Annotated in this window: 91 protein-coding genes, 2 pseudogenes and 1 riboswitch (2 of these 94 running past the window's edge); of the genes and pseudogenes, 76 read left to right on the top strand and 17 right to left on the bottom strand. The window is 55.0% G+C overall.

Annotated elements, in window-relative coordinates:
* From FE783_RS01545 to yajC, 18 genes and pseudogenes are all read left to right on the top strand, one after another.
* Positions 1-342 carry the 3' portion of a homoserine dehydrogenase gene (locus tag FE783_RS01545; protein ID WP_138877546.1) on the top strand. Its footprint begins 945 nt before the window's first position, so 342 of the gene's 1,287 nt are visible here — the last part of the coding sequence; the start codon falls outside the window, past its left edge; its stop codon occupies positions 340-342.
* A gap of 77 nt (positions 343-419) precedes the next feature.
* A complete protein-coding gene (gene thrC, locus FE783_RS01540; RefSeq protein ID WP_138877545.1) occupies positions 420-1,490 on the top strand; it encodes a threonine synthase in 1,071 nt (356 codons plus the stop codon).
* Positions 1,487-2,494, top strand: coding sequence for a homoserine kinase (gene thrB, locus FE783_RS01535; protein ID WP_138877544.1), 1,008 nt, complete (start codon positions 1,487-1,489; stop codon positions 2,492-2,494). The genes thrC and thrB overlap by 4 nt, the downstream gene beginning before the upstream one ends.
* Positions 2,495-2,752: 258 nt before the next feature.
* Positions 2,753-4,042, top strand: a complete 1,290-nt coding sequence (locus FE783_RS01530; RefSeq protein ID WP_138877543.1) for an FAD-dependent oxidoreductase — start codon at positions 2,753-2,755, stop codon at positions 4,040-4,042.
* A 194-nt stretch (positions 4,043-4,236) separates the two neighbouring features.
* Positions 4,237-5,079, top strand: a complete 843-nt coding sequence (locus tag FE783_RS01525; protein ID WP_158301570.1) for an AraC family transcriptional regulator — start codon at positions 4,237-4,239, stop codon at positions 5,077-5,079.
* A 113-nt stretch (positions 5,080-5,192) separates the two neighbouring features.
* On the top strand, positions 5,193-6,434 hold the full coding sequence (locus FE783_RS01520; RefSeq protein ID WP_158301569.1) for an ABC transporter substrate-binding protein: 1,242 nt from the start codon (positions 5,193-5,195) through the stop codon (positions 6,432-6,434).
* Positions 6,435-6,589: 155 nt separating this feature from the next.
* On the top strand, positions 6,590-7,459 hold the full coding sequence (pheA, locus tag FE783_RS01515) for a prephenate dehydratase (RefSeq protein WP_138877540.1): 870 nt from the start codon (positions 6,590-6,592) through the stop codon (positions 7,457-7,459).
* A 152-nt stretch (positions 7,460-7,611) separates the two neighbouring features.
* The gene (locus FE783_RS01510; protein WP_158301568.1) at positions 7,612-8,958 is read left to right on the top strand and encodes a LysM peptidoglycan-binding domain-containing protein; all 1,347 of its coding nucleotides are present in this window, start codon (positions 7,612-7,614) and stop codon (positions 8,956-8,958) included.
* Positions 8,959-9,045: 87 nt separating this feature from the next.
* On the top strand, positions 9,046-9,738 hold the full coding sequence (locus tag FE783_RS01505; RefSeq protein WP_138877538.1) for a BofC C-terminal domain-containing protein: 693 nt from the start codon (positions 9,046-9,048) through the stop codon (positions 9,736-9,738).
* Between the two features lie 174 nt (positions 9,739-9,912).
* Positions 9,913-10,416 (top strand): crossover junction endodeoxyribonuclease RuvC, encoded by a 504-nt coding sequence (gene ruvC, locus FE783_RS01500; protein WP_138877537.1) that lies wholly within the window; start codon positions 9,913-9,915, stop codon positions 10,414-10,416.
* A complete protein-coding gene (gene ruvA / locus FE783_RS01495; RefSeq protein WP_138877536.1) occupies positions 10,413-11,039 on the top strand; it encodes a Holliday junction branch migration protein RuvA in 627 nt (208 codons plus the stop codon). The genes ruvC and ruvA overlap by 4 nt, the downstream gene beginning before the upstream one ends.
* A gap of 27 nt (positions 11,040-11,066) precedes the next feature.
* Complete coding sequence (gene ruvB, locus FE783_RS01490) at positions 11,067-12,077, top strand: Holliday junction branch migration DNA helicase RuvB (RefSeq protein ID WP_138877535.1); 1,011 nt, start codon at positions 11,067-11,069, stop codon at positions 12,075-12,077.
* A pseudogene (locus tag FE783_RS01485) lies at positions 12,076-12,341 on the top strand (IS607 family transposase); the annotation flags it as partial. The gene ruvB and the pseudogene FE783_RS01485, both read left to right, overlap by 2 nt.
* Positions 12,301-13,413: an RNA-guided endonuclease InsQ/TnpB family protein gene (locus FE783_RS01480; RefSeq protein ID WP_138877767.1), complete on the top strand. Its 1,113-nt coding sequence runs from the start codon at positions 12,301-12,303 to the stop codon at positions 13,411-13,413. The pseudogene FE783_RS01485 and the gene FE783_RS01480, both read left to right, overlap by 41 nt.
* Before the next feature lie 200 nt (positions 13,414-13,613).
* Positions 13,614-15,749, top strand: a complete 2,136-nt coding sequence (locus tag FE783_RS01475; RefSeq protein ID WP_238402819.1) for a SpoIID/LytB domain-containing protein — start codon at positions 13,614-13,616, stop codon at positions 15,747-15,749.
* Positions 15,750-15,754: 5 nt separating this feature from the next.
* Positions 15,755-16,813 (top strand): tRNA preQ1(34) S-adenosylmethionine ribosyltransferase-isomerase QueA, encoded by a 1,059-nt coding sequence (gene queA, locus FE783_RS01470; RefSeq protein ID WP_138877534.1) that lies wholly within the window; start codon positions 15,755-15,757, stop codon positions 16,811-16,813.
* Between the two features lie 217 nt (positions 16,814-17,030).
* A complete protein-coding gene (gene tgt / locus FE783_RS01465) occupies positions 17,031-18,167 on the top strand; it encodes a tRNA guanosine(34) transglycosylase Tgt (protein WP_138877533.1) in 1,137 nt (378 codons plus the stop codon).
* Positions 18,168-18,184: 17 nt separating this feature from the next.
* Positions 18,185-18,532 carry a preprotein translocase subunit YajC gene (yajC, locus tag FE783_RS01460; RefSeq protein WP_138877532.1) on the top strand — a complete coding sequence of 116 codons (348 nt, stop codon included), beginning with the start codon at positions 18,185-18,187 and terminating at the stop codon, positions 18,530-18,532.
* 81 nt (positions 18,533-18,613) lie between these two features.
* Here the strand turns inward: yajC and FE783_RS01455 are convergent, their stop codons facing one another.
* Together FE783_RS01455 and FE783_RS01450 are read right to left on the bottom strand one after the other, a co-directional pair.
* Positions 18,614-19,465, bottom strand: coding sequence for a phosphatase PAP2 family protein (locus FE783_RS01455; RefSeq protein ID WP_138877531.1), 852 nt, complete (start codon positions 19,463-19,465; stop codon positions 18,614-18,616).
* Positions 19,466-19,570: 105 nt separating this feature from the next.
* On the bottom strand, positions 19,571-19,960 hold the full coding sequence (locus FE783_RS01450) for a TIGR04086 family membrane protein (RefSeq protein WP_138877530.1): 390 nt from the start codon (positions 19,958-19,960) through the stop codon (positions 19,571-19,573).
* 163 nt (positions 19,961-20,123) lie between these two features.
* On the opposite strand from FE783_RS01450, the gene FE783_RS01445 reads away from it, so the two are divergent.
* Complete coding sequence (locus FE783_RS01445) at positions 20,124-20,822, top strand: DUF421 domain-containing protein (RefSeq protein ID WP_138877529.1); 699 nt, start codon at positions 20,124-20,126, stop codon at positions 20,820-20,822.
* 22 nt (positions 20,823-20,844) lie between these two features.
* On the opposite strand, the gene spoVB is transcribed toward FE783_RS01445, so the two are convergent.
* The gene (gene spoVB / locus FE783_RS01440) at positions 20,845-22,395 is read right to left on the bottom strand and encodes a stage V sporulation protein B (protein ID WP_138877528.1); all 1,551 of its coding nucleotides are present in this window, start codon (positions 22,393-22,395) and stop codon (positions 20,845-20,847) included.
* 182 nt (positions 22,396-22,577) lie between these two features.
* Here spoVB and FE783_RS01435 point away from each other — a divergent pair, with 182 nt between their 5' ends.
* The 8 genes from FE783_RS01435 (at position 22,578) to FE783_RS01400 (ending at position 31,950) form a co-directional block, all read left to right on the top strand.
* Positions 22,578-22,859, top strand: coding sequence for a post-transcriptional regulator (locus FE783_RS01435; protein WP_138877527.1), 282 nt, complete (start codon positions 22,578-22,580; stop codon positions 22,857-22,859).
* Between the two features lie 146 nt (positions 22,860-23,005).
* Positions 23,006-24,238, top strand: coding sequence for a protein translocase subunit SecD (gene secD, locus FE783_RS01430; protein ID WP_138877526.1), 1,233 nt, complete (start codon positions 23,006-23,008; stop codon positions 24,236-24,238).
* Complete coding sequence (gene secF / locus FE783_RS01425) at positions 24,228-25,145, top strand: protein translocase subunit SecF (RefSeq protein WP_138877525.1); 918 nt, start codon at positions 24,228-24,230, stop codon at positions 25,143-25,145. Before secD ends, secF begins: the two co-directional genes overlap by 11 nt.
* Positions 25,146-25,196: 51 nt before the next feature.
* The gene (locus FE783_RS01420; protein WP_138877524.1) at positions 25,197-26,147 is read left to right on the top strand and encodes a cation diffusion facilitator family transporter; all 951 of its coding nucleotides are present in this window, start codon (positions 25,197-25,199) and stop codon (positions 26,145-26,147) included.
* Positions 26,148-26,190: 43 nt separating this feature from the next.
* The gene (gene recJ / locus FE783_RS01415; RefSeq protein WP_138877523.1) at positions 26,191-28,614 is read left to right on the top strand and encodes a single-stranded-DNA-specific exonuclease RecJ; all 2,424 of its coding nucleotides are present in this window, start codon (positions 26,191-26,193) and stop codon (positions 28,612-28,614) included.
* The gene (locus tag FE783_RS01410) at positions 28,611-29,123 is read left to right on the top strand and encodes an adenine phosphoribosyltransferase (RefSeq protein ID WP_138877522.1); all 513 of its coding nucleotides are present in this window, start codon (positions 28,611-28,613) and stop codon (positions 29,121-29,123) included. Before recJ ends, FE783_RS01410 begins: the two co-directional genes overlap by 4 nt.
* 263 nt (positions 29,124-29,386) lie before the next feature.
* Positions 29,387-30,412 carry a BMP family lipoprotein gene (locus FE783_RS01405; protein ID WP_138877521.1) on the top strand — a complete coding sequence of 342 codons (1,026 nt, stop codon included), beginning with the start codon at positions 29,387-29,389 and terminating at the stop codon, positions 30,410-30,412.
* A gap of 8 nt (positions 30,413-30,420) precedes the next feature.
* On the top strand, positions 30,421-31,950 hold the full coding sequence (locus FE783_RS01400) for a SpoIIE family protein phosphatase (RefSeq protein WP_138877520.1): 1,530 nt from the start codon (positions 30,421-30,423) through the stop codon (positions 31,948-31,950).
* A 45-nt stretch (positions 31,951-31,995) separates the two neighbouring features.
* Here the strand turns inward: FE783_RS01400 and uraA are convergent, their stop codons facing one another.
* Positions 31,996-33,276, bottom strand: a complete 1,281-nt coding sequence (uraA, locus tag FE783_RS01395; RefSeq protein ID WP_138877519.1) for a uracil permease — start codon at positions 33,274-33,276, stop codon at positions 31,996-31,998.
* A 221-nt stretch (positions 33,277-33,497) separates the two neighbouring features.
* On the opposite strand from uraA, the gene FE783_RS01390 reads away from it, so the two are divergent.
* From FE783_RS01390 to FE783_RS01365, 7 genes are all read left to right on the top strand, one after another.
* Positions 33,498-35,684, top strand: coding sequence for a RelA/SpoT family protein (locus FE783_RS01390; protein ID WP_138877518.1), 2,187 nt, complete (start codon positions 33,498-33,500; stop codon positions 35,682-35,684).
* A 15-nt stretch (positions 35,685-35,699) separates the two neighbouring features.
* Positions 35,700-36,140, top strand: a complete 441-nt coding sequence (gene dtd, locus FE783_RS01385) for a D-aminoacyl-tRNA deacylase (protein WP_138877517.1) — start codon at positions 35,700-35,702, stop codon at positions 36,138-36,140.
* 155 nt (positions 36,141-36,295) lie between these two features.
* Positions 36,296-37,090 carry a (2Fe-2S)-binding protein gene (locus FE783_RS01380; protein WP_158301567.1) on the top strand — a complete coding sequence of 265 codons (795 nt, stop codon included), beginning with the start codon at positions 36,296-36,298 and terminating at the stop codon, positions 37,088-37,090.
* Positions 37,091-37,248: 158 nt separating this feature from the next.
* The gene (locus FE783_RS37355; protein ID WP_158301566.1) at positions 37,249-37,425 is read left to right on the top strand and encodes a hypothetical protein; all 177 of its coding nucleotides are present in this window, start codon (positions 37,249-37,251) and stop codon (positions 37,423-37,425) included.
* Positions 37,426-37,601: 176 nt separating this feature from the next.
* The gene (locus FE783_RS01375; protein ID WP_138877515.1) at positions 37,602-39,140 is read left to right on the top strand and encodes a coproporphyrinogen III oxidase; all 1,539 of its coding nucleotides are present in this window, start codon (positions 37,602-37,604) and stop codon (positions 39,138-39,140) included.
* 12 nt (positions 39,141-39,152) lie between these two features.
* Positions 39,153-39,989: an AraC family transcriptional regulator gene (locus FE783_RS01370; protein ID WP_138877514.1), complete on the top strand. Its 837-nt coding sequence runs from the start codon at positions 39,153-39,155 to the stop codon at positions 39,987-39,989.
* Between the two features lie 140 nt (positions 39,990-40,129).
* Positions 40,130-41,677, top strand: a complete 1,548-nt coding sequence (locus FE783_RS01365) for a HEAT repeat domain-containing protein (protein WP_138877513.1) — start codon at positions 40,130-40,132, stop codon at positions 41,675-41,677.
* Between the two features lie 449 nt (positions 41,678-42,126).
* Here FE783_RS01365 and FE783_RS01360 read toward each other — a convergent pair whose 3' ends face one another.
* Positions 42,127-43,380: an MFS transporter gene (locus tag FE783_RS01360; protein ID WP_138877765.1), complete on the bottom strand. Its 1,254-nt coding sequence runs from the start codon at positions 43,378-43,380 to the stop codon at positions 42,127-42,129.
* Between the two features lie 274 nt (positions 43,381-43,654).
* Between FE783_RS01360 and FE783_RS01355 the strand changes: the two genes are divergently transcribed.
* The 6 genes from FE783_RS01355 to FE783_RS01325 all read left to right on the top strand — a co-directional run bounded on the left by FE783_RS01355 (position 43,655) and on the right by FE783_RS01325 (position 52,954).
* Positions 43,655-45,610, top strand: a complete 1,956-nt coding sequence (locus FE783_RS01355; RefSeq protein ID WP_238402818.1) for an FAD-dependent oxidoreductase — start codon at positions 43,655-43,657, stop codon at positions 45,608-45,610.
* Positions 45,611-46,195: 585 nt separating this feature from the next.
* On the top strand, positions 46,196-46,855 hold the full coding sequence (locus FE783_RS01350) for a TetR/AcrR family transcriptional regulator (protein WP_138877512.1): 660 nt from the start codon (positions 46,196-46,198) through the stop codon (positions 46,853-46,855).
* A gap of 105 nt (positions 46,856-46,960) precedes the next feature.
* Positions 46,961-48,175, top strand: a complete 1,215-nt coding sequence (locus tag FE783_RS01345; protein ID WP_138877511.1) for a YhgE/Pip domain-containing protein — start codon at positions 46,961-46,963, stop codon at positions 48,173-48,175.
* A 799-nt stretch (positions 48,176-48,974) separates the two neighbouring features.
* The gene (hisS, locus tag FE783_RS01335) at positions 48,975-50,240 is read left to right on the top strand and encodes a histidine--tRNA ligase (RefSeq protein ID WP_138877509.1); all 1,266 of its coding nucleotides are present in this window, start codon (positions 48,975-48,977) and stop codon (positions 50,238-50,240) included.
* Between the two features lie 46 nt (positions 50,241-50,286).
* A complete protein-coding gene (gene aspS / locus FE783_RS01330; protein WP_138877508.1) occupies positions 50,287-52,065 on the top strand; it encodes an aspartate--tRNA ligase in 1,779 nt (592 codons plus the stop codon).
* 118 nt (positions 52,066-52,183) lie between these two features.
* Entirely contained in the window at positions 52,184-52,954 is a 771-nt protein-coding gene (locus FE783_RS01325) for a tRNA threonylcarbamoyladenosine dehydratase (RefSeq protein ID WP_138877507.1), read from the top strand.
* A gap of 131 nt (positions 52,955-53,085) precedes the next feature.
* Here FE783_RS01325 and FE783_RS01320 read toward each other — a convergent pair whose 3' ends face one another.
* Positions 53,086-54,423 (bottom strand): hemolysin family protein, encoded by a 1,338-nt coding sequence (locus tag FE783_RS01320; RefSeq protein ID WP_138877763.1) that lies wholly within the window; start codon positions 54,421-54,423, stop codon positions 53,086-53,088.
* 233 nt (positions 54,424-54,656) lie between these two features.
* Between FE783_RS01320 and FE783_RS01315 the strand changes: the two genes are divergently transcribed.
* Entirely contained in the window at positions 54,657-55,424 is a 768-nt protein-coding gene (locus FE783_RS01315) for a DUF1836 domain-containing protein (RefSeq protein ID WP_138877506.1), read from the top strand.
* Positions 55,425-55,594: 170 nt separating this feature from the next.
* Entirely contained in the window at positions 55,595-56,434 is an 840-nt protein-coding gene (gene nadE, locus FE783_RS01310) for an ammonia-dependent NAD(+) synthetase (protein ID WP_138877762.1), read from the top strand.
* A gap of 132 nt (positions 56,435-56,566) precedes the next feature.
* Here nadE and FE783_RS01305 read toward each other — a convergent pair whose 3' ends face one another.
* Both FE783_RS01305 and FE783_RS01300 read right to left on the bottom strand, forming a co-directional pair.
* Positions 56,567-57,472, bottom strand: a complete 906-nt coding sequence (locus tag FE783_RS01305; RefSeq protein ID WP_158301565.1) for an AraC family transcriptional regulator — start codon at positions 57,470-57,472, stop codon at positions 56,567-56,569.
* A gap of 73 nt (positions 57,473-57,545) precedes the next feature.
* Complete coding sequence (locus FE783_RS01300; protein ID WP_138877504.1) at positions 57,546-59,093, bottom strand: hypothetical protein; 1,548 nt, start codon at positions 59,091-59,093, stop codon at positions 57,546-57,548.
* Between the two features lie 361 nt (positions 59,094-59,454).
* Between FE783_RS01300 and hisD the strand changes: the two genes are divergently transcribed.
* The 4 genes from hisD (at position 59,455) to FE783_RS01280 (ending at position 62,937) form a co-directional block, all read left to right on the top strand.
* Complete coding sequence (gene hisD / locus FE783_RS01295) at positions 59,455-60,768, top strand: histidinol dehydrogenase (RefSeq protein WP_138877503.1); 1,314 nt, start codon at positions 59,455-59,457, stop codon at positions 60,766-60,768.
* Positions 60,769-60,909: 141 nt separating this feature from the next.
* Positions 60,910-61,004: riboswitch (cyclic di-GMP riboswitch) on the top strand.
* A gap of 115 nt (positions 61,005-61,119) precedes the next feature.
* Complete coding sequence (locus tag FE783_RS01290) at positions 61,120-61,761, top strand: HD-GYP domain-containing protein (protein ID WP_138877502.1); 642 nt, start codon at positions 61,120-61,122, stop codon at positions 61,759-61,761.
* 25 nt (positions 61,762-61,786) lie between these two features.
* Positions 61,787-62,140, top strand: a complete 354-nt coding sequence (locus tag FE783_RS01285) for a hypothetical protein (protein WP_138877501.1) — start codon at positions 61,787-61,789, stop codon at positions 62,138-62,140.
* Positions 62,137-62,937, top strand: coding sequence for a GGDEF domain-containing protein (locus FE783_RS01280; RefSeq protein WP_138877500.1), 801 nt, complete (start codon positions 62,137-62,139; stop codon positions 62,935-62,937). The genes FE783_RS01285 and FE783_RS01280 overlap by 4 nt, the downstream gene beginning before the upstream one ends.
* Positions 62,938-62,965: 28 nt before the next feature.
* Here FE783_RS01280 and FE783_RS01275 read toward each other — a convergent pair whose 3' ends face one another.
* Positions 62,966-63,277 (bottom strand): hypothetical protein, encoded by a 312-nt coding sequence (locus tag FE783_RS01275; RefSeq protein WP_138877499.1) that lies wholly within the window; start codon positions 63,275-63,277, stop codon positions 62,966-62,968.
* A gap of 62 nt (positions 63,278-63,339) precedes the next feature.
* On the opposite strand from FE783_RS01275, the gene infC reads away from it, so the two are divergent.
* Positions 63,340-63,813 (top strand): translation initiation factor IF-3, encoded by a 474-nt coding sequence (gene infC / locus FE783_RS01270; RefSeq protein WP_138877498.1) that lies wholly within the window; start codon positions 63,340-63,342, stop codon positions 63,811-63,813.
* Positions 63,814-63,916: 103 nt separating this feature from the next.
* On the opposite strand, the gene FE783_RS01265 is transcribed toward infC, so the two are convergent.
* A complete protein-coding gene (locus FE783_RS01265) occupies positions 63,917-64,825 on the bottom strand; it encodes a DUF4097 family beta strand repeat-containing protein (RefSeq protein ID WP_138877497.1) in 909 nt (302 codons plus the stop codon).
* A gap of 269 nt (positions 64,826-65,094) precedes the next feature.
* On the opposite strand from FE783_RS01265, the gene FE783_RS01260 reads away from it, so the two are divergent.
* The 4 genes from FE783_RS01260 (at position 65,095) to FE783_RS01245 (ending at position 71,890) form a co-directional block, all read left to right on the top strand.
* On the top strand, positions 65,095-65,553 hold the full coding sequence (locus tag FE783_RS01260) for a MarR family winged helix-turn-helix transcriptional regulator (protein WP_138877496.1): 459 nt from the start codon (positions 65,095-65,097) through the stop codon (positions 65,551-65,553).
* Between the two features lie 44 nt (positions 65,554-65,597).
* Positions 65,598-68,807 carry an MMPL family transporter gene (locus tag FE783_RS01255; protein ID WP_138877761.1) on the top strand — a complete coding sequence of 1,070 codons (3,210 nt, stop codon included), beginning with the start codon at positions 65,598-65,600 and terminating at the stop codon, positions 68,805-68,807.
* 108 nt (positions 68,808-68,915) lie between these two features.
* The gene (locus FE783_RS01250; protein WP_420799698.1) at positions 68,916-70,235 is read left to right on the top strand and encodes a replication-associated recombination protein A; all 1,320 of its coding nucleotides are present in this window, start codon (positions 68,916-68,918) and stop codon (positions 70,233-70,235) included.
* A gap of 302 nt (positions 70,236-70,537) precedes the next feature.
* Positions 70,538-71,890 carry an Nramp family divalent metal transporter gene (locus FE783_RS01245; RefSeq protein ID WP_138877494.1) on the top strand — a complete coding sequence of 451 codons (1,353 nt, stop codon included), beginning with the start codon at positions 70,538-70,540 and terminating at the stop codon, positions 71,888-71,890.
* A 197-nt stretch (positions 71,891-72,087) separates the two neighbouring features.
* On the opposite strand, the gene FE783_RS01240 is transcribed toward FE783_RS01245, so the two are convergent.
* Positions 72,088-73,158, bottom strand: coding sequence for a branched-chain amino acid aminotransferase (locus FE783_RS01240; RefSeq protein ID WP_138877493.1), 1,071 nt, complete (start codon positions 73,156-73,158; stop codon positions 72,088-72,090).
* 175 nt (positions 73,159-73,333) lie between these two features.
* On the opposite strand from FE783_RS01240, the gene FE783_RS01235 reads away from it, so the two are divergent.
* From FE783_RS01235 to FE783_RS01225, 3 genes are all read left to right on the top strand, one after another.
* Positions 73,334-74,227: a LysR substrate-binding domain-containing protein gene (locus FE783_RS01235; protein WP_138877492.1), complete on the top strand. Its 894-nt coding sequence runs from the start codon at positions 73,334-73,336 to the stop codon at positions 74,225-74,227.
* A complete protein-coding gene (locus FE783_RS01230; protein ID WP_138877491.1) occupies positions 74,224-75,060 on the top strand; it encodes an AraC family transcriptional regulator in 837 nt (278 codons plus the stop codon). Before FE783_RS01235 ends, FE783_RS01230 begins: the two co-directional genes overlap by 4 nt.
* Positions 75,061-75,213: 153 nt before the next feature.
* Entirely contained in the window at positions 75,214-76,971 is a 1,758-nt protein-coding gene (locus tag FE783_RS01225; protein ID WP_158301564.1) for a right-handed parallel beta-helix repeat-containing protein, read from the top strand.
* A 226-nt stretch (positions 76,972-77,197) separates the two neighbouring features.
* On the opposite strand, the gene FE783_RS01220 is transcribed toward FE783_RS01225, so the two are convergent.
* Entirely contained in the window at positions 77,198-77,800 is a 603-nt protein-coding gene (locus FE783_RS01220) for a histidine phosphatase family protein (protein ID WP_138877489.1), read from the bottom strand.
* A gap of 590 nt (positions 77,801-78,390) precedes the next feature.
* Between FE783_RS01220 and FE783_RS01215 the strand changes: the two genes are divergently transcribed.
* Both FE783_RS01215 and FE783_RS01210 read left to right on the top strand, forming a co-directional pair.
* On the top strand, positions 78,391-79,734 hold the full coding sequence (locus FE783_RS01215) for an ABC transporter substrate-binding protein (RefSeq protein ID WP_138877488.1): 1,344 nt from the start codon (positions 78,391-78,393) through the stop codon (positions 79,732-79,734).
* 207 nt (positions 79,735-79,941) lie between these two features.
* Positions 79,942-80,991, top strand: a complete 1,050-nt coding sequence (locus FE783_RS01210; protein WP_138877487.1) for an amidohydrolase family protein — start codon at positions 79,942-79,944, stop codon at positions 80,989-80,991.
* A 12-nt stretch (positions 80,992-81,003) separates the two neighbouring features.
* On the opposite strand, the gene FE783_RS01205 is transcribed toward FE783_RS01210, so the two are convergent.
* Entirely contained in the window at positions 81,004-81,783 is a 780-nt protein-coding gene (locus tag FE783_RS01205; RefSeq protein ID WP_138877486.1) for a helix-turn-helix domain-containing protein, read from the bottom strand.
* 162 nt (positions 81,784-81,945) lie between these two features.
* Between FE783_RS01205 and FE783_RS01200 the strand changes: the two genes are divergently transcribed.
* From FE783_RS01200 to FE783_RS01140, 13 genes are all read left to right on the top strand, one after another.
* Positions 81,946-83,001: an amidohydrolase family protein gene (locus FE783_RS01200; protein ID WP_138877485.1), complete on the top strand. Its 1,056-nt coding sequence runs from the start codon at positions 81,946-81,948 to the stop codon at positions 82,999-83,001.
* A 20-nt stretch (positions 83,002-83,021) separates the two neighbouring features.
* Positions 83,022-83,411 (top strand): Rieske (2Fe-2S) protein, encoded by a 390-nt coding sequence (locus FE783_RS01195; RefSeq protein WP_138877484.1) that lies wholly within the window; start codon positions 83,022-83,024, stop codon positions 83,409-83,411.
* Positions 83,412-83,885: 474 nt separating this feature from the next.
* Entirely contained in the window at positions 83,886-85,070 is a 1,185-nt protein-coding gene (locus FE783_RS01190; RefSeq protein WP_238402817.1) for a M20 metallopeptidase family protein, read from the top strand.
* A 191-nt stretch (positions 85,071-85,261) separates the two neighbouring features.
* Positions 85,262-86,251, top strand: a complete 990-nt coding sequence (locus tag FE783_RS01185) for a LacI family DNA-binding transcriptional regulator (RefSeq protein WP_138877483.1) — start codon at positions 85,262-85,264, stop codon at positions 86,249-86,251.
* A 115-nt stretch (positions 86,252-86,366) separates the two neighbouring features.
* The gene (locus FE783_RS01180) at positions 86,367-87,137 is read left to right on the top strand and encodes a hypothetical protein (RefSeq protein WP_138877482.1); all 771 of its coding nucleotides are present in this window, start codon (positions 86,367-86,369) and stop codon (positions 87,135-87,137) included.
* Positions 87,138-87,492: 355 nt separating this feature from the next.
* The gene (locus FE783_RS01175) at positions 87,493-88,812 is read left to right on the top strand and encodes an ABC transporter substrate-binding protein (RefSeq protein WP_158301563.1); all 1,320 of its coding nucleotides are present in this window, start codon (positions 87,493-87,495) and stop codon (positions 88,810-88,812) included.
* A gap of 20 nt (positions 88,813-88,832) precedes the next feature.
* A complete protein-coding gene (locus tag FE783_RS01170) occupies positions 88,833-90,677 on the top strand; it encodes a right-handed parallel beta-helix repeat-containing protein (protein WP_138877480.1) in 1,845 nt (614 codons plus the stop codon).
* 109 nt (positions 90,678-90,786) lie between these two features.
* Positions 90,787-91,821 (top strand): SGNH/GDSL hydrolase family protein, encoded by a 1,035-nt coding sequence (locus FE783_RS01165; protein ID WP_138877479.1) that lies wholly within the window; start codon positions 90,787-90,789, stop codon positions 91,819-91,821.
* Positions 91,822-92,309: 488 nt separating this feature from the next.
* The gene (locus FE783_RS01160; protein WP_138877478.1) at positions 92,310-94,082 is read left to right on the top strand and encodes an ABC transporter ATP-binding protein; all 1,773 of its coding nucleotides are present in this window, start codon (positions 92,310-92,312) and stop codon (positions 94,080-94,082) included.
* Entirely contained in the window at positions 94,083-96,170 is a 2,088-nt protein-coding gene (locus tag FE783_RS01155; protein WP_274381424.1) for an ABC transporter ATP-binding protein, read from the top strand.
* Positions 96,171-96,342: 172 nt separating this feature from the next.
* A complete protein-coding gene (locus FE783_RS01150) occupies positions 96,343-97,239 on the top strand; it encodes an AraC family transcriptional regulator (protein ID WP_138877477.1) in 897 nt (298 codons plus the stop codon).
* Positions 97,240-97,378: 139 nt separating this feature from the next.
* Positions 97,379-98,686, top strand: a complete 1,308-nt coding sequence (locus tag FE783_RS01145) for an ABC transporter substrate-binding protein (RefSeq protein WP_138877476.1) — start codon at positions 97,379-97,381, stop codon at positions 98,684-98,686.
* Between the two features lie 43 nt (positions 98,687-98,729).
* Positions 98,730-100,859: a right-handed parallel beta-helix repeat-containing protein gene (locus FE783_RS01140; RefSeq protein WP_138877475.1), complete on the top strand. Its 2,130-nt coding sequence runs from the start codon at positions 98,730-98,732 to the stop codon at positions 100,857-100,859.
* 98 nt (positions 100,860-100,957) lie between these two features.
* On the opposite strand, the gene FE783_RS01135 is transcribed toward FE783_RS01140, so the two are convergent.
* Positions 100,958-102,340, bottom strand: coding sequence for an extracellular solute-binding protein (locus tag FE783_RS01135; protein WP_138877474.1), 1,383 nt, complete (start codon positions 102,338-102,340; stop codon positions 100,958-100,960).
* A 287-nt stretch (positions 102,341-102,627) separates the two neighbouring features.
* On the opposite strand from FE783_RS01135, the gene FE783_RS01130 reads away from it, so the two are divergent.
* Both FE783_RS01130 and FE783_RS01125 read left to right on the top strand, forming a co-directional pair.
* The gene (locus FE783_RS01130) at positions 102,628-103,578 is read left to right on the top strand and encodes a carbon-nitrogen hydrolase family protein (RefSeq protein ID WP_138877473.1); all 951 of its coding nucleotides are present in this window, start codon (positions 102,628-102,630) and stop codon (positions 103,576-103,578) included.
* A gap of 77 nt (positions 103,579-103,655) precedes the next feature.
* A complete protein-coding gene (locus tag FE783_RS01125; RefSeq protein ID WP_138877472.1) occupies positions 103,656-104,093 on the top strand; it encodes an Hsp20/alpha crystallin family protein in 438 nt (145 codons plus the stop codon).
* An 862-nt stretch (positions 104,094-104,955) separates the two neighbouring features.
* Here the strand turns inward: FE783_RS01125 and FE783_RS01120 are convergent.
* Complete coding sequence (locus tag FE783_RS01120) at positions 104,956-105,849, bottom strand: AraC family ligand binding domain-containing protein (RefSeq protein ID WP_158301562.1); 894 nt, start codon at positions 105,847-105,849, stop codon at positions 104,956-104,958.
* 284 nt (positions 105,850-106,133) lie between these two features.
* Here FE783_RS01120 and FE783_RS01115 point away from each other — a divergent pair, with 284 nt between their 5' ends.
* From FE783_RS01115 to FE783_RS37350, 4 genes are all read left to right on the top strand, one after another.
* Complete coding sequence (locus tag FE783_RS01115) at positions 106,134-107,471, top strand: ABC transporter substrate-binding protein (RefSeq protein ID WP_138877470.1); 1,338 nt, start codon at positions 106,134-106,136, stop codon at positions 107,469-107,471.
* Positions 107,472-107,501: 30 nt separating this feature from the next.
* On the top strand, positions 107,502-109,526 hold the full coding sequence (locus FE783_RS01110) for a glycosyl hydrolase family 28-related protein (RefSeq protein ID WP_138877469.1): 2,025 nt from the start codon (positions 107,502-107,504) through the stop codon (positions 109,524-109,526).
* A 93-nt stretch (positions 109,527-109,619) separates the two neighbouring features.
* Entirely contained in the window at positions 109,620-111,497 is a 1,878-nt protein-coding gene (locus tag FE783_RS01105; protein ID WP_138877468.1) for a hypothetical protein, read from the top strand.
* Positions 111,498-111,574: 77 nt separating this feature from the next.
* Complete coding sequence (locus FE783_RS37350; RefSeq protein ID WP_158301561.1) at positions 111,575-111,736, top strand: glycoside hydrolase family 78 protein; 162 nt, start codon at positions 111,575-111,577, stop codon at positions 111,734-111,736.
* Between the two features lie 213 nt (positions 111,737-111,949).
* Here FE783_RS37350 and FE783_RS01100 read toward each other — a convergent pair.
* Positions 111,950-113,485, bottom strand: a pseudogene (locus tag FE783_RS01100) (catalase); the annotation flags it as partial.
* Positions 113,486-113,581: 96 nt separating this feature from the next.
* Positions 113,582-114,460 (bottom strand): LysR family transcriptional regulator, encoded by an 879-nt coding sequence (locus tag FE783_RS01095; protein ID WP_138877466.1) that lies wholly within the window; start codon positions 114,458-114,460, stop codon positions 113,582-113,584.
* Between the two features lie 408 nt (positions 114,461-114,868).
* On the opposite strand from FE783_RS01095, the gene FE783_RS01090 reads away from it, so the two are divergent.
* Positions 114,869-115,343: the 5' portion of an adenylosuccinate synthase gene (locus FE783_RS01090; protein WP_138877465.1), read on the top strand. The gene runs 803 nt beyond the window's last position; only the first 475 of its 1,278 coding nucleotides appear in the window; it begins with the start codon at positions 114,869-114,871; its stop codon lies beyond the right edge, outside the window.

Genomic DNA, 115,343 nt, shown 5'->3' with positions numbered 1-115,343 from the left:
GCCGTCGTCAAAAACTTGAAGCTGGGCGTCAACGGCCGCAAAATGTTCGTGCCGTACAAAGAGAAGAAGATGAAGACGGCGGATCAGATCGCCTCCAAATATTTCGTCCGGCTGCATGTTCTGGACAAGGCGGGCGTGCTCGCGAAAATTACGCAAGTATTCGCCGAATGCGAGGTCAGTCTCGAATCGGTCGTGCAGCAGCCGAACAAATCGATCGCCGAGGCGGAAATCGTCATCGTCACGCACGATGCAAACCTCGCGAGCATGAACCGGGTTTTGGCGGAGTTCGAATCGCTTGATGTGATTCAAACGATCAAGAGCGTATATCGCGTTGAGGGCTGATTGCGATAAACGCTCGGGAGCGTATATCGCGTTGAAGATAAACACCAAATTCGAACCATAAAGGAGTCTCCAGCGACATGAGATACATGGGATTGCTGCACACATACAAACAATATTTGCCCGTAACGGACAAGACGCCGATGCTGACGCTGCAGGAAGGCAACACACCGCTCGTACGCGCGGAGAAGCTGTCCGACGAACTGAATCTGGACGTGTATTTCAAATATGAAGGATTGAACCCGACCGGCTCGTTCAAAGACCGCGGCATGGTCATGGCCGTCGCCAAAGCGATGGAGGAAGGCAGCCGCACGATCATGTGCGCTTCCACCGGCAATACTTCGGCAGCGGCGGCGGCCTACGCGGCTCGCGGCAATCTGAACTGCATCGTCTTGATTCCAAACAACAATATCGCACTCGGCAAGCTGGCGCAGGCTATCATCTACGGAGCGAAAGTGATCGCCATCGAAGGCAACTTCGACCGCGCGCTCGAGATCGTCCGCGAGATTACGGCGAAGCATCCGATTACGCTCGTCAACTCGGTCAATCCGTACCGGCTGGAAGGGCAGAAGACGGCCGCCTTCGAAGTGGCGGACCAGTTAGGTCAAGCTCCGGACTACTTGGCCATTCCGGTCGGCAACGCGGGCAACATTTCCGCTTATTGGAAAGGATTCAAGGAATATAACGCGCTCGGCAAAATATCGTCGCTGCCGAAAATGATCGGCTTCGAGGCGGAAGGCGCGATGGCGATCGTCAAAGGCGAGCCGATTCCGAATCCGGAGACGGTCGCGACGGCGATCCGGATCGGCAACCCGGCCAGCTGGGATTTGGCGGTAAACGCGGCCAAAGAATCCGGCGGCCAGATCAACTATGTGACGGACGACGAAATTCTTCACGCGTACCGGACGATCGCGGCCAAAGAAGGCATCTTCGCCGAACCGGCATCGGCCGCTTCGATCGCGGGCGTCATGAAGCTGAACAAGGAAAGGTATTTCAAAGGCGGCGAGAAAGTGGTCTGCGTTCTGACCGGCCACGGCTTGAAAGACCCGAATATCGCGATCAAAAGCGTCGGCGGCGATCCGCTCGTCGTACAAGACTCGGAAGCGGCGGTTATGGACGCGATCCGCAAGCTGGAGGGCGCAGGCGCATGAGTTTGCCGGGTAGCGGAAGCGGACACGCGAGCGTGTCGGGCAGTCCGAAAGTGTACGTGAAGGTGCCGGCCAGCACGGCCAACTTGGGACCGGGGTTCGACGCGCTTGGCATGGCTTTGAATTTGTACGCCTGGATCGAGATGGGGATCGCCCCGGCTACCGAAATCCGGCTATACGGCGATCAAATGAGCGGAGTGCCGACGGACAAGTCGAATCTCATCTACAAAGTGGCGCAGCAAGTGTTCGACAAGGCGGGGGTGTCCCATCCCGAGCTCGATATCGCCATGTACAGCGATATCCCGCTGACGCGCGGCCTCGGCAGCAGCGCTTCGGCCATCGTCGGCGCGCTTGTTGCCGCGAACGCACTGATCGGCAATAAGCTGTCGTCCCATGAGCTGTTCCAGATGGCGTCCGCGCTGGAGAAGCATCCCGACAACGTCAGCGCTTCGCTGTTCGGCGGGCTGACCGTCGCCTTCTGGGACGGGGAGCGGGCGGAGCATCTGCGCATCGTTCCGGATGACCGGCTCGACATACTCGTAGCGATTCCACGTTTCGAGCTGGCCACAGAGAAAGCGCGCCACGTGCTGCCGGAGCAAGTGCCGATGAAGGACGCGGTGTTCAACATCGGGCACGCCTCGCTGCTCGTCGCCGCTTTCTGTACCGGCCGCTACGATATGATCCGCCATGCGATGAAGGATGCGATTCACCAGCCGTACCGGGCTCCCCTGATCCCGGGCATGACCGACATCCTGCAGCGGGCGGAGGAGCACGGTGCGTTAGGCGTCGCCCTTAGCGGAGCCGGTCCGACGCTGCTCGCTCTTGTAAATCGGAAGGAAGGCCGCGGAGCGGAGCTGGAGCGGTTTCTGCTCGATACGCTGCGCGGCCAAGGGATCGAGGCGGATACGATGTGGCTGCAAGTCAGCGCGGAGGGAGCGACGGTGCTGACGCACTTCGATCCGGGAGTATCCTTGATAGATAATGTAAAGGGCAATGTGCGGACGTAAGCCGACGGCTAGCCAAGCCGGGCGGCATAATCCGGCTGCAGTATATACGGCGCCGGTTCCCGCCAAAAGACAACACCGCACACGACGACGTGCGGTGTTTTTGGCGTTAAAGCGGGACCGGACACCACAATATCGTCCATCCAATGGATCATATGCTCCATTCGGCGAACCGAAGCGACGGGTTATACTTACTTTGCGAGGTCCGAGCGGGCAACGTGAAACGGATTGCGATGCATCCGGGGAAGAGGTGGAGTCCGAATGGGAGCATCCATTGCGCCTGAACAAGTATACTGGAACCGTAAAGTACCGCTCCGATACGAGGCCGAAATAGCCGTCATTGGCGGCGGAATGGCGGGTGTGACTGCGGCTGTATCGGCAGCGCGCACCGGGGCGAAGGTTATACTGATCGAACGGTTTGCCGTAGTCGGAGGCAATGCGACTACAGGGGGAGTCGGGGCGTTTTGCGGTGAAACGGCAGGGCAAGGACAAGTATTCGACGAAATGATCGCCGATTTGGAGAAGTATCATGCGGTCGCCCCGTATGTTCCGTATCCGAAGGCGGATCACCGGTTGTTCAATCATACGATACTGGCGGTCGTGCTCCAGGAAATGCTGCTCCGCCACAAGGTGAAGCTGCTGCTGCATACTCAGTTTGTCGATGTGTCGGTTAATGACGACGGGGTAATCAAGGAATGCATCGTCTGCGGCAAAACCGGGCCGGAGGCGCTTCGGGCGAAGATATACATCGATTGCACGGGTGAGGCTCAAGTAGCCCATATGGCGGGCTTCTCCACACTGAAGGGCCGTTCGGAAGATCAGGTTCAGCTGCCGATGTCGATGATGTTTTTTATTCGTCATGCCGAGGACGAACATGCCCGCGAGGAAGTACCCGAAGGCCGGTTCGAGGCGATTCGGGACAAGGCCGACTTGCCTATGACGAGCATTTGGCCGAACGGCCCTAGAGGCAATGCGATTAAAGTCAAAATTCCGATGTTCGATGCGACCGATACGGAAAGCATGACGGCAGCCGAAATTCGCGCCCGGCGCAGAATGATGGAGGTGCTCGATTACTATCAGAAGGTTGAGAAAAGGAAATGGCTGCTGGATTACTGCTCGCCGCAAATTGGTATACGGGAAGGCAGAAGGGTAGTCGGCGATTACGTGCTGGCTCTTGAAGATTTACGAGCGGGACGCAAGTTCGACGATGCGATAGCGAGAGGCGTCTATTATTTGGATGCCCACAAACCCGACGATGACAAAAGAACGTACATGCTCGGACACCACGACCTGAAAGTCCCGCCTTATCAAATTCCGCTCCGCTGTCTGATTGCAAAGGATGCCCGCAATATGATGATTGCAGGCAGATGCATGTCAGCCGAACAGTTGGCGCTATCGTCCGCACGCGTGATGACAACATGCGCGATGATGGGGCAAGCCGCCGGTATTGCGGCAAGTTTGAGCATCGAAATGGATTGTGATCCCCGTGAGATTGACCCTCTGCTGGTGCGGCGAACGGTGGAGCGCAACGGCGCCAAGCTGGACGTATAAGCTCCTGGAAGAACATATCGACCAATAAAGCCGGATGCTGCCCTTAATGATGCATCGGCTTTTTCGTCCTTTCGGCGGACAGTCGGGAAGAACGGCATGAATTGTGTTACGATTGCAGATAGAAGCATGACCGCTATGAAGTATCGTCCGTCTATCGATCGGCAACGGCAGTATGAGAAAGGATGGTGGATCCCATGCAGACGGCGAGCGAGCACCCTTTGGTTAAAGCGCTGTATATCGATAATATCGGCTGTATGAATAATATGCGGCCTTTTAGCATCAATCGTTTGCGTGGCTCCGAAACGTATATGGTCATGTTTTGTTATGACGGAAAAGGGTGGTTCCAGGGAGCGAATCAAGAAAAGACCGTCATCGGGAAAAATACGGCCATCCTCGTGCAGCCCGGCCATCCGTACTCGTACGGTTCGGACGAAAGCGATCCGTGGAGCTTCTACTTTGTTCATATCCGCGGCGAGAACTGCGCGCTTTACTTTCAAGGCAAACCGGCCGTCCACATGATCGGGCTGGACCAATCCCATGTCAAATGCAAGCAGCTGTTCGCGGAGTGTTACGAAGTATGGAGAGTTGGAACGTCTATCCAAAGTGCCATTTACAGCTCGCATACTTTGGGGCAGCTGTTAACTTTGCTGGTCATGTTTCAAGGACAGTCCCCTACTCGTACGACGAAGGACAGACCCGTAAACGATGCGATCGAGTTCATGCTCCGCCATATCGAAGGCCGGCTTACTTTGCAGCAGCTGTCCAGAATGACCAACTTATCGAAGCCCTATCTCGTCAAGCTGTTTAATAAAAACACGGGATATTCCCCGATCGACTATTTCCTCAGATTGAAAATACGACGGGCTTGCGAATATTTCGATTCGACAGATTTATCCGTGAAAGAGGTTTGCTATAAACTCGGGTTTACCGACCCGTACTATTTCTCGCGGATGTTCTCGAAAATTATGGGCCAGTCTCCGACGAAGTACCGCTGCAGCGATAACGGGGAACCCCGGTCACCATCATATCCTCTATGAAATGAATCATATCCTCCATTCGGTCTGTTTTTCACGCAGAGTATACTTGATTTGTAAGGGAAGCATAGCCGTGCATAAACGAGCCGGGAGCATGAAGAGAAGAGGGGATGGATATGAACAAAGCAGTCGGATTATCGGTAGTTTCCATAATAGTATGGGGGCTTGCAGGATGCGGCGGCAAAGAGCCGGCCGTCGAGAAGGCCGCTTTGGCGCCGAAGCCGGTGACGATCAAAATTGCCAGCCAGACTGAAACCGCTTACAACATGATTGCCGATACGGTAAGGAAGAAGTATCCGCATATTACGTTGGAGCAAATGAAATACCAGAACAATAACTTCAGCGAAATGCTGACCCGCGGCGACAAGCCGGATCTTATCGAAGTAGGACAAGGCGGATTGAGTGCGATGCAAACGGCGGGATTGGATTATGATCATAGGCTGCTGATCAAAGAAAGCGATTTCGATTTTAGCCGGTTTAAGGAAGGGCTTCTGGATTATCCGGCGAACTTCTCGCAGGATCGCAATAAATTGGCGGCGATGTTTATCGTCCCGAATTATTACGCGCTTTATTATAATAAAGATATATTTAATCGTTTCGGTGTGTCGTATCCAAAGGACGGTATGACCTGGAATGAAGTTATCGATTTGGCCAAACGGGTAACCGCTACCGATCGGGGTATTCTGTACAGCGGACTGCAATTTCCTAATCTATGGGACCCGAAGAGCCAATTGGATCAGCACTATATAGATCCTGTTTCAGGCAAGGCAGTCTTACATACAGCCGGATGGAGGACGGTGTTCGAGACACTCGGCAGAACCTATCTTATACCGGGCAATGCAAAAGACAGCAACCCGGCCAAAATGTTTACCCAAAATACGTTGGCGATGATTCCGGAGGGCGACAAGGTCGCCACGTACGCAGGGATTGCGGATTTGAACTGGGATATGGCGTCCTATCCCGTATTCGAAAGCAGACGCGGATATGGTCCTTCCTTAGCCGGATATCTTCTTGCCGTTACATCCATTAGCGAACATAAGCGCGAAGCTTTCCAGGTAGCCATGGTTGCTTTCTCCGATGAAGTTCAGCAGAAAATGGCGATGGACGGCAAGGCGACGGCGATAAAAGGATTCGATCACTTATTCGGCAAAAACATTCCGGGCATCGAATCGAAAAATGTGCAGGCAATAAGCAAAAATCAATTCGGAAAGCCTCATGGCGCTGTCATTTACAAGGAAGTGCCCACTCTTATGGATAAAGCCTTCAGCGATTACACAAACGGGATGAAGGACGTTAACACGGCTTTGAGGGAAGTAGAAGATGAGGCGAATCAAGTGATTAATAAGAGTCCGAAGTAACGGAGAACCGACATAGGCCGTTTTACCGATTGATGCAGGTCGATATCCTTGCATTCTCCCCCTCGATAGTGATACGATTTCAAAAAGATGCAATCGAATCTATAGAAACCGACAGCTCGTGCTGCGAACTGTCGACGAGAAGGAGATTTCCTCGCGTGAAACGGATCGCTTTCCTCGGGCCGGAAGGGACTGTGTCCCAAGAGTCCGCCCGATATTTTTTCGCGGAAGGGGCGTACGAATTCGTCCCTTATTCGCTCATGTCCGACGTATTCGCGGCGACCGCGGCAGGGACGGCCGATTACGGCGTCGTGCCGATCGAGAATACGATCGATGGATCGGTGAAGCATCATATCGATCTGCTGGTCGAGGAGGACGGGCTGCCGATCCAGGCGGAGTGGGTATATCCGTCGATCCAGAATTTGATCGGCCTGAAGTCCGCCGCCCCGGGCGCGGAGCCGTTCGCAGACGTACGCCGGATCGTGTCCAAGGACGTCGCGATCGCGCAGTGCCACGATTTTTTGCGCAGCAAGCTGCCTAACGCCGAATTCGAATACGTCAGCAGCACGGCCGAAGGCGTCCGAATCACCAAAGAGTCGTCGGACCCGTCCGTCGCGGCGATCGGCACCCGCATGTCGGCCGAGCTTTACGGGTTGGAGCTGCTGGCCGAGAACATTACCGACCATGACAACAACTACACCCGCTTTATCGTGATCGGCAAGGAGAAGCCGCTGCTTCCGCCTTCGGAGCATCAGAAGACGACGATACTCGTCACGCTGCCGGAGGACTACCCGGGCGCTCTGCATCAAGTGCTGTCAGCCTTCGCCTGGCGGCGCATCAACTTGTCCAAAATCGAGTCGAGACCGACGAAGAAGAAGCTGGGCAATTATTATTTTTATATCGATATCGAGATGTCGCTCGACACCGTGCTGCTGCCGGCCGCCTTGCAGGAAATCGAAGCGATCGGGTGCCAGGTGCGAATTTTGGGGTCCTACCCGAGCTTTTCCTATGGCGGGTCGGGCCGTTGATGCTTGAACGAACAGTACACTATGCGGCTAGTCGTTGCCTTTTGCCTGTCGGATTTTGAATCCGGCGGGCTTTTTTTTCGGCAGATGATGTCAAACGCCTATCTCGTGCATAGACTGTATTGTTATTCAAGACAACGGGAGGTTTCAGTCCGGTGAAAATCCATCTGGTGAAAAAGGGAGAAACGCTCTTTCACATCGCCAAAAAGTACGGAATCGAGCTGCAGAAGCTGATCTCATTCAATAGCCAGCTTGCCGATCCCGACCAAATCGACGTAGGCATGAAAATTAAGATCCCGTCCACTGGCGCGGCGGTTCCGCCTCCGGTAGGCGCCATTACGCACAAGCACGTAGTCGTGCAGGGCGATTCGCTGTGGAAATTGGCCAAGGCGTGGGACATCCCGCTGAAAGCCGTTATCGATGCGAATCCGCACCTGAAAAACCCGAACGTGCTGATGACGGGCGATATCGTGTACATTCCGAAGCTGGGAACGGAAACTCCGCACGAAGCGGGCAGTGTCGCAGCCGAAGCGACGGCAGAGCAGCCTCAGGTTATCGAAATGGCCGAAGCGGCCGAGGAAGTGACAGAAGCGCTGCCTGTCAACGAGGAAGCGCCCGAATGGACGGGGATGGTCGAACATGCGGTAAAGGAGGAGGTGGAGGCGGAAGAAATGAAACAGCCGATGGTCACCGAACACGAGGAGGCCGAATTTCCGTTCGCCCAGTACCAAATGCCCGCTATGGAAGCGATGAGCCCGTACAGCCTGCAGCCCTCGTATGCCGCATCGTTCCCGCACGACAAAGGCTTAGAGCAGCCTGAAATGCAGTCGTTCCCGTACGCTTACGGTTCGGCCCAGCCGCAGTCGTACTCGTACCCGTTCGCGCAAAGCATGGAGCAAGCGCAGCCGCTGCCTGCCCATTATCCTTGGAGCTTCGACAATGTGATGCCCGCCCAGCAAATGCCGGCTTCGCAGCACGACCATGCTTTCCCTTACATGAATGCGATGCCGGTGGCGCCTGTCATGCAGATGCCCGTCTCGGAACAAAAGAGCACGGGGCATGCGAAGTCATCGGGCGTAATGGGCGAAGTTTCGGATTGGAATCCGGGATATCCTTCCGCTCCATCGCCTGCCGTGCAAATGCCGATGTATGCACAGCCGTCCTATACTTATCCGCAAATGTCGGGCGGACCTTGCCTTCCTTGCCAAGGATACGGTTCTTATCCTTCGGGCATGTACGGCTTTCCTTACGCGATGCCGGACGCGGAATCTCGTGGGGCGTACTCTCCGCACGCCTCCTGGGCGAAGAAGGAAGATTGCGGCTGCGGCGACGAGCGCACGGGAGATATCGGCCTGGCCTCGGTAAGAGGGGGCGAAGCGGTGCAAGCGGAGAAACCCCGCGAAGCGAAAGTATCGATCAATACGAAGACGAGGGCGCCGAAACGGAAGCAGCCGTCGGCAAAACAAGAGAAAAAACATAATAGACCGTGGATTCGCGCGTAAACAGGCACTACAGCGAGCGCTATCGTGTATAATCGGGTCCCCTGCTGGGAAAACTAGAAAAAAAATCTAGTGACAGAAGGGGATTCCATGAATTTGTCAAGCTTGTACAAGCAGCTGAAAAAGCGTCTTCGGCAAAAAAGACGATGGTTGTCGCTTGGCTTTTTCATTGTGGCGGCGGCCGTCGGCATATTTACGGTATATGCGTCCCGTTCCTCGGATATGCCGGGGAGCGAAGCGGATTCGGCGCAAGCGTCGGCTTTTCCGGATACGGGAACGGTTCGGGAACGCGGGCCGTCGGCGGAAGTGCGGGAGGTATGGAACCGTATACGCGAAGCGGGCGGCAAGCGCGACGTTTATATGCACAAGGTGTACGTATGCGGCGAAGAAAATGGATTAATCGGACAAATGGCCGCGGATGAAGTGATAAGCCTCCATAACGAGCACCCGCAATGGAATGTCGAGCTCGGCGGTGACGGCATCGTCACGTTTACGGAAAAAATCGACGATCTATCGTCAGCCTGCAAAAACAACGCCTATTTCGGCTTGGACAAAAACGGCAATTTGTCGTTGTTCGAAGGTCCGCCGGATGACGAGAAAGTGATCCGAACCTTTTTCCAGCTGAACATGGGTTACTTGGAAAGCAGCCTGCAGCCCGAAGCGGTCGATCAATTGAAGGAAGGGATCCGCGTCCTGGACATGGAGGAGTACAACAGCGTCCTGTCCACGTTCAGCGAATTTGCCGTCGAGGAGACGGAGAAAGTGATGAAGAACGCCGAATAAAGCTTGAGGTCAACCAGAGGTTTGGTTGGCCTTTTTTTTTGCGCGCTGATTTAGCCTGGCTCGATTATTGTCGAATTGCCGTTATTCCAGAAGCTGTCCATAGCAGGCTCAATTTGCTATAATTCATAGAGGACACATATGTTCGCTTATGGATCGAGAGTGAGGGGCTTTCTAGTGCGCGTATTGGGCATAGACCCGGGGATCGCGATCGTCGGGTTCGGTTTTATTGATAAGCAGGGACATAAGCTCGTTCCCGTCCAGTACGGCAGCATCCAGACCGAGTCGACTACCGATTCGGCCGTGCGCCTGCAGGAAATATACGAGGCGCTCGTTCATCTGATCGACAAGTACAAGCCGGATGCGATGGCGATCGAGAAGCTGTTCTTCAACAAAAACGTCACGACGGCGCTCACCGTCGGCCAAGCGAGGGGCGTACTCATGCTGGCCGCGGTGCAGAAAGGCATTCCGATCGCGGAATATACGCCGCTTCAGGTGAAGCAGGCGATCGTCGGTTACGGCAAGGCGGAGAAGAAGCAGGTGCAGGAAATGGTCCGCATGTTTCTGAAGCTGGCGGCTGTCCCGAAGCCCGACGACGTGGCCGATGCGCTGGCGATCGCGATCTGCCATGCGCATTCGGCCGGATTGCAGCAAAAATTGAACGGAGTTGGGAAGCAATGATCGATTTTTTGCGCGGTAAAGTGGCTCACCGCGAGCCCGAGTATGCCGTCATCGACGTGCATGGAGTCGGTTATCGGGTATTCTGCCCGAATCCGTACGCGTTGCCGGACAGATCGGGCGAGGTTACGGTGTACATTCATCATCATGTGCGCGAGGATGCGATATTGCTGTTCGGCTTCGCCTCCCGCGAGGAGCAGTCGCTGTTCCGCCGGCTGATCGACGTTACCGGCATCGGTCCGAAGGTAGCGCTCGGCATATTGTCCGGAGCTCGTCCGGAAGCGGTCGTAGCCGCCATTCAGCAGGAAAACGTAACGTTTCTGATGAAGCTGCCGGGCATCGGGAAGAAGACGGCGCAGCGGATCATCCTCGACTTGAAGGACAAGCTCGCTGCGGTATCGGCGGGCTTCGACGGCGCTGCATTGTCCGTGGCGCTTCAGGAAACGCGAATGCCGGGATCGCCCGGAACCGGCGCATGGTCCGAAGCGAAGGAAGCATTGCTTGCGCTCGGTTATACCGAAGCGGAAGCCGACCGGGCGTGGCAAACCGTAAAGTCGAAGGCGAAGGAAGGCGATTCCCCGGATACGCTGATCAAGCTGGCGCTGCAAACGTTGTACGCCGGATAATGAAGTCGGGAAGGAGGCGGATCGCGTATGGAGGACCGGATCATTTCGGCCCATTTGATGATGGAGGACGAGGCAGTCGAGCTAAGCCTGCGGCCTCGCTATTTGGCGGAATATATCGGCCAATCCCAAGTGAAGGAAAACTTGAAAATATACATAGAAGCGGCCAAAATGCGCAAGGAAGCGCTGGACCATGTGCTGCTGTACGGACCGCCGGGTCTCGGCAAGACGACTTTGTCGAATATAATCGCGAATGAGCTCGGCGTCAATATCCGCACGACTTCCGGTCCCGCCATCGAGCGTCCGGGCGACTTGGCGGCGATTCTGACGAATTTGCAGGAAGGCGACGTGCTGTTCATCGACGAAATTCACCGGCTTCACCGGACTGTGGAGGAGGTGCTGTATCCGGCGATGGAGGACTTCGCGCTCGACATCATTATCGGCAAAGGACCGAGCGCCCGTTCCGTGCGGCTCGATTTGCCCGCATTCACGCTTGTAGGCGCCACTACTCGCGCGGGGCTGCTCTCGGCTCCTCTGCGGGACCGATTCGGCGTCGTCAGCAGGCTGGAATATTATACGGTCGACGAGTTGAGCTATATCGTCAGCCGTGCGGCCGATATTTTGCAGGTCGGCATCGTCGGAGAAGCGGCCGACGAAATCGGCAAACGCTCGCGGGGTACGCCGAGGATCGCCAACCGGCTGCTGAAGCGGGTACGCGACTATGCCCAGGTCAAAGGGGACGGCATCGTGACGGCGGAGATGGCCCGATTGGCGCTGAAGATGATACAGGTCGACGATCTGGGGCTTGACGAGATCGACCATAAGATGCTGCGGGCGATTATGACCCATTTCCGCGGCGGTCCGGTCGGACTCGATACGATTGCGGCTACGATCGGCGAAGAAAGCCAGACGATCGAGGACGTGTACGAGCCGTATTTGCTGCAAATCGGCTTCTTGCAGAGGACTCCCCGAGGCAGAACGGCGACTGCGGCGGCTTACCGGCATCTCGGCTTGCCCATGCCTTCCGCCGACGGCAAATAAGATTGTTGTCCTAAACAGGGACAGGTTGATTCGATTCGGCTTTGAACTTATGGAGAACGTATGCGGCCAATACGGAACATCCATCGAAATCATTGACCACACGGAGAAAACGGAAGAACAAGAATTGGTGGAAGATCTGATTCAGATTTTCACGGTATTTAGTCGCCTGTTACAAGGAAAGCTGGCGAACATAGCGAAGAAGATGCTCAGGGAGCTGATGAAGATGATTCTTGCGAAAAAAGTCAGAATCAAACCGACTCCTGAGCAGCAACAAGCGTTATTGCGTTCGGCTGGGGCGGCCCGATGGGTATACAATTGGACGCTTGCCAGACAGGAAGAAAACTACCGGAGAGGCGGCAAGTTCATTCCTGACGGTGAACTGCGGAAGGAACTGACGAAGCTGAAGCAAACGGAAGAATATGCGTGGCTCGGCGAGATCTCTGCCCAAACAACGAAACAAGCCGTCATCGACGCATGCAACGCCTATAAGAAGATGTTCAAGGGGCAATCCGGAAAGCCGAAGTTCAAGACCAAGAAGCGATCGAAACCGGCATTTTATAGTCGTTATGACCGATTTAAGACCGATGGAACTACTGTTTATCTCGAAAAGATCGGTTGGGTTCAAACGAATGAACCGATCCCGGAATCGGATAAGTACAGCAATCCGCGAATATCGTATGACGGCAAGTATTGGTATGTATCCGTTAGTGTGCGGCAGGAACAAGAGAAGCCCGAACTGTCGGGCGAGGTTATCGGTATCGACGTTGGTCTTAAAGAATTAGCGGTCTGCAGTAACGGCATGAGGTTCAAGAACATCAACAAGTCTCACGCCGTAAGAAAAACGGTTAAACGCTTGCGCAGGTTGCAGCGCAAGGCTTCCCGCAAATACGAAATGAACAAGGAGGGAACCCGTTTCGTCAAGACACGCAACCTTATAAAGGTCGAACAATCAATCCGTTTGCTTCATCGGAGACTGACGAATATCCGCACCAATCACATTCACCTGGCTACAAGCGCGATAGCGAAAACCAAGCCGAGCGTCGTGGTGATGGAACATTTGAATGTGAGCGGGATGATGAAGAACCGCCATTTGAGCAAAGCGCTTGCCGGACAAAAGCTGTATGAGTTCATTCGGCAGATGAAATACAAATGCGAGAGGATCGGCGCCACATTCATACAAGCCGACAAATGGTTCCCTTCATCAAAAATGTGCTCAAGTTGTGGAGAGATCAAATCGAATCTGAAGCTGTCCGAGCGCACCTACGCATGCAATTGCGGACATGTGATCGACCGTGACATGAATGCGGCGATTAACCTGTCGAAATTGGCGATATAGCATCCGCAACGCTAACGCCAATAGTAGGATTCGTTGCATCCGAATTTACGCCTGTGGAGTGTCACATCAAACGCAAGTAGCCACTGGCCGGAAGTCAAAGTGAAGCTTTGACGTGGCTCCGGCAAAAGCGGACACATGGAAGCAGGAAGCAAACAAGGATTTATAAACTTTTATAAGTTCTTGGCAACGGGATGTATTCGATGACGAGACGACGAAAAGGGCCCCGGCGGTTCGCCGTCTGGGTTGCGGCGTTGCTGGCGATTGCGTTATGCGTGCCCGCCATGAATACGACAAGCTATGCCGCCGTGCCGAAATTGGATCAGATTCGCGTCGCGCTATATGTATCGGACGGTAAAAACTATAATGTGACTGTCCCGACGGTGACGTTGTCTTCACCGAAAGGGCTGGATATCGGCATCCGAGCTTCTTCCGCCGTTCGATATTGGTCGGCTGTTCCCGCAGGCGCCCAAGTGCGGTTCAGCATCGACGGCTATAAAGTGCTGCTGCTGGAAACGCCCGATGCTTCCGCAGCCAAATTGCTGCTGCAAGCATTGAACGGCACGCAGGATAAGCCTTACATCTTCCAGATGGCCAAGCAGGGCAAAACCGTCTATCAAGTGTATTCGGGCATGTACGCGACGAAAGAAGAGGCTAACGCCGCCAAGCAGCGTATCGCCACGAACGCCTCAGTGACGGCTTTGCTGAAAGGAGCGGCCGCGACAATCGCCGGACCGCTTCATTGGAACGCAGGCGCGTATCCGACGGAAGCCGCGGCAGGGCAGCAAGCCGAAGCTTTACGGCAGCTTGGCTTGGACGCGTGGGCCGTACTTCTGGAAGCGGGGGACGTACCGGCGTATCAAGTATGGATCGGGGAAGCGGCGGATACGGAGCAGCTGAACGCCATCCAGATGCAAGCTTTGAAGCTGGCGCCCGGCTTGGCTCTTCAACCCGTCGACCCGGCCGCGCCTTATTTATTGAAGCGGGACGATGTTACCGCGTCCGTCTCATCCGGCGGGTCTGCCGCAGTCGGTCATTTCGCGTTCAACCCGGCCACGCATAAAGTGTGGGTGACTCCGAAGGAAGACGGAATTACCGTCACCGAGAAAAGCGCCCGCCAATACCGGGGAAGCATCGAATTGAGCCAACTGAACGGCAAGCTTGCCGTCGTGAACGAGCTTCCTTTCGAGCAATACCTCGTATCCGTCGTAGGGGCGGAGATGAGTCCGTCCTGGCCGGCCGAGGCGTTGAAGGCGCAAGCGGTAGCGGCCCGCTCGTTCGCGCTCAGCCGGGGCATGAAATATCAGATTGCCAACGTCTCCGATTCCTCCTCCGATCAAGTGTACTACGGCATCCAAAGGGAGGATGAGCGGGTTGCGGCAGCCGTGGCTGCTACCGCAGGCGAAGTGGTGACCGTAGGCGGCACGCTCGTAGAGCCTTTATTTTATTCCAACGGGGGCGGGATGACCGGCGATCCGGTAGAAGTGTGGGGCCAAGCGATTCCCCATATTAAATCGACGCCGAGTCCGGACGAAGGCGCCGGGAAAAATAAACAGCAATGGCATCAAATCGCTTTGCCTAACGGCAGCATCGGTTACATTCGCGAAGACTTCGTAACGGAGAGCTCGGAGCGCAACGGGGCCGGGCTGCCGATCGTGACGGTCAAAGGAAACGGGATCAACGTCCGCTCGGCTCCTTACGTAGACGACGTCAAGAATGGGGCAATCGCTACTGTCAATCAGGGAGACAAGCTCACATCGCTCGGCAAAACCGCCGAATCGAACGACTACGTTTGGGTTCGAGGCCCTTACCCCGCAGACGAGCTGCTGAAGGAATTGAATCTAACGATTGCCAAGCCGATAGCGGGCAAGCTGGAGAAGCTGGAAGTGAGCAAACGCGGTCCATCCGGCCGCGCAATCGAGCTTAAGGCGAACGGGCTGCCGATAACGGTGCCGAAGCCGGATCAATACCGGAATGCATTGTTCGATGCGCCGAGCACCCGGTTTGAAATCGAAGAGACAGGAAGGTATACTGTATTGGGGGCGAACGGACAAACCCGGAGCCTGCCGGAAACGAAAGGAACGCTGTACGCGACGGGGAAATCTTCCGCTGGAGCTTCAAGTGCCGCGCCTATCGCCGGCCCCGCCATGATCGTCATGGGCCAGGGCGGCACGATCCGTACCGTCACGAAAGAACCGCAGTTCCGCTTGACGGGCAGCGGGTCGGGACACGGACTCGGCATGTCCCAATGGGGAGCCCGGGGGCTTGCGGAGAGCGGGTATGACTATAAACGTATTCTGCAATACTATTATATCGGGATTACTATCGCTAAGGACTGACTGAAATGGATGTCAATGCATTCGACTTTGATCTGCCCGAATCGCTGATCGCGCAGACGCCGTTATCGAACCGAACTTCTTCCCGGTTGCTCACGCTCGACAAGTCGAGCGGGGCAATCGGCCATCATTCGTTTGAACAACTGATCGACTATTTGCAAGCCGGCGACACGCTCGTGTTGAACGATACACGGGTCATTCCAGCCCGGCTTTTTGGCGTGAAGGCGGACACCGGAGCGCAAGTCGAGCTGCTGCTGCTGAAAGAGCTCGGCGACGACCGGTGGGAGACGCTCGCCCGTCCGGCGAAACGATTGAAGCGGGGCGCCGTTATCCGATTCGGCGAAAGCGGGCAAACCGCCTCTTCTGCGGAGCCGCTTCTCCAGGCTGTCGTGGAGGAAGAGGGAGAGATGGGAGCCAGAATCGTCCGCTTCGAATATACGGGAATATTCCGCGAACTATTGGACCGGCTCGGCACGATGCCGCTGCCTCCCTATATTAAGGAAAGCCTTGCGGATCGGGAACGGTACCAGACGGTATATTCGCGTCATCCTGGATCCGCAGCGGCTCCGACGGCAGGGCTTCACTTCACGCCGGAATATTTGGAGAAGATCGCCCGCATCGGAGTGCATATCGTTACGGTAACGCTGCACGTCGGGTTGGGCACGTTTCGTCCGGTATCGGTCGATCGGATCGAGGAGCATACGATGCACGAAGAATATTATTCGGTCCCTGCGGAAACGGCTGCCGCGTTGAATGCCGCGAAGGCGGAAGGAAGGCGAGTCGTGGCGGTCGGAACAACGTCCGCGCGAACGCTCGAGACGGTGGCGGGACGTTTCGGCGACAAGCCGATCGAGGCTTGCGACGGATGGTCCGGCATTTTTATGTACCCGGGGTATACGTTTCAAATCGTGGATGCGCTGCTGACGAATTTTCATTTGCCGAAGTCGACGCTGGTCATGCTCGTAAGCGCCTTGGCCGGAACGGACCGGATCAAACGCGCCTACCAAGAAGCGATCGAACGGCAGTACCGGTTTTTCAGCTTCGGGGACGCCATGTTTATTTATTAAGTTTCGATCCCCCTCTTTCCCCCTTCGCCAAGGGGGAGGACACGGGGCTCTGCCCCATGACCCCGTTCCAATGCGGGCAGAGACGAGCTTCGATGGATCTGAACAGTAGGAACGCTCTTCGTCCCCTTTCGGGGACACGCTTGAAGTTGGAGTTCGAACTATACTTTTCAACAATTATGTGAGTCAGAACAATAAAAAGCAAGGAAAGGAAAAGTCGATGGCAGCAGTCCGATACGAACTAATCAAAACATGCAAGCAATCCGGCGCCCGGCTCGGCCGTCTTCATACGCTCCATGGCGTCATCGATACGCCGACGTTCATGCCGGTAGGCACGCAAGCAACCGTCAAGACGATGAGCCCGGAAGAATTAAAGCAAATGGACGCGCACATTATTTTGAGCAACACATACCACCTGTTTTTGCGCCCGGGCCACGATATCGTCCGCGAAGCGGGCGGACTGCACAAGTTCATGAACTGGGACCGGCCGATCTTGACGGACAGCGGCGGCTTTCAAGTGTTCAGCTTGAGCAAGCTGCGCAAAATTACCGAGGAAGGCGTTCATTTCCGCAACCATCTGAATGGAGATAAGCTGTTCATCTCCCCGGAGATCGCCATGGAGATCCAGAATGCGCTCGGTTCGGACATTATGATGGCGTTCGACGAGTGCCCTCCGTATCCGGCCGATTACGATTATGTGGACAAATCGCTGGAGAGAACGTCCCGTTGGGCGGAGCGATGCCTCGCATCCCATGCCCGTCCGCACGATCAGGCGCTGTTCGGCATCGTGCAAGGCGGCATGTATGCCGATTTGCGCAAGAAGAGCGCGGCGCAGTTGACTTCCATGGATTTCCCGGGGTATGCTATTGGTGGATTAAGCGTAGGAGAATCGAAGGAGCTTATGTACGACATGCTGGAAAGCACGGTACCGCTTCTTCCTTCCCAGAAAGCCCGTTACTTGATGGGCGTCGGTTCGCCGGATGCGCTGCTGGAAGGCGCGATTCGCGGAGTGGACATGTTCGACTGCGTGCTTCCCACCCGGATTGCCCGCAACGGCACCGTCATGACAAGCGGCGGCCGGTTGGTCGCCAAGGGCGCGAAGCTGGCCCGCGATTACGGACCGCTAGATCCGAATTGCGGCTGCTATACGTGCACGAACTACAGCCGCGCTTATTTGCGCCATCTGCTCAAGGCGGACGAGACGTTCGGCATCAGGCTGACGACGTATCACAACCTGTACTTCCTGCTCGACTTGATGCGTAATGTAAGACAAGCCATTGCGGAAGACCGATTGCTCGATTACCGCGACGAATTTTTCGACCGGTACGGCATGCAGGAAAACGACCGCGGATTTTAGAAAAGGAGGTAACGTTCATGTGGAATTTGGCAGGAGACGCGGCAGCAACGACAGCCGGAACGGGCAGCTACTTGACGACGATCATTCCGTTCGTGCTCATGTTTGCCGTACTGTACTTCTTGTTGATCCGCCCTCAGCAGAAAAGACAGAAAACCCGCAATTCGATGCTGAACCAGCTTAAAAAAGGGGACAAAGTGACGACGATCGGCGGCTTGCACGGCACGATCATGGAGATTACGGACGATATCGTCGTACTTCGCGTCAACGATTCGACGAAGCTTACATTCGACCGATCGGCTGTAAATGCGGTATCCGCAACGGCACCGGCGGCAGCCGAGAAAGCCGCGGCCGAGAAAAAAGATTGAGCATGACCCGAGAGACCGGTAAGGTCTCTTTTTTGTTTGAAAAAAAAAAAAGCAGTCCCGAAGGACTGCCTGCTCGTTTTATTACCATTCGCTGTCGATATTCCGTTTCTTCAAGCCGACCCGGGAACCGGCGAACAGCGTCTTGCCTTCGCTCAGGCGAAGCGCGATGCGTGCCGCCAGCAGACCGAGCACCATGCCGGCCGCCATATCGGTCAGCCAATGAACGCCCAGATAGAAGATCGAGAAGATGACGATCGCCGCGCAAGCCGGGGCGAATATTTTCCAGAAGCCGTTCCTGGACCTGAGTGCGATCATCGCCATCGTCACGGAAATCGAGGTGTGAAGGCTCGGAAAGCAGTTGTCCAAATCCGAAAGCGGTCTGTAATCATTCTCGAACGTAGGAAACGCGTCAAGCATCAAAAACTTCACGTTCGGGTTAAATGCGTGCACTTCCGTAACCGGAAAAAACAAATAAAACGGAATGGCGATCATATAGTTGATCATCAAAGCATAGCAAACGGCGTAAAAAAGCTTGAAATTGCGCTGGTACGCGTAAATGCCGATCGAGGCGATCATGACCGCCGGAAAAACGACGACATAAAAAAAAGTAAGAAACGATGTCAATATATCATTTTCGAACAATCTTTGAAAAACGGCTACGAAATCGCCCTCGAGCCCATAGACGGAAGGGGTAAAATCGCTAGTACTCTGCATGCTATTTTCCAAAGAAATCTCTACTTTATTGAAGAACAGGATGACGACGATCCCGAGCAGGTGAAGCAAAAATTTCCGATTCGTAAACAGCTCCTGTACGAAAATGCCGGCCGCATGAAACGGGTACAACGGATTTCTCTTTAGGGAGAGAAACAACAGCACGTAGATGGTAATGACGATTAGTACGGTAGCGTGGGTCATGGATTGTATAATAAACAAGATGTTTCCCCCTAAAATATGGTGGGTAGCGCGTCGAGAACTAAGATATTATATCACACCCAGAGGGAAAGGTGAAAGAATTCCAGAATTTTCAATTTTCAGACATCATTTTTTGGCATTTACGCCGAACATGCCGCCCAGCGCTCCGGCCGGAATCGAAACCGCCAGCATGACGGCCGTATCTTTGCCGAGTCCGGCATCGAAGCTCAAAAAACCGATCAGCACGACGATGACCGTATACAGCAATCCGAGCAACGCCCCATGGTACCAGCCTTTGCTGCCCGACCGTTTGCCACTTGAAAACCCGCCGAACAAGGAAGCGATTGCATGGATAAAAAAGGTGGCCGTCGTCAGCAGCTCTTCCGTCACATTCGTCATCGCGACGATCAAGGAGGCCGACACGGCTCCGATGCAAAGCCACATAAACGCATTTACTACGCCGGATAACAGCGGTGACGTAATCCGGATCCGCGGCAATTTGGATACAGGATTCATTCGGATATACACCTCGCAACTTGTTTTTGTACCCATTGTATGGGGGACTTGGCCGATTTAGTACAAGACCTTGGCAATTATTGAATACCCGGCTTTTGCATGACGAGGTTGGTTAGCGGTCAGAATACCAATGAAAATCCGAACGTGCGAGGAGTCGAAGAAGATGGAGCTTTGGATCATTTTTTTGCGCACCGTGCTCATATACTTCGTCGTATTTATCGTCATGCGCCTGATGGGGAAAAGGGAAATCGGCAAGCTGTCCATATTCGATCTGGTCATTTCCATCATGATCGCCGAAATCGCCGCGTTCATTATCGATGACCCGCATATGCCGATTATGGAAGGTATTTTGCCTATTGTTACCCTGGTGATGATCCAGATCGGCATCGCCTTTCTGACGCTCAAAAGCCGCACGATGCGGGTATGGTTTGACGGGGAACCGAGCTATTTGATCGAGAACGGTCAGTTGAATCAGGAAGAAATGCGGAAGCAGAGGTATACGTTGGACGATTTGATGATGCAGCTGCGGGAAAAGTCCGTTACCCGAACATCCGACGTCGAATTCGCGGTGCTGGAAACGTCGGGCAAGCTGTCGGTCATCGAGAAGGAGAAGCAGCAGAACGGCCAGCCGAAGACCGGTGCCGATTCTCCTTCCAATGCTCCGCGAATCCGGTACGAAGGCCTGCCGCTGCCGTTAATCATGGACGGCAAAGTGCAGGACGATAACTTGGAGAAGTTGGGGAAGACGCGATTTTGGCTGAAAAACGAGCTGCAGGCCAAAGGAGTCAACGATTTCAAGCAAGTTTTCTTTTGTACGATCGATCATCGGGGCCGGTTGTTTTTGGATAGGAAAAGGTATTGAGCCGTCATTGCTTTCCCGCAGCTTATTTCTTGCCAATCCAAGGAATCCGCGTCATATCGCTCCGATCCACCAGCTTGAGCGCGAAAATTCCGACCAAATACACAACCGCGCTGATGACGGATGCGGCGAGAAAGCGCAGGAAAGGTCCGCCGTACAAAGTCTGGTTCATGACCGCGTAGCAGCAAACGCCCATTACCGCGGCGGCGATCGCCGTTTTCCAATAGTCTCCGCCTTTCATGTGGAAGTTCAACAACCTCGACACGCTGCGCCAATGGAGCATCGTCACCAGCACGATGTTGATATTGATCGCAACCACCGCTCCCAAAATGCCCCATTGAGGGCGGGATGCCAAGTAGCATATAAGCGCCAGCTTGACTATGGCCCCGACGAGCGTGTTCACCAGCGCATTGCCGGGCCGGTCCAGCGCTTGCAGAACAGCCTGCAGCGGTCCTTGGAAATAGAGGAACAAGGCGAACGGAGCCATCATTTTAAGCATTTTGCCCACTTCCGCATTTTTGTATAAAAAGAAGCAAAGCGGCTCGGCCAGTACGTACATGATGACTACGAAAGGAGCGCCGGTAACCAAAGCAAGACGAAGCGACTGGTGAAGCCGTATGTGGATCGTCTTCATATCTTTGCGAGCAGCCGCATCCGACAGTGTCGGGATTAATGAAACGGAAAGCGAATACGTGAGCGCCCCGGGCAAGTACAGAATCGGGATGACCATCCCTTGCAGCACGCCGTATTGCGCCGTAGCCAGTGCGGTGGCGACTCCGGCAACGGCAAGGCTTTGGGCGATCAGAATCGATTCGAGCAAATAAGATGCCGAACCTACGAGCTTGCTCGCCGTTACCGGTACGGCGATGGAGAATAGTTCGCGCGGTCGGAAAATGCCCGGTATCTTAATCGTTTCCGGTTTGGCGTTTGTACGGACTTGGCGGATTTTGCTTCGCCAATAGCTGAAGAGCAGCACGAGCATGCCGAACAACTCGCCGACGACTACTCCGATCATCGCGCCTGCGGCCGCCCACTGGATCCCATACGGAAGAAGCACGGATGCAAAGGTCAACATGGCGACGATGCGTACCAACGTTTCAACCACTTGGGACACGGCTGTCGGAATCATGTTGTGCCTGCCCTGGAAATAACCGCGATAGACGGCCGATACGGCTACGATCGGCAGGATGGGGCACATGCTCACGAAAGTATAGTACACTCTGGAGTCGGTCAGCAGGCGAGTCGTTATCCAAGGCGCGGCCCACGCGCAGAAAACCGTGAAAAATACGGCAAGAACGCACGTGATCGTAAGTGATACTTTCAGGATGGAGCGGATTTTGCGCTCGTCCTTATTCGATTCGGCTTCAGCGACGAGCTTCGCTACGGCAAGCGGAATGCCGCTGGAAATTATCGTGATGATGACGATCATGAACGGGTACCCTAATTGATATAGCCCAACGCCTTCCGGGCCGATGATGCGCGGGAGCGCAATGCGTGGAACGAAGCCCAGTATCCGGTTTACGATGCCGGCCGCGAGTAGAATCATAGTGCCTTTGATGAACGATTGCTTCCCCAATGCGGATTACTTCCTTCCATAATAGGATGGACTGGCCTGTTTTTTAATAAATATGCGGACAAGGAGCAAGCTCATGCAACATTTTTGGGGGAGGGCGATTCCGAGGAAGGATTCGGGGCTTCGACGGCGAATACATCAACCGTGAGGATCGCGAAGACGCGGCAGCTCAAGGAGGATTCGTGATGGATGACGATGCTTACGATACGGCGGAGCGAACCGGGTTGACGGACGAGGAACTGAATGAAACGTTCGAACAGCTGTGCTCCAGCAAGGCGGAGGAATTCCGGATGCTCGGATACGATCATGTAAGCGGTTCGGACATTTGGAGCTGCGTAAGCGACAAATATGCAAAAACCGGATATCCCCAACTGCATCAAATCGTCAACGATATTTTGTCGCTCAAGGTGACGACGCTCATGAACTGGTTGACGATGAGCATATACCGCAAAGACGCCCGTTTCTGACCGGAAACGCGGCTTTTTTTTGCGCGGTGTGTGGTACCCGGAATAAGCTGCGAAGCGTCACGTCACTTTTGGGGACCATGTCAAATTGACTCGATTTTAGGCGGTAGGTATAATAGGACTATTGAGTATGGAAGGGAGTCGCTTACATGAACATCAAACGATTGGCGGCATTTCTGCTTATCGTGATCGTTACGCTAGGAGTCGTGGCATGGTCAAGTCCCGGATTGCTTGCAAAAGTCAGACTTGGCTTGGACTTGAAAGGCGGCTTCGAAATTTTGTACGTGGCCGAGCCGATTGAGGCAGGCAAGGAAGTAACCCGCGATTCGCTGATCCAGACGGCGCAAAGCTTGGAGAAGCGGGCGAACGCAAGCGGCGTCGCAGAGCCCGACGTGACGACGGAAGGGACGAACCGGATTCGCGTCAAGCTGGCCGGCGTCGAGAACCAGGAGCAGGTCCGGGAGCTTCTCCGCAAACCGGCCGAGCTGTCGTTCCGCGGACCGGACGGGAAGAAGGAAATGATCGGAAGCGATTTCGTGGAAGGCGCGGCGAAGGTCGGGTTCGATACGGCGAACCGTCCGCTTATCCAGATCGAGGTCATAGACAAGGACAAATTCGCCGATGTTACGCGCAGGCTGCTGGGGCAGCCGCTCGCGATCTATTTGGATGAACAGCAATTGTCCGCTCCCATCGTGCAATCGGTATTGCCGGACGGGAAAGCTACGATTACGGGCAACTACACGTTTGAAGAAGCAACCGAACTGAAAGATATTATTAACTTGGGGGCTTTGCCGCTCAAGCTGACGGAGAAGTATACGCAATCGATCGGCGCTACCCTAGGCCTGCAGTCGCTGGAGCAGACGGTTAAGGCCGGTGTCATCGGCTCTTTGCTTATTCTGGTGTTCATGGTCGCCTTTTACCGCGTGCCCGGCATTGTCGCTGCCATTACGCTGATCGCCTACACATGGCTTGTACTCGTCGTCTTCTACCTGATGAATGCAACGCTGACGCTGCCGGGCATCGCGGCGCTCATTCTCGGGATCGGTATGGCGGTCGACGCCAATATTATCAAGTTCGAACGGATCAAGGAAGAAATCCGCAGCGGCAAAAGCTTGCTGTCGTCGTTGAAATCCGGCTCCAAGCACTCGATCCGTACGATCATGGACGCCAACATTACGAACATCATTTCAGGCGGCGTGCTCTACGCGATCGGAAACGGGGCGATCAAGGGGTTTGCCCTGACGATGATCGTGAGCATCCTGATCAGTATGTTGACGAACATCCTATTCTCGAAATTTTTGATCGATTTGCTCATTCGAAGCAACCTATTCAAGAAGCCGACGTATTTCGGCGTGAAGGAGGCAGACATCCGTGATCTCTAAACGTCGCTACGATTTTGTCAAAAATCGGAACATCTTTTTCATTGCCTCCTCGGCCATCACGATTATCGGGATTATTATGGTGCTCCTGTTCAACATGCACTACGGGGTCGACTTCAAATCCGGCACTTCGCTTGACTTGTCCCTCGGCAAGACGACGGATAAAGCCCAAGCCGAGCAAATATTCGCCGATGCGAAGCTTTCGCCTGTCATTCTTACAATCGGAGGGGCGAACAGCGACCGCGTGTCGGCCCGTTACGACGAAGTGTTGACGGAAGAGCAGGTTAAAATGCTGACTGCGGCTTTCACAAGCGTATTCGGCAATCAAGTCAGCAGCGAAGTAAACACGGTTTCGCCGGATATGGCGAACGAGATGAAGAATAAAGCCATGCTCGCCGTAGGCGTCGCCAGCATCGCGATCAGCTTGTATGTGACGATCCGGTTCGAATGGCGGTTTGCGCTGTCGGCGATTATCACGATTTTATATGATGCGTTTTTCGTTATCGCGATTTTCTCGATATTCCGGCTGGAGGTCGACCTGCCTTTCGTCGCGGCCGTTCTGACGACGATCGGCTACTCGATCAACGACAAGATCGTTATTTTGGACCGGATCAGGGAAAACCTCCGGTTCGCCAAGCTGAAGACGGACGCCGATTTGTCGGAGCTAGTCAATACGAGCATCTGGCAAACGATGGGACGTTCGATCAATACCGTCGTAACCGTCTTGATCGCCGCCTTTTGCTTATACTTGTTCGGCAGCGAGTCGATCAAATTGTTCGCTTTGGCGAAGATGATCGGTTTGGTAAGCGGGGTTTATTCCTCGATTTGCCTTGCGACGCCGATGTGGTATTTGTTGAAAAGATCGTCGCTCCGATCGGTTAAAGCTGCGCCGGCCAAAGCGAACCCGTAATCGGCAATTGCGCAAGCGAACGATGGTTTCAATCACGTAGGAGGGGCCCACATGTCGGATCAGCGTTTTCAAAAAGCGCAATTTGCGGCCTGGGTAGGCATATTCGGAAATATTGCGCTCGCGGTCATGAAGGGAATCGTCGGTTGGCTGTCAGGCAGTAAGGCGCTGCTCGCCGATGCGGCGAATTCGGCTTCGGACGTCGCCGGATCGGTGGCGGTGTTGATCGGGCTGAAAGCGGCCAAACGTCCTGCCGACGAGGACCATCCGTACGGTCACGGCAAGGCGGAATCGGTTTCCGCCATTGTCGTGTCGGTGCTGCTGCTTCTGGTCGGTCTGGAAATCGGCTACAATTCCGTCAAAACGATAGTTAACGGAGTGGGCGAAGCTCCGAAGGAGTACGCTCTCATTGCGATCGGGATCTCGATCGTCGTCAAAGAATTTTTGTTCCAGTACAACTTCCGCTTGGGCAAGAAGCTGTCCAGCCATGCGCTCATCGCAAGCGCCTGGGATCACAGAACCGACGTCATGTCGTCCGTGGCGGTGCTGATCGGGGTCGGGGGAGCGCTGCTCGGCGGCTATTCGGGCCAGCCGCTCTTATATTATTTGGACCCGGCAGCCGGGCTCTTCGTAGCTTGTCTCGTTCTGCGCATGGGCTACAAGCTCGTCAAGGAATCGATCCATACGACGATCGATCACGTGCTGCATCAGGAAGAAACCGAGGAATTGCTCGAAACCGCGCTGCGCGTCAAAGGCGTTATCGCCGTAAACGAGCTGCGCGCCCGCGAGCACGGCCATTATGTAATCGTTGACATTAAAATTAGCGTAAACCCGAAGATTACGGTCATTGAGGGCCATGACATCGGCAAGTCGGTCAAACATCAGCTGCTCGGCAAGTTCAGCCACGTTTCCGACGTATTCGTTCACGTAAACCCCTACGATCCGGGATATCCGTACAAAGACGTCGATTCGGAGCATCCGGATTTTCCTACTTTGCTGCATTGACTATTTAGTAATCTTCGCTTTTGGGATTTGGGGAGGGGAGACCTTGCTTCATTCGAAAGCAAAATGGCAGGTTCACGATATCGATCGGGCGGCTGCAGACGTTTTGTGCGCGGAATTGAAGCTCCATCCCGTCATCGCCGCCCTGCTGGCGGCAAGAGGCATAACCGATACCGGGGAAGCGGAACGCTTCCTCAAAGGGGGAAAGGATCATTTTCATGATCCTTTTCTGCTGGATGGAATGGATTCGGCGGTCGCCCGCATTCGGCAGGCGCTGCAGTCCGGCGAGAAAATACGTGTATACGGAGACTACGATGCGGACGGGGTCAGCAGCACATCGCTCATGACCCACCTGCTCCGCAGGCTGGAAGCCCGTTTCGACACGTACATACCGCACAGAGCGAACGAAGGATACGGCTTGAACGAGAAGGCGATCGAGCTGGCCAAGCAAAGCGGCGTATCGCTGATCGTGACCGTCGATACCGGAATAAGCGCAAGGGAACAAGTAGCCTATGCAACCAAGCTCGGCATCGACATCGTCGTAACGGATCACCACGAGCCTCCGGAGCTGCTGCCCGATGCGGTCTCCGTTATTAATCCGAAGAAGCCCGCATGTCCGTATCCGTTCAAGCATTTGGCCGGCGTCGGCGTCGCGTTCAAGCTGGCGCATGCGCTGCTAGGCAAGCCGCCGCTCGATTTGCTGGAAATTGCCGCGATCGGTACGGTGGCCGATTTGATGCCGTTAACCGGCGAGAACCGTTCCATCGTCAAGCTCGGACTCGAGCGGATGCAGAAGAGCGGTTATGCGGGCATACAGGCGCTTCTGGAAGTATCCGGCATAGCCGATAAAGAAGTGACCGCGACGCATCTCGGCTTCTCGCTGGCTCCGCGGATCAATGCGAGCGGCCGTCTCGATCATGCCGGCGATGCCGTAACGTTGCTGACGACCGACGACAGAGAGGAAGCGGAACGGATCGCCGTATCTCTGGATGAACTGAACAAAGAGCGACAACGTATTGTAGAAGAGATAACGAACGACGCTCTGCAGCAGCTGTCCGAGGACGATCCGGACGGCAGGCGGAAAGTCATCGTCGTTGCCCGCGAAGGCTGGAACGTAGGAGTTATCGGTATTGTGGCGGCGAGAATACTCGAGCGATATTATCGCCCGGTCATCGTTCTCGGGATTGATCCCGATACCGGCATGGCCAAAGGCTCGGCCCGCTCGATTCCCGGTTATGACATGTACCGGGCGTTGACCGAATGCGCGGAGCTGCTCGACCATTACGGCGGACATCAAGCGGCTGCCGGTATGACCGTTCACCGGGATAGGCTGGACGAATTCCGCGACAAGCTGAACGCGCTTGCCGAGGAGTGGCTCGACGATGAACAGCTGACCCCGGTGTATCAAGCCGACGCCGAGTTCGGGCTCTCCGACGTAACGGTCGACTTTATCCGCCAGATCGAGTCGCTGGCTCCGTTCGGCATGGGCAATCCGGCTCCCCGCTTTGTCCTGTCCAATCTGCACATACAGGAGAAGCGGGCGCTCGGCAAAGACCGCCAGCATATGAAGCTGACGCTGGCTCAGTCCGATCCTTCCTCATCCGGCACGGTGGAAGCGCTCGGGTTCGGCCGGGGCGGGCTGCTCGAGCTTATCTCGACGACGGCGAAGGTCGACATATTGGGCGAACTCGGGATCAACGAATGGAACGGGGTACGCAAGCCGCAAATCGTCATTCACGATATGCGTGTTCCTCACGTGCAAGTTTTCGACTGGCGGGGCGTGAAGCAAGGCGTAGACAAATTCGCCGAAGTGAGCGCTGACGGCGGCAACCGTCCGCAAGCCTGCAAGGCCATCGTCGTCGAGGCAAATGCGCCTTCCCGTCTTATCGACCCCGACCGGATTTCGTGCGGATTATGGGCGATGGATGCGCAGAACGGCATCGTTCCTTTGAATGCGGAGGCAACCGGCGGAAGCTTCTCCGACGCCGAGGATGTGCTGCTGTTGTCTCTTCCGGATCGGCTGGAAGCGTTCGAGACGATGCTCGAGCAATGCCGGGCCAAACGCATCTATGCGGTATTCGCGGATTGGGACCGGGATTTTGCCAAAGTACCTTCCCGCGATGCGTTCAAGCAGTTGTATCAAGCCGTTGTCCAGAGAAACAGTTGGCCGGCCGGTCAAATTGATTTTCTCGAACCGCTTCGCCGCAAGCTGGGATTATCCGACGCCTTGATCCGGTTCATGCTGAATGTTTTTGAGGAATTGGACTTTATTGTACAAAAGAACGGAACGGTGCAGGCCGCCGTTTCTCCGCGCAAGCGGGATATGAACGAGTCGCGCGCTTACGGAAACAAGCTCGCGCGCGGCGAGGTCGAGCAAGCGCTCGTTTATACGAATGCACAGCAGCTGTCGGAATGGATTGCCGACCGGCTGTCGGCGAAACCGAAACGTTTGATGGAGGGAATAGGATGAACTTGAAAGAGCATATCCGGGTGATCCCGGATTTCCCGCAGCCGGGAATCCGCTTCAAGGATATTACGACTTTGCTGAGCAACGGTCCGGTTTATAAGGAAGTCATCGACCATTTGGCGAACCATTACCGGGATAAAGGAATCGAGCTGGTGGCAGGACCGGAGGCGCGGGGCTTCGTCATCGGGGCGCCTCTTGCTTATGCGCTCGGCGTAGGCTTCGTACCGATCCGCAAAAGCGGCAAGCTTCCCGGAGAAACGATCGAAGCGGGCTATGATCTGGAATACGGCAAAGACAAGCTGGCCGTCCACAAAGATTCAATCCGCCCGGGCCAACGCGTGCTCATCGCCGATGATTTGCTTGCTACAGGCGGGACGATCTCGACAACGCTCAATCTGATCCGCCAGCTTGGAGGGGAAATTGCCGGCGCCGCGTTTTTGATCGAGCTGTCTTACTTGAACGGCCGGGAGAAGCTGGACGGCATCGACGTCCTGTCCCTTGTCCAATATTAATGCCGAATTATTTTCCGGGAAATAAGTCGCACGGTGGCAGCCGGCTTCGCCGAGTATTGTCGAAACGCAGCGGCTACCCGGAGGCGATATAGATTGAGATTAGGAGCTTTCCGCCAGCTAGGCGGCAGGCTCCTTTTTGCATGGGGAAAAAGATAGATTTGCAGCGGCGATAGAATGTTTAGAAGAGATTGTGTAAAATAAAGGAAAATGAATTTGTAGGACTATAGACCCGGAACGTCGACCGATTAAGGAGTACTTGAAACATGAGGGCAGTGTATGACACGGCAATGCTGCTTCTACTCGCAATCGTTGTGCTGAGCGGATGCGGACCGTCCAGGCAATCGGATAGCTTGGGAAGCAAGGTCAAAATCGGAGTCATGCTTGCAGATTACGGTTTGGGCGACCAGTCGTTCAACGATACCGCTTTCCTAGGATTGGTGAAGGCGAGAGACGAGCTGGATATTTTGTTCGATTATCGCGATTTGGTCAGCTCCTCGTCGTACCGGGACGGGCTGATCGAACTGATCGAGGATGAGAAGTGCACTTTGGTGATCGGGCTCGGCAACAATATGATTCAAGACTTTACGGAGGTCGCGAATTTGTATCCTTCCCGGCAGTTCCTCTTTATCGATCAGAGAATTGAGGCGCCGAACGTGACCTCGATTACGTTTAAAGAGGATGAAGGCAGCTTTCTGGCGGGCATCGTAGCCGGATTGAAGACGGAGACGAACACCGTAGGATTTATCGGAGGCATGGACATACCCGTAATCAATCGGTTCAGAGACGGATTCGCGGCCGGCGTGAAGACGGTCAATCCCGATGCGAACGTGATTGTGGAATATGCCGGCGATTTCGGCACTCCGGCGGCCGGGAAAGAAATTGCCGGCAGGTTCATTCAAGAGAGGAATACGGACATTATTTATCCGGCGGCCGGATTTACCGGTCTCGGGGCTATCGAGGAAGCGGCCTCCAAACACATCTATGCGATCGGTGTGGACAGCGATCAGTTTTACCTTGCCGAGAACACAGTCATTACTTCGATGGTCAAAAATATCGATGTAGCCGTCTACAAAGCAGTAAAGCAGCTTGTCGAGGAAGGGGCTCTATCGAACGATCATATAGAGCTCGGCATTGCAGACAGCGGGGTAGGCATAGCTCCCGTCCGGGTCGTTCCGCTAAGCGCCGAACAATCCGATCTGATTCAACTGTACCAAGATCGATTGCTTAACGGCACTATCGATATTCGCTCGCAAAGCGCGAGAGGCGGAACTATCCAGCGGGAAGGGTGAGCTTGCGCGTGAAGCTTCAAACCAAGCTTCTGCTTCATTCATTCATATCGATTGTTATCGCTCTATTGATTCTATCTTTTGTCATACTGCGGATGCTGGGCATGCAATCTACGGCGACTACGTTTTCCGACACATTGATTAAAGTCGAGCAGTTGAACAGCTCGATGGTCAGCTACCAGCAAGCGTTGGATAATTTCGGAAAAAACCCGACCGAAGGCAACCGGGTGAACGCGAATAATAAATATAAAGATTTTTTGCAAAAGGCTCTTCTTTTGGAAAGCGTCACGTTCGCGTCCGATAACGAGAAACGGCGTATCGCCATGATCCGCAGCAAAATCGACCATATCAAGACGGATATGAAAATCGTAGCGGCGTCCGATGAGAAAAATCGGATAGAAGCGATGAAGCTCTCCTCGAAAATGTTCGGCATCATGAACGACATTTATATTTTGAGCTTATCTCTTCACGAGCAGCATGACTTGCTGTCCAAACAAAACAACGGCAGCACCGTGACGATTTCGGTGGCGAGCGGGCTCATCCTGCTTCTCGTATCAAGCGTAATAAGCGTGTATATCACAAGAAGAATCGTACGGCCGATCAAAGCGTTAAGCGATTATTCGCAAAGGATCGCGTCCGGCGATTTATCGATTAAAGCGATCAACTATGATCAGAATGATGAAGTCGGTCAGCTGACCCGGTCGTTTCATACGATGAAGCTGAATTTGCGCGAGCTGATCGATACGATCAAGTCCAATGCGAATGAACTCAAGCACAGGAACGAACGGATTCAGGACAGCATCAGCTATGCCCAAAGAATCCAGCAGTCGATTATCCCGAGCGAGCGGAAGCTGGCCGAACTATTCCGCGACCATTTTCTGATTTGGAGTCCGAGAGACACTGTCGGAGGGGACTTTTACTGGACGCATAGGACGAAGAGAGGGTTCTATGTCGCCGTCGGAGACTGCACGGGCCATGGAGTTCCTGGGGCATTGATGACCATATTGTCGATCTCCAGCCTGAAGCATGTCGTGGATCAGGAGAAGGAGGACGACTTAAGCCCCGCCGACATTTTGCGGGATTTGAACCGGATGATCAAGAAAGCTTTGAACCAGCAAATCAAGGGCGGGCTGACGGATGACGGATTGGACATCGGTCTGTGCTACATCGAAGACGACAAGGTGACCTTCGCCGGCTCGAAGCTGTCGCTGTACAAGCAAACGGATGACGGATTGACCGAAATTAAAGGCGATAAGAAAAGCATCGGGTATCATAGAACCCCCGATGAGTACGAGTTTACGAATCATACGACCGAGGCTGACGCGAATACGACCTTCTTCATTACGACGGACGGGCTCGTTCACCAGAATGGCGGGGAAACCGATTATTCGTTAGGCAAGAAGCGGCTGATGCGAATGATTACGGAATATTCCGCGCTGCCTCTCGGCGGGCAGAAGGACGGATTGCTGTCCGAGCTGAGGAAGTATATGGGCGAAGTGCCACAGCGTGACGATATTACGGTGATCGCCTTCAAAGTGTAAGGAAAAAAGGATCTTCCGCCGAAGTGGCTGAAGATCCTAATCGTCTTACGCGTTTTCCTTCTCGTTGGAAAGTCCGAGAACGTCGCTCAGCTTGAAAAACAGGCTGAGCACGATGGCGACTACGGTGGCGAGCGCCATCCCTTTCATCTCGAAGTTGCCCCAGGCGACTTTCGCGCCGCTAATGCCGATGACGAGTACGATCGTGGTCAGCATCAGATTGGACGGCTTGGAATAATCGACCTTGCTCTCCACGAGCATCCTTATGCCCGAAGCGGCGATGACCCCGAACAGCAAGAGCGAGATGCCGCCCATGACCGCGAGCGGAATCGTGTTGATCAGCGCGGCCAGCTTGCCGACGAAGGAGAGCAGAATGGCGAATATCGCGGCGAGTCCGAGCACCCAAGTGGAATATACTTTCGTAATCGCCAGTACGCCGATGTTTTCCCCGTAGGTCGTATTCGGAGTCGAGCCGACGAAGCCGGACAAGATCGTCGACAGCCCGTTGCCGAGCAGAGAGCGGTCAAGACCCGGATCTTTCGTCAAATCTTTGCCGACGATATTGCCCGTTACGATCAAGTGGCCGATATGCTCGACGATGACGACCAGCGCCGCCGGAAGAATAACCAGGATGCTGGCCCAGTCCCATGACGGGCTGTAGAAGGTCGGATGGGCGAGCCATGCGGCTTCCCTTACCGGATCCAAGCTGACGAGACCGTTTGCGGCGGCGAGGGCGTAGCCCGCGATAATGCCGATCAGGATCGGGATGATTTTCAGAAAACCGCGGAACATTGCTTGTCCGACGATCGTAATGAGCAGCGTTACGATGGACACCATCACGGTTTTGCCGTCCATCGTCCAGTCCGCAGGAGCGTCCGAGCCCGGGATCAAGCCGGCCATGCTTGCGGCTACCGGTACAAGCTCGAGGCCGATGACCGCCACGATGGCGCCCATGGCAGCGGGAGGGAATACAATGTCGATCCAGCGCGTCCCGACCGCCTTGATCAGCAGGGCGACCAGGCAAAATACGACGCCTACTACGATGAAGCCGCCGAGCGCGGCGTTGTAGCCCTTCGTCCCGAGCACGACGAATACCGGAGAAAGAAAGGCGAAGCTCGAGCCTAAATAGGCAGGTATTTTTCCTTTGCAGAGCAACAGGTACAGCAGCGTTCCGATTCCGTTCATGAGCAGGATGGTGGCTGGATCCACCTTGAACAGGAATGGAACGAGAACCGTGGAGCCGAACATCGCGAACAAATGTTGAATGCCGAGCGGGATGCTCTTGAGTAATGGAGGACGTTCGTCCACCATTATGACGCGTTGCTGCATGGAGGGTCTCCTTTTTGGCATATAATTTCGACAATATGCTGTTTGCCAAGAAATAGGATAACAGAATTGTGTCGAAAAAGCACTTTCATTTTCGCAAAAAAGCGACTTATGGAACACACGAGCGCGTTGGCCGGAAATTGTCCCGTTTTAAGTTGACGCAAGAAGCATTCAAAGGCATAATGAAGAGAAAACGAATGTATGGCAGGAGTAGGTATAGTACGATGGGCATTGAGCAGTTACTGGAACGCGCGGCGGCATACTTGAAACCTAACGACCTCGTTCGAATCCGCGAAGCGTACGACTTCGCCGACCAAGCCCACTACGGGCAGGTGCGCAAATCGGGGGAGCCTTATATATTGCATCCGCTCGCTGTTGCCGAAATATTGGTGAATATGCAGATGGATGTCACCTCGGTCATCGCCGCCCTGCTGCACGATGTCGTCGAAGATACGACGGTGTCGCTCGATGCGGTGGAGAAGCAGTTCGGCAAAACGTGCGCGATGCTCGTCGACGGCCTGACCAAGCTTGAGAAAATCAAGTTTAAATCGAAGGAAGAGCAGCAAAACGAAAATTACCGGAAAATGTTCGTGGCTATGGCCCAGGACATTCGCGTTATCTTGATCAAGCTGGCCGACCGGCTGCACAATATGCGGACGCTCAAGTTCCAGTCCGAGGAAGCGCAGCGGCGCATCGCCGACGAGACGCTGGAAATATTTTGCCCGATCGCGCACCGGCTCGGGATTTCCGCGATCAAGTGGGAGATGGAGGATATCGCCCTCCGCTACTTGAACCCTCAGCAATATTACCGCATCGTCAATCTGATGCAGAAGAAGCGGGTCGAGCGCGAGAAGTATATCGACGACATTATCGGCAGCATCCGCAGCAAGCTCGGAGAGATGGGAATCGACGGCGACATTTCGGGACGTCCCAAACATATATACAGTATTTTCAAAAAGATGACGACCAAGAACAAGCAGTTCAACGAAATATACGATCTGCTCGCCATTCGGGTCATCGTCGACAATATTAAAGACTGCTATGCCACTCTCGGCATTATTCATACGCTGTGGAAGCCGATGCCGGGGCGGTTCAAAGACTATATCGCCATGCCTAAGCCGAATATGTACCAATCGCTTCATACGACGGTCGTAGGCCCGAGCGGGGAGCCGCTCGAGGTGCAAATCCGGACGTGGGATATGCACAAGACGTCCGAGTTCGGGATCGCCGCCCACTGGGCGTACAAGGAAGGCTCGATGGTGCCGTCCGGCGGCTTCGGCGACAGAATGAACTTTTTCCGCGAAATTTTGGAGCTTCAGCAGGAAACGCATGATGCGGCGGAGTTTATGGAATCGCTCAAAATGGACTTTTTCTCCGATCTCGTGTTCGTCTTCACTCCGAAAGGGGAAGTGATCGAGCTGCCGGCCGGCTCGGTTCCGCTCGATTTCGCTTACCGGATCCATACGGAAATCGGCAACCGGACGGTCGGGGCGAAGGTGAACGGGCGGATCGTGCCGCTCGATTACAAGCTCGGCACGGGCGATATCGTAGAAATTTTGACGTCCAAGCATTCATACGGGCCTAGTCAGGATTGGGTGAAAATTGCCCAGTCCTCCCATGCGCGCAGCAAAATCAAGCAATGGTTCAAGAAGGAAAAGCGAGAGGAAAACGTCCAGAAGGGCAAAGACGCGATCGACCGCGAGCTGAAACGGCTCGGTCTGGAGCCTTCTGCGGTAACGACCGACGACAATTTGCAGGAGGTCGCCAAGAAGTTCAACTTCAATGACATCGAGGATATGATGTCGGCGGTCGGCTTCGGCGGCATTACGGCGGCCCAGATTTGTACGAGACTGACGGACAAGCTTCGCAAGGAGAACGAAGAAGCGCAGTCGAAGGCGCTCGAGCTGACCAGCGAAGTGAAGGAAGTGAAGGCGCCCCTCGAGAAGAAAAGCCGACCTACGCACGGCGTCCGGGTCAAAGGCGTGGACAATATGCTCGTCCGGTTTGCGCGCTGCTGCAATCCGGTGCCCGGCGATCCGATTATCGGCTATATTACGCGCGGGCGAGGCGTATCCATTCACCGGGAAAACTGTACGAACATCCCGACGGGGGACGAGGACGATCAGAACAGGATGATCGACGTCGAATGGGAATCGGCGGTCGAAGCGAACTATCACGTCGAAATCGAGATAACGGGCCACGACAGGCGCGCTTTCCTGAACGAGGTGCTGCAGGCCGTCTCCGAAAGCAAAACGGTCATCTCCGCCGTATCCGGGCGTTCCGACAAAAACAAGATGGCGATCATCCATATGACCATTTTGATCAAAAATATCGATCATCTCCAGTCGGTCGTGGAGAAGATCAAGCGCGTGAGGGATATTTATTCCGTTCAGCGGATTATGCAGTCGTAAGGAGAGAGAACGGAATTGAGAATCGTAGTGCAGAGAAGCAAGGAAGCATGCGTCAAAGTGGACGGCGAGACAGTCGGGAGCATCGACCGGGGACTCGTCGTATTGGTCGGCGTAACGCATGAGGACACGGAGCAGGACGCCCGTTATTTGGCGGAGAAGCTGACCGGGCTGCGCATATTCGAGGACGGCGAAGGCAAGATGAACTTGTCGGTGCAGGATATCGGCGGCGAAGTGCTGTCGGTGTCGCAGTTTACGCTGTACGGAGACGTCCGCAAAGGAAAGCGGCCCAACTTCATGGCGGCCGCCCGGCCGGATCAGGCCAAGCCGCTGTACGAGCGGTTCAACGAGCTGATGCGGGAGCAAGGACTGCGCGTGGCGACCGGCGTGTTCGGCGCGATGATGGATGTGGAACTGACGAATTGGGGGCCGGTGACGCTCGTAATCGAGAGTCGCTGAGGCTCTTTTTTTTATGCCGGCGAGAAATAGCGGATGGTTGCAGCTTGCCGGCTAAAATCGTGTATGGTAATTCCGACCCAAAGTTGGTATAATGATTATCATTATCAGTGATAGTAATGAACATGCACGATACATATAGCGAGGAAGTGGGTACCGTGGATTTCGAATGTTTGCAGAAATTCAACGTCGGATTGAATGAGAAGGAGCATGTCGTTTATTCCGTGGCGGCGGCGCGTCTTGGCGACCGGGAAGTGATGGAGCAGCTGATCGAAGCGTATGCCCCGCTTATAAAGGCGCTTGACCGGACTGCGGCCGCGACTTACTTTTGCAACCAATTCGCCAATGCGTGCCTTGCCTTACAGTATGCCGTATCCGTATTGGGGAAATCGATCGATTTATCGCTTGACAATATGACCGTACAATTGTTCGCCCATGAAGGAAAGTATGGAGTTGCTTACAAGCTGGATCGCTGGGCGGAGCAAGCGGCGCCCTCGGACGCAATGGAACGCCGCCTGTGGCTGGAACGGGTATTGACCGACTTTTACGGGAAGACCGTCAAGCCTCTTTATGAATCGGCGGCAGTCATCGGCGACGTCGATGCGGGCCAAATGTGGGGGCTGCTGCCGACGCGATTCAACTATATGACCGAACAGTGGCTTCTGGCCGAGGAGAGCGAGTCGATCCGTTCCGCCATTTCCGACGATTATGCCTTTCTCAAGCACGAGGTGCCCGCTTCCGTGTTTGGCCGGAGCAAAAATCCGCTGGACGTAAAAATCCGCTGGATCGAGGACCTGAAAGACCCGTGCAAGCAAATCCGGATGAAAAACGTATGCTGCCAATATTACCGGACCGAAGGCGGCTACTACTGCTATACATGCCCCCGGATGAAGGAAGCGGATCGCGAGGAGCGCCGCATCAAGGCGAGGCAGTCCGAGCTCGTAACAACCTAAAGTCCGTTGAATGATGAGGAAGCCATGTCGCGAGTCGAGCGAATCGATTTGCAGGCAAGGCTTCTTTGCCGTTGTATGCCGAATCGAAGGCGGTGATGTTTTCTTTCCTCCGCTGCTGGAGAAACTGGTAATACACCATGCAACCAAGGAGACTGCCAATGCGCCGATCCAAAAAAGAAACGATATTGCTCGAACCGAACAACCGGCTTATGCACAACGACGTTCACGAATGCGCCGGGATGGAGAACGGTACTTTCGCAACGGAAGCCGCGCAGGAATGGGCATCGGGCCACGTTCATATCAAAAACTCGTCCCGTAAGCCCCCGAGAACGTAATCGGCGCGCTGCGGAGAAGCGGACGCCCCGCTGCCGCATTGACCTTGAATAGGATGCTCCGAGCGGCCGAATGTGGTACACTAAGTGCGATACCAGGCTGTTTTTCCGAGTGGTCCGCCATGGAAGCGGTCCGGAAAAAAGAGCTTGATATTGCAGAGGGAAGGGGCGTTCACGGCATGAAAGTGGAAATGAAGCAGGTCGGATTCCATGATTACCAAATGGACATTTTTCATATATGGAAGCTGTTCTACGAAGAAGTCGATATCGTATACGAAACCGCCGACGATGCCGTTATGCGCATGACGCTGGAGTTGTCGGTGGAAAACGGGACGGCTGCGGTTAAGGCCGATTTGACCCATCCGGAAACGGAGCGGGTATGGACGCATACGGAGCGTCGCCGGCTGAAGAACGAATCGGACGAGCAGCGGCGCAAAGAACTGAAGCGTGTCGTAGGCTCGGCGATGCTGCGCGTTCTGGAGGAAGCGACCGGTCTGGAGCAGCCTTGGGGCGTGCTGACCGGCGTCCGTCCGACGAAGCTGATGCACAATATGCTCCGCAAGCAGGGACGCGAAGCGAGCGTGCGCCAGCTGCAGGAGGAATATTTGCTGACGGACGGGAAAGCAAAGCTGCTGGCGGATATCGCGGAGCGCCAACTGCAGGTCATTCCCGATTTGTTCGAGCTGGACCGCGAGGTCAGCCTGTATATCGGCATTCCGTTCTGTCCGACCAAGTGCGCTTACTGCACGTTTCCGGCCTATGACATTCGCGGCAGTAACGGTTCCGTCGATTCGTTTCTGGATGGGCTTCACTATGAAATCCGCGAAACGGGCAAATGGCTGAAGCAGGCGGGACTTGCAATTACGACGATTTATTGGGGAGGCGGCACGCCGACGAGCATTACGGCCGAACAAATCGACGCCCTGTTCGTGACGATGCACGAATCGCTGCCGGATATGGACAAAGTCCGCGAGCTGACGGTAGAGGCGGGCCGCCCCGATACGATTACCCCGGAGAAGCTCGCTGTCATGAAGAAGTGGAACGTCGATCGGATCAGCATCAACCCGCAAAGCTTCACCCAGCTCACCTTGGACAAAATCGGCCGCCATCATACGGTCGAGGAGACGATCGAGAAATTCCTGTTGTCCCGCCAAATGGGGATGGACAACATTAATATGGACCTGATCATCGGACTGCCGAACGAGAGTACGAACGAATTTCAGCATACGCTGGACGAGACCGCCAAGCTGCTGCCGGAATCGCTGACAGTGCATACGCTGTCGTTCAAGCGGGCGTCGAAGATGACCAAGAACCGCGACCAGTACGAAGTGGCCGAACGGGACGAAATCGCCGACATGATGAAGATGGCGAACGACTTTATGGAAGCGAACGGCTACCACCCTTATTACATGTACCGCCAAAAAAACATGCTCGGCAATCTCGAGAACGTCGGCTACGCGCTGGCCGACCACGACAGCCTCTACAACATTCTCATGATGGAGGAGCGGCAGACGATCATCGGACTCGGGTGCGGAGCCGTCAGTAAAGTGCTGTATCCGGCAACCGTGGACGAGGATGGGAACGAGCATCAGAAGATCGAGCGGTTTCCGAATCCGAAGGAGCCGTCCGTTTACAATCAGGCGTACAAACAATATTACGATAAAAAAGTCCGGCTCCTGGACGAAGCGTATGGACATACGCTGAGCCACCCTCTATAGGCGGGAATAACGATGAAGACGAATAAATCGCTCTCGCGGCTGCGGCATTTGCTCGCGAATGTGCAGGTCCATTTGTCGATCGCCAATTATTCGAAGGTGAACCTGAAATGGCGGCAAATGAATTTCGTGCCGGATTTCAACCGGTTTTATTATATCCGGGAAGGGGAAGGCTGTCTCGTGATCGATGGGGTAACGTATTACCCCCGTCCGGGGCAGCTTTTCGTCATGCCTTCCGGTGTGAAGCAGTCTTATTATGCGATTAATGAGAACGCTTTCGGGAAATATTGGTGCCACTTTACGGCCAAAATCGGCGACACGGATCTGTTCCGGTTGACGGGCGTTCCTTACTGTATCGACGTGACCGATCCGGAGAGGCTTACCCGCCTGTTCTCGCAGCTGATCGAGCATTACGAAAGCGGCGCCTTCTCGGCGGTGCTGCTGCAAAAAGCGACGCTGCTCGAGATCGTCAGCCTGTTTCTGGAGAGCGCCGTCATGGACCGGGATTCGCTGCGTCCGTTCGACGAAGACGGCGGCATCCAAAATTTGAACAAAGTGCTGAAATATATCGAGCTTCATCTGCACGAGAATGTGACCGTCCAGCAGCTGGCCGACCTCGTCCATTTTCACCCGAACTACTTGATCCGCCAATTCCGCGAGCTTGTCGGCATTTCACCGATCCAGTACGTACAACGGCTCAAGATCGATGCGGCGAAGACGCTGCTGACCGCGACCGACGAATCCGTGTCCGAAATCGCCCGCCGAGTAGGGATGGAGCTGTATTATTTTTCGCGTACATTCAAGAAGCATGCCGGCTTGGCGCCTACGGAATACAGGCAGTTAATGCGCTGAGGCTTTGGCCGAAAATAGGTTAGTTTTGTGCAAATGAAGGTGAGCTTCCTTCATTCCTTAGTGATCCGTTTTCCGGCATAGTGGAGTTGTAGAAACCAAGGAACGTTAAAGTTCCCAAATCGCGGTTTGGAGGGGCTCCTATGGGAAACGATATCCGTTTGTTGACGGACGATCAGATGAGGCAGTTCATTACGGAAGGATATTTGCTTTTGAGAACGGATTTCTCGCAGCCGTTTCACGAGTCGCTGCTCGGGCAGCTTAGCGAAGTGTACCGTAGCGAGGGCAATCCGGGCAATAATCTGCTTCCGCGCATTCCGCAGCTGCAGAAGGTGTTCGACCATCCGGTCGTGAAAGGAGCGCTTACGAGCGTACTGGGACCGGGCTATATGATGCACGCCCACCGGCACGGCCATTTCAACAATTCCCCGAAGCCGGGCGGCTGGCACAAGGACAGCTATTGGGGCTACAAACGGATGCGCAATCACCGGCCGTGGTGGGCGATGATCATGTACTTCCCGCAGGACACTCCGATCGAGCTCGGTCCGACGGGCGTTATGCCCGGTACGCAAAATTATGAGACGCGGACGTTCGCGGCGGACGACAGCGCAGGCGAAGTAACGGCAGCGGGAGAAGCGGGAACGTTCGTGCTGATCCATTACGACATTTGGCATCGGTCTACGGCCAATGTGGCGGGACGGGAAAGGTTCATGCTGAAATTCGAGTTTATGCGCACGCAAGCGCCCGAGGCGCCGAGCTGGGACAACCGCGTCGAAGATTGGGAAACTCCTGCCTCGCTAAGCGGTTCGGTTTACTGGCATGAGGCGATGTGGCGCGACGCCTGGGATTGGTTGAGCGGCCGCCAGGCTCAGGATGGCGGCAGCGCGGCTTTGGCGGAGGAAGCTCAACCGGCTGAGATCGGGCGTCTCCTTGATGAGCTTCTCTCCGAAGAAGCCGGGCGCAGAGTGGATGCCGCGGACCGGCTTGCCATCCTTGGTGCCTCCACGGCGCCGTACGGAGCGGTATCCGCCCTGGAACAGGCGCTTGCCGATGCGTTCGAGCCGGTTGCGGTCAACGCGGCTTACGGACTTGCGCGTATGGGCGGCGAAGGGGTTGAAGCGCTGCAGCGCGGCTTGCTCCATGGGGAGACGAAGGTGTCCCGTCTGTCCTCGTACGGCTTGGCGGTAGCCGAGGAAGCCTCGATCGGCAAGCTGCTCGAAGCGCTCGGCAGCGAAAGCGAGGATACGGTGTTTCACGCGGCTTTCGCGCTTGGCGAGCACAGAAGCACGGCTTCGTCGGCCGAAGCGGTCCGGAAGCTGGCGGAGTTGCTGCAGCACCCTTCCGAGCGGCTGCGCTGCGCGGCGGTGGACGCGCTCGGCAACGTCGGCGCATTCCGCAGCGAAGCGGCGCATGGGGAAGGCGTCGAAGCGTTGACGAAAGCTTTGCACGATTCGGACGCGCAAGTCCGGTTTACGGCCGGCTTGTCATTGGCCAAATGGGGGGCCCAGGCGGAAGGGGCCGTTCCGGGACTGGTCGGCGCGCTGGAGGACGATAACCGTTACGTCCGCGCCCACGCCGCCGAAGCGCTCTATTATATCGGTACGGCTAGAGCGAAGGACGCGCTGCTCGATTTTCTGCGCGCTTCCCGCTGGTGTCCGACGACGACGCCGGCGAGTACGTTTTATCCGTAACGGTCTGGACATGCAAAAACCGGTATTCTCCTGTTCGGGAGAATGCCGGTTTTTTTGGAATAAGTTCTTCACCGTTCTGAAACGAAGTATATTCTTGCGTGTCACTTTCATACGAAAGATTCGATGGAGAGTTAAACGGAACTTTCATTTCCTCTATTGATTCAGAAAGAGGGGAAAACCATCGTAAATGGAACTTTCAGTTCCGTTATTTGCCCCGTTTTAGTATAAAATGATGTTTGTTTTGTCCGATAGCGGAACTCAAACTTCCGTTAAGCCCGATTTCAACCCTTTGTTTTCGAAATAACGGAACTCCAAGTTCCGTGAGCTTTTCCGCTTTTCATCCGTAGGAATAAGCGATTGGGACAGGGGCTTTTGGAGAAACCAGACCGTATCAGGATTGAAGCTGCATGCGATCTGGTTTCGGTCCGCCACGATTGCGACGATTGGCTTCAGGAGCTCGGCGATACGGCATTTGCCGATTCCGGAGCCTTTTTGTTCATAATCGGAACCATAACCGAAGCGCCGATCAGGAACAAGATGCCTGCGGCCGTGTAGATCGACTCGAGCGGATACGAGTGTTTCAGCGCTCCGGCAAATGACATGGATACAACCATCATCCCCATGAACATGGGATTCAGCACCCCGTTGACCCGGCCGACTATCGACTCATGCGACCATTTCAAGATCATCGTACTGATCCCGATGTGGATACAAGGGAACACAAGTCCGTTCACAAACTGAGTGACCAACGTTACCGCAACGCTTGTCGAATACCCGACGATGACCGTACATAGGGCGCTGAACAGCATACCGAGCGCCAGCAAAAGCTGCGGCGCGACCCGCTTCGAAAAAACGGCAACGATTCCTCCGCCGATCAACATGGCCGCGCCGTTAACCATGAGGATGTATTGCAAGAACTCCTCGGTTCGGCCCAACCTCTCCGTTACGATAAACAGGGTGAGCGCTTGGGCCAGACCGACGGCGAGACCCGCCAGTATGAACGCAAGCCCGAGCATCCGAAGAACAGGGCTGTTCCATACATAACGAAAGCCCTCGACAAACTCCTTGCGAAACTGGCCCTTTCCGGAATGGGCGGCCTTATCGACCCGGTCCTTGGGCAGGCGCATCAGTACCAGTGCGGACAGTATAAATACAACACCCATGACTGCGATGGAAGGCTCCAGGCCGAGGTTGCTGTAAAGGAAAGTTCCGAGCATCGGCCCCAGCACCAAAAATATCGCCATGAGCGACTGGAACAATGCCATTCCCTGCTGAAGCTGATGTTCCGGTACATGCTGCTTGAATAGACGCATGCCCGACGGCTGCGAAAACTGCGACAATATGGCCGATATGAACGTAACAAAGTAAACGGAATGCCAAGATCCGTAATGAATGGTCAGCAGCACAATGAACACGGACGCGGCAGACAGCAGATCGCACCAGATCATCGTTCGTTTCGGCAGCCACCGGTCGGCGAACGTGCCGCCAATGAACGAAAACACGAAGATCGGCGCGAATTCGGCTATACTGATAAGCGATATCGCGTAGGGATCGTTGTTAGTCCGTTCGGCGACGTAAAGCAGAATCGCGAAATTTCGCACCCAAATTCCAATCTGCAGCAGCACGTTCGACAACAGTATAGTTTGAATAAAACGGTTGCCAAGAATACTTGGGGTACTTGCGGTAGTCTGATGCGAATCCAAACCTCTCACACTCTCCTTCTAAAATCGTTTCCGTACTATTATAACCTGTATTCTATTCCGAGATTTCTTCTAATTTGCTCTGTTTTCCATTATGCCTACCCATCTTCACCGTCAGGAAATACCTCATGCAGTTGCTGAATCGAAAGCGATAGGTCGAACGCGACTTTGCACTTTTCTTTCGGGCCGGAGGGTTTGGATTGGAGCGTTTTGCCCGAATGCCCCGATTATGATACACTTTGGATGTCATTTTACTTATGAGAATAGGATGGGATCAATGGCTCGACATGTAGATCGCGCAACCGCACGCAAAAATGTTATCGTCATGCTGCTTTTGATCGGCTGTGCCCTCGCTATCGCCGCCGTTACCGCAGTAGGGCTGCTGTGGGACCGCAAAGGAAAGCAGTCGCCGGGGAAGCCGGGGGAGCTTGCCGCGGTACAATCGGTGCAAACGGTGAAAAACGCGTACGACGTCATCGTCGTCGGCACGGACCCCGAAGGGGTGGCAGCCGCCGTTTCCGCAGCTCGCAACGGATTGAAAACGCTGTTAGTCGACGGACGCGACCGGGAAATTTTGGGCGGCCTTATGACGCTGGGCTGGCTGAACAGTCTCGACCACAATTACGACAGAGAGAAGAACAGTCTTATACCGGGCAAAGCGGATATATTGAATCAAGGCATATTCATGGAATGGTATAAGAAGGTGGAGGGCGATTCGTTCGACGTCGTAACGGCGGCCAACGCTTTCAACACGCTCGTCAAGAACGAGAAAAACATCGACCTGCTGCTGAAAACGAAATCGATCGCGCCGAAGCTGGCCGCCGGTACGAACGGCAATCAGAAGGTGACCGGAGTGACGATCACGAAGGCCGACGGCTCCGTGCAGGAAGTATCGGCCAAAGCGGTCATCGACGCTACGCAGGATGCGGATATCGCCGCATCTGCCGGAGTGCCGAGCACGATCGGACGAGCCGACCTCGGGGACGAGAAATCGAGAATGGCGGTAACGCTCGTATTCCGCTTGAACAACGTCACTCCCGAAGTGTGGAAGCAAGTGCAGAAGCGGCTGAAGGACGACGGCGACCCGAACACGGACGCCAACGAGCTGAGCGCGTGGGGTTACGGGGAAATGCAGAAATACCCGCCGAACAACAAGGAGCGGGTCAAAATGCGCGGCCTCAACATCGGCCGCCAAAACGACAATACGATTCTTATTAACGCGCTGCAAATATTCGGCATTGACGGGCTTGATCCGAAATCGCGCGCGGAGGCGTTCGAGATCGGCAAGAAAGAGCTGCCGTACGTACTGGAGCATATGAAGAAGCTGTACCCGGAATTCGCCGGTGTGGAGCTTACCGGTACGGCGCCGGAGCTGTACGTCCGGGAGACGAGACATATGCTCGGAGAATACCGGCTGACGATGATCGACGTGCTGGAGAACCGCGACCAATGGGACCGCATCGCTTTCGGGTCGTACCCGGTAGACATCCAGCGCACGTCGCCGTCCGACAACGGAGCGGTCATGAGCCATCCTCTCAAGTACGCGATTCCGTTCCGCTCGATTGTGCCGCTTAAAGTGGACAATCTGCTCGTCGTCGGCCGATCCGCCAGCTTCGATACGCTTCCGCACGGAAGCGCCAGGGTCATTCCGGTCGGCATGGCGACCGCCGAATCGGCCGGAGCGGCAGCCAAGCTCGCTATCGACAAAGGCGTAACGTTCCGCGAGATGTCGGCTTCGAAGGAGCAGATTGCAACGCTCCAGGATATGCTGAACAAGCAAGGAATGGATTTGAAGGCTTATCAGCCTAAGCCGGAAGCGTTCATGGAGCAGAAGGCGTATCCGGGCTTGAAGGAAGTCGTCAGCATGGGGCTCGTCATCGGCGGATATGACAACAGCGGTTTCAATACGCAGCCGGACTCGAATCCGCAGCGTCTGCTCAACTTGATGCAGGGCGTGAAGCGGGTGAACAAGCTGACCGGCGATCCGAGCGGAGTCGTCTCCGGCATGCAGGAGCCTGCGAAACAGCCGCTCACGCTCGAGCAAGCTGCATGGACGATGGCCAAGACGATGGGCTACGAAGTCACGGCCGCCCAGTCGGTGCAGGAGCTGCAGGCCAAAGGCTTGCTGCAGCAGGCGACGATCGACTCGATCGCGGACAAGCAGAAGCTGAACAACGGCGACACGTACATGATGATCCGCGATTTGGTGGAAGCGGTTCGGAAGAAGAAATAAAGGCGCTTGCGATAAGCGGGCATAATAGGGTTCATTGGAGAGCGTCTCCCCGGAAGCGGGGGGACGCTTCTTTTGTTTGAACCGGATTGTGCATATGCAAATAGCAGTCTTTGTTACTTTGTTAGCTCTTAATTGTCGCAGAATAGGGTAGGCACAACAGCTAGGAGTCGATAGGGACTCTTACTTTGGATAAACCGGTGCGTTTTTGCAGATTGCTCTGGAATTAGAGTCCCAAACATCGGTTATTTGATAAAAATGGTCGATTTTCCTCTCAATAGGAGTTACAAACAACTCTTATTTTGCTTAGTCGAGGGAAATGACTCGCACTTTACGCTCGCTGCAATCGTTTTCCGAATTGTAACATGAATGTAATCTGTTTTTCATTCCGCTTTAATGTGCCGGGCCTATAATAAATCTCGACCCCCTTTTTCATATAAACTATGGATAACCTGCGGCGCATGCTGCGGGTTCTTTTCTTTGTCGGGCGTTGTTCGTGCTGCGCAGCTTATTGACAACCGACTTGTCCCCGATGTATGATTTCGTTGAACGATCGGTGAATGAAAATGTAGAAAGAGTGAGCGGGAAATGAGCAAACAGCCCCGGGGCCGCAATGGAACTAGCCGGGATAAACAAGCGGCCGAGCGTAAGGAGCAGCTGTTGGCTGCAGCTAAGTCGTTGTTCGCGGAGAAAGGATATCACGCTACCTCGACACGAATGATCAGCCAGAAGATTGGGATGGCCGACGGCCTGCTGTATCATTATTTTCCGGACGGCAAGATGGAGATGCTCCAATCGATTATAAAGGAAGGCCACGAGAAGCGGGTATTGCAAGTGGACGAATCGAGGATTCTTATGCATGACGATCCCGATGTGCCGCTGAAGACATGCTTGGTCGATTTTTTGACCGCGGTTTACCGGATATTGTTGTCCGACAAAGAGCTGCTGCGCATTCAGTTCCGGGAGCAGGAGCTGCTTGATGAGAGCGTCGTCGGCTACTTGTCGGAGTCGGTAGGCCAGCGCCGGGCTCTGCTGGCAAAACTGCTGGAGAGGCGTGCCGCCCTCGGGCAAATACGCGAGATCGATTATGATCTGGCGGCCATACAGGTTATGTCCGTCAATATGATGATCGTATTCAAAACCGTTTCCGGCATCGATCTGACCGATGGGGATGCGGATACGTTCAGGGAACGGATGATCGCCCATTTGGTGGACGGCTGGACGAACGGCGGCGCGGCGCCAGGTTGACCGCGGCAAGTCTCCTCGGAGCGGGGAGACTTTATTTACGGTTTTTAATTCACTGAATGTTCAGTGAAAATTATAATAAACTAAAAACGATGGGAGCTGTTCGGCATGAGTGGGATAAGATCATTTTTTGCGCAGAAGACGGTTTGGATCGGATTGGCAGCCATGATAGCGGTCATTGCCGTGCTGGGCTGGGCCATATTGGGATCAACGGTTAATCCAGTTCCGAAACATTTGCCGATTGCTCTGGTCGCAGCGGATCGCGGGGCGGAAATACCCGGCGTCGGCAAAGTAAACGTAGGGGAAATGATCAAGCAGAAACTGACGGCGACACAAGCACAAGCGGCGAGCGGGGAAGCGCCGCCGTTTGCCTGGACCGTATTGGACAGCGAAAGCGAAGCATTGAAAGGTTTGGACCGGCAGACGTATTATGCGGCGGTAATTTTGCCTGATAACTTGAGCGCCAATTATGTCTCGCTGATGTCGCCATCGCCCGGGACCGCGGGCATTCGTGTGCTGATCAATCAAGGGAAAAGCGGTGTGGCGGCATCCATGGCGACGCAGGCGCTGGGGAAAATGGTGGAAGGGATCAACGCGCAACTCCGAGAACAGGCGTTGGCGCAAATCCAGCAAGCCCGGGGCTCGACTGTGTCGATCGCGCAGGCGAGAGCGCTGGCCGCTCCGCTGGCGGCATCGTTTGAGACAATAAATCCGATCACCGCCAATTCGGCCAACGGAAATGCCCCTGTCGTGCTGACCCAATTGGCTTGGCTCGCGGCTTTGACCGCGAGCGCGCTGATGTACTTGACGGGCGGCAAGCTGAAGGAAACGGGAAGATTGGCCGTAGTAACGGCTCAATTGATTGCGGGAGCCATCTATGCGGTTGTTGCCGCCGGTTCGGAATTGCTGATCTCGGACAGCTTGTTCGGTCTCCGTATCCCGGACTGGACAAATACGTTTTGGTTCCTGGCGCTGGCCGTATTCTGCTTCTACTTGCTGCAATCTGCGGTCCTTTCCTGGATAGGGCTGAAGGGGATGCCAATTCTCGTGCTGCTGTTCTTTTTCGGACTGCCGATACTCGGCCTGCCTCCCGAATTTTTGCCGGATGCGACGCGGGATTGGCTATATTCCTGGATTCCGTTCCGCTTCAGCGTCGAAGGACTGCGCGATCTGTTCTACTTCCGGCAAGGTCTGAACGTAGGCGCCCCATCATCTATTCTAAGCTGGATCGGGGTCGCCGGAGCCGCTCTTATGATCGCTTCCGTGACGAAGCGGCGGGACGTTGCGCGGGGGACTGCCAGAATCGGCGGCTCCGCCGGTTAAATCCGCATCCGGGCCGTCTGCGGCCGTGCCGCCGCTGCCGGGCTGCCGCTCCTTGCCCGATGCTTCATAGCAGGAGTGACAATATAAGATATGATTGTCCGAGACGCCGTCCAGAAAACCGCCTTTGCAATAAACGGCCGTTTGACAAACCGAGCAGTTGCCGACGAGTTCCATGAGTTGCCCTCCTTAATGAATCGTTGCTCGAGAATAATCGCTACTCTTATTGTAGCATAATGATTCCCTGGCGCAGCGATTATTGTGCGGGGCAAGTCCGATATTCGGCATAAGAGGACCCGTTCCCGCACAGCTCTTGACTTTGCGCAATCGGTTGGATACAATCATAAAGATAACTTTGTTGATTCGCGGATGGGACCAAGTAGCTCGAACCCACGACCTACAGAGAGGGAAGCCCCGGCTGTAAGCTTCCCGGCGATGGACGAACGAATAACTTCCCGGAGAACGGACGGGGAACTCCTGGCACGACCATGACGGGGACGCAGCTCGCACAGCAGGTGCGGCAGGCGGACGATCGGAGGTTGCCCGGGCAGTAGCCGTATCGCGTAAGGCGGGCGTTAACCGCATTAAAGTGCGCGCTTTGAAGGAGCGGATAGGCATGGCTTGATGCCGCGTTTCCCGATCCATTACCGAGCGGAGGAACGAATGTTCCCGGCAGGACATAGCGCGAATGCGGGTGGTACCGCGGGCATTTTCGGCTTACGAATATCCCGTCCCTGGCAATGAGCCGGGGGCGGTTTTTGTATTTTTTGGCCAATTGGGGCAATGAGCGAGGAGGGGTAGCATGAGCATTCAGAAGCCGAAGGGGACGCAGGATTTGCTGCCGGGCGTCGTCGAGAAATGGCAGTATATCGAGGAGAAGGCGCGCGACGTATGCCGCCGCTTCAACTACAAGGAAATCCGTACCCCGATCTTCGAGCATACGGAGCTGTTCCAGCGGGGCGTCGGTGAGACGACGGATATCGTCGAGAAAGAAATGTACACGTTCCCCGACAAGGGGGACCGCAGTATGTCGCTCCGTCCGGAAGGAACGGCGGGAGTCGTTCGCGCCTATGTCGAGAACAAGCTGTACGGCGAGCCGGACATCAACAAGCTGTATTACATCGGGCCGATGTTCCGTTACGAGCAGCCGCAAGCGGGACGGTACCGTCAGTTTCACCAGTTCGGCATCGAGGCGATCGGCTCGGTCGATCCGAGTCTGGACGCGGAAGTCATCGCGATGGGTTACTTGTTCTACAAGGAGATCGGCTTGAAAGGCGTCAAGGTGGAGATCAACTCGGTGGGCAACCCGTCGTGCCGCTCGGTGTATCGCGAGGAGCTGCAGAAGTTTTTCGCTCCGGTCAAGGACAAGCTGTGCAAAGACTGCCAGTCGCGCTACGACCGGAACCCGATGCGCATTCTCGATTGCAAGAAGGATCAGGAATACGGCGTAGGGGCGCCTTCGATTCTAGATTTTCTCGACGAGGAATGTTCGACCCACTTCAGCAAAGTGCAGCGGCATTTGACCGACATGGGCATCGAATACGTGATCAATCCCCGCATGGTGCGCGGTCTTGATTATTACACGCATACCGCGTTCGAATATAAAGCGGCGGGCATCGGCGCAATCGATACGATCAGCGGCGGCGGACGGTACAACGGTCTTGTCGGAACGATCGGCGGCAGCTCGGTCGACCAGCCGGGCGTCGGCTTCGGCTTGGGGCTGGAACGGGTGCTGCTCGTGCTGGAGGCGCAAGGCGTCGCCGTGCCGGGCGTTCGGCCGATTGACGCTTACTTGATCGGCATGGGCGAAGCGGCGGAGAACGAAGTGGCGAAGCAATTGTTTGCCCTGCGGGCTGCGGGCTTGACGGCGGAGAAAGATTATTTGGGGCGCAAGATGAAAGCCCAAATGAAATCGGCCGACCGTTTTGCCGCCAAGTTCACCGTTATTTTGGGCGAAGACGAGCTGAACCGCGGTACCGTTACGTTGAAGAGAATGGCTACCGGAGAGCAAGAGGAAGTCAAGCTCGAAAGCTTGGCCGAGACGCTGATAGCGAAGCTGGAGCAATAAAATTGTCTTTATGGGACGATTCCAAATGTGGAGGATGACAAACAATATGTTGAAAACACATCATTGCGGCAATCTGGGCAAAGCTAACGTAGGAGAAACGGTCGTATTGAACGGCTGGGTAGCGGTCCGTCGCGACCTGGGCGGAGTTTTGTTCATCGACCTGCGCGACCGGAGCGGCATCGTGCAAATCGTATTCAACCCGAACTTCTCCGGCGAGGCGCTGGCGATCGCCGACAAGGCGCGGTCCGAATATGTGCTGGCGGTTAAAGGGAAAGTCGTGGAACGCGATCCGGCTACCGTTAACCCGAATTTGGCTACCGGCGAAATCGAAGTGCAAATTCATGAGATCGAAATTCTCAATACGGCCAAGACGCCTCCGTTCTTTATCGAAGACGGGGTGGAAATCGACGAGCAGCTTCGTCTGAAGTACCGTTACTTGGACCTTCGCCGTCCGGAAATGCAGAAGACACTCTACCTGCGTTCCAAAGCGGCCAAAGTGTTCCGCGATTTTTTGGACGATAATGGCTTCCTCGAAATCGAAACGCCGATCTTGACGAAAAGCACGCCTGAAGGCGCACGCGATTATCTCGTTCCGAGCCGCGTCCATCCGGGTGAATTTTTCGCGCTGCCGCAATCACCGCAAATCTATAAGCAGCTGCTGATGGTCAGCGGTCTCGAGCGGTATTACCAAATCGCCCGCTGCTTCCGCGATGAAGACCTTCGCGCGGACCGTCAGCCCGAGTTTACGCAGGTGGACATCGAGACTTCGTTCCTTTCCCGCGATCAACTGCTCGATCTGATGGAAGAGCTGGTCGTCCGCCTGTTCAAAGAAACGGTCGGAGCCGACATTCCGCGTCCGTTCCAGCGGCTCAGCTATGCCGACGCGATGGGCAAATACGGCTCGGACAAGCCGGATCTCCGTTTCGGCCTCGAGCTTGTCGACGTATCCGATCTTGTGCAAAATTCGGGAGTGCAGGTGTTCGCCAATGTGACGAAGAAGGGCGGACAAGTGAAGGCGCTGAACGCAAAAGGCTGCGGTACATGGAGCCGCAAAGAAATCGACGACCTGCTGCCGTTCGCGGCGCGCTATGGAGCCAAAGGTTTGGCGTGGATTCAAGTGAAGGACGGCGAATGGAAAGGGCCGATCGTCAAGTTTTTCAGCGAGGAAGAAATCGCAGCGCTTAAAGAACGTCTTGGCGCCGAAGAAGGCGACTTGCTGTTGTTCTCGGCGGATACGAAGAAAGTCGTTGCCGATGTGCTCGGCAACCTGCGTCTGAAAATCGGCCGCGATCTCGGCTTGATCGACGACAAAACGTTCAAGTTCGCTTGGGTGATCGACTTCCCGCTGCTCGGTTACGACGAGGAAGCGAAGCGGTATGTGGCTGAGCACCATCCGTTCACGCGTCCGAAGGAAGAGGACGTACACTACTTCGACACCGACCCGGGTCAAATCCGCGCTCAAGCCTACGACCTTGTGCTGAACGGCTACGAAGTGGGCGGAGGCTCGATGCGGATATACAAACGCGACGTTCAGGAGAAAATGTTCGAGGCGCTCGGCTTCTCCCGGGAAGAAGCGCACGAGAAATTCGGCTTCCTGCTTGACGCCTTCGAGTACGGTACGCCTCCGCATGGCGGCATCGCCTTCGGCTTCGACCGACTCGTCATGCTGCTCGCGGGACGGACGAACCTGCGGGAAACGATCGCCTTCCCGAAAACGGCCAGCGCTACCGACCTGCTCATGAACGCGCCGTCGACGGTAGACCAGAAGCAGCTGGATGACTTGTCCATCCGGCTCGCCGTCAAGGAAGCCGCCGCAAAGTCTTGATCGGTCGAGGATGACCGGAATAAGCATCAAAGGTAAAATTGGGGCCCCCGAAAAGTAATCGGACTATGCTACAGAGCTAAGCGTCACTTTTTGGGGTGAAAAAGTAGGGGGTGCATTTATGCTCCATCAGTTTTCTCGAACGGAATTGGCGATCGGTCCCGAAGGACTTGACGTCATGAGAAAAAGCACCGTCGCCGTGCTAGGCATCGGCGGGGTCGGATCGATCGCCGCCGAAGCGCTCGTACGGACCGGCGTCGGCCGCGTCATTATGGTCGACAAGGACGTCGTCGACGTGACGAACATCAACCGGCAAATTCACGCGCTCACTACGACGGTCGGACAGCCCAAAGCCGAGCTGATGCGGGACAGGGTCAAGCTGATCAACCCGGACTGCGACGCGATCGCGCTGAGGATGTTCTATACCGAAGAGACGTACGAGAAGTTTTTCGAATATCCGCTTGACTATGTGCTCGACGCTTCGGATACGGTAACGTACAAAATCCATCTGATCAAAGAATGCTTGAAGCGGAAAATTCCGATCATATCGAGCATGGGAGCGGCCAACAAGATGGACCCGACGCAGTTCCGCGTGGCGGACATCTCGCAGACGTCGGTCGATCCGCTTGCACGGGTTATCCGCCAAAAGCTTCGCAAGGACGGCATCAAGAAGGGCGTCAAGGTCGTGTTCTCGACTGAGGAGCCGGTAAAGCCGCGTGAAGACGTAACGCAGCGGATCGTGCCGGAGAACGCTCCGGACATCCGCAAGGCGCAGCAGCCGCCGGCGAGCAACTCGTTCGTACCGCCGGTCGCGGGGCTGATCATGGTCAGCGTCGTCGTACGCGATCTGCTGGCTAGAGCGGCCAAATCGCAGGGCGGGCCGCAGGCGTAACCGCCGCTGCGAACCTTATATACTTGCCGAGAACGGGTAAATCCATTGAGATTTACCCGTTTTTCTTTTTCCGCATACAAAAAAGGGATTATCTCTAAGGAGACAATCCCTTTTCTATTCTAGCCCGCCGATCATGAGACAGAGGAGACAGGCTCCCCTTCCGAATCGTTACCGTTAGGTTCCGTATCTATGATCATTTCGATTTTTTTGATCCGGTGTTTGCCCGCTTCGCGGATAATAAACTTGACGTTGTCGCGAACAATTTGCTTGCCGGCTTTCGGATCATGAATTTGACTGTACAGCCATCCGCCGATCGTATCGACCTCTTCCTGCTCGAAGTCGATGCCGGTAAGGTCGCTCAGCTCGGACAACGAAACTTTGCCGTCGAGCAGGAAGCAGTTGTCGTCCAGCTTCTCGATCTCTTTGCGTTCGTCCGCATCGAATTCGTCGCGGATTTCGCCGACGATCTCTTCCAAAATGTCCTCGATCGTAATCAGTCCCGATGTGCCGCCGTATTCGTCGACGAGCAGCGCGATATGAACCCGTTCCTGCTGCATCCGCTTCAGAAGCGTCTTGACCGGCATCACTTCGGAAACGGTCATGACGGGCTGCATAATTTGTTTCACGTCCAGTTGGGCATTGTCCTGCAGCTTAAGGAACAGCTGCTTCGTGTTGATCGTTCCGACGATGTTGTCCTTGCTGTCCGTCGCTACGGGAAACCGCGTATATTGTTCTTTGAGGATCACATCCATATTTTCCTGCAAAGAATGATTCGTATATAAGCAAACCATATCGGTCCGGGGAACCATAATCTCTTTGGCCAGCATTTCGTCGAAAGCGAATATGCGGCTGACGTAACCGTACTCGGTATTGTTGATTTTGCCGCTTTGCAGGCTGTCGTTCAAAATAATTTGAATTTCTTCCTCGGTATGAGCCTCTTCGTGCTCCTTGGCCGGCTTCAAGCCGAACAATTTGACCAGCTTGTTGGCAGAACCGTTCAATACCCAGATGAAAGGATACATGACTTTATAAAATAAAATAATCGGCTTCGCTACGAAAAACGTAATCATTTCCGCCTTCTGAATCGCAAGCGTCTTCGGGGCGAGCTCGCCGATAACGACGTGCAAATACGTTACGGATATAAACGCGATGAAGAACGACAAAATATGACTGACGTCGCTATTGATGTCCCATCGCTCGAACAAAGGGAGAAGCAGTTTTTCCACGGTAGGCTCACCCAGCCAGCCGAGTCCGAGAGCGGTAATCGTAATACCGAGCTGACAAGCCGATAAGTATCCGTCCAGGTTGCTTGTTACCCGTTGAACGGCGAGAGCGTTTTTCTTCCCTTCGAGCACCAATTGGTCCACCCGGCTGGAACGAATTCGGATAATCGCAAATTCCGTCGCCACGAAGAAAGCCGTCAACACAATCAACAATACAAACAAGAACAGATTCAGTCCTATACCCATTGTTCGTTTCACACAATCCTTTGCTTTTGGATTTGGAGTTCTTATGATCTTATAATACGAACTTAAACGTGTTGTGCGCAACGTCGCGAATGGAGGGTGCCGGGCGTCTAGCGTCAATCACGGACGAATAAATGGGGGAAACAGCTGATTATTGGCTATTTTCTTGCCTTTACAAGTTCTAGGGTTAGTCGTATCATAATTCGCATGAACCGTAACGAGAGGAGGAGCAGAACTTGGAATCGTTTAACGTAACCCGGAAAGAAATGGCTTCGCTGCTCGTTGCCCTGGACGGCCGGTCGAGCCGGACCCCGCTGCAGGTTCTGCAGGAGTCGTGGAGAAAGACGCATCGCGACTTCCCGGAGACGAGTCGGGCGCTGCCGGTCCTCCTGTCGACGGAGCTGCCGCCGGTTATGGAGAGGGTGATCCGGGGAGGCGAGGTGAGGGGCTTCTCCTTGCAGGAAATCGCCGATCTGGGGAAACATATCGAATATTCGCATTTGTCCATTACGGCGATTCAAAACTGGGTAAAACGCGATTTTAAAGCTTATTTCGATTCGCCGAAAATGGGCCGAAAGTATTCGTTGAACCAGGCCGCTCTCATCTACATCATAGACGATCTGAAATCGAATCTCGATTTCGTGTCGATCCAGAAGCTGTTCAAAATCGTATTTCTCGAGGAAGGCAACGAGAAGGACGACCTGATCTCGCCGATCGACCTGTACATGACGTATTCCTCCATGTTCGAGGAGCTGGACGCCAACAACGACCAATTGATGGATACCGCCGGTCACGTCAAGGAAAACCGCAATCAGGACGCGTTAACGGAAAACGCGATCCGTACGGTCGCCGAACGGTATGCCGGGCTGCTTCCGCATATTTCCGGCAAACAAAAAGAGGCGATCCAGAGCATTTTGTTTATCGCCGCCATTTCCATCCAAACTTCGTACTTCCACTCGTTGGCGAGACGATATTTGAACGCGATCCTTTTTCTCGAAACTTGAGACAGGCCCGTTGGCGCCTGTTTCTTGTTTTGTGCCTTGCTCTCTCCGATAGAGTTCGGTTGTAGGGCTTTCCGCCGTGAGAAACTTTTAGAAGGTCTGGGGTTCTATTCTTTTTGACCGTTTGATACTATAAGGTTCAGGGTAAGCCGAATAAGGAGGAATAGATGAAGATGAGAGAGCTTCAGCAGCATATTATGCAAGTGTTGAACGTCAAACCCGAAATCGATGCGAAGGAAGAAATCCGCAGCCGTATTGAATTTCTGAAAAGCTATATGCTCCGCACCGGCTCGAAAAGGCTCGTGCTCGGCATATCGGGCGGCCAAGACTCGACGCTTGCAGGCAGGCTGTGCCAACTGAGCGTACAAGAGCTTCGCGCCGAGACGGCCGATGAACAATACCGGTTTATTGCCGTCCGCCTGCCTTACGGGGTGCAGCATGACGAGGACGACGCCCGGCAGGCGCTCGATTTCATTCAACCGGACCAACTGTATACGTTCAATATCAAAGCCGCGACGGACGCCTTTGTTCCGGAATGCGAGAGTGCGACGGGCCAGCCGGTCCGGGATTACGATAAAGGAAACGTGAAGGCGCGTGTACGTATGGTAGCGCAATATTTGCTCGGCGCCCATGTCGGAGGCGCTCTAGTAGTCGGAACCGATCACGCCGCAGAAGCGGTTACCGGATTTTTCACCAAATTCGGTGACGGAGGGGCGGACGTTACTCCTTTGACCGGCTTGACGAAACGGCAAGGGAAACAGCTCCTGCAGCAATTGCAAGCTCCCGCCCGGCTGTATTTGAAGACGCCTACGGCCGACCTTCTGGACAACAAGCCGGGACAAGCGGACGAGACGGAGCTCGGCGTTTCGTACGACCTGTTGGACGATTACTTGGAAGGAAAGCCGGTCCCGGATGATGCGGCCGATAAGATCGAAGCGAGATTCCGCAACTCTCAGCACAAAAGGGAGCTTCCGGTAACCCCGTACGACGCTTGGTGGAAGACGAACCGATGACGATATAGGATAAGCCGGCGGCCTCGCTACTCGTAGACGGGCCGCCGGCTTTAATTTCTTTACAGGACTAAAAGTAAAACGTACTTCCGCTCCCGTAACCGGAAAACAAGTCTGAAGCGAGAGTTGGAGCAGCTATAAGATGTTCGTCAGCTTGCGATAATGCCCGGGGGAGATGCCCTCCAGCTTGTTGAATATGCGGCTGAAATAGTGGAGGTCATCGTAGCCGACAAGCTTGCCGACCGTTTCGAGCTTATAATCGGTTTCGCGCAATATCCGTTTCGCTTCCTGATGGCGGACCTGCTGCATATATTTGCTCGGCGGGAGGCCGACCGTCTCCTTGAACAATTTGGCGGCGTAATCTTCATGCAGGTTGAGCTCGACGGCTACGCGCGCATTGGACCAGTCTTCGGCATAGTCGGTTTCCATCCGTTTGGCGAGGCGCCGTATCGATTGGCCGTATTTCGGATGGATCCGACCGTCCGGGGCGTTCCGGCTTTGGAGCAGCTCGTGCAGCACAAGCAGCATGAGCCCTCTGCACGCCAATTCGTAGCCCGTCATCTTGGCATTGAATTGTTCGATGATCGATTCGAGCAGCGGTACGATTCGAGGTGGGGCCGTGTAGACGGAGCAGTGCAGCAGCGGACCGATTTCCGGAAATTCCGGCTCCACGCAGTAGCTGTTCTCGCCACGCGCGTGGTAGTCCTTGACGACGACGTCGTGATCGCCCGCAATCGTCATTTCGCCGAAATAATCGAAATGAACGCCGAACACGCATACTTCCGATTCGATCCGGATGCTGTGATAACATTTCGCCGGGATGTAGAGCAGGCTGCCGGCCGGCAGGGTGAACGATTCCTCCCCCACCGTGGCATGAATGACGCCCTTCTGCACGTACAGCAGCTCATAATCGTAAATTTGCCGCCGCTCGAAGCTCCATCTCGATGTTCGAATCATGCGTCTTGCCCAATGAACGTTTGGAGCCAATGTGGAGAAAGAAGCAGTCGGTTTGCGCATGAGTGCGTTTGGCAGGTCCGTCATCGACATCCCCTTCCGCTTGTTGGTTTGTTATCATCATAACGGATTCAGTTTCCCCGAAGGCGAGCTCCCGCCGTCATGTAGCGGGCGTCAATGCCGTTTCTTGAAGCGCGCGCTCCCACCACATTTTCCCTTTCGATTTGCGGTTGCCGTCGATGGTGAACACGTGAAGGCTTTCCGGATCGGACAGCCGCAGCTTCGTTTGATATTCTTTCCTTAAAACGAGCTCGTTGTCGCCGCCGAAATGAAAAATGACGATTTGTTTGCCTTCGACCGCAAGCGATCGGAATAGCCCGTTAATATGACCGTCATCCCCGTTGAACCCGTAGCCGACGATGCATACGATATCGGACTGCTTGAACTTATCGTAAAGCTCCACATATCTTCTCGACATCGAGATCGACGTCAAAGGCTTTACTCCGCTCTGCGTAAATAAAAAAGGAACGACGATATGCACAGGCGGCCCGGGCCGCTCGCCCGTTTCACAGGTTGCTATATGATTGCAATAAGGATCGTAAAATTCGTTCACGCTTCCGTTCAGATGATACACCGGGATAGACGGCAGAAGGCTGCTCTCGAGCACCTGCTCGGCATAGCTGTTATAGTTAGTCGTGCCGATCGCCTGGATGGAAGCTTCTCCGGACAACGGGATCAGATCGTGGTAAAATCCGGGTCCGGCGGCCAGTTTGCCGGCATCGGCTTCGTTGCGGGTGGTTATATATCTGCGGACCGTATGGAGGAAAATGCTTATTTTCGTAAACTTGGCCCAATGCGCTTTCGGGTTGTACAAATATCTGAAGTGGCTGTCGATCAAAGCCTGATAATCTATCGCTTGCGCATAGACGTCTTCCAGTACGGCACGTCCCAATTCGACCATCATGTCGGTCAGGGCACTCTCCGCCGTCAGTTCGCCCGGTTTATCGTCAATGACGATTTCCATCCCCGTCTGGCCGGCGTTTCGGTAATCCATGCTGAATACGCCCGTCACATCATCGAACACCGACAACCGGTCGGGCGACGATTCGAACAGCTCTTCATTGAGCCTGGATACGAGAAGCTGACCGCAAGCCCCAACGAGCAGCTCGAGGATCGCGCGGACGGTTTGCTGCAATTTGCGATGGTCCGGGGTTGCTTCCAGCGTTCGCAGCATGGCCGAGAAGTAATCGGAATCGAACAGGCGCACGCTTTCCGCCAGCCGGTTATTGAGCTTGACCGCTTGTCCGTAGCTGATATCTCCGATATCCGCTCCGATTTCCTGCCGGTACTTCTGCCTCAGCGTTTCTTCATCAAGTACCGGGCCACTCAGAAGCCTGGCCGCATGCTGATCGAAATTTTCCAAGAAAGCCAATATTTCTTCCCGTCTGTACTCCAGGCTCGAGGCGACGATCCCCTCGAAATCGCTTCTTCCGAACACATGGACTCTTTTCTTCAAATAGCCGTGCGGCAGCCATTTCGCGGCGTAATTCGAGGTGAGCGGTATGCGCTCCAGCTGTCTGCGGAATTCGGCCTTATCGTCCTCGACGGGCGTCCGGAATAAATCAAGCGCGAACTTGCCGCCGGATGGAAGCCCATATGCGATCTCGGCGCCGGCCCCGAAAAACAATGCGATCTTTGTCCCGGACATTTCATCTCACCCCGCTGTCGAATCTATTAAGTTGATTTTACCATATCGGGCGGTTGGGTAGTCTATCGGGATTCGGGCGGCTCGTTGCGAGTTGTGCAAAAAAGATTGCATTTTCTTAGCGGCTATTGTAAGATTTGCTAAATCCCATCCCAAAAAGGCGGCGGCTTCGATATGAAACAGGCGATTCGTCTTTCCAGGCAGCATCATCATACGTAAAGCGTTTGTACCCGGATCGAATGTCCGCAGGTATAAGCGCTTTTTGCACTTGTACCTGTGAGGCTAATGAAAGAGCCATGCAGGTATTTTCTTACCTGTGCGGCTCTTTTTGTTTTGAAACCTTATTAATAATGGAGGGAACAGGATGAGCAGACTTGTATACCGGCTGCCCGAGGACAGTAATGAGCTAGCCCAGCGGTTGGCACCGCAACGAAAGCTTTTTGACCGCGGAGTATTGCAAGGAGTGTACGGCATCTTCAATCAAGTGGAAGAGGGGAAGGACCAAGCGATTATAGGTGTTACCGAATCGATCGATAAGGTCAAGCTGGAGCGGGTCGGTTTGACGCCCGCATATATTCGGCAATGTCTCGATTCGCTCTCTCCTACCTTGAAGCAGGCTATCGAACAAGCACGGGATCATATCGAGGAAGTGAACCGGGCGCTCCTGCCCGTGTCATGGCACAAAGAGATTAGACCCGGCACGATCGTCGGCGAGAAGATCAGTCCGCTGGATGCGGTCGGCATATGGATTCCCGCACGCAAGGGCCCCTTGATCTCTACGGCGCTCATGCTTGTAACCGCAGCGAAGACGGCCGGAGTCGGCCGTATTGTCGTCGGCATGCCCCCGCTTCCGAGCGGGCTCGGTGACCCGGCGACGGTAGCGGCCGCCAGCATGGCCGGGGCCGACGAATTTGTCACCGGCAATGGCGTAGCCGTTATTGCCGGGTTGTGCATGGGAACGCCCTCGATCCCGAAAGTGAACGGGATATTCGGTCCGGGGCCCGGCGGGATCGCGGCGGCGATGAGTACGGCTTCCTCTTACGGCGTCAAGACGGCTGTCGGTCTGGGGCCGACCGAATGCGTCATAGTAGCCGACGAGACGGCTGACGCCGAAATGTTGGCTTACGATCTGATCAACGAAGGGGAGCACGGCCCCGATTCGTCGTCGATCTTGGTTACGACTTCCGCCGCGGTTGCGGAGCGGGTGGAGCGGCACTTGTTCGCCGTCATCGACGAAGTGGAGCCGCCTAGGCGGGATTATTTGCACAATGTGTTCGGCGCGAACGGTCTCGGAGCTATCGTCGTGGCTCCGAATATCGAGGCGGCCTGCGAATTTGTCAATGAATATGCGCCGGAGCATGTCATGGTCGTATGCGGCGAAGAGACGGAACGGAAGGCGCTCGAGCTCATCCGTAATGCCGGTGAAATATTGATCGGTCCGTATACGCCGTTCTCCGCGGCCAACTACGGCATAGGCATAACGGCCGTCCTACCGACGAACGGATACGCCAAATCGTTCTCCGGTATTACGAGCAAAGAAATGATCAAGACGTCGACGATCGGCAAGCTGGATCAACAAGCTTTGGCCGGGCTGCTGCCGGTCATCGAAGCATTGGGCGGATACGAGCGATTGCCTTGCCATGTCAAGGCGGCCGAGGTGCGGTTGCGGCGTATGTAATTGGGCGTTTTATAATTTATTCGCTATTCGACATTATTTGCGCACACAGGTGACAAAAATATACAAATGGGTTACAATCAAACTATTGGATCATACGATCCGAAAGCAATAGGAAGATAGAATCATTATCGTGTTCATAAACGAATCCAAAGGCACACTTATCGAAAGATAGGGCCGCAAAACCATTGGGGCTACCATGTAAATGGCCATTACATCATGCCAGCCAGGTTACCGAATTGTGAGACGGGCGCCCTCGAATTCGAGGGCTATTTGTTGTTGATCGGATCTCCCGTACATACAAGCCCTGTTCGATCCTGAAACCGTTTTTTGCCGAATAAGGGGGATTAATTCATGTTGAACGCGATCAACCGTCTTTTGATTCGATTGTCGGATAAAGACAGGGAGACGTTCGGGCACGTGCAGCGGGTCGGGGCGCTGGCCCAATGCTGGACCTCGCATTACGAGCTGCCCGCTCAAGAGGACCGGCAAGCTTTTATCGTAGGATGCTGCGTGCACGATGTAGGTAAAATCAAGATCGACGACGCTATTCTCCTGAAAACGTCGAAGCTGGACCCGAGCGAGTGGGATTTGATGAAAACCCATCCCGAGTGCGGCGAGAAGCTGATGCTCGAAGAGGGGGTTGCCGATGAGCGCCTGCTCGACATCGTCAAGTTCCATCACGAACGATGGGACGGCAAGGGGTACCCGACGGGGCTGCGGGGCGAAGACATTCCCCCCTTGGCCAGAATGTGCTCGATCATTGACGCTTTCGACGCCATGATTTCGGAGAGGCCCTACAAGAAAGGCATGACCGTCGAGCAAGCGAAGGAGGAGTTGGCGGTACAAAGCGGCATTCAATTTGACGAAAGCTACGTACGGCAATTTCTGAGCCTGCCGGATTCCATGCTGCATAATCCGACTCCGGTTCGCTTGGAGAAGCTTGCCGCCGATGGAACGTTATTCTATGTGCAATCTTTCCGGAGGGGGAAATGATTGGGATTAAGGAGCATGCACACTGATGAATCAAAGACGGATATACTCGAGAAGGGCTACATTATCGTTGAAAATGTCCGAGTTCGAAGTGCCCCCGATGCAGGATCTGCTCGTGATCGGACGCAAAGCGCCGATCGGACCCGAGGCGGTCAGGCGGATGGCGGAGGCGCTGTCGCCGGAGCAATTCACCATTATTGCGATCGAGCACCCCAAGGTGGAGGCTGTCCTGATCCGCAACTCGCTGCTGCAAATGATGGATAAAGACGTATTGATCAATATCGTGCTGGAGGAGGCGGACCGGATGATCAGCGATACGATGGTCATCCGCTCCGAGCTGAAGATCGAAGTTACGGTTCAGCGGGAGGTTGAGCTTACGTGAAGGTGGGCGAACTGATGTCTTCCCCGGTCCAATCGGTGTCATCCGACAAAAGCGTGCGGCATGCTTCCGAGCTGATGGCGAGGCTTGAAATCGGCTCTCTTGTAGTTCAGGACCACGGAAGCCTCGTCGGGATCCTCACTTCCCGCGACGTCCGCCAGTCGCATCCGAACCGGATCGTAGCCGACGCGATGACGCGCAAGCCGGTCAGCGTTCCCGTCGACAGCTTCGTGTGGGATGCGCTCGGCACGATGGAACGGCTGCGCATCGAACGGCTGCTCGTGACCGACAATGACCGGGTATGCGGCATCATTACCCGCGACACGATCCGGATTCATCTGAGCGAGCTGCAGGACCCGTTGACGGGATTGTTCCGTCCGGCGTACGTGCAGGCGATCGGAGAGGAGCTGCTCCGCAGACGGGAGCGGTTCCACCTGCTGTTTATCGACCTGAACGACTTCGGGGAAATCAATAAACGTTACGGCCACCCGGTCGGGGACGATTTGATCAAAGGCTTTGCCGACAAGCTGCTTACTCTCGCCACGGCCGACGACTATTTGTGCCGATATGCCGGCGACGAGTTCGTCATCGTTACGGTCCGCCCGGAAGCGTCGTTTCAGCAGCTGGTCGACGTCCTGCGCGAGCCTCAGATCATCGAGGATATTCCCGTCTCGATGACGGTCGGCACCGTTTCGGGCCAATACGAGCCGGGGTTTTTCTCCTACTCGTTCCGCGACCTGATCAGTAAGGCGAGTCTGCTGTCCACCTCGCTCAAGCCGAACGGCTTGTTGTTCTCGTGAGGCCGGCCTTTCAGGTCGGCTGTTCGGTCTACACCTTTCCCTTGCGGCGGCGTCTGTCGATCTCCTCTGTGACGACGAATGCAAGCTCCTCGTTGCCGAACAGCGACAGCACGCCGAGCACCGTCTCGTCCGGAATAGGACCGGCTTCGTCCTTCGGCACGGTCAGCTCGATCGTCTGGCGAAGAACGGGATTGTCGGCTTGCTCCGGGTAGGCGCGCATGTACAATTCAGCCGGGTCGAGATCTTGGTTGACGCACCATTGGGCGAATACGAGAATCATCATGTTCTCGTCGCGCTCGTAATTGCGGATGATGCGTTCTTCCATTTCTTTATTGCGCATTGTAAAATCTCCTTCGAACACGTAATATGGATCATTATAGCGAAAGTGCGGGGGGATCGACAATGATCATGAACGAAAAAATCAAAGCGTCGGAAGTGCTCCTGACCGGCGTAGACGGCGAAGATCTGGGCATAGTCGCGACGTCCGAAGCGCTCGCCATGGCCAAGAAGCTGAAGGTGGACCTCGTATGCACGTCGCTCATGAGCAGTCCTCCGCCGTGCAGGCTGGTCGGGGCCGGAGCCGCCAAGCGGGAGGAGCAGCAAGCCCGCAAGCGGGAGCGGGAGCCGAAGGTGAAAGAAGTCCGTCTGACGCCGCACATCGAGGAGCACGACTACGATACGAAGAAGCGGCAGGCGGAGAAGCATTTGCAGTCCGGGGACGCCGTTCTGCTCGTAGTCCGCATCCAGGGCAAGGAAGGCGCGAAGGCGAAAGAGCTGCTTGAAGCGTTGCTTAAAGAGCTGAAGTCCTCCGGACGCCCGACCACGGGGATACAGCTTAGCGGCAAGCAAGCCGCCGTACAAGTAAATCCGTTGTAGGGCCGGCGAGGCGAGCGACAATTCGTCCGGTATACGGCCGTGAAACGACAAAAGGGAGCGCTGTTTGCACTCCCGTTGTACGCCGCCGTTACGTCCTGCTGCGTCAGTCCATCGTAATGTTTCCCGATCCGGTCACGACCTTGAGCGTCGTATCGCCATTGCCGAACGTGCCTTTGCCCGATTTGCCGTCTTCGCTCTTCTCCATACCGTTCAAGCCTTTCCACCCGATGCTCGCTTTGCCGGAGCCCAGGCGCCAGTCGACGGTCATCGACTTCGGCTCGCGGTCCAGTTCAATCGTGACATTGCCGCTCCCGGTCGACAAACTGGTATCGTGCAGCAGCTCGGGAAACTCGATCCGGATGTCGCCGGAGCCCGTTTCGCCCTTCACCTTCGCTGCTCCGTCCTTCAGCTTCACAGTGCCGCTTTTCGTGTCGAAGGTGAATGTATCGGCCTTGAAGCCGTCCGCCTGCACGTTGCCGGAGCCCGTCTTCAGCTCGATCGTCTTCGCCTCGCTTGCCGACAGCTTCACGTTGCCGCTGCTCGTCTCGGCCTCGATGGACTTCCCGTTGATCTTCGCGACATCGACATTGCCGCTTCCCACTTTGACCTTGATCTCGTTCCACCGTTTCTCGGGTAATTCCACGGTCATCGTTACGCTATGAATCACGAAACCGAACTGTTTCCGTTCTGGCTTATCGATTCCGAGCTTCAGCGTCCCGCCCTTCGGTTCGGCTCTCAGCCCGATCTCGTCGGAGTAGTTGGTGCTCGTTTTACCGTGGACGCGTACTTCGATCCGATCCGAGCTGCCGCGAACGACGTTAACGTCGGAGCTGCTTACATCAATGGCGATGTTCTGATAAGCGTCCGCGTCATAAGATTCAGATATGTCTATTTTACTCGTGCTTAAGGACAGCCAGCCTCCGGCAAATCCTTTCCCGGAATTCCATGTTGCCAATACTCCCCATACGAGCGCCGCGATCAGAACAATTCCGATCATTGCTGATTTCTTCATTGGATTGTCTCCTCACTTACTTGATTCAAGTTTTTCCCTGCATTTGGCATTTGTCCGATTTCATACTCAGTGTAGCATGGAGCCTTTTTTCCGAACAACGGACCGGCGTCGGAAGCGAATTCCAGACTTAGGGCCAGTATGGCTTCCGGCGAAAGCCCGTAATCCCGGGCATTTGACGATCCCTATGAAGCATGGTATAGTGCTTACATCGAATAGTTCTATAATCAAATAATTTGATAGTAGAACAAGTTGTCCGGAAAGGAGACCCCATGAACGAGGAATTGCTGAAGCAAATCATTACCCGTTACGAGAACGCTTCGTTTATCGTCAACCGCAGGCTTAACGCGCTGCTCCGGGACTTGGTGCCGGGAGAGCTGACGCTCGATCAAGTGTTTGTATTGCGTTATATGTGCACGCACAATCCGTGTACTTCGTCCGAGCTGGCGGATACGTTCTGCGTCGGAAAAAGCTCGATAACGGCCATCATTTCACGGCTGTTCGACAAGAGTCTGATCCGGCGCATACCCGACGAGAAAGATCGGCGCGTTACCTATCTCGCGCTGACGGAAGAAGGGATGCGGGTGACGGGCGAGATGGAACGGAAAATTCATCAGCTGCTGACCCGGTATATCGCGCGGTTCGACGAGCAGGAGGGCGAAGCGTTCATTGCGACGTTCGAGAAGCTGGCCCGCGTGCTGCTGGAAGCGGAACAAGACCCCCAAAAGTGAAGCCGCTGGAACACAGCAACTAAGAAAGGGAGAATGACTCGATGATGAGGACGATCATCAAGCTGAGATGGCTCGTGTTGACGCTGTGGCTCGCGGGTGCGGTCGCGCTGTTCATGACGGCGCCGAATATGGCCGAATTGGTGCGGGACAAAGGACAAATCAACGTCCCCGAAGGGTATTCCTCGTCGGTGGCGGCCAAAATGCTGAAAGAAATGAATGCGGGGAAGAGCGGTTCAGGCGAAGCGGGCGGCTTATCCTCCGTACTCGTCTTTCACAAGGAAAACGGCTTGTCCCCGGACGATATGAACGAGGTCAAACGCGGAGTCGACAAGCTGAAGAACGGCAAAGACGCTTACGGTATTACTTCGGTCACGACTCACTTCGATCTGAAAGAGCTCGAGAAGCAGATGGTGGCGCAGGACGGGAAGACGGTGCTCGTTCTCGTCAATACCGCATCGAAGGACCGGACACCCGCCGAAGTCCGGAAATCGCTGTACGATGCCGTATCGGACGTGAAAATCGACCACTATTACACCGGCAACTGGCTTATTAACGAGGACGTGATCCAGAGCTCGCAGGAAGGATTGAAGAAAACCGAGGGCATTACGGTCGTATTCATTATGGCGATATTGTTCCTCGTATTTCGCTCGGCGATTGCGCCTTTCATTCCGCTTTTGTCCGTCGGGCTTACGTATTTGGTGTCGCAGTCGGTCGTGGCGTTTCTGGTCCATTATTTGGATTTTCCGCTGTCGAACTTTACGCAAATTTTTCTCGTTGCCGTCTTGTTCGGGATCGGCACGGACTACTGCATCCTGCTGATCAGCCGGTTCAAGGAGGAATTGGCTCATCGCGGCGATACGACGGAAGCGATTGTCGCCACATACCGCACGGCGGGCAGGACGGTGCTGTTCTCAGGCCTTGCGGTGCTGGTCGGATTTGCCTCGATCGGGCTGTCCACCTTCGTCTTGTACCGTTCGGCCGTTGCGGTTGCAGTCGGCGTCGCGGTGCTGATGCTCGCACTGTTCACGTTGGTCCCTTTCTTTATGGCGGTGCTCGGCAAAGCGATTTTTTGGCCGGTGAAAGGATCGCTTGAACATAAACCGAGCCGGTTGTGGGGGGCGGTCGGTTCGTTTTCGCTGAAACGTCCGATTTGGGCGCTCGTCATCTTGGCCGTTCTTATCGTTCCGTTCCTGACCGCTTACAAGGGCTCGATCTCGTTCAATTCGCTGGACGAAATCGGCGACAAATACGACTCGGTAAAGGCGTTCCAAGTCATATCCGGCAGCTTCGGCCCGGGTGATTCGCTGCCTTCCACGGTCGTAGTCAAGTCCGACAAGCCGATGGATTCGGCGGAAGGCTTGGCCGCCATCGAGCAAATATCGCGGGAGCTTGCCAAGGTGGAGGGCGTCAAAACGGTGCGCAGCGCCACGCGTCCTACCGGAGACGCGATGCAGGACTTTCAGGTGACCCGGCAGATCGGGATGGTCGACGACGGTCTCGGGCAAAGCAAGGACGGACTGGGCGAAATCGGCAAAGGATTGTCCGATGCGAGCAAGGCGCTCAGCGGCAATGCCCCGAAGCTGAATGAAGCCGTCAAAGGCGTGGAGCAATTGACAGACGGCACGAACGCCTTGAAAGCCGGAGTCGTCCGGCTGGGCGACGGGCTGAAGCGGATCGAAGCCGGTTTGCGCGAAGGCTCGGCGGGTGCCGGATCGCTGCGGGCAGGGCTAGCCGAAGCGAAGAAGAGCGCGGAGCAGTTGGCCGAAGGGAGCAAGCAGCTGCTGGCGAGCTACCGGGAAATCGGAGGCGGTATCGGCCAGCTGTCTAAGGCTTACGGCGAACTCGCCGCCCAGCAGGAAAATGTTGCGAAAGGGTTGGCCGATCTCGGGGCCGGACTCGGCGGCTTGGAGCAAAAATATCCGCAGCTGAAGCAAGACCCGGACTATAGGAGAATAGTCGGCTCGGTGACTGAGCTGCAGACGGGCGCCGCCGGTATCGGCGACGGGCTGAAGCAGTTGAATGCGCAGCTTGAAGGGATCAATGCCGGCATCGGGCAGGCGAACGCCGGTTTCGAGCAGGCGGCGGCCGGACAATCGGCGCTGGTTGCCGGACTCGACCAGCTCGTCGCAGGCATTGCGCAGCTGCAAACGGGGATCGACCAAGCGGCGAACGGCCAAGGCCAAATTTCGGCGAATATTCCGGAGATGACGAAAGGATTCGACAATTTGGCGGCAGGCCAGCGCGAGCTGCAAACGGGCTTCTCCGATTTGAACGCCCAGCTCGGCCAGCTGACGAGCGGCTTGGATCAAAGCGTGGGCGGTTTGGAGCAAGTTACGGGTGGTCTCTCCTCGGCGCAATCGTTCTTGACCGAGCTGTCGGGAGCGCCGAATAAGCAGCTGACCGGCTGGCACATTCCGAACGAAGCGATCCGAAACGCCGATTTCCAGAAGTCGCTTGACGTTTACATGTCCAAGGACCGGAAAATCGTCAAATTCGACGTCGTATTCGCGGGCAATCCTTACGACATCGAAACGCTGGCACGGACCGACGATCTTAACGGCGCCATGCAGAGAGCACTGCAGGGGACCGGCTTCGAGAAGGCCGCCTACGCGGTGGAAGGCGTCACGAGCATGAACAACGATCTGCAGCATATTTCCGCGGACGATTACTCGCGTACGATGATGCTGATGCTTATTGGCATTACGATCATTTTGATCGTGCTGTTCCGTTCGATCGTCATGCCGATTTACCTCATTTTGTCGCTACTCGTTACGTTCTATACATCGATGGCGATTACGGAAGTGATCTACGTCCGAATGCTCGGGTATGAAGGAATCAGCTGGGCCGTGCCGTTCTTCGGCTTCGTCATGCTGATGGCGCTCGGCATCGACTATAGCATTTTCCTGATGGACCGGTTTAAGGAATACCGCCATTTGCCGCCGAAGCAAGCTATCTTGAAGGCGATGGAAAATATGGGGACGGTTATTATGTCCGCAGCCGTTATCCTGGGAGGCACGTTCGCGGCCATGCTGCCTTCCGGCGTCATGTCGCTTCTGCAGATCGCCACGATCGTGCTGTGCGGATTGTTCCTTTACGCGCTTGTCATGCTGCCGCTCTTCATCCCGGTGATGGTCCGGATGTTCGGACCGGCCAACTGGTGGCCGTTTATGGATCGGCGGGAGCTGAACGAATCGAAGGCGGCAGCGAAGGGCGGGCTAGCCTACGTCAACTCGCATCCGGACGATACCGTTTGATTCGAAGCGCGATACGCTGATATAATAATAGAAAGACAAGGCAAAGAGCCGTCATCGCCCTGGTGACGGCTTTGTTCCGTATCGTTAATGGGCAAGGTGGGGAAACCGGTGGATTTGTTTACGTATGACGACGCGTCGAAGCCGGCCGGACGGCTGCTGGCCGACCGGATTCGGCCTAGAACGCTGGACGAATATTTCGGGCAGGAGCATATCGTCGGTCCGGGCAAGCTGCTGCGCCGGGCGATCGAGGCCGATCAGGTGAGCTCGATCTTGCTGTACGGGCCGCCCGGAACGGGCAAGACGACGCTCGCCAATATTATATCGAACGCGACGAACGGCGAGTTCGTGCGGCTGAACGCAGTGGACGCTTCGGTGAAAGACGTGCGGGACGTGATTGAGCAAGCGAAGGCGAACAAAGCGATGTACGGCAAAAAAACGATCCTGTTTCTCGACGAGGTGCATCGCTTCAATACGTCCCGTCAAGACGCTCTGCTTCCCGCCGTGGAACAAGGCATCATTACGTTTATCGGAGCGACGACGGAAAACCCGTTCCATCATGTAAACGGAGCCTTGCTGTCGCGCTCCACGCTCTTTGAGCTTAAGGCGCTAACCCACGAGCATTCGCTTGCGGCGATGAAGCGGGCGCTGGCGGACCGGGAGCGGGGGCTCGGCTTCATGAACATTGAGGCGGAGGAGGAGGCGCTGCAGCACATTTCGCGAATGGCGAACGGCGACATACGCCGGGCGTTGAATGCACTGGAGCTGGCCGCGCTTACGACGTCGCCCGAGCCGGACGGGACGATCCGGATCACGCTCGGAGTGGCCGAGGAGTCGATCCGCAAGCCGACGATCAAGGCGGACGAATCGACGCAGTATGACGTGCTGTCCGCTTTCCATAAGAGTGTGCGGGGCTCCAGCGACGCCGCCCTGTACTGGTTTCTGTACGCGGTCGAGCGGCTAGGCATGGACCCGATGACGTTTCTGCGGCGGCTGATCGTAGCGTGCAGCGAGGATATCGGGCTGTCCAATCCGCAGGCGATGGTGCAGGCCGTAACGGCGATGGACGCCTATCACAAAATCGGCTGGCCGGAAGCGAAGTATAATATCGCGCAGGCGATCCTGTTCGCGGTGGAAAGCCCGAAATCGAACTCGATCCCGATCGCGATCGCGAACGTGATGCAGTCGTTCGAGCGTACGAAGTCGGCGGACGTGCCGCTGCACCTGCGCGATGCGCACTATAAGGGCGCATCTCAGCTCGGACATACGGGCTACAAGTACCCGCACGATTATCCGGGCCACTATGTGGCGCAGCAATATTTGCCGGATGCGATTCGCGGCTCCGTCTTTTTCGAAGCGTCGGAGCAGGGGACGGAAGAGAAGATGAAGCAAAATCAGCAGAGACGCAGAAATGCCGGGCGGGGCGAATGAGCCGTCCGGTTTTTTCATGTGCCGGTTATGCGGAACTGCCCGCCACAATACCCTAGATTCCCCGCAGGTTCAATTGTACATACTCCATAAAGTTATCCTTGACAAAAAAAGTTGCCCGAGTACAATTTGGAGTATAGGTCGCGTTGAAAGCTGGAGCTGTACGCGGTTTATACCGATTCGTTCAAAGAGGATATACTAGCAATGCCGGAGTCATCCAGGCAGATCTTTTTTTATTCATAAAGTTTCCTTGTGGAAACAAATTTTATGTTGTGCAACTTATACGGAAATCAGGTGATATCATCATGAGCGACAATACATCGAGCCTGCCTGCCGCAAGCGAAGAGGGCTGGAGGCGCGCAAGAGCGCAGCCGACGCTTCCGGAAGTGCATAGCAGTCTCCGCGTACCGAGGACGGGCTCGTGGATCAAAAAGTTTCTGGCCTTTGTCGGCCCGGGTTATTTGGTGGCCGTCGGCTACATGGATCCCGGCAACTGGGCGACCGATATTGCCGGAGGCTCGATGTTCGGCTATTCGCTGCTTTCCGTCATCCTTCTGTCGAACTTGATGGCGGTCGTGCTGCAAGCACTTGCCGGCAAGCTGGGGATCGTAACCGGACGGGATTTGGCGCAAGCGTGCCGGGACCATTACACGAAGCCAGTAGCGTTTACGCTATGGATCTTATGCGAGCTAGCGATAGCGGCTTGCGATCTGGCCGAAGTGATCGGTTCGGCGATCGCGCTCAATTTGCTTTTCGGCGTTCCTCTCGTATACGGGGTAATCATCACGGCGCTGGACGTGCTTGTCGTGCTGCTGCTGCAAAATAAAGGCTTCCGCTTTATCGAATCGCTGGTCGTCGTGCTGATCGTCACGATCGGAGGATGCTTTGTAACGGAAATCTTTTTGTCCAAACCCGATGCGGCAGGAATCATGCAAGGATTCGTCCCGACTGCGGATATCGTAAGCAACCCGGCCATGCTGTATATCGCGATCGGCATACTGGGCGCGACCGTTATGCCTCATAATTTGTACCTGCATTCCTCGATCGTGCAAACAAGACAAATCGAACAGACGCGGTCGGGGAAAAAGCAAGCGATCAAATACGCGACATGGGATTCGACGATCGCCCTCTGTTTCGCCCTATTCATCAACGCGGCGATTCTGATCGTCTCCGCGGCCACGTTTCACAAGGCGGGTATGACCGAAGTGGCGGAAATCGGGGATGCTTACCACATGCTTACGCCTTTGCTCGGAACGACGCTCGGAAGCATTTTGTTCGGCGTCGCCCTGCTCGCTTCCGGCCAAAACTCGACGCTGACCGGCACGCTTGCCGGACAAATCGTCATGGAAGGATTTTTGAACATCCGGTTGGCCCCATGGCTGCGCAGATTGATTACCCGGCTGATCGCGATCATTCCGGCCGTCATCGTCACCGCCATTGCCGGCGAGAAAGGGACGACCGATTTGCTCATTTTGAGCCAAGTTATTTTGTCGCTGCAGCTTTCGTTCGCGGTAATCCCGTTGATCCAATTCACCGGCGACAAGAAGAAGATGGGCGAATTCGCGAATCCGCTTTGGTTGAAGCTGGTTGCATGGTTCATCGCGGCCGTCATCGTCAGCTTGAACGCGTATTTGCTTTACAGGACGTTTTTCGGTTAAAAGCTGCGGCTTGTTCATGGAATCGTAAGAAAAAGGGACTCCCGCCGGGAAGTCCCTTTTCTTAACGTTATAGAATTTATAAATTTTCGGACCTTGGGAACGAAAACAGTAAATTGTATACCAAGAAAAACTTCCTCTAAATCGCGGTCGCTCATCCTTGAAGTACTTCGAAGTCGTTTTTCTTATCCGCCTTACCGTTACTCCGCCACAACAACATTCCAGCCGTACGAATCGGGGAGGGTGCCGTTTTGGATACCGGTTATCGTTTCATACAGCTTCCGGGCGATTTCGCCGGTTTCCCCGCCATTGATCGTCATCGTGTGCTCTTGCCAGTGCAGCTGTCCTACTGGAGAAATGACGGCGGCCGTACCCGTTCCGAACGCTTCCTCCAGCTTGCCTTCGGCAGATGCCTGATGAATTTCTTCGATCGATATAGTTTTTTCCGTTACCGGCAAGCCCCAATCGTTCAGCAGTCGGATGACGGAATTGCGCGTTACACCGGCCAAAATGCTGCCGTTCAAAGCCGGGGTGACGATTTCGCCGCCGATTTTGAAGAAAATGTTCATGCTCCCTACTTCTTCGATGTACTTATGCTCTTTGCCGTCCAGCCACAGCACCTGAGCGTACCCGTCGTGCTTCGCTTCCTCCTGCGCCTTGATGCCCGAGGCGTAGTTGCCCGCCGTTTTGGCGAATCCGGTTCCGCCGCGGACGGCGCGGACGTATTGGCTCTCCACGTTGATTTTGACCGGGTGGATGCCTTCCTTGTAATAAGCGCCTACCGGCGACATGATGACGGCGAACACATACTGTTTGGCAGCTCGTACGCCGAGACACGGTTCGGTCGCGAAGATGAACGGCCGGATGTACAGGGACGTTCCTTCAAGCGTAGGAACCCAATCCCGGTCGACGGAAACAAGCGCTTTAATATATTCGATTACAGCGGACTCGTCCAATTGGGGGATGCTGAGACGTTCGTTGGACACGTTGAGCCGCTCCGCGTTTTTGTCCGGCCGGAACATCAGAATCCGGTTATCTTTCGTCCGAAACGCCTTCAAGCCCTCGAACACGGCTTGGCCATAATGAAATACCATGGCGGCCGGGTCCAGCGTCAGCGGCCCGTAAGGGACGATACGCGGGTCGTGCCAGCCTTGCTCGGACGAATAATCAAGCAGGAACATATGGTCGGTATACACTTTGCCGAATTCCAGCGTACTCGGATCGGGCTTTTGCTTGAGGGCGGTGCTTCTCTCGATACGGATTTCGTTCATCTTTGTTTTCCACTCCCTATAGTTCGGTAGGCGGTCGGTTTGTCGCTCGGTACGGAGGACTTCGATCGTCGTAGATTGATTTCTTTCATTATAGTCTTAAATGGATCATTGAACAATCCAATCGTTTCTATTATTATCATAGACAGTACCAATTATTGGGGGGTGGGTTGGCGCTATGGAGCTGCGGTATTTGGAGTACTTCATGACGATGTGCCAGGAGCTTCATTTTACGAGGGCGTCGGAGAAGCTGGGCATCTCCCAGCCTACGCTCAGTCAACAAATCCGCGCCTTGGAGCAGGAAACGGATACGCTGCTGTTCGATAGGGTCGGCAAGAAAGTAGTCGTGACGGAGGCGGGCAAAATTTTATACCGCCACTGCGTGCGGATGTTCGACGAGCTCGGTCAGGCGCAGTCGGCGATCCGGGAGCTGAAAGGGCTGCAGCGCGGTGAAATTCGCATCGGCTGCTCGGGCAACCATATGCTGATCAATTCCGTCATTTCGTTTCACCAGCTTTACCCGGGCATCCAGATCAGTGTCGCGGAGCTGAGCACGGAGGAGACGAGGCAAGGGCTGCTCGACAACCGGCTCGATCTGGGCGTCGTTTTTTTGCCCGTGGAGGGTGAACAGCTCGAGAGCATTCCCCTGTATACGGAGAAGCTGTCTTTGGCCGTGCCGTATCATCATCCGTTGGCCGAAGCTACCGAGATCGAGCTGGACCGATTGAAGCAAATGCCGATGGCGCTGCTGCCCCCCAAATTTCTGGTGAGACAGCTCGTCGACAGGGCGACCAAATCGAAAGGGTTTCGGTTTCAGCCCGTGCTGGAGATGACTACGCTCGATTCGCTGATGGAGCTCGTCTTCCGCAATATCGCCCTGACGATTCTTCCGGATACATACTTGACCGGCACCGATCCGAAGCGGACCCGCCGCATCACCATCGTCGATCCGACTCCCCAACGAGTCGTCGGCATCGTATACCGCAACGATATGTTTATTTCTTCGGCGACGAAGGTGTTTATCGAGTATTTGAAGCAAACGTTCCGGATCCCCGAAGAGGTGCGGCTATGATCATGAGCTCCCGATCCCCTCTGGTGGAAAAGTTCGTGTACCGGTACGACAGAAGAGCGCCGCCGGACTTTCAAGGCCACCCCAAATACGAATTGCTGTATGTCCACGAGGGCGGTTACGGCTATGTCATCGGGGCTTCCATGTTCGACGTAACCGCCGGCGATCTGCTTGTCATGAACGGAATTACGCCACACGGCCCGATTTTCCGCGAAAAGTCCGGGTGCGTCCGGACCGGTGTCGCGTTCTACCCCGCCAGCCTGCAAAGCTTGCAGGATTTGCCCGATTCGATCGACCTGCTGTATCCGTTTCGCGAGCTGCGAAACTGCCATTGCCGGCTAACCGATCCGCTCCGGACGGATATCGAGCAGTTGCTGTCCCGGATGAACCGGTATTACGGCAAGCAGGACCGGATGTCGTACAACCGGTTCCGGGCCGCCTTTCTCGAGCTGCTGCTCATCGTTTCCGAGAGCTGCGGGTACGCGAAGTCGACTTATCCGGAGCCCCGCGACGCCAAGGAAAAGCTGGTCCGCCAAGCGCTGGACTACATCGGGCAGCATTATATGACCGATTTGTCGCTGGACATCATAGCCGAACGACTATACATGAGCCGGTCGTATTTGGCGAAAATTTTCAAGGAGTACGCCGGTATGACCGTCTTCGAATATATTAACGACCATCGCATCAACCGGGCCAAGGTGCTGTTCGCTACGGAGAAGTCCAAATCGATCAGCGAGGTTTGCTATGAGGTAGGCTTCAAAAACCCCGCCCATTTCTCGCGCAATTTCAAATCGACCGTAGGCGCCACTCCCGAAGAATACCGCAATACGATTTAGCCGCGTCCCGATTCCTACAGGCAATTCGCATGCCGATTCAGAGACTGTGGGGCAAGCGGGACGATCCGCTCCCCGGTATACTGAGTTCAGCTGGAGCCGGTACGACCGGCCGAAGCACACATTATCGGGCGAAAGGTTGTGCGGATGATGGACATGATGAGCCGGAGAAAGCTGCTTGCTTCAATCGGGATGGCCGGGGCCGCGGCCGCGGCGGGAGATTTGCTCCTTGCGGGCAGAACGGGAAGCGTCTATGCGGGCGTCGTCGGGAGCGTATACGGGACCGGGGGAGCCGGGTGCTGCGAGACGACTACGATTGCGGGCTTGCGGGCCAATACGACTGCCGATCCGGATACGCTGTATTTCGTAGGGGATGCGGGGCAAGAAGGCTGGTTCCGCTACGATCCGTCGGATACGGCTTCGGCGGACAATACCGGTACGGTGCTCGTCTCGACGGCGGGATACCGGTTCAAGCGGATACTGGAGCTGTCCCAAGGCTATGACGTCAAATGGTTCGGGGCAAAGGGCGACGGCGGCACGGACGATACGGCGGCGATACAGGCAGCCATCGACGCGGCTTATTCGAACGGCGCGGGCCTTGTATACATTCCCGCACGGGGAACGTTCCGGTTCCGTTCGATCCGGGTCAAGGGCAACATGACGTTCGCAAGCTTTGGCGGCACCTTGAAACTGCTCGATAATGTATGCGTTTCCACGTCGGCGTCGTATTATTTGATCCACAACATGGTCAGCACGGGGGGCAGCTATCCGAACGTTACGCTGGACGGGCTTATTATAGACGGCAATCGTTCGGGCGGGAACACCTCGTTCGCGGTGGCGGACGGAATTACGATCGGCGGCGAGAATGCCGTCGTCAGGAACTGTCGTCTGTTCAATATCCCCGACTCCGGCATCATGTTCTCCAAGGCGACCAATTCGGTATGCACAATGAACCGGATCGACGACGGAGGGGATGTCGGCATCTATGTCAATGACGGAAGCGGGACGTCGCATTACGAGAATGTGATCAGCCACAACCGTATCACCGGCTTTCCTTATGGCGGTATCGCCTTGAAGCGCATATGCCAGCGGACGATCGTATCCGACAATTCGATCTACAATTGCGGCAACGGCATTACGTTGGAGCATGCCTCGACGTCCTCGGACTTTTCCCGCAACGTCTCCATACTCGGCAACCGTCTCCGTTACATCGGCTATATGGGGCCGGCTACTGCGAAGGTCGGCATTATATTGCGGGTATCCGACTATTCCATCGTCGCGGATAATCGGCTTGAGGACATAGCCGCCCGGGGAATTTTGCTCGAAGGGTCGCAATATTGCTCCGTATCGGGCAATGTGATCGAGATGAAGCCGACGGCCGACGCGGCTCTCAACCACGGTATCGAGCTGAGGCCGCGGGGAACGGCAGGCTGCGGCTCCAATACGATAAGAGGCAACGTAATTGTCGCTCCCCGCAAGCACGGGCTGTATGTTACCCCTCAATCGGTGCCGACCGCGTACAATATCGTAACGGGCAACGTCGTCCGGTCGGCGGGGGACACGGCGCTCAAGCTGGAAGCCGCGAGCAACGACAACGTGTTCTCCGACAACATCTTGGAGGGAGCCGTGGCCGACCTCGCCTGCGATACGGCGGCGCTTCGCAACAGCTACTCGAACAACCGGCTCGTGAACGGAACGATAACGGGTGCAGCCGATCAGTCGAACGGCGCGGCGTACTCGCATGTGAAGGACAAGCGGCGCAGTATCGGCGCGGCGGCACCGACTTCGGGAGCGTGGGTTCAAGGCGATATCGTATACGCCGACGCGCCTTCGGCAGGCGGAACGATCGGCTGGGTATGCACGGCTGGCGGAACGCCGGGTACGTGGAAGCCGTTCGGCGATATCGGGTTATAACGGGTATCGGCGAAGAAGCGGAGAAGCTTACGGGTACGTGCTGCCCGTAAGCTTTTTTTGTCGATAAGGTAAGTTTAACTTTGCTAAAACGTTAAAGCGAAGTGAGCCTTTCCTTACTAAGAAAAACCTCCTCTTAATCGCGGTCGCTCTTCCTTGAAGTACGTCGATAGTCGTTTTTCTTACATAAGAAGCATTTGCTGCTTGAAGAGGGATCGTGGAATAGGCTTTATGCTAAATGATCTATCGATGCAAAGACGTCTAATTTGTAATTCCCGCTGTCATTAACTAGTTTTGTGATCGAGCATTCGGGAATCAAGCTGCTTTGAACCGCGACAAAATTAGGGTGCCAAACATTCAGCTCATTCTCGGAAAAGGTGTGGACAAGAAAATCGGTTATTAATCCTCCATGAGCCACAAGTACAATGCTGCTTCCAGGCGGATGGTTCTTTGCCGACTCTACTAAAAACGCGGATAAACGTTCGCCTGCCTGTTTCGCGGAATCGCCTGCGGGCGGCAAATAGTCGGGATCGCGTGTACATCGCTCCCACATCGCAACAAATTCATCGAACGTTTGCCCGGGTAAATCCCCCCAGTTAGCGCGCTCCCGTAACCGTTTATCGACCGCAACGGTTAACTTAGCTTCTAATGCAATATATGCGGCGGTTTCACTTGCCCTTCTAAGCGGACTTGAAAATAGGGCTCTTATCGGCAGGTTACGAAAGTATCGAGCTGTCGCTTGCGCTTGCAGTATGCCTTTAGGAGATAGCGAGACGTCTCCGACCGATTTTTCTTTGACAGCATGCCTTACGAGATAGAACGTTGTAGCCATTCGGTCAACACCTTTCGATGTCTTAAAGGAATTCGATATGATGCTAATTAGATATTTACCGAATTAAATTATAGGATTTAAATAGAGCTTTGTCTACATGTTCCTAGATTTTTGTCGGCATAAAGTGTCGTTGGCCGCTTTCCCCAAAACTGTCCTGCCCCGAAATCGTCGTCGTCAAATTCCAAACGGCGTACAGCGCCGTCACGCTCGCTCAGAAGATGGGAGAGCAGTCCGGCAAAGAAATCGAAAGCGCTGCTCGCCATAGTCCGATAGCGGAACTGAAGTACGCTATATCGGCAATTTCGCGGCATTTCACGCTAATAACGGAACTGTAGTACGCTAAACCTATCATTTTCGGCGACATTTGCGGTAAATGCACCGTATAACGGATTACAGTTCCTCTATTCTGGCAGCCAGCTTGGTTTGCAGTCAGATAGCGGAACTCAGTTCCGTTAGCATACCATCATCCCGAATTTCGGCGCGATTGTAGAATGGTCCAAATAAATGTGGAATCGTTTATGTCGCTTTGAAAGCCTTTACAATATAATCATGGTGAATTGACACTTATCGTATGAGAGAAGGGGTATGGGATGAGAAAACAACGGTTCCTGAAAGCAAGCGGACTGCTTGCATTGGCGCTGCTCGTCATGGGAGCGGCCGGATGCGGCGGCAAGCCGGAAGCGGGGAAGACGGAGGGGGAGGCGGGCAAAGCGTCCGACACATCGTTCGATTACAGCCAAGCAGCCACATTGACCATGTACAATCCGACAGTGTCGCCCGACTACTACAGAGATTACGTCGAGCCGCACATCAGGAAGAAATTCCCGAATGTCAAAATCGAGCATATTAACCCGAGCGATCCCGGAAACGGACTGGACAGCCTGATCGCGGCCAAAAAAATACCCGATATTTATTTGACCACGACGACAGGTATTCCCGCTTTGCTGGAACGCGGTTTGTTGGCCGATCTGGAGCCAGTCGTCAAAAAGCACAAAATCGATCTTACCGTATTCGAGGACCCGATGCTCCAATCGATCCGCGGGATATCCGACAAGGGCGAGCTGTTCGGATTGCCTTGGACATACGGCTCGACGGCCTTATTCTATAACAAAGAAATATTCGACCGTTACGGAGTCGCCTATCCGAAAAGCGGCATGACCTGGGATAGCCCGGAACTCAGGGACATGGTCGTTAAACTGAACAGGCCGCAGGACGGCATTCGCGGGATCATGTTCAATCTCGGCAACATGCTGGGCCAAAACCAGCTGTCGCTCCCGTTTGTCGACCCGAAGGCCGAGAAAGCGCTTGTTCAGACGGAAGGCTTCAAGCGAATCATCGATACGTTCGCCGCGCTTTACAAGGCTGGAGGGGCAGTCGATCCGGCGGATTTCGACGCGTCCGGCCAGAAAGCGTTTATAACGAAACGCAATGTGGCGATATGGGCCGGCAATGCCGTGTACCCGAATCTGATCGATTTGGAGAAGAAAGGGAACGGATTCAATTGGGATATCGTTTCCCTTCCGACGTTCAAGGAAGCGCCGGGGATCGGAACGCAATATTTCGGTGCGGTGTGGGCTGTTTCGTCAGCTAACGGCAACCAGGAAATGGCGGCGCATATTATTTCCGTGCTGACGTCCGCAGAAGTGCAGATCGAAGGGGGCGGGCTCCTCCGTTTTCCGACGCTGAAAGAGCCGGCCGTCAAAGATTCCCTCGGGAAAGGCGAAAGCTTCCTGCAGTCGAAAAATATGAAAGCTTTGCAAATCAACAAAATACCTGCGGCGACAAAACCGACCAAATACGATAGCGCGGCATCCGGCATATTGGTGAGTAAAGCGGCCGAAGTGATCCGAGACCAGAAGGACAGCAATACGGCGCTAAGAGAAGCGGCGGAAGAGATCGACAAAAAAATCGCCGAAATAATAGGCGCGAAATAGCGGTTACCCCTAGCTCATAGCCCTTCGACTATCGCCGATACAAGGACGATGGCGGAGGGCTTGCTGCGCTCTATGACGACTACATGACGATGATAAGACGCAAGATGTTGAATCGTCCAAAAAAGGATAGATTTCTTTATCGTGAAACGGCCGGAATGTTTCTATACTTGACATGAACCGATACGAAGCAACGAAAGGGATGGCGGAATGAAACAGATAACCAAAGTGATCGATTGCGATGTGCATCATGCGTTCAAGGATCATAGACAGTATATGACATATTTGAGAAAGCATTGGAGCGGCGTTATTCCGGGGGGCGGGGCGGGCGCGTACGCCTCGCCGATCGGGGTGCACCGCAAAGATGCCTATGCGGATGATGGAGAAAGCGCCGCAGCCGATCCCGGGCTGCTGACCGACTATTTGATCGAGCCGTACGATATGGAGTTTGCCATTCTGACCGGAGGCACTTACGATATTTCGGTTCATCCTCACGCTGATTACGCCGCCGCCGTCGCGGCAGCCTACAACGATCATCTGATCGCGGAATGGCTCCCCCGCAATCCGAAGTTCAAAGGGTCGATGACCGTCGCCGTCCAGGACCCGCAGCAGGCCGTGCGCGAAATAGACCGGATTGCGCCTCACCCGGACGTCGTGCAGCTCATATTGGCAAGCGCGGCCCGTATCCCGTATGGACACCGGTACTACCACCCGATCTACGAAGCGGCGGAGCGGCACGGCTTGCCCGTCGCCATCCATCCGGGCAGCGAAGGCAGCGGCACGTCCAACCCGCCTACGGCGGCGGGATTTGTAAGCAACTATATGCAATGGCATACTTCGCTATCGCAAAATTTTATGGCACATCTGGTCAGCCTAATATGCGAGGGCGTGTTCGAGAAGTTCCCCCGCTTGAAGTTCGTCCTGGTCGAAGGGGGCGTAGCGTGGCTTCCTCACCTGATGTGGCGGATGGACAAAAACTTCAAGGCGCTGCGCTCCACGACCCCATGGCTGAAAAAAATGCCGAGCCGCTACATCCGCGAGCACTGCTATTTGACGACGCAGCCGATCGAGGAGCCGGACAACCCGAAACATTTGCTGCAAATATTCGAGATGATGGATGCGGAGAACATTTTGCTGTTCTCGAGCGACTTTCCGCATTGGGATTTCGACGATCCGTTCATGATATTGAAAAATGTGTCCGCCGAAGCCAAGCACAAAATCATGTGCGGGAATGCGAAGCAGCTGTATAGCTTGAACTAAAGAGAGAGCCGGCTAATCGGCTCTCTTTTCCTTCAAGTGGCTGGAAGGGGGATATCCCATCATTTTTTTGTATACCCGATTGAAGTAGGATTGGTCGCAAAACCCGAGCAGGTCCGCGATTTGTCCGATCGTCATGCTGCTGTTGACGAGCAGTTCGCGCGCGGCGGTAATGCGGACCTGGTGTAAATAGCCGATCGGAGTATGCCCGGTCACTTCCCGGAATATTTTCGTCACATAATTCGGCGTCCGGTCCACAAGCTCCGCCAGCAATTCGATGCGGATCTGCTCCCGGTAGTGCGCAAGGATGTAATGCTGAATTTCGGTCACGAGAGACAGCTTCTTGGCGGGGAAACGGGCGTTCTCCATCTCGCGTTCGGCGATTCCGAGCAGTTCGACCACGATGCCTTTGCAGATGGTTTCATAGTGCGGCAGCTTGCCGAGCCACTGCTGAACGAGCAGCGAGAAGCGCTGCTTCACGTAATCGTAATTGCGGCTGCGGACGAGATGGTACCGCCGGTTGTCCAGCAGCGGTATCGAGGTCCCGCCGGGATTTACCCGGAAGATAGCCGCATATTTCTGATGGTCATGAACGCCATCGCCGGTGGCGTAGCGTAAGCTCCCGCCAGGAAAGTACAAAAGATCGCCTTTGGTCAAGGAGAGGCGATGCCCGTCGATGCAATAGGTCAGGCAGCCGCTCTCGACGAACAGGAATACGTCGAACTCCATGACGGACTCCGCCTTGGTCCAGTCGGGGCCCACTTCCTCGACTAATACGGAATCCAGATCAAACATTGGAATCCACCTCCCTCTTATGTAATTAGTGATCCGGTTTGATTCTCCTTTCGCGACTGTTGAATCGTCCAAATAATCGTTGATTTCTTTATCGTGGAAGGTTCCCTTTTTTTCTATACTTAGCAGGAAAACAAATTACCGGGAAAGGATGGGGTCAGCGATATGAAACCGGCGACAAAAGTAATAGACTGCAACGTTCACCATGCATTCAAGCAGCCTAAAGAGCTGCTGCCGTATTTGCAGGAGCCTTGGAAATCCCAAGTGAGCCAGTTCGACCTCCGGTCCCCGCGAACTTACGGGCCGCCGGGAAGAGCGCACATCGACTGCACGTACGAGCCGGAAGGAGCGAATGCGGCCGCCGATCCGGAGCTGCTAAGCAAAACCTTTATGGACGCCTACCATATGGAGTATGCGATTTTGACGGGCGGCATGTATGCGATATCCGTTCATTCCGATCCCGACTATTCGGCCGCATTGGCATCGGCGTACAACGATCATTTGATCGAGCGCTGGCTGACGGCCAGCCCGAGGTATAAAGGCGCGATGACCGTCGCCACGCAAGATCCGCTGCAAGCGGCACGGGAGATCGACCGGATCGGGGGGCATCCCGGCATCGTGCAGATTAGCTTGAGCAGCGGCGCTCCGGTCCCATACGGGCAGCGGCGCTACTATCCGATCTACGAGGCCGCGGAACGCCACGGTTTGCCAATTGCGATCCATCCCGGCACGGAAGGGGGAGGCATTGCGAATCCGCCTACGGCCGCCGGATACGTCAGCGACTATTTTCAATTTCATACGGCTCTCCCGCAAAGCCTGATCGCGCATATGATCAGCCTAATCGGTGAAGGCGTGCCGGAGCGGTTCCCGTCCCTGAAATTCATCATTGCCGGAAGCGGCGTCTCCTGGCTTCCTCACCTGATGTGGCGGATGGACCGGAACTACAATGCGCTGCGCGCGACCGTGCCCGGACTTAAGAAAAAGCCGAGCCAAACGATTCGCGACCATTTCTATTTGACGACCCAGCCGATCGACGAATCGGACAATCCGGAGCATATGCGCTTCCTGTTCGAGATGACGGACGCGGAGAACATGCTGCTCTTCGCGAGCGGCTATCCGGATTGGGATTTCGACGATCCGTCGAAAATTTTGCCGGGATTAACGGAGCGGGCGAGGGAAGCCATTTTATACGCCAATGCCAAGAAGCTGTTCAGCTTGTAAGGAAGGGAAGGAATCTCGACATGGCTGTACATTATGTGGGGAACGCCGCGGATATTCCGGAAGGTTCGTTCCGAACGGTGGATGTGTCCGGGCGGTCGATCGGCGTGTACAACATCAAGGGTGAGTATTACGCCATCCATAATTACTGCCCGCATCAGGGCGCCAAGCTTTGCAAAGGTCCTGTATGCGGAACGATGCTCGCTTCAGATGTGTACGAGTACATTTACGGCAAAGACCGGGAAATCGTCCGCTGTCCGTGGCACGGCTGGGAATTCGACATCAAGACGGGCAAGTCGCTGTTCGACGGGAAGGTGCGGACGCGCAGCTACCCGGTCCGCATAGAAGAAGGCCGAATCGGCATTGTCATTGGAAGGAACGAAGAGGAGCCGGTCACGGCGGATAAGAAATAACAGACGGCGCTTTACCGTAAATAGGAGATGATTGCAGCTCTAATTGAAGGCGAATGACCCGCATCAGGGCCATTTGCTCCGAGATAAGAGTTCCGATCATCTCTTATTTTTACATCCAGGCAAATAGTACGGGCATAAAACCGCTATTCGCTCAAGCGGACGTTTTTCTTGTCATGCGGGAGCGATAGGGATTAAGATATGGGAAGGAATGGCACTCCTTTTGTGGAGGCGTTTACATCGCGTAACGCCACATTGCCACAGACTGATGAAGAAGGCTGCCGTCTTGTTCGAGATTTACAAAAGGGACTTGAAGGACGACGGAATTATAAGAAAAACGTCTATCGACGTACTTCAAGGATGAGCGACCGCGATTTAGAGGAAGTTTCTCTTGGTAAGGAAAGTCTCACTTCGCTTTAGTGCTTTAGCGAATTTTAAACTTTCCTTATCGATGAAGTAAATCGGGAGGTAGGAACGATGGACATGTATGAGCGGCTCATGGAGCAAGCAAAGCGAATCGAGCCGGAGCTCATAGAGCTTCGCAGGGATCTGCATCGGCATCCGGAGCTTAGCTTCAAGGAATCCCGTACGGCCGCCATAGCAGCCGAACGGTTGAAACGGCTCGGTATGAGCGTGCGTACCGGCGTCGGCGGTCACGGCGTCATTGCCGATCTGCACGGCGGCAGCGGCGGTCCGACTATAGCGATTCGCGCGGATATGGACGCGCTGCCGATCCTGGAGGAGACGGGACTCGATTTCGCCTCCGAAACGCCCGGGGTAATGCATGCTTGCGGGCACGACGTTCACACGTCCGTCCTGCTCGGAGCGGCGAAGCTCATCGCGGAGCGGCAAGCCGATCTGCATGGAACGGTCAGATTCATATTTCAGTCGGCCGAGGAAATATTGGCCGGAGCGAAAGCGATGATCGGGCAGGGTGTCATGGATGGCGTCGAGGAAATATACGGCCTGCACAACTTGCCGTCTATTCCGGCCGGCACAGTCGGTCTGAAGACCGGAGTGCTGATGGGCTCGATCGACCGTCTGGAAATAACAATAGACGGCAAAGGCGGTCACGGAGGCTATCCGGAGGCTTGCATCGACCCGATCGTGGCGGCGTCCGCAGTCGTGATGGCTCTTCAGACGGCGGTCAGCCGGGAAACTCCGCCGACGGAAGGGGTCGTCGTGTCGATCGGAACCATTCATGCCGGGACGGCGAACAATATTATCCCCGACTGCGTCGAATTGACCGGAACGGTGCGCAATCTGAGCGCGCAGTGGCGGGAGAGGATGCCGGCGATCCTTGCCAGAATCGTCGAGGATACTTGCAGAGCATACCGCTGCAGCGGCAAAGTCCGTTACATCGAGCAGGTGCCGCCGGTGCTGAATGACGATACGCTGACGGGCTTCACAGCCGAAGTACTCGACGGGCTGCTTGGCCGGCATAACCGGTCGGAGCCGGTTCCGATGACGTACGGGGAAGACTTCGCCGAATATTTGCGCTTCGCCAAAGGCTGCTTCTTCTGGCTCGGCTCGGGTCCGCAGGCCGATGCGGATCGAGCGGCGGGGCTGCACAGTCCGCGGTTCAATCCGGACGAGAGCTGCATCGCCGTAGGCGCGGCGGCGCTCGCCGGCATTGCGCTCAAGCGGCTGGCGATAGAATAGAGCGAACTGCTTTTCGGATAAAATCGTGGTCGGAGGAGCGGCGCAACCGATTCAGGTCGCCGTTCCTTTGTCATCAGAAAAATATAGATATTTATGATCGTTTGTGCTATGATTTTTATATCGCAACACGTTTTGTAATCGATTACAGATTGAACGGCAATGCCAATACTTTAAAGGAAGACAGGTCCGTCATGAGCTCCATCAAAGAGGTCGCCAAGCAGGCGGGCGTATCCGTGGCTACCGTTTCCAGAGTGCTGAACAACGACCCGGTCGTAAAACCCGCGACGAAGAACAAAGTGCTGCAGGTTATTAAAGAGATGAATTACAAGCCGAATATGCTCGCCAAAAATTTACGGAAACAGGCAAGCCAAACGATCGTAATGGTACTGCCGTCCATGTCCAACCCGTATTTCTCGGAAATCGCGAGAGGCGCGCAGGCGGCCGCATACGACAATGCTTACCATATCATTATCGGTACGATCGAATCGAAGAGATGGATATTGGACACGTACATCAACTTGCTGAAGACGAATTTGGCGGAAGGCATCGTATTCGTATCGTCCAGCGCCAGCAAGGAATTGCTGGAAGAACTCTCAGACGAGTACAAGATTGTGCTGTGTACGGAACATTACCCGGGGATCGACTCCACTTGCGTCACGATCGACAATAAGAAGGCCGGTTACGAAGCGACCAACGAGCTGATCCGCCGCGGGCATACCCGAATCGCCTATATTACCGGGAACAGAGAAACGAGCTCGGTTACCGCCCGGATCGAGGGGTATAAAGCGGCGCTGAAGGAAGCGGGCATTCCGTTTCGGCCCGAACGGATCGCCGGAGCTAAAAATTCGTTCGAGCACGTCAAGGAAACGGTGAACGGCATTGTCGATAAAGGGATGAACATTGACGGCATCATTACGCATTCGGACTTGCAGGCATCGTTTATATTGAAAGGGATCAAAGAAAAATCGATTGCCGTTTCCGAACGAATCGGCCTCGTCAGCTTTGACGGAACGTTTCTGGCCGAGATTACGAACCCGACCGTCACGACTATCGTGCAGCCGTTGTACGAATTGGGCTATACTTCGGTCCGCATATTGATTCAGAAGCTGCAGAGCGATACGGATGCGAAAGAAGAAGGTCTCGTTATTTTGCCGCATCAGCTGGTGATAAGAGAAACATGACGATCGGTGCTGCCAGCTTGTTTCTTTTGATGAAAATGTAATCGATTACAAAAAACGATTCGCGCGATGAAAACCGACAAAGATCAGAAATGCAGCCGAAAGGAGCCGGACGATTATGACTATGATTACAAATCGCAAAGTGCAAGGCTTCGTGCCCGTCTGGGCGCCGTTCAAAGGTTTTTCCCTGTTATTCGACAACCCCGGCGAGAGCTGTTCCCGGTTAAGCGATTTCCCGAACCTGGCGAAGATCGACTGCCGTTACGGGGAGCCGGAGCTTTCTTTTTACCGGAATTTATGGGACGCGGCCAGCGGCGCGGGCGAACTCATGTGTTCTTATTTGTTTTGCCCTCTGCCTCTTCATTCTTACCATGTTACGGTATGGGACGGCATTAACGACTTCAACGTCCGAAAGCTGCCGGCCGGGGACTGTGAAGAAGCGGCGCGATGGCTGCAAAGCTTGCCGGGAGCGTTCCATCCGAAGCATAAGCTGTTCGCGGGCCGGGACGGGGAGCCGATCGGCATACGCATAGAGCCCATCGATTTCGTCTTCGAGCGGCTGGAGAAATGGAACAATTCCTCGATCGTGGCGAGGCTTGCGCCGGTCGACAGCCGTTCCCAAGCCGTACTGAGCGGCATTGAGGAAGAGAGAGAGAAGTTGAACCGCTTCTTCGAGGAACGGTTCGGGCTTGCTACGGCATCGAAGTCGTATCGCCCTCACGTCTCTATCGGCTATTTGGGCAATAAGGAGCTTGGCGAGAAGGCGGAGGAAGCCGTTCAGAGGCTGAACGTATTGATGGAATCGGCTATGAGCGGTCAGACGCTCCGTTTCACAAGCGTCAGCATGTACGGGATGACCGATATGGAGACGTTTTTTAGATGGGCGTGAAGAGTGGCGGAGGTATATTCACAATTTCTTTACGAAAAAGAGCGACCCATTTAACAAAACGGTGTTATTGTGGGTGTTGACGGGGAAATGCGGACTGCACAAAATGTAATCGATTACGAAAACAGCTCCGTGAACGTATAGCGGTCTTTGCACCGGTCCCTGCCAAAATAAGAGGTGCTGAAGACTCATACACCTAGCTGTCTGCTCAATAAATGCTTTTCGCAAGCGGCGCGAATGGATTATGCTAAGGAGGTGAGGGCCGCCGGAAAGTGAATGCGGTTTGGTGCGGAAATACCGTTTCCTGAAAATGTAATCGATTACGAAAAGGTTTATTATGGGAAGGGAGTCATGCGAAATGTTCAATTCGACACATGCAAGGATAACGGCGGGAAACGCGCTGCGTTGCGCAATTCCAGTTGCGGCGATAGCCGTATTGGCCGCTTGCTCGTCATCCGGCGATTCCAAGACGGCAGCCAAGAAGGAGGAGCATGTCCCCGTAACGCTCAAAATCGGCGTCAAAAAGGGCGGCTACTTGACGGATGAGGAATTCAAACGGTTTTTCGCCGATCCGGTCAGCAAAAAATATCCATGGATTACGGCCGAGAGAATCGACTACGACGACAAGCTTATTCCCGAAATGCTCGCTTCGAACGGAGTTCCGGACATCATCGTTACGAATAACGTCAACGGCATCCCGGCGATTAGCGACGCGAAGCTGTTGAAGTCTTTGACGGAAGGGCTGAAGAAGCACAACGTCGATTTGACCCGGTTCGAGCCCCAGACGCTGGAAGCGATCAAAGCGGCTGCGCAAAGAGACGATCTCATAGCGATTCCGTATACGCGGAGCTTTAGCGCCTTGTATTATAACAAGGACATTTTCGACAGGTTCGCCGTACCGTACCCGAAGGACGGCATGACCTGGCAGGAAGCGACGGAGCTCGCCAAGCGGCTCACGAGGCTGGACGGTACGACCCAATATCGCGGACTGGAGCCGAACGTACCGGAGCGGATGGCCATGCAGCTCTCTCTTCCGTTCGTCGATGTGAAGACGAATCGTGCCGTAATCAATACGGAGCTGTGGAAAAAAGTGCTCGTGCAGGCGGCGGACATATACAAAATACCTGGCAACGAGAAGTACGCGTGGAAGACGGCCGGGATCAACGCATTCACCAAAGACCGGACGCTCGCGATGCTTGCGGACGTCAACATTATTACAACAGCCCGTTTGGGCGAGCTGGCCGACCTGAAATGGGACATCGCGGCTTATCCGGTGTTCCCCGAGGCGCCGGGCAAAGGGATGGGACCCGATTTGCACATCATGGTGCCGACCGGAACGAGCAAATATCCGGACGAAGTGTTTAACGTCATCAATACGGTTATATCCGACGAGGTCCAGCTCGATATGGCGAAGCAGGGCAGAAGCAGCATTTTGAAGGACGAGGAGATGAAAACGGCGTTCGGCCAAGATTTGCCGTTCCTAAAAGGCAAAAACATTGCCGCTGTGTTCAAAACCGCAACAGCCGATCCGTATACGCCGTCCCTGTATGACACAAGCGCCATGACAGTCATCCAGGCGGAGCTGCGCAACATGTTCCAGAAGGGCAAGGACGTCAATTCGGCTCTGCGAGATGCCGAGGAGAAGATCAACAGCGATATTAAGGCGAAAGGCCAATAATAACCGCGAGGTGGATAACGATGTCAGATCGGGAGAACCATTCTTCGAAGGCGAAGCTCAGCAGAAGGAAGCTTCTGCAATCGTTTGGCGCCGTCGGCGCCGTTATGGCCGTCGGCTCTGTCGGGGCCGTCATGGCCCAAGGCAAGCCTTTCCCGGACAGAGACAACGATCAGGATTGGGATCGTTCGGTGACGGAAAGCGTTTACTCCGGCAATCCGCATCACAATCATGATGTGGCACATATCTACGATGTAAGACGGTTGGGAGCGAAAGGAGACGGCACTTCCGACGATACGGACGCATTCGAGCAAGCGCTGCTCAAGGTGAAGGAGAACGGCGGAGGAGTCGTGTATGTGCCTCCCGGAACGTACGTCATAACCCGTCTGCTCCGGTTGTACAGAAATACTTGTATCCGGATGGAAGACGGAGCCGTGCTGAAGAAGATGGGCAATCCCAACTCCAATCTCAAGCTGTTCGTGAACGGAATCGTCGGCGACGCCCATTATGCGGGCGGGTATGAGGGCGACGGCGGCATTACGGTCATCGGCGGCACGATCGACTTGTGCGGCAATACGAATCCGCCGACCGATCCGACCCGCAACTTCCAGGCATTCGGCATCGCCCATGCCGACGGCGTGCATATCGAGAAAGTCACTTTTGTGAACGGCCACAACGGGCATATCATCGAATTCAACTCCAGCCGCAACGTCAAGCTGCTTCATTGCCTCTTTAAAGATCAACTGGTCCGCTCGGACGGTCAATACGAGATGGTGCAGATCGACTTTGCGACAGCCGAATCGTTTCCGACGTTCGGATCGTTTGACGATACGCCGTGCCGGGACGTGCTGATCGAAGGCTGCTCGTTCTTGAACGGGCACAGGGGCGTAGGTACGCACGGTTCCAAATACGACAGCGCGGGCAACCAAGTTTTTCACGAGAACATCCGCATCGTGAACAATTTGTTTCGAGATTTCGCCGATATCGCGATCAAGCCGGAAAGCTACAGAAACGCCGTCGTGTCGGGCAATACGATCGAGAACACGGGGAGCGCCGGAATCGCGGCCTATTCATGCCACAATACGATAATAGCAAACAATACGATCCGCCAAACGGGACTGCACGGGATTACGATTTCCCGGAAAACGGTAACCGGCGGGTTTGACGAGCCTTCCGTCCATGTTACCGTATCCGGCAATGTCGTGACGAACGTGGCGAACTCGCCTTTCCGCATTATCGGAGGGCTGAGAATATTAATCGACGGCAACTACTGCTCGGTCGCAAATCGCGAAGGGGCGTATTTGACGAATACGAGCGATATTAGTTTGAGAAACAACGTCTTCCGGGGCGTTTGTCAAGCGCAGGACGGGCAGTACTACGGGATGCGCGCGGACGGCTGCTCGAATGTCGAGATAACCGGTAATTCGATCAGCAACAGCGGCTACGCCCGCAATTACAAATATGCCGTCTATATTCCGGCGGGAAATTCCGGCGTGAAAATAAGCGGCAACTCGGCGGTTTCGGGCGTTTCCGGAGCAATCCGGAGCGATGCCCCAGATTCGGTCGTCGTCTCCGAGGGCGGCGAGCGGTATTTGACCGCAAGCTTGAATGCTTCGACCGGAACGGTAGCTTTGAATGATGATATAACAAAGTACAGAAGTCTTATCGTGGCGACCGGTTCCGTTTCGAGCGGGGATTTGCGCCACGAACCCGTTAGAGGCTGGTATACTTCCGGCTTTAGGCCAGGAGCCGACTACCTGAATGTTCCCACTTCGAACGGTAAGCTCGTAGCGGCGATCGACACGAGTACCCAGATTCGCATCGTTAGCACGAGTGACCCTTTAAGGTACATTATCGGACTCCTTTGAACAATAAAGCGAAGCAAAACTTTCCGCGCAGTGGAAATATTTAGATTGCATGAAGGACCATGAGCCTGTACATTAAGAAGGAACGACACTAGAAAGGGGATATAATCGTATGCAGAGCATCGATTTGAATCGTTCCTTGTTTCAAGGCGCGGTCTCTCTGGAGCCGGTAGGCGACGGTTTGAAGCCTTGGCGTATACCTTACAAGGAATATGTATTGTTTCCGCCGAACGGGATCAATAAAACGGCAGAAATATCCGCAGGCGTCCGCTTGACGTTCGCGAGCGATACGACGACCGTCCAAGTGGAAATCGCTCCATTGGAGGTTACTGTCCAGCTCGACCTCGTATGCGGGGACGCGCCGATAATGACGCGTGTGCTGGAGCCGGGCGCAACGACCGTTACGTTCGACGGATTGGCCGGCGGAAACAAGCTGATCGAGATTTATTTGCCGCAAAAAGCGCCGACGGTCGTGAAAGCGCTCTCGATCGACGATACGGCCTCCTGGCATATCCCGGAGTTGAAGCAGCCCAAATGGATTACATACGGCAGCTCGATTACACAATGCAGCGGCGCGTTCAGTCCCGCCCAAACTTGGCCCGCCATTGTGGCGCGCCGCTCCGGCCTTCATTTGACATGTCTCGGCTATTCCGGAAACTGCCATATCGAGCCGATGGTCGCCCGCATGATCCGGGACCTGGAAGCGGATATCATCTCGCTGTGCCTCGGCATTAACGTATACGGGGGAAGCTCCCTCAATAAGCGCACGTTCCAAGCGGCCGTCATCGGATTCGTGCAAATCGTTCGCGAGAAGCATCCGGACAAGCCGATCGTCGTCATGTCGCCGATCTGGTCGCCGCCTCGGGAGGAAACGAAAAATACCGTCGGACTGACTCTTGTCGAGATGAGGGAGGAAATCGAGGAAGCGGTAAGGAATATGGCCTCTCTTGGAGACAAGCATCTGCATTACGTCGACGGACTGACGATTTTCGACGAGCAGTCGGCCGAGCACTTGCCGGACAACCTTCATCCGAACGGACAAGGCTATGCGATCATGGGCGACAATTTCGGCGCCAAAGTGATGGAGCCGATCCTTGCCCAGTACGGGCTTGCCGGCAAGCAAGCCGTTGCGAACGGGAAAGACTGAACAAACGTTTCGATCAGGGAAACGGAACGCAATGCAGCAGCTTGCTTGCTTCCGGTATCGTGTTCGCGTATGGACGCCTGGAGACTTGCGGTCTCGGGCGTCTTTTGTTTTAATCGTTTTTTCGGCCGGGAACGATTGACAGACGAAATACGCCCATGATAACGTATCCTATGTAACCATCGCTTGTGAGCCCGGGGAAGGAGCAACCGTCATGAAGAACGATAAATTCCGCAATGCAGCAGTCCGGCATGAAGCCGTACGGAATTTCATCCATCGTGACAGGGCACCCTTGAGGACCGGGAATCGGCACGGACGCGTGAATTGACGCGCTCCGCTCCGCGGATGTTCCGCAATCAAGGCGCAAGTCACGGCAGCTCGTGGCGTGCGCCTTTTCGTTAATAGGCGAAGCACATCGCTCACGGGCGGTGTGTTTTTTTATTCGGTATAAGGTTTGCATCCCTCGGGGATGAGGAGAGGAGATAGAGAGAATGCTTTCTGTACTGCGTAAGCTAAGCTGGTTTTTCAAGCAAGAATGGAAGCGGTACGCGGTCGCGGTAGTGCTGATCACCATCTCCGGCGTATTGGAGATTATTCCTCCGATGCTTGTCGGACGTTCGATCGACGCGATCCATATCGGAGGGCTGAATTGGGAGGCGATCCGGCTCACGCTGGTGCAGCTGCTTACGATTACGGCCAGCGCTTACCTGATTAATTTTGTATGGCATTACAAGCTGTTCGGCGGAGCGTTCGTGGTGGAGCGGCTGATGCGCTCGCGGCTGATGCGGCATTTTCTGAAAATGACGCCGACGTTCTACGAGCGGAACCGGACCGGCGATTTGATGGCGCTCGCCACCAACGATCTGCAGGCTGTAGCGCAAACGGCGGGCTTCGGCATATTGACGTTCATCGACTCGACGCTATGGATGATGACTTTGCTCGCGACGATGAGCATCCTCGTCTCCTGGAAGCTGACGCTTGCGGCGATCGTGCCGCTGCCGTTCATGGCGATACTGGTCAGCATTTACGGCAAATGGATACACAAGCGGTTCATGGACGCGCAGGACGCGTTCGGCTCGATGAACGACGGTGTTCTGGAGACGATATCCGGCATCCGGGTTATCCGCGCCTACGTCCAGGAAAGGGCGGCGGAGAGCCGCTTCGCGGCCGTGACGAAGGACGTGCTGGACAAAAATTTGGCGGTTGTGCGGATCGACGCACTGTTCGAGCCGACGATGAAAATATTGACGGGAGCGAGCTACCTGATCGGTCTCGGCTACGGCGCCTATCTCGTGTACCACAACGAATTGACGATCGGCGGCCTCGTCGCGTTCAACGTTTACTTGGGGATGCTGATCTGGCCGATGTTCGCCATCGGCGAGCTGATCAATATTATGCAGCGCGGCAACGCCTCGCTCGATCGCGTCCATACGACGCTCGGCTGGAAGCCGGATGTAGAGGAGCCGAACCCGGAGGAGACGGCAGCGGTGGAAGATCGACCGGGAACGATCGAGTTCCGCGACGTCACGTTCCGTTATCCGTCTTCGGCCGTGGACAATTTGCGCGGCGTTTCGTTCAAGCTGGAGCCCGGTCAGACGCTCGGCATCGCGGGACGGACCGGCAGCGGCAAGACGACGCTGATCAAGCAGCTGCTGCGCGAATATCCGTCGGGAGAAGGGACCATCACCGTCTCCGGAGCTTCGATCGAGCGGATCGATATGGACCGGCTCAAATCGTGGTACGGCTACGTGCCGCAGGAGCATTTCCTGTTCTCCCGGTCGGTCAGGGCGAACATCCTGTTCGGCAGCCGGAGTGCCGCGACGTCGGAGGCGGAGCTGCAGGAGGCGATTTCCGCTTCGGCGCTCGCGAAAGACATGTCGTTTTTGCCGGACGGACTCGAGACTATGGTGGGGGAGAAAGGCGTATCGCTGTCCGGCGGGCAGAAGCAGCGGGTTTCGATCGCGCGGGCGCTGATCGCCGATCCCCACATTCTGATGCTGGACGACGCTTTGTCCGCGGTGGATGCGCGAACCGAAGCTGAGATCGTCGGAAACATCCGTACCGCCCGCGCCGGCAAAACGACTTTGATTGCGACTCACCGTCTGTCCGCCATTCAGGAGGCCGACTGGATCGTCGTGATGGATGAAGGAGCCGTCGCCGAGCAGGGCACCCATGAGCAGCTGATGCGTTTGGGCGGCTGGTATAAGGAGCAATTCGAGAAACAGCAGGTGGAAGCGAAACGGTCGGAAGGCGGTGAGAACTAAATGAGCAACGAGACGGAACATTACGATCTGGATATGGACCGGACTGCCGGGAACCAGCTCCAGACGCTGAAAAGATTGGTGAAATATGCGCTCCATTACAAAACGCAGCTGCTGCTCGCGCTGCTCATGCTCGCCGTAGCAGTAGGCACGGAGCTGGCGGGACCGCTCGTAGCGAAACGGTTGATCGACGTCCACATTACCGGCATCGAGAAACCGTGGCACGTGACGGAGGCGGAGGGCCCTTACACGGTCGGATACGACGGAGCCCGCTACAAGAGGACGGATCATTTCGGCGAAGGGGAGTCGCGCGGAGCGGAAGCAAGAGTGCTGCAAGCCGACAAGAACTACTACTTCATAGCCGGACCGGTTTCCTTCGACGGTGCGAGAAGCGTGACTCCGGAAGGAAAGCTGGCCATCAAGCGTGGTACGGAGGAACGGGTATACGACGCCCGACTGCTGTCGTCCGCGGAAATGTTCGCCTTCTTCCGGCCGGAGCTCGGCGGGTTGATCCGCTTATGCTGGTATTACTTCGGCCTGCTGGTCGTATCGGCCGCGTTCTCGTACGGCCAGCGGTATGTACTGCAAGCCGCCTCCAACCGGATTATCCGCGACATGCGCACCGACGTATTCGGGCAAATGAACCGGCTGCCGATCCGCTATTTCGACAACTTGCCTGCCGGCAAAGTCGTCTCGCGCATTACGAACGACACGGAAACGATCCGCGAGCTGTACGTGACCGTGCTGGCCAACTTTTTTACCGGGACGATCTATATGGTGGGCATCTTCACGGCGTTGTTCCTTCTGAACGCCAGTCTCGCTTCCATATGCTTGCTCATTTTGCCCGTACTGGCCGTATGGATCTACGTATACGGCAGGAAGGCGAAGCGGTACAACCGAACGATCCGTTCCGCCGTCGGCGAAATTAACGGCGTCATCAACGAGTCGATTCAAGGGATGCAGGTCGTAAAGGCGTTTCGCGGGGAGCGGAAGATGGAGTCGGAGTTCGAGACGATCAACACTCGGCTGTTCACGTTCCGCAACAAGCTGCTCAGCTTGAACTCCTGGACCGGGTACAATCTGGTCGGCGTCATCCGGAATATCGCGTTCGTAGCGGTCATTTGGTATTTCGGAGGGGAAGCGCTCAGCAGTCCGGAGGCTGTCGTGACGCTCGGGGTGCTGTATGCGTTCGTCGATTATTTGAACCGGCTGTTCAATCCGATCGTCAACATCGTCAATCAGCTGCCCAACCTGGAAACGGCGCTCGTCTCGGCAGAGCGGGTATTCGTCCTGCTGGACGAGGAGGGCGAGGACGTATCGGACCGGAGCATGAAGCGGTTCGCCGGCAACGTGAAATTCGAGAACGTCTCGTTCGCCTACAAGGAAGGCGAATATGTGCTCAGAGACATCTCGTTCGAAGCGAAGCAGGGCCAGACGGTAGCGCTCGTCGGTCATACCGGTTCCGGGAAAAGCTCGATTCTGAACCTGCTGTTCCGCTTCTACGACGCGACCCTCGGGACGATCACGATAGACGGCTCCGACATCAAGGGGATGCCCAGGCAGACGATGCGCGATCATATGGGCATCGTGCTGCAGGACCCGTTCCTGTTCACCGGTACGATCGCCTCCAACGTGTCGCTCGACGATCCGTCCATTAGCCGGGAGCGGGTGGAGCAGGCGCTTGCCGACGTCGGAGCGGAACGTTGGCTCCTAAATTTGCCAAAGGGCGTCGACGAGCCGGTTATCGAGAAAGGAAGCACGCTGTCGGCGGGGCAGCGGCAGTTGATCTCGTTCGCCCGCGCGCTTGCGTTCGATCCGGCCATTCTGATCTTGGACGAAGCGACGTCCAACATCGACACGGAGACCGAGGCGATCATCCAGAACGCGCTGGAGGTAGTCAAGAAGGGGCGCACGACATTCGTGATCGCGCACCGGCTGTCCACGATCAAGAGCGCCGACCTGATTCTCGTGCTGGACCGCGGCGAGATCGTCGAGCGGGGCGATCACGATTCGCTTATGCAGCGCAAAGGCAAATATTATCAGATGGTTCAAATCCAGCAAGGGGAGTTTGCGCCCACCGCCGCGTGTTGACGGGGGAGCGCAAGCTCTCTTTTTCATTGCGACAAATGATTTGTCCGAAACGGATGTATAGGATGTCTGAATCGGCGTTGCTAGCAAGAGCCGTTCCCTCTATCCTAACAATAGAAATGTCCGATTCAAGGATGTGTTCATCCGAAAACCATTCAAAGGATGATGATGCGGCATGGCGTTCAAGTATGCGACCCATATGTTTATGGATGCCGAATTTCCGTTCTGGATCAAAAAATATCGTCACGATTCGGACCGCATTCCCCATTTCCACGATTTCGTCGAATTGGTGTATGTGGAGAAAGGCGAGGCGATCCATGAGTTCGAAGGCGAGCGCTATGCGATCGGACCTGGTGACGTGTTTATCATTAATCCGGGGGAGGTGCACACTTACAGAATCAGGAACGGTAAAACGTTGGACATTATCAACTGCTTGTTTACTCCCGCACTCATTCACGTGTCGCTGCTGCACGAGCTGCAGTTGATGAAAGCGATGGATTTTTTGTACGTGCTTCCTTTTCTGAACGAACGTGAGCGCTTTCACCACCGGCTTCGCCTTGCAGGCCGCGAATCGGCTACCGTCCTGCATCTACTCGAGAGCATGATCGAAGAATTGAAGGAGGCGAGCGCCGGCTACCGGACGTTAATCAAGATGAAGCTTGTCGAAATTCTCGTGCTGCTGTCACGGTACTACAAGAAGCAGCTAAAGGAAACGGTAGCGGAAGGGATAGCCGATCTGGATGACGATATGAGAGCCAGGCGCATTAGCGGATATTTGGAAAGGCACTGCTATCATGCCATCGATGTCGAGTCGATCGCCCGATTGTTCCACGTCAGCTCCCGTCAGCTCAACCGGATCTTAAAAAATGAAACGGGTTTGAGCGTCATGGAAACGATGCACCGCAATCGGATCGAACGGGCAAAGCAATTGCTGCGGGAAACGGACGAAACGATTATCGGCATTGCCGCTCTCGTCGGTTACGACAGCCCTTCCTTTTTCAACCGGCTGTTTGTAAGGCAGGTCGGATGTCCGCCAAGCGTGTATCGTTCGGAAACGAGGCTTAACGTTTGAAGATGAGGGAAAGTCGCAGCCCGAATGTCGGAACCGATAACGTCTTCGGCGCGGCCTTCAAGCAAGCGGGTAAGCGCTTTCTCGATAATAGTTGAAAGCGCTGTCTAAGAAGTATACTCGTTTTCAGAAGGGGTGTCCCATGAAAAAGAAAATAACCATTACGGCCGCGCTTGCCGCCATGTTAGCCGCAGGCTGCTCCAATACGGTGCCCAAAGACTCCGCCGCGGGTCCGGCCCCGGCCAAGGATCCTGTATCCCTTACACTGTTCCGATACTACGCTGGACTTACGGAGCAGGAGTTCGACCAGTATATCGCCAAGTCCGTAAAAAGCAAGTTCCCTCACGTTACGATCAACTATGTGAGCGCGAAGTCGACCAATGCCAGCGAACTGGAGCAGATGCTCGCCTCCGGGGATAAGGCGGACATTATTTTCACGAGCAATTATTCGCTGCCTGTCGTCATCAAGATGGGGCTCGCGGAAACGCTGGACGAGTCGATGAAGAAGGCTGGCGTGAAGCCGGACCGCTTCGAGCCTTCGGTCGTTGACGCTCTGGCCAAGTACGGAGCCGCAGGGAATACGTACGCCGTCCCGTTCTCGCTTAATTTCGCCGCTCTATTGTACAACAAAGATATATTCGACCGGTTCGGAGTCCCGTATCCCAAAGAAATGTCCACATGGGACGACATTTTGGAGATGTCGAAAAAACTGACGAGAATGGACGGAGCGACCCAGTTCCGGGGCATCATTATGCCGTCCATCAAGCAAGTCGGCGATCAGCTGTCCCTCGCCTATGCCGATAAAGAGAAGCATAAAGCGACCATCCATAACGACGAATGGAAAAAAGTATTCGAGTTTATGGCGCCTTTCTACGAAATACCCGGAGCTTCGGACGGCGGAAAAACGCCGGCCGCTCTGAAAACGTTCACAGAAGAACGCTCGGTAGCCATGAATGCGGAGTGGATCTCCAATGCAATCGGTCCTCTGGCAGAGCTTGAGAAGAACGGAAAGCCCATGAGCTGGGGGATGACGACTTACCCGAGCTTTAAGGGCAGCCCGGGAGTAGGAAGAGCGGTCGATTTCCACCTGATGACCGTATCCAAGACGAGCAAGCACAAAGAACTGGTTTTCGAAATTTTGAAGGATTTGACGAGCGAGGAAGTCCAGACTACGATCACCAAAAACGGCAGATTGACCGTGCTGAACAACGATGTGATCAAAAATCAATTCGGCGGCGAGCTGGCGATTATGAAGGGCAAAGACCTGCCTGCGGCGCTTAAGAGCAAGCCGGCCAGGATGGCGACGCCGACGGACTATGATGTCATTTCCTCCACGTTCTTAGCCCAGGGGCTGAGCAGCATGCTGGCGAATAAGAAGGATCTGAACACGGCGCTGAGAGACGCCCAGGAAGCTGCCGACAAGAAAATCGCCGAAGAACGGGCCAAATAACCGAATTGCCAAAACATTCTTTGATTAGGGGAGCTGATTCCGTATGGAACATGTCGGGATGGAGCAAACGATGAGCAGACGCAAGCTGCTGGCGGCGATGGGGATGGCGGGCGCCGCGGCGGCGCTGGGCGGAACGGCGTTCGGCTCGGCGCAAGGAAAAGGACAGCAGACGGTAACGGGGGCCGTATACGGCGGCAACGGAAGATGCTCCAACTGCGTCGAACCGGCCACGATCGTGCAAATTCGCTCCGGGACTGCTCCCGCTGCCGATACCGTCTATTATGTGACGGACGCCGGGCAAGAAGGGCTTTTCGTATACGATGCCGCCGATACGGTATCGGCGGACAATACGGGGACGATGCTCGTTTCCGCTTCGGGTGCCCGATACCGCAGAACGTTCGATGAAGCGGCGAGCGTCAAATGGTTCGGAGCGAAAGGAGACGGCGTTGCCGACGATACGAATGCGATTCAGCTTGCGATTGATTCGTGCTCGAACGTCTATTTTCCGCCGGGCGACTATAAAATCGGCAATCCGATCTTTTTGCGGGATCGTTCCCACATTCGCGGAACCCGCTCTGCGAAGATTTTTATGGAATCGAACCCGTCCGGGATCAACATGCTGAACGCCAAGGACAGAAGAAGCATTACGATCGACGGGTTGTCGATAGCGGGAGTGGCCGGAGCCGGGGTTTCCTTTCCCCCGGCAGGCGTGATGGACGGACAAGGCGTTACGCTCGCCATCTACGGCTGCCAAGACGTGCTGGTGACGAATTGCTATTTTACGCGCAACGGCGAAGGCTCCGGCAACATTTACATTTCCAAATGCAAAGATGTGGTCGTCTCGAACAACATGATCGAGAAGTCGGAGAACGGGATTTGTTTGGACAATTGGTATGGGGAAGACGCGACTCCGGGCGGGACGCACTGCGAAAATATTACGATAGCCGACAATGTGATCAGCGATATGGGTGGCCGGGGCATTGCCGCCGACTTGATGGAAAGCGCGGCGCGCCATACGAATTTGACCATCGTCGGCAACACGATACGCGCCGCCGCCTGGGCGGGCATTCAAGTCAACGCAAGAGGAGCGGCGATCGTCGGAAATATGGTCGACGGCAAAAGGGACAGCGGCATATCGACGGTCGGAGGGCAGCAGTCGCTGCCGACTTATTACGGGTTCTTGTCCAACCTTGGCTGCTCCAACTTGCATTTGGCCGACAATGTGTTCACGGAAATTTATCAGCATTGCGTCAAAATTACGCGCGGCTCGAACGTTTCGATTGCGAGCAACCGGTTTTCGTTTGCCGTAAGCTACATAAACCGGAGTACACTTCAGGTCGTTCCTATCCATAGCTCGGCTTTCAAAATGATTTTGATGGACTGGAACCCCGGAACAAGCGTCCCGCCAATGACCATCGCCATCGACAACAACCTATTCGAGAACGACCGCAGCCCGGCGGACAATCAGCCCGCGTCCGATCTTATTTACTTGAACGACTATACGAATGATGCGGCCATCGCGTCCGAAGCGAATTTTCAAGTGACGAACAACAGCTTTCGGTCAAAAGCGTTTGGAAACGTCATCCAGCTGTATAAAGTGAACAATCAAAAGAGGGGACGAATGGTTATTTCCGGCAATAACATCGTGTCCCAGGCCAACAGGGGTAACGGCGTCGTCGCATTGCGGATTGAAGAGCTTTACGTGGAAAACAATCGCATAACGGGAGTCGGTTCCGGGATCGTTATGGGACCGGTCGGAACGATTCATTCGGAAGGAAATACGATTCGCAACTATTTGTCGGCCTACAAGTTTTCTTTGGGAGATTTGAACGCCGAGATCGACCAGCTTCTGATCGGCGACACGATCATCGGAAACCCCGGAGCGAACATGTATGTGTTTAACGGGGCAGCCCCCAATTCGTATGTAGTGACAAGCTCCAACGGCGCAGGTATGAAATTTGTCAATGTCGATCTGGACAGAGTGAAAGGGACCTACTACCCGGCTCGCCTCGTTTACGATCAAGCCTCGGATACGGCGCCTGCTGCCGGTTGCTGGGCCGTCGGAGACAAGGTGACGATTCGAAGCGCAGCACCCGGAGGTTATGCGGCCTTCGTCTGCGTAACCGCAGGCAATCCGGGCGTCTGGAAACGTTTCGGCGCGATCGAGAGCTAGTATGTTCATAGAAAATCCGACAAGGAGAGCACGCGTTTTCCGCTGCAAGCCGGCGGGAGGGCGAGCTCTCCTTTGACGTATGGTCGGGGCCGAAGCGCTTAGGAAAGCTTGTCCTCCATCCTGCGCAGCACCGTATCCAAGTCGTCGAGCCCGGCCCAGTAAAACTTCAATTCGTCCCGCATCACCGAAAGGCTGGCGAAAGGGATGTTCAATTCCGTAAAGAAACGGTACGTCGGCATAATCTCGCGGAACAGATTGAACCGGGACAACCGGCTTGCGTCCGTCACTTCCTCGTTCGTTTCGGCCGCGATTTTCAGCGCCGGGATGTTCATCGTGTTCTTCCGGATGGACAGCTGGGTATCGCGGGATATGAGGAAGTCGATAAACAATTTGGCCGCGACCTGCTGCTTGGATTCCCGGTTGACGGCGAGGCCGATCAGGCTGAGCAGCGTCTTCGGCTCGCGGTAGTACGGGAGGGGAGCGATGTCGTAGGCGAAGGGAGCGTCGCGGAAAGCGTTCAAGCTGTTGTAGGTCACGACGATCATGGACACCTTCTGCTTCAGAAATAAAGCTTCCACATCGGTATTGCCCTCCGACAAATAGGCCGGGAACAACTCGCGGTCGTTCATCAAATTCATGCAATATTGCAGCGCTTCCTTAATTTTCGGATCGTCCAACTCGTATTTTCCCTGTTCGTTTCTATGAAAGACGACTCCGTTCTGCAGCAGAAACAGCGGCCAGCGGTTGTCCGACAGCACATGGAAATATAAACCGTACCGGTCGTTCCCTTTGGACAACAGCCTTCCGGCTTTCCTGACATCCTCCCAAGTCCAACTGCTGTCCGGCTCGGACAATCCTAGCTCGCGGAAATGATCTTTGTTATAGCAAAGGATAACCGGGGAGAAGATGAAAGGCTGGGCGAGCAATGTGCCGTTTTTCGTGAAATGCTCGGTCAGAAACGGGTATATTCCGCCGTTAGGTTCAAGCGGCTCCAGCAAATGCTCCTCGTCGTCATTCCCCTCCATCGTCTCGAAATGGTACGCATTGACGATCATGACATCGATCCCTTTGGTCTGCGTATGGTTTATAATCGCCGGCCGGTTGTTCGGGAAATAATGATCGACCATCTGGATGCGGATGTTCGGGTATTTGTCCTGGAAGGCGTCGATCAGCTCCTGCAGATCGACCTCGTGAAGCAGACTTGAATAGATGCCGAATATCAAGTTGATCGTATCGGTTTGCGGCATTTTTTTGACCTTCGTGCCGATCCGCTCGATCTTCTCGATATACCCTTCCGCTACTAATGTTTCCAGCCCTTTGCGCACGGAGCTTCGGCTTAGCTGAAACTGCTCGGACAACGTCAATTCCGATGGGATGAACTCGCCCGGCATGCGCTTTCCGGTGTCGATTTCCTCGCGCAATGTCGCGACCATCCTTTGGAGCTTGAGTTTTGGGGTCGATTTGGCTTGGATTACTTTCATGACGGTCCTCCGAATGTCCAAGTGTCGTATGTATTGAGGAGGTTTTGGTATACGATTGGTTTGGAAAGTGTTGTTCAATTATTATAGATTATTTTGGATTCGATGTCATGGGATGAAGCCCTTCGACACGTAAACAGCGGTCTCGAAATGTATTGACGGCGGTTAAAGCATGGAATTATAATCAATTTCATACCAACAAAATACCAAGCGGAAAGCGCTTGAGAGGTTCAATCGGAAGGGCAAGTAAGCGGGTTATTCACCGGACTTATAGTGAAGGAGTGAGCGGAATGGCCAACTATGTGAAAATAAGCAGTCTGGGTCCGGCCCCATGCGTAATCGAAGCAAGCGTCCCCGCGGAGGAAGCCGTCGGGAAGATGATCGCGCATTGGAACCGGATGCTGAACTTCGTGCTGCCCGACAAGCCCGATTTGATCGTCATGCCGGAAGCGTGCGACAGACCGAGCAAGATGCATTATCCGAAAGAACAGCGGATGGAGTATTACCGGGTGCGGGGCAATCGGATCCGCGACTTTTTCTCGGAAGTCGCCGCCCGGCACGGCTGCTATATCGTGTACCCGAGCCATATGCAGGCCGAGGATGGCAGTTGGCGCAATACAGCGCAGTTGATCGACCGGCAAGGGAAGGTGGCCGGGATTTATCACAAAAATCATCTGGTGCCGGCCGAGTATGACGCAAACGGCATTTTGTACGGCAAAGACGCGCCGGTATTCGAATGCGATTTCGGCCGGGTCGGCTTCGCCATCTGCTTCGACCTGAACTTCGACGAGCTGCGGCTGAAATACGTGAAGGAAAAACCCGACTTGATCGTCTTCCCGTCGATGTATCATGGCGCACTTATGCAAAATTATTGGGCGTATTCGTGCCGCTCGCATTTTGTCGGATCGATTGCAGGACTGCCTTGTTCCATTATTTCGCCGCTTGGAGAAACGGTAGCTCAGAGCACGAATTACTATCCGTATATTACCGCGACGGTCAACCTGGACAGCGCGGTCTTTCATATCGACGAGAACGGAAGGCATTTTGCCGCGATCAAGCAAAAGTACGGCGCGAAGGTGAAGATCCATGATCCGGGTCTGCTCGGCTCCGTGCTCATTTCCAGCGAAACGGACGAATTTTCGGTACGGCATGTGATCGATGAATATAAGTTAGAGCTGCTGGACGAGTATTTCAGCCGGGCTTTGACTCACCGCTGCGCTCCGGGGCATATGGAGCCATAGTGGCAAATCGTGAATAGCACTCCGGTCAGAATGGAAATCTATTCATGAACGACCCAACTGTAAGGAGGTTGCCGATCATGGCTTTGATTCCATTCGAGCCTTTCCGCAATATGGAAGGATGGAAACGAGATTTCGACCGTATGTTCAATGATTTTCCCGCATTCGTACGCGGGGAGCAGCAGTTTGGCGCACACCGGATCGACGTTCACGAGACGGCCGACGAAGTCGTGGCCACGTGCGATTTGCCGGGTCTCGAGAAGAAGGAGGACGTGCAGATCGATGTGCAGTCCAATGTGCTCACGATCGCCGGCACGATCAACCGGACGCATGAAGTAAAGGAAGAACAGATGCACCAGCGGGAGCGTTATTTCGGTCGGTTCCAGCGTTCGGTCGCGCTGCCTTCCGCCGTCGACGAGGACGGAGTGAAGGCGAGCTACAAGAACGGCGTGCTGGAAATCCGCATGCGGAAGCTGCAGCCGCCGCCGAAGAAGCAGATCGATATCGAGTTCCACTAAGCGGCCCGCTAGGCCGCGAATATCGCCGAAAACGCCATGACCTAAACGGTCGCGGCGTTTTTTAACGATAAGGAAAGTTTAAAATTCGCTAAAGGGTTAGAGCGAAGTTAAACTTTCCTCACCAAGAAATAGTTCGGGTGTTCGGGATTCCCGAACAATACCTGGCGTAGTCTTCGAAGGATAGCGTCACTTTTTGGGTGAGAGTAGTGGTCGCTCATCGTTGAAATACGTCGATAGACGTTTTTCTTATCGATAAGGAAAGTTTAAGTTCGCTAAAGCAATAAAGCGAAAAGAGACTTTCCTTACCAAGAATAAGCTACCGCTAAAACACGAATGCACATCATCGAGAAGGCTTCGATCAGAAGCTTTTCTTAATAGATCAGAATGTTTAAGTTCTTTACCGAACTAAAGCGAACGGTAACCCTTGGCTGGAACGAATCAAACTACACTATTACTGAACACTATTGCGCTATTCGCTTACCAGATGGTCGAATAATGCAAAGAACGAACCAAATTTTACTATTACCAAACTTAAGTTCAGTAATAGTTACTCTAGGTTCATTGTTCCTCCAATTACCGAGAAGTGGAGCCAAATAACGCAGAGAAGTTCACTAATAAACAAATTTGGTTCATTGAATGACGAAAGGGCCGGAGTAGAAGTCATTACGAAATAGCCCCACTCCCAACACTCCCAACGCACTAACGTTTGGTTTGCATGACCGTCCGGACGGTTTTTCTTAACGATAAGGAAAGTTTAACTTCGCTAAAGCACTAAAGCGAAGAGAGACTTTCCTTACCAAGAATAAGCTACCGCTAAACCACGAATGTACATCATCGAAAACGCTTCGATCAAAAGCTTTTCTTATTCGGGCCGTCCGCTGTATTTGAGCCGGTATTCTCGGGGCGTCATGCCGATATGCTTTTTGAACAGCTTGTAGTAGTGGCTCAGATCGTGAATGCCGACCGTTTCGGCGATCGCGATCATTTTGTGATCGGTTTCACGCAGGAGCTTAAGCGAGGAGCGCACCCGCACCTCGTTGCGGTAATCGATGAACGTTTTGCCTACCGTTTTCTTGAACTTCTCGATAAAGCTGGACTGGCTCATCCCGCAGACGTGGCAAATATGGTCCAGACTGATGTCCTGGTCGTAATGATACTCGATAAACGTGCAGGCAGCCTGAATCGCCTTGGACGGGCTCGCATGGGTCGGCGGAACGATCAGACGCTCCTCGTACCGGCGGCTGAGCCAGACGAGCATTTCGATCAGCAGCGCTTTGATCGAGATCCGGTAACCGAGCGACTTGGAGTCGAATTCTCCGACGATGCGCTCCAGACGCTGCCGAATTTCCTGTCCTTCCAGTACGGACAGCTTCAGATGGGACTCGAATTCCAGCGACTGGCGAAAAAACGGCTCGACATAAAAAAAGTTGAAAAACGGCGTTACGTTTGATAGCGCTTGCAATTCGGAGGTCAAAAAGGACGGAAGAAAGATGACGTTGTACACGTCCAGCGGATCGTCGCCGATCACGTTGTAGTCGTGCGGGACAAATGGCGGAATGACGAAGATGTCGCCTTCGGATATCGGATACGCGGAGCCTTTGTACAGATGCTCGCCGCGCCCTTTGGCCACGTACACCAGCTCGATGAAGTCGTGATGATGGACTGTCTTCGGCCGCTGCGGCGACGTGGAGTACAGGAAGGCGCGAAATGGAAAATGCTCGCTTTCCAGACACAAGCTTTTGGAATACAGCACCATGGATATCCCTCCCGGTTCCATTCTAAAAGAAAGGCGAGTACAAGTTCAAGCCTAATGTGAACTAGAACTGCTTGCGATCGCTCTGGAACAGCGCTCGGTCATATCGAGGTCCGGTTCCTGCTCGAGGATCACATGAAATAGTAGCGGAAGCTAATTCGACCAATTTTTGCGGGGGAATCCCCAAGAATTCGCCGGCGGACGCGTGTAGGCTATAAGTATAGAGCATCCGGCGGCCGGCCGTCGGCGCTTTACTCACATTTATAAATAGGAAGAAGGGGCGAAACATGAAAGCGAGTTTCTGGGTCATAGGGGCGGCTGTGGCGGCGATGAGCGCCATGCTGATCGGCTGCTCGGGAACGTCCGGCACAAGCACCACAACGGCGGACACGGGCAAGAAGGGAGACGCGCAGACGGCAAAGCCGATGAGCACCGAACCGGTCACGATCCGGGTGAACAATTGGAATACGGCATTCCAGCAAGCGGAGTTTGACAAATACTTTGCCGAGCCGGTCCGCAAAAAATATCCGTTCATTACGCTCGAATATGTGGACTTTACGAAGGGTACGGCCAATACGCTGGAAAACTTGACGGCGACCGGGAACGCGCCCGATGTCGTCTTTACGGATCATCCGAATTTGGCCGGATTGCTCGAGTACGATTTTCCGCTCGATTTAAGCGCTTACATGGGCAAATTGGCCGTCGATCTGAAGCGGGTGGACGCCCAGGTGCTCGATGGGGGGAGAGCGATAGCGAAAAGCGGCGAGCTGCTGGCCCTCCCCGTCTATTCGGACCGGATGATGTGGTTTTATAACAAAGACTTGTTCGACAAATTCGGTCTTCCTTATCCGACCGACACCGTGACGTGGGATGAGGCGATAACGCTGTTCAAGCGGCTGTCCCGCACCGACGGCGGCATTCAGTATTCGGCTTTCCGCACGATCAATCTGCTGATGACTGGCAGCCAGTGGGGACTGTCGCTGTTCGATCCGAAGACGGACAGAGCTTCGTTCCAAACCGACGAATGGAAAAAATCGCTTTCCTTGCTGCAAGAAATCAATGCCATTCCGGGAAATACGAAGCTGACGAACGAAGATTTTTATCAGAAGCAGACGCTGGCGTCGGTTATGCAAAGCTTCAACATTATGGTCAATCTGCTGGACGGGGCGGAGCAGAAAGGGCAAAAAATCAACTGGGACGTTGCCTCGTTGCCGCAATCGAAGGAGAAGCCCGGCGTTGCCGGTTCGAACAAGCCTCTTTATTTCATGGTGTCGAAATCAAGCAAGCATAAGGAGCAGGCCATCGCGGCGATCGCGCATTTGATGTCCTCGAAGGAAGTTCAGACGCTCCTGTCGGAAAACGGGAAAATGCCCGTGCTGCTTGACAAGGACGCGCAGCAGGCGTTCGGCACGAAGCTCGGCATTTTGAAAGGCAGAAACACGGCTGCCGTGTACAAGCACAAGATGGCCGATCTGCCATATACGAACCGGTTCAACCGGGTTGTGCTTCTGGAGATGATCGCCGCCGGCAACAATGTGCTGAATGGTACGGCCGACATGAACACCGCCTTGCGCAATGCCGAGGAGAAGGCGAATAAAGCGATTGACGAGAAGCTGAAGAAGTAAAACGGTACACTCGATCAAGGAGGAATCGCCATGGAGGACGGGAAGAAGAAAGGTCGATATGCGGGGCATGAAGCCGAGAAGCGGCGCGGGCGCCAGGAAATGCAGGAATACGGGCAGGAACAGGAGCAAAGCGGGTCGAGCCGGATACCGGCCGCCGGTGCCGACGGCAAGGCCGGTCTGACCCGCCGCAAGCTGCTCGCTTCCGCAGGCATGGCTGGGGCTGCGGCGGCATTGTACGGCGCATTTACGGGACCGGTGAGCGGCGCTGTAGCGGGACCGGCAAGCGGCGTAGTTGCGGCGGCGGTATACGGAGGCTGCGGGACAGGCGGCTGTCTCAGGACGACGATAGCCGGGCTGAGGGCTTGTTCGAGTCCGACCGCCGATGCGGTCTATTTCATATCCGATCCGGGCCAGGAGGGCATGTTTATTTACGACCCGGCGGATACGGCCTCGCCCGACAATACGGGGACTATTCTCGTGTCCGCTTCGGGTGCCCGGTTCAAGCGCGTTTTCGATAAAGGCGAAGTGAACGTCAAGTGGTTCGGAGCGAAAGGGGACGGTATCACGGACGATTATTCCGCGATTCGTGCGGCTATCGACTCGTTCAAGGCAGGGACGCCGTTGACGATATTGACCGGAGCAGGGTCGAACGTGACCGTCGATGTATACACGGGAGGCGTCGTTTATTTCCCGGCCGGCCATTATTGCTTCGGCCAGACGATTTATATCAACGATATCAATAATATGAATTTTCGCGGAGCCGGCTCCCGGCACGGGCAGAACGCCACGAAGCCGACTTCCGCCATTCGCTATACGGGGAGCGGAGCGGCCGCGATTCATCTGCAGACGAACGGCGCGAGAAATTTTCAGGTCGACGATCTTTCTCTCGAGTATACGAACTCGTCTTTCACCGGCGATCTTGTTTTCATCGATCAGTGCGTTGCCGCCTGTTTTTACCGTTGCACGTTCGGAGATGCCTCCCTAAACGCCGCGCAGTCCGTGCGGACCGCCGCTTCATTGCTCAAAGCGACGCAAACCGAAAATGTGATCGTGGAGCGCTGCACGTTCAATAATGCGGTCAAGGGCATTCATGTGCCGCATCATCAGACGCTGCGCTGCAACGGGCTAAGCGTAAGCAGCTGCTTCTTCTACGATTTTACGGAGGGCGCGATCAAGTACGACAATGGCGGGAGCATCGGCCTCGTGCTGCTCGACAACTGCTTCGATCCGATTCGCATTCCGCCGCAGTACGCGATCGATATATACGCGGACGGCTATTTGATCGCGGGGAACCTGTTTGTCGGCGCGACCGATCAGCAGTCCCCGACCCAGCTCGGCGCCAAGCTGTTGGGCAGGGGGGTGTTCGAGGGCAACCGGATCAACTATATTTCGCCGGTAGGGTTACTAAGCTACGGCGGCTATGTTGAAATATCCGGCAATAACATACGCGCGGCGATCCCGATGCAAATCGTCGGGGGGATCGCGACCGGGAGTTCGAACGAGTTTACAGTAGCCGGACCGGGAGACCGGCATGTAGATATTGTGCCGTCCACGCTGCTGACCACTTCGGTACAGCTCGGACCGGATCGTTTCGCTTCCGCGTCGGCCGCCTACGCCTATCATGTAGGCGTGAACAACAAATTTGTCAGAGGAACGCTTCGTTATGACGAAAATTTCGACAGCTCCGCCCAAGGGATCAAGCTGGCGGGAGACAACATTCGGATCGAGCCCGCCGTCAACGCCTCGAACGCCATGACGGCAAGCGCCGGCCTGAGCGTCAAGAAGCTCGGGCAGACGTTCACGAATGCGGGCGCGGCCTCCGCCGTCACGCTGACATTGCCCGCGCCGGTTGCGGGGATGCGCTACGCATTTGTCAAATTGGCAAACCAGACCTTCACAGTCGCTGCCGCCTCCGGTACCGCCATCCGGCAGCTTTCCGGAACGGCCGTATCGTCGGCAGCCAATACGTCCAACGAATACGGCGCCACTCTGCAATTGACGGCAGTAGACTCTGCCAATTGGAGAATCGAATCTATGACCGGGACGTGGTCGTAGGGCGGTCGATGAGATGAGGAATCAACAGACCAGCCGATGCGGGCGCAGCCTGGATTGGAGCAGCCCCGTGTCTGCGGATTGAGGAGGATTGCGATGAAGGATAGAGACATTGTCGGAATATCACGCCGCAAGTTATTGACTTTTGCCGGCATGGCGGGAGCGGCGGCATTGTACGGTACTATGGCGGGGGCGGCCGGCGGTTCGGTCGCCCAGGTTACGGAATCGGTGTACGGGGACGGGGACTGCGGAACAGACTGCTGCGTCCCTGTCGCGGTCATTGACGATATGTCAAGCTTGCATGGCTGTATGGGTTCGGAAAGCAAGCAGCATTTGCTTGTTCGGGGTTATCATCCGGGCACAACGGTAGGAGGGGGGCGGCTGTTCTGGAACGCCGCGCTTCCTCGCACCGTGCACGATGGCGGCATTTATTTTTCCCCAACCGCGCCATGGACCGGCAATATTTCCGATTATATGGCTGGCGTAGGCGAAACGGAGCCCCTGAATTATGGCGTCTGGCAGCGGGAAATTCGAACGGCCTGCAGCCTTTACGATTGGGGAGGACAATTCGAGAGCGACTGCCGCGCTGCGATGAACGCCGCACTGGCATCGGATGTAGAAACGATCGTTGTTCCGGACCGGGTGACGTTGGGACAGCATGTATTCGATTGCGAGAGAAAAGTGATAATCGGCGGACGGGAAGTGGAGTTTGCCGGAGCAAACGCCGGTTATCGGCCAAGAAACTGCGACTATATCGAGTTTAAGGATTTTTCCGCGCTCCGCATGTCGATGAATGTTGAGGATCGGCATATTTTTGTAGGCCCGGCGGGCGGTGCGGCAATCGGCAAATTTGTCGTGCGGAACTGCTCTGGCAGCGGGGGAATCATTGGTGTGGCCGCAAGCTTCGAGAACGGCCGCTCCATCGGGCGTTGCGAAATTACGCATAACGATTTTTCCGATCTGCAGGGGGAGGTTGGAGGGCAGGGCTACGGGATTCAGTATGCAAACGAGAATCTTGACGGAACGGCGCTCATTGCCCATAACAAGGTAACAAGGGCGGGGCGGCATTCCTTTTACATCGCGCGTAATCCCGGAGGACTTGTGGAGTTGATCGGCAATATTGCCGTCGATCATCGTGAACATGCGACGGCGACCCGAAACAACTATCGTCCGGCGTTTTGCATCGCGCGCTCCAGCCATGTGATCGGTTTTGGGAATGTGGTGGATGGTTATCATGACGGCGCCTGGCTGATCGACTGGGAAAATGAACCTGTGGCGAACCCCTTGTTTTGCCGGGGCATTGCCATCTATGCCAGCACGATCAAAAATCCGCGCAATTTTTTAAACGGCATTTCGTTCGGAAATTTGTCGCCGTCGGCCGAAGCATTGCGGGATATTGCCTTTATCGGAGTGGATTATGTCTGTACGGGCGTGCCGGCGCCGCTGTTCGCTTTTAATTACGGTCACAATCTGTTAATCAGCCAGATCTCGGCCAGATTTGATCAGATGACCGGAGTTTTCCGGATGGGCATGCTGACGGGCAGGACGGAGGCGGATTCTTCCCATCATGTTGTGGAGCATGTCCGTGTACGGGTGACAAACAGCCCTGCCGCTATATTTGCCGTATTCCGAATTCAACTTGGCTCCAACACGCAGCAGATCAGAACCTGCATCAGACAGGTGGATTATGTATCCGATGCGGCCGTTAACAAAACGTTCGACGCCCAATTGCTCGTGAACAATCGGCGCATTGAACTTATGGGGTGCGAGGCTGACGGACTGGCCGAAGGCGTGCCGAGTCGGGCTTCCTTCCCTTCCATGCCCTGGAACGGTTTGATCGTCGAGGCTGCTGCGACCACGCCGGTCGGTACGGCAGTTCCGCACTATTTCGGTCAAGAGTGCTACCTGACCCATAACGGGACGTTTTGGAAAGCCAATGGGACGACGAGCGCGGATTGGGTTAAGCTCGGCTAAAGACAAACCGACTGCCGGTTGCTGCCATACCTATAATCAAAACGGCGAACAGCCGGTTGGGAGAGGCTTCGAATTAGTTGCGCAAAGAGCCTGTCGGAATAAGCCCCGACAGGCTGAGCTTTTCATGGAGCATCGGCGGGGAGCGTATTCGTCGGCAGAGCGCCTGGAAGGTGCTCGTGTCCGCCGATGCGAACGCGCTTGGCGAAAACTGCGGCGACGTATGGGACAGCGGCAACTAGAGACGGCTCGTCCATGACGCATATCATCGGATAAGATTTCCTCTATTTTCCCAAAAATTGAAAAAAACCAGAAATAGCGGAAATTTGATCCGCTATTTCTGGTTTTCCGGGCGAATTGCGTCAATAGCCGTCCGTCGTGCGGCCCATCTCGTCGGCCATCTCCACGCCCCGCTGCACTTGGGCCGAGCCCATCCGCGCAGCCGACGAGCCCGCCTTCGTCAAGCTCTCGGATACTTTGCGTCCGTACTCGGGATCGGCGTTAGTGAAATATTCGATCATTTTGTCGCGGATTACCGGCCGGCATACGAGAAGCGCGTCCGTCAAATTGGCGATCAGTTCGTCCCGCTCCCAGTCCTCGAAGCGGCGGTACGTTTCGCCGGCTTGCTTGAAGTCGTTGGCTCGTTCGATTTTGCGCCGTACGAGCTTGTCGTTATAGGCGGGCTCGTGTTCTTTGCCGGCCGGCTCGGCTTCGCGCAAGCCTCCGATCGAGGACGGCTCGTAGTTGACATGCGGATTTTGGTCCGGAGCCCGGTCGACGATGAAGGCCATCTGCCCGTCGCGCTGGTTGGTCGCCACATGTTTTTTCGGAGCGTTGACCGGCAATTGCAAATAGTTCGTTCCGACCCGATGCCGCTGCGTATCCGAATAGGAGAAGGTCCGGCCTTGCAGCAGCTTGTCGTCGGAGAAGTCGAGGCCGTCGACTAGCACTCCGGTGCCGAAGGCCGCTTGCTCCACTTCGGCGAAGTAGTTTTCCGGATTACGGTTCAGCACCATTTTGCCTACAGGCAGGAAAGGAAACTGCTCGGCATCCCACAGCTTGGTCGGGTCGAGCGGGTCGAAGTCGAGCTCGGGATGCTCGTCGTCGCTCATGATCTGCACGCACAGCTCCCACTCCGGATAGTCGCCGCGTTCGATCGCCTCGTACAGGTCCTGCGTCGCATGGCTGTAGTTTTTGCCTTGAATTTCTTCCGCTTCCTTCTGCGTCAAGTTGCGGATCGGAGCTTTCAACGGCTCCCAGTGGTATTTGACGATAACGGCTTTGCCGTCCGCGTTGACCCATTTGTACGTATTGACGCCGGAGCCCTGCATCTGCCTGTAATTGGCCGGAATGCCCCACGGGGAGAACACGAACGTGACCATATGGGTCGCCTCCGGGGAGTTGGACAAGAAGTCGAACATTCTTTCCGGATCGCTTATGTTCGTCACGGGATCGGGCTTGAACGAGTGCACCATATCGGGAAATTTCAGCGGGTCGCGGATGAAAAAGATTTTCAGGTTGTTGCCGACCAAGTCCCAATTGCCGTCTTCGGTATAAAATTTTACGGCAAAGCCGCGCGGGTCCCGCAGCGTCTCCGGCGAGTGGGCGCCGTGCACGACGGTGGAGAAACGGACGAACACGGGCGTCCGCTTGCCCGCTTCCTGAAACAGCTTGGCCCGGGTATAAGCGGCGACCGGCTCATTCCCCGCTTTGCCGTAAGCTTCGAAGTAGCCGTATGCGCCGGCTCCGCGCGCATGTACGACTCGCTCGGGAATGCGTTCTCGGTCGAAATGCGAGATTTTCTCGATAAAATGATAATTTTCCAATGTGGACGGCCCGCGGCTTCCGACCGTGCGGATATTCTGATTGTCCGAGATCGGGTGTCCTTGACGGTCGGTCAGCGTCATCGCGCCTTCGCCCGTCCCCGTCCGGGGATCGGCGGCACCTCCCGCACCGGCGGCGGTTGTTTCGTGCGTATAGTCCGAGTTCATGCGATCGATCGTCCTCCTGGGCAGTTTTTGCGAACAAATCCATTTTTTGCCCGGACGGATTGGAATATGCATCGGACCTGCGAATTACATGTGCTTTCAGGGCAATAGCTCAAGCAGACGCTGAGCGGCCGCGGACAGCGGAACGTCGCGGAGCGTGACGAGGCCGACGTAACGGGGCGGCAGGGCGGGCTCGAGCGGCAATTCGCGCAGTGTCCCGTCGGCCAGCTCGCCGGCGATGAATTCGCGAATGACGCATCCGACGCCAAGGCCGATTCGCGCAAACTGGACGATCAGCTCGATGCTGCCGAGTTCGATTTCCGGCCGGAGGCGGACGCCTTGCCGCTCGGCGAATTCGTCCGCGTAACGACGGATGCTGCTCCCCCGCTCGAGCATGAGCAGCGGCAGCGCGGCCAGCTGTTGCCACGATAAGGGATGCTCCGTTGCAGCGGGGTGGTCATGTCCCGCGACGAAGCAGTCTTGCAGCGAGATGCTTTCACGGATGTGCAGCTGCCGGTCTTCGATAGGCAAATTGACGATGCCGAAATCGATTCTCCCTTCCTTCAGCAGCGCGATCGTTTCCCGAGTCGTCCGGTTCGTCACTTGAATTTTGACGTTCGGGTGCTCCTTGTGGAACGATTCCAAATACGGCAGCAAGTAGTAGCGGCACAACGTGTCGCCGGCGCCGATCTTCACTTCTCCGGCCATCAGCATGCGCATCTCGGCGATTTTCTTCTCTCCGTTCTCGAGAAAATGATGCGCCTGGGAGACGAACTTCAGCAGCACCTCGCCTTCGGCGGTCAGCTTGACGCCGCGAGACGTCCGGAAGAACAGAGCGCCCCCGAGACGGAATTCCAGCTGTTTGATGGCATGGCTCACGGCGGGCTGCGTGATGAACATGCGCTCCGCCGCTTTGGAGAAGCTGCCGGTTTGGGCTACCTCGTAAAATGCCCGGTACCATTCCATATTTTCAATCATGGCGAACATCCTTTGTATGGTAGTAAATGAGCCGTGACGGCAACGATGAGGAACAATAAGTTCCGTTATTGCACGAAAGACGCTCCGTGAACGGGGATAAAGGAACGATTATTTCCTTTATTGTCTGTGACGGGGCCGTTTCCGCTCGTTTTTTTGCGAATAAAGGAACTAAGACTTCCTCTTGTCATCCTGTTCATAGGTTCAATAGAGAATAGAGGAACTAAAAGTTCCTTGCCCGCGAAATAGCAAAATCCGGATTTCCGCTAATGTAACGTTAACGCGTCGCGAAGTAGCTTGATATTCATTTAACTAATATCAGCTATCAATACTATTCATTTTATTTATGGATTTGCCTTTATTATAATCGGATTGAAAGGAAGATGACAAGAACGAAAGGGGCAATGACAAATGCCGGTAACGGCTGTCGTGGGCGCGAATTGGGGAGACGAGGGAAAAGGCAAAATAACGGACGCTTTGGCGGGAACGTCGAATATAGTCGTCCGGTTTCAAGGCGGCAGCAATGCGGGCCATACGATCATTAACGAAAAAGGCAAGTTTGCGCTGAGCTTGCTCCCGTCGGGCGTATGCCGTCCCGGAACGATCAACGTGATCGGACCGGGCGTGGCGTTTCACCCGGGCGATTTTTTCGCGGAGCTGGACAATTTGATCGAAAGGGGCATCCCTGCCCCGGAGTTGAGGGTGTCCGATCGGGCTCAGCTCGTAACGCCTTACCATCGCCTGTTCGACGCGCTGGAGGAAGAGCGGCTCGGCGACAGGCAGTTCGGATCGACGAAGAAAGGAATTGCACCGTTTTATGCGGATAAATATTTGAAGCTGGGCGTTCAGGTCGCCGATTTGTTCGACGAGCGCCGGCTGCTGGCGC

The sequence above is a fragment of the Paenibacillus mesophilus genome (genome assembly GCF_005938385.1).
Classification (GTDB): Bacteria; Bacillota; Bacilli; order Paenibacillales; family NBRC-103111; genus Paenibacillus_AB; species Paenibacillus_AB mesophilus.
Note: the sequence above shows the minus strand (reverse complement) of the source record. Positions and strands in the feature narration are given on the sequence as shown.

Coding starts and splice junctions, on each gene's coding strand:
- nadE (WP_138877762.1), top strand. CDS start 55,595: ATGAGAGAGCTTCAGCAGCATATTATGCAAGTGTTGAACGTCAAACCC.
- infC (WP_138877498.1), top strand. CDS start 63,340: ATGATCATGAACGAAAAAATCAAAGCGTCGGAAGTGCTCCTGACCGGC.
- FE783_RS01375 (WP_138877515.1), top strand. CDS start 37,602: ATGAAAGTGGAAATGAAGCAGGTCGGATTCCATGATTACCAAATGGAC.
- FE783_RS01365 (WP_138877513.1), top strand. CDS start 40,130: ATGGGAAACGATATCCGTTTGTTGACGGACGATCAGATGAGGCAGTTC.
- FE783_RS01210 (WP_138877487.1), top strand. CDS start 79,942: ATGAAACAGATAACCAAAGTGATCGATTGCGATGTGCATCATGCGTTC.
- FE783_RS01480 (WP_138877767.1), top strand. CDS start 12,301: ATGATTCTTGCGAAAAAAGTCAGAATCAAACCGACTCCTGAGCAGCAA.
- aspS (WP_138877508.1), top strand. CDS start 50,287: ATGTTGAAAACACATCATTGCGGCAATCTGGGCAAAGCTAACGTAGGA.
- FE783_RS01300 (WP_138877504.1), bottom strand. CDS start 59,093: ATGTCCGGGACAAAGATCGCATTGTTTTTCGGGGCCGGCGCCGAGATC.
- ruvB (WP_138877535.1), top strand. CDS start 11,067: ATGGAGGACCGGATCATTTCGGCCCATTTGATGATGGAGGACGAGGCA.
- FE783_RS01305 (WP_158301565.1), bottom strand. CDS start 57,472: ATGACGGACCTGCCAAACGCACTCATGCGCAAACCGACTGCTTCTTTC.
- FE783_RS01200 (WP_138877485.1), top strand. CDS start 81,946: ATGAAACCGGCGACAAAAGTAATAGACTGCAACGTTCACCATGCATTC.
- FE783_RS01225 (WP_158301564.1), top strand. CDS start 75,214: ATGATGAGCCGGAGAAAGCTGCTTGCTTCAATCGGGATGGCCGGGGCC.
- FE783_RS01275 (WP_138877499.1), bottom strand. CDS start 63,277: ATGCGCAATAAAGAAATGGAAGAACGCATCATCCGCAATTACGAGCGC.
- FE783_RS01170 (WP_138877480.1), top strand. CDS start 88,833: ATGTCAGATCGGGAGAACCATTCTTCGAAGGCGAAGCTCAGCAGAAGG.
- FE783_RS01370 (WP_138877514.1), top strand. CDS start 39,153: ATGAAGACGAATAAATCGCTCTCGCGGCTGCGGCATTTGCTCGCGAAT.
- FE783_RS01220 (WP_138877489.1), bottom strand. CDS start 77,800: ATGGCTACAACGTTCTATCTCGTAAGGCATGCTGTCAAAGAAAAATCG.
- thrC (WP_138877545.1), top strand. CDS start 420: ATGAGATACATGGGATTGCTGCACACATACAAACAATATTTGCCCGTA.
- FE783_RS01125 (WP_138877472.1), top strand. CDS start 103,656: ATGGCTTTGATTCCATTCGAGCCTTTCCGCAATATGGAAGGATGGAAA.
- FE783_RS01345 (WP_138877511.1), top strand. CDS start 46,961: ATGAGTGGGATAAGATCATTTTTTGCGCAGAAGACGGTTTGGATCGGA.
- FE783_RS01445 (WP_138877529.1), top strand. CDS start 20,124: ATGGAGCTTTGGATCATTTTTTTGCGCACCGTGCTCATATACTTCGTC.
- FE783_RS01155 (WP_274381424.1), top strand. CDS start 94,083: ATGAGCAACGAGACGGAACATTACGATCTGGATATGGACCGGACTGCC.
- uraA (WP_138877519.1), bottom strand. CDS start 33,276: ATGCAGCAACGCGTCATAATGGTGGACGAACGTCCTCCATTACTCAAG.
- ruvA (WP_138877536.1), top strand. CDS start 10,413: ATGATCGATTTTTTGCGCGGTAAAGTGGCTCACCGCGAGCCCGAGTAT.
- FE783_RS01115 (WP_138877470.1), top strand. CDS start 106,134: ATGAAAGCGAGTTTCTGGGTCATAGGGGCGGCTGTGGCGGCGATGAGC.
- FE783_RS01420 (WP_138877524.1), top strand. CDS start 25,197: ATGTCGGATCAGCGTTTTCAAAAAGCGCAATTTGCGGCCTGGGTAGGC.
- FE783_RS01390 (WP_138877518.1), top strand. CDS start 33,498: ATGGGCATTGAGCAGTTACTGGAACGCGCGGCGGCATACTTGAAACCT.
- FE783_RS01290 (WP_138877502.1), top strand. CDS start 61,120: ATGTTGAACGCGATCAACCGTCTTTTGATTCGATTGTCGGATAAAGAC.
- FE783_RS01195 (WP_138877484.1), top strand. CDS start 83,022: ATGGCTGTACATTATGTGGGGAACGCCGCGGATATTCCGGAAGGTTCG.
- FE783_RS01520 (WP_158301569.1), top strand. CDS start 5,193: ATGAACAAAGCAGTCGGATTATCGGTAGTTTCCATAATAGTATGGGGG.
- FE783_RS01165 (WP_138877479.1), top strand. CDS start 90,787: ATGCAGAGCATCGATTTGAATCGTTCCTTGTTTCAAGGCGCGGTCTCT.
- FE783_RS01240 (WP_138877493.1), bottom strand. CDS start 73,158: ATGAACGAAATCCGTATCGAGAGAAGCACCGCCCTCAAGCAAAAGCCC.
- FE783_RS37355 (WP_158301566.1), top strand. CDS start 37,249: ATGCGCCGATCCAAAAAAGAAACGATATTGCTCGAACCGAACAACCGG.
- FE783_RS01530 (WP_138877543.1), top strand. CDS start 2,753: ATGGGAGCATCCATTGCGCCTGAACAAGTATACTGGAACCGTAAAGTA.
- FE783_RS01285 (WP_138877501.1), top strand. CDS start 61,787: ATGAATCAAAGACGGATATACTCGAGAAGGGCTACATTATCGTTGAAA.
- FE783_RS01245 (WP_138877494.1), top strand. CDS start 70,538: ATGAGCGACAATACATCGAGCCTGCCTGCCGCAAGCGAAGAGGGCTGG.
- FE783_RS01140 (WP_138877475.1), top strand. CDS start 98,730: ATGGAACATGTCGGGATGGAGCAAACGATGAGCAGACGCAAGCTGCTG.
- FE783_RS01320 (WP_138877763.1), bottom strand. CDS start 54,423: ATGGGTATAGGACTGAATCTGTTCTTGTTTGTATTGTTGATTGTGTTG.
- FE783_RS01145 (WP_138877476.1), top strand. CDS start 97,379: ATGAAAAAGAAAATAACCATTACGGCCGCGCTTGCCGCCATGTTAGCC.
- FE783_RS01260 (WP_138877496.1), top strand. CDS start 65,095: ATGAACGAGGAATTGCTGAAGCAAATCATTACCCGTTACGAGAACGCT.
- FE783_RS01180 (WP_138877482.1), top strand. CDS start 86,367: ATGACTATGATTACAAATCGCAAAGTGCAAGGCTTCGTGCCCGTCTGG.
- tgt (WP_138877533.1), top strand. CDS start 17,031: ATGGCAGCAGTCCGATACGAACTAATCAAAACATGCAAGCAATCCGGC.
- FE783_RS01215 (WP_138877488.1), top strand. CDS start 78,391: ATGAGAAAACAACGGTTCCTGAAAGCAAGCGGACTGCTTGCATTGGCG.
- queA (WP_138877534.1), top strand. CDS start 15,755: ATGGATGTCAATGCATTCGACTTTGATCTGCCCGAATCGCTGATCGCG.
- FE783_RS01435 (WP_138877527.1), top strand. CDS start 22,578: ATGGATGACGATGCTTACGATACGGCGGAGCGAACCGGGTTGACGGAC.
- hisS (WP_138877509.1), top strand. CDS start 48,975: ATGAGCATTCAGAAGCCGAAGGGGACGCAGGATTTGCTGCCGGGCGTC.
- FE783_RS01525 (WP_158301570.1), top strand. CDS start 4,237: ATGCAGACGGCGAGCGAGCACCCTTTGGTTAAAGCGCTGTATATCGAT.
- FE783_RS01450 (WP_138877530.1), bottom strand. CDS start 19,960: ATGAATCCTGTATCCAAATTGCCGCGGATCCGGATTACGTCACCGCTG.
- FE783_RS01505 (WP_138877538.1), top strand. CDS start 9,046: ATGAATTTGTCAAGCTTGTACAAGCAGCTGAAAAAGCGTCTTCGGCAA.
- FE783_RS01235 (WP_138877492.1), top strand. CDS start 73,334: ATGGAGCTGCGGTATTTGGAGTACTTCATGACGATGTGCCAGGAGCTT.
- FE783_RS01175 (WP_158301563.1), top strand. CDS start 87,493: ATGTTCAATTCGACACATGCAAGGATAACGGCGGGAAACGCGCTGCGT.
- thrB (WP_138877544.1), top strand. CDS start 1,487: ATGAGTTTGCCGGGTAGCGGAAGCGGACACGCGAGCGTGTCGGGCAGT.
- FE783_RS01230 (WP_138877491.1), top strand. CDS start 74,224: ATGATCATGAGCTCCCGATCCCCTCTGGTGGAAAAGTTCGTGTACCGG.
- FE783_RS01185 (WP_138877483.1), top strand. CDS start 85,262: ATGAGCTCCATCAAAGAGGTCGCCAAGCAGGCGGGCGTATCCGTGGCT.
- FE783_RS01205 (WP_138877486.1), bottom strand. CDS start 81,783: ATGTTTGATCTGGATTCCGTATTAGTCGAGGAAGTGGGCCCCGACTGG.
- FE783_RS01410 (WP_138877522.1), top strand. CDS start 28,611: ATGAACTTGAAAGAGCATATCCGGGTGATCCCGGATTTCCCGCAGCCG.
- FE783_RS01355 (WP_238402818.1), top strand. CDS start 43,655: ATGGCTCGACATGTAGATCGCGCAACCGCACGCAAAAATGTTATCGTC.
- FE783_RS01255 (WP_138877761.1), top strand. CDS start 65,598: ATGAGGACGATCATCAAGCTGAGATGGCTCGTGTTGACGCTGTGGCTC.
- FE783_RS01325 (WP_138877507.1), top strand. CDS start 52,184: ATGCTCCATCAGTTTTCTCGAACGGAATTGGCGATCGGTCCCGAAGGA.
- FE783_RS01475 (WP_238402819.1), top strand. CDS start 13,614: ATGACGAGACGACGAAAAGGGCCCCGGCGGTTCGCCGTCTGGGTTGCG.
- FE783_RS01135 (WP_138877474.1), bottom strand. CDS start 102,340: ATGAAAGTAATCCAAGCCAAATCGACCCCAAAACTCAAGCTCCAAAGG.
- FE783_RS01160 (WP_138877478.1), top strand. CDS start 92,310: ATGCTTTCTGTACTGCGTAAGCTAAGCTGGTTTTTCAAGCAAGAATGG.
- FE783_RS01265 (WP_138877497.1), bottom strand. CDS start 64,825: ATGAAGAAATCAGCAATGATCGGAATTGTTCTGATCGCGGCGCTCGTA.
- yajC (WP_138877532.1), top strand. CDS start 18,185: ATGTGGAATTTGGCAGGAGACGCGGCAGCAACGACAGCCGGAACGGGC.
- FE783_RS01095 (WP_138877466.1), bottom strand. CDS start 114,460: ATGATTGAAAATATGGAATGGTACCGGGCATTTTACGAGGTAGCCCAA.
- secD (WP_138877526.1), top strand. CDS start 23,006: ATGAACATCAAACGATTGGCGGCATTTCTGCTTATCGTGATCGTTACG.
- FE783_RS01120 (WP_158301562.1), bottom strand. CDS start 105,849: ATGGTGCTGTATTCCAAAAGCTTGTGTCTGGAAAGCGAGCATTTTCCA.
- FE783_RS01405 (WP_138877521.1), top strand. CDS start 29,387: ATGAGGGCAGTGTATGACACGGCAATGCTGCTTCTACTCGCAATCGTT.
- FE783_RS01190 (WP_238402817.1), top strand. CDS start 83,886: ATGGACATGTATGAGCGGCTCATGGAGCAAGCAAAGCGAATCGAGCCG.
- FE783_RS01110 (WP_138877469.1), top strand. CDS start 107,502: ATGGAGGACGGGAAGAAGAAAGGTCGATATGCGGGGCATGAAGCCGAG.
- FE783_RS01150 (WP_138877477.1), top strand. CDS start 96,343: ATGGCGTTCAAGTATGCGACCCATATGTTTATGGATGCCGAATTTCCG.
- hisD (WP_138877503.1), top strand. CDS start 59,455: ATGAGCAGACTTGTATACCGGCTGCCCGAGGACAGTAATGAGCTAGCC.
- FE783_RS01105 (WP_138877468.1), top strand. CDS start 109,620: ATGAAGGATAGAGACATTGTCGGAATATCACGCCGCAAGTTATTGACT.
- FE783_RS01130 (WP_138877473.1), top strand. CDS start 102,628: ATGGCCAACTATGTGAAAATAAGCAGTCTGGGTCCGGCCCCATGCGTA.
- FE783_RS01350 (WP_138877512.1), top strand. CDS start 46,196: ATGAGCAAACAGCCCCGGGGCCGCAATGGAACTAGCCGGGATAAACAA.